Origin of the sequence: Mesorhizobium zhangyense, assembly GCF_011045115.1 — a bacterium.
GTDB classification, from domain to species: domain Bacteria; phylum Pseudomonadota; class Alphaproteobacteria; order Rhizobiales; family Rhizobiaceae; genus Mesorhizobium_M; species Mesorhizobium_M zhangyense.
This window is the reverse complement of record NZ_JAAKZG010000003.1, coordinates 56,420-168,412: the sequence shown is the minus strand read 5'-3', so window position 1 is coordinate 168,412 and position 111,993 is coordinate 56,420. Positions and strand designations below refer to the sequence as shown.

General features: G+C 62.5%; 112 protein-coding genes, 2 tRNA genes and 2 riboswitches (2 of these 116 only partly in view). Of the genes, 74 read left to right on the top strand and 40 right to left on the bottom strand.

The window, feature by feature from the left end:
- From iolD to G6N74_RS07615, 10 genes are all read left to right on the top strand, one after another.
- A protein-coding gene (gene iolD, locus G6N74_RS07660; RefSeq protein WP_165116011.1) for a 3D-(3,5/4)-trihydroxycyclohexane-1,2-dione acylhydrolase (decyclizing) crosses the window boundary here: on the top strand, positions 1-583 show its 3' portion. 1,268 nt of this gene lie to the left of the window's left edge; the window shows 583 of its 1,851 coding nt (coding positions 1,269-1,851); its start codon lies off the left edge, out of view; the stop codon is at positions 581-583.
- Between the two features lie 185 nt (positions 584-768).
- A complete protein-coding gene (iolE, locus tag G6N74_RS07655; protein ID WP_165116009.1) occupies positions 769-1,686 on the top strand; it encodes a myo-inosose-2 dehydratase in 918 nt (305 codons plus the stop codon).
- Between the two features lie 79 nt (positions 1,687-1,765).
- Positions 1,766-1,972, top strand: coding sequence for a DUF3329 domain-containing protein (locus tag G6N74_RS07650; RefSeq protein WP_165116007.1), 207 nt, complete (start codon positions 1,766-1,768; stop codon positions 1,970-1,972).
- Positions 1,973-1,976: 4 nt separating this feature from the next.
- A complete protein-coding gene (gene iolB, locus G6N74_RS07645; protein WP_165116005.1) occupies positions 1,977-2,774 on the top strand; it encodes a 5-deoxy-glucuronate isomerase in 798 nt (265 codons plus the stop codon).
- A gap of 291 nt (positions 2,775-3,065) precedes the next feature.
- On the top strand, positions 3,066-4,079 hold the full coding sequence (locus G6N74_RS07640; RefSeq protein WP_165116003.1) for a DUF4424 domain-containing protein: 1,014 nt from the start codon (positions 3,066-3,068) through the stop codon (positions 4,077-4,079).
- The gene (locus tag G6N74_RS07635; RefSeq protein ID WP_165116001.1) at positions 4,079-4,600 is read left to right on the top strand and encodes a dihydrofolate reductase; all 522 of its coding nucleotides are present in this window, start codon (positions 4,079-4,081) and stop codon (positions 4,598-4,600) included. The genes G6N74_RS07640 and G6N74_RS07635 overlap by 1 nt, the downstream gene beginning before the upstream one ends.
- Positions 4,601-4,750: 150 nt before the next feature.
- On the top strand, positions 4,751-5,860 hold the full coding sequence (gene hflK / locus G6N74_RS07630) for an FtsH protease activity modulator HflK (RefSeq protein ID WP_165115999.1): 1,110 nt from the start codon (positions 4,751-4,753) through the stop codon (positions 5,858-5,860).
- A complete protein-coding gene (gene hflC / locus G6N74_RS07625) occupies positions 5,860-6,801 on the top strand; it encodes a protease modulator HflC (protein WP_091914813.1) in 942 nt (313 codons plus the stop codon). The genes hflK and hflC overlap by 1 nt, the downstream gene beginning before the upstream one ends.
- A 6-nt stretch (positions 6,802-6,807) precedes the next feature.
- Positions 6,808-6,993 (top strand): DUF2065 domain-containing protein, encoded by a 186-nt coding sequence (locus G6N74_RS07620; protein ID WP_165115997.1) that lies wholly within the window; start codon positions 6,808-6,810, stop codon positions 6,991-6,993.
- A gap of 136 nt (positions 6,994-7,129) precedes the next feature.
- On the top strand, positions 7,130-8,725 hold the full coding sequence (locus G6N74_RS07615; protein WP_165115995.1) for a DegQ family serine endoprotease: 1,596 nt from the start codon (positions 7,130-7,132) through the stop codon (positions 8,723-8,725).
- A gap of 108 nt (positions 8,726-8,833) precedes the next feature.
- Here the strand turns inward: G6N74_RS07615 and G6N74_RS07610 are convergent, their stop codons facing one another.
- From G6N74_RS07610 to serB, 3 genes are all read right to left on the bottom strand, one after another.
- Positions 8,834-10,288 carry a DUF1254 domain-containing protein gene (locus G6N74_RS07610; RefSeq protein WP_165115993.1) on the bottom strand — a complete coding sequence of 485 codons (1,455 nt, stop codon included), beginning with the start codon at positions 10,286-10,288 and terminating at the stop codon, positions 8,834-8,836.
- A gap of 406 nt (positions 10,289-10,694) precedes the next feature.
- Positions 10,695-11,255 (bottom strand): GNAT family N-acetyltransferase, encoded by a 561-nt coding sequence (locus G6N74_RS07605; RefSeq protein WP_165115991.1) that lies wholly within the window; start codon positions 11,253-11,255, stop codon positions 10,695-10,697.
- Complete coding sequence (gene serB / locus G6N74_RS07600) at positions 11,252-12,139, bottom strand: phosphoserine phosphatase SerB (protein WP_165115989.1); 888 nt, start codon at positions 12,137-12,139, stop codon at positions 11,252-11,254. Before serB ends, G6N74_RS07605 begins: the two co-directional genes overlap by 4 nt.
- Between serB and miaA the strand changes: the two genes are divergently transcribed.
- Positions 12,117-13,073 carry a tRNA (adenosine(37)-N6)-dimethylallyltransferase MiaA gene (gene miaA, locus G6N74_RS07595; protein WP_165115987.1) on the top strand — a complete coding sequence of 319 codons (957 nt, stop codon included), beginning with the start codon at positions 12,117-12,119 and terminating at the stop codon, positions 13,071-13,073. The two genes, serB and miaA, sit on opposite strands and share 23 nt — an antisense overlap.
- Before the next feature lie 128 nt (positions 13,074-13,201).
- Positions 13,202-13,993, top strand: coding sequence for a GGDEF domain-containing protein (locus G6N74_RS07590; protein ID WP_165115985.1), 792 nt, complete (start codon positions 13,202-13,204; stop codon positions 13,991-13,993).
- Between the two features lie 198 nt (positions 13,994-14,191).
- Here the strand turns inward: G6N74_RS07590 and G6N74_RS07585 are convergent, their stop codons facing one another.
- Positions 14,192-16,018, bottom strand: a complete 1,827-nt coding sequence (locus G6N74_RS07585) for an ATP-binding protein (protein ID WP_165115983.1) — start codon at positions 16,016-16,018, stop codon at positions 14,192-14,194.
- Positions 16,019-16,294: 276 nt separating this feature from the next.
- On the opposite strand from G6N74_RS07585, the gene G6N74_RS07580 reads away from it, so the two are divergent.
- The 5 genes from G6N74_RS07580 (at position 16,295) to G6N74_RS07560 (ending at position 22,306) form a co-directional block, all read left to right on the top strand.
- The gene (locus tag G6N74_RS07580; protein WP_246245677.1) at positions 16,295-17,578 is read left to right on the top strand and encodes a DUF6600 domain-containing protein; all 1,284 of its coding nucleotides are present in this window, start codon (positions 16,295-16,297) and stop codon (positions 17,576-17,578) included.
- A 238-nt stretch (positions 17,579-17,816) separates the two neighbouring features.
- Complete coding sequence (locus G6N74_RS07575) at positions 17,817-18,917, top strand: helix-turn-helix transcriptional regulator (RefSeq protein WP_165115981.1); 1,101 nt, start codon at positions 17,817-17,819, stop codon at positions 18,915-18,917.
- A gap of 254 nt (positions 18,918-19,171) precedes the next feature.
- Entirely contained in the window at positions 19,172-20,959 is a 1,788-nt protein-coding gene (locus tag G6N74_RS07570; protein WP_165115979.1) for an acetolactate synthase 3 large subunit, read from the top strand.
- 72 nt (positions 20,960-21,031) lie between these two features.
- Positions 21,032-21,604 (top strand): acetolactate synthase small subunit, encoded by a 573-nt coding sequence (gene ilvN / locus G6N74_RS07565; RefSeq protein WP_091914830.1) that lies wholly within the window; start codon positions 21,032-21,034, stop codon positions 21,602-21,604.
- A 105-nt stretch (positions 21,605-21,709) separates the two neighbouring features.
- Complete coding sequence (locus G6N74_RS07560) at positions 21,710-22,306, top strand: LysE family translocator (protein WP_165115977.1); 597 nt, start codon at positions 21,710-21,712, stop codon at positions 22,304-22,306.
- 3 nt (positions 22,307-22,309) lie between these two features.
- On the opposite strand, the gene G6N74_RS07555 is transcribed toward G6N74_RS07560, so the two are convergent.
- Both G6N74_RS07555 and G6N74_RS07550 read right to left on the bottom strand, forming a co-directional pair.
- A complete protein-coding gene (locus G6N74_RS07555) occupies positions 22,310-22,783 on the bottom strand; it encodes a DUF2269 family protein (protein WP_165115975.1) in 474 nt (157 codons plus the stop codon).
- Between the two features lie 3 nt (positions 22,784-22,786).
- Positions 22,787-24,070 (bottom strand): SDR family oxidoreductase, encoded by a 1,284-nt coding sequence (locus tag G6N74_RS07550; protein WP_165115973.1) that lies wholly within the window; start codon positions 24,068-24,070, stop codon positions 22,787-22,789.
- 96 nt (positions 24,071-24,166) lie between these two features.
- Between G6N74_RS07550 and nthA the strand changes: the two genes are divergently transcribed.
- From nthA to G6N74_RS07525, 5 genes are read left to right on the top strand one after another with little or no spacing between them, the layout of a single operon-like run.
- Positions 24,167-24,781 (top strand): nitrile hydratase subunit alpha, encoded by a 615-nt coding sequence (gene nthA, locus G6N74_RS07545; protein WP_165115971.1) that lies wholly within the window; start codon positions 24,167-24,169, stop codon positions 24,779-24,781.
- On the top strand, positions 24,778-25,437 hold the full coding sequence (nthB, locus tag G6N74_RS07540; protein WP_165115969.1) for a nitrile hydratase subunit beta: 660 nt from the start codon (positions 24,778-24,780) through the stop codon (positions 25,435-25,437). Before nthA ends, nthB begins: the two co-directional genes overlap by 4 nt.
- Entirely contained in the window at positions 25,406-25,774 is a 369-nt protein-coding gene (locus tag G6N74_RS07535; protein ID WP_165115967.1) for a nitrile hydratase accessory protein, read from the top strand. The genes nthB and G6N74_RS07535 overlap by 32 nt, the downstream gene beginning before the upstream one ends.
- 46 nt (positions 25,775-25,820) lie before the next feature.
- Complete coding sequence (locus G6N74_RS07530; RefSeq protein ID WP_165115964.1) at positions 25,821-26,795, top strand: threo-3-hydroxy-L-aspartate ammonia-lyase; 975 nt, start codon at positions 25,821-25,823, stop codon at positions 26,793-26,795.
- Positions 26,796-26,855: 60 nt separating this feature from the next.
- Positions 26,856-27,983 (top strand): ATP-dependent DNA helicase, encoded by a 1,128-nt coding sequence (locus G6N74_RS07525; protein ID WP_165116781.1) that lies wholly within the window; start codon positions 26,856-26,858, stop codon positions 27,981-27,983.
- A 12-nt stretch (positions 27,984-27,995) separates the two neighbouring features.
- Here the strand turns inward: G6N74_RS07525 and G6N74_RS07520 are convergent, their stop codons facing one another.
- Together G6N74_RS07520 and G6N74_RS07515 are read right to left on the bottom strand one after the other, a co-directional pair.
- Positions 27,996-28,868: a hypothetical protein gene (locus G6N74_RS07520; protein ID WP_165115962.1), complete on the bottom strand. Its 873-nt coding sequence runs from the start codon at positions 28,866-28,868 to the stop codon at positions 27,996-27,998.
- Between the two features lie 71 nt (positions 28,869-28,939).
- The gene (locus G6N74_RS07515; protein WP_165115960.1) at positions 28,940-29,347 is read right to left on the bottom strand and encodes a SpoIIAA family protein; all 408 of its coding nucleotides are present in this window, start codon (positions 29,345-29,347) and stop codon (positions 28,940-28,942) included.
- A 122-nt stretch (positions 29,348-29,469) separates the two neighbouring features.
- Between G6N74_RS07515 and G6N74_RS07510 the strand changes: the two genes are divergently transcribed.
- Both G6N74_RS07510 and G6N74_RS07505 read left to right on the top strand, forming a co-directional pair.
- Positions 29,470-30,210, top strand: coding sequence for a pyridoxine 5'-phosphate synthase (locus G6N74_RS07510; protein ID WP_165115958.1), 741 nt, complete (start codon positions 29,470-29,472; stop codon positions 30,208-30,210).
- A 96-nt stretch (positions 30,211-30,306) separates the two neighbouring features.
- Positions 30,307-32,229 carry a potassium transporter Kup gene (locus tag G6N74_RS07505; RefSeq protein WP_165115956.1) on the top strand — a complete coding sequence of 641 codons (1,923 nt, stop codon included), beginning with the start codon at positions 30,307-30,309 and terminating at the stop codon, positions 32,227-32,229.
- A gap of 22 nt (positions 32,230-32,251) precedes the next feature.
- On the opposite strand, the gene G6N74_RS07500 is transcribed toward G6N74_RS07505, so the two are convergent.
- Complete coding sequence (locus G6N74_RS07500) at positions 32,252-33,310, bottom strand: SDR family oxidoreductase (RefSeq protein WP_165115954.1); 1,059 nt, start codon at positions 33,308-33,310, stop codon at positions 32,252-32,254.
- Positions 33,311-33,487: 177 nt separating this feature from the next.
- Here G6N74_RS07500 and G6N74_RS07495 point away from each other — a divergent pair, with 177 nt between their 5' ends.
- The 3 genes from G6N74_RS07495 (at position 33,488) to ilvC (ending at position 36,516) form a co-directional block, all read left to right on the top strand.
- A complete protein-coding gene (locus G6N74_RS07495) occupies positions 33,488-34,750 on the top strand; it encodes an FAD-dependent oxidoreductase (RefSeq protein ID WP_165115952.1) in 1,263 nt (420 codons plus the stop codon).
- A 63-nt stretch (positions 34,751-34,813) separates the two neighbouring features.
- Complete coding sequence (locus G6N74_RS07490; protein ID WP_165115950.1) at positions 34,814-35,458, top strand: TetR/AcrR family transcriptional regulator C-terminal domain-containing protein; 645 nt, start codon at positions 34,814-34,816, stop codon at positions 35,456-35,458.
- A 38-nt stretch (positions 35,459-35,496) separates the two neighbouring features.
- A complete protein-coding gene (ilvC, locus tag G6N74_RS07485; RefSeq protein WP_165115948.1) occupies positions 35,497-36,516 on the top strand; it encodes a ketol-acid reductoisomerase in 1,020 nt (339 codons plus the stop codon).
- 57 nt (positions 36,517-36,573) lie between these two features.
- Here ilvC and G6N74_RS07480 read toward each other — a convergent pair whose 3' ends face one another.
- Positions 36,574-36,867 (bottom strand): PilZ domain-containing protein, encoded by a 294-nt coding sequence (locus tag G6N74_RS07480; RefSeq protein WP_165115946.1) that lies wholly within the window; start codon positions 36,865-36,867, stop codon positions 36,574-36,576.
- A 166-nt stretch (positions 36,868-37,033) separates the two neighbouring features.
- Complete coding sequence (locus G6N74_RS07475) at positions 37,034-37,660, bottom strand: BA14K family protein (RefSeq protein ID WP_165115944.1); 627 nt, start codon at positions 37,658-37,660, stop codon at positions 37,034-37,036.
- A 154-nt stretch (positions 37,661-37,814) separates the two neighbouring features.
- Between G6N74_RS07475 and G6N74_RS07470 the strand changes: the two genes are divergently transcribed.
- Positions 37,815-38,927 carry an endonuclease/exonuclease/phosphatase family protein gene (locus G6N74_RS07470; protein ID WP_165115942.1) on the top strand — a complete coding sequence of 371 codons (1,113 nt, stop codon included), beginning with the start codon at positions 37,815-37,817 and terminating at the stop codon, positions 38,925-38,927.
- A 4-nt stretch (positions 38,928-38,931) separates the two neighbouring features.
- Positions 38,932-39,648 carry a hypothetical protein gene (locus tag G6N74_RS07465; protein WP_165115940.1) on the top strand — a complete coding sequence of 239 codons (717 nt, stop codon included), beginning with the start codon at positions 38,932-38,934 and terminating at the stop codon, positions 39,646-39,648.
- 8 nt (positions 39,649-39,656) lie between these two features.
- Here the strand turns inward: G6N74_RS07465 and G6N74_RS07460 are convergent, their stop codons facing one another.
- Genes G6N74_RS07460 through G6N74_RS07450 form a run of 3 tightly spaced genes read right to left on the bottom strand, consistent with a single transcriptional unit; the run spans position 39,657 to position 42,864 of the window.
- Complete coding sequence (locus G6N74_RS07460; protein ID WP_165115938.1) at positions 39,657-40,865, bottom strand: ABC transporter permease; 1,209 nt, start codon at positions 40,863-40,865, stop codon at positions 39,657-39,659.
- Positions 40,865-41,569 carry an ABC transporter ATP-binding protein gene (locus tag G6N74_RS07455; protein WP_165115936.1) on the bottom strand — a complete coding sequence of 235 codons (705 nt, stop codon included), beginning with the start codon at positions 41,567-41,569 and terminating at the stop codon, positions 40,865-40,867. The genes G6N74_RS07460 and G6N74_RS07455 overlap by 1 nt, the downstream gene beginning before the upstream one ends.
- Positions 41,570-41,574: 5 nt before the next feature.
- Positions 41,575-42,864 (bottom strand): efflux RND transporter periplasmic adaptor subunit, encoded by a 1,290-nt coding sequence (locus G6N74_RS07450; RefSeq protein ID WP_165115934.1) that lies wholly within the window; start codon positions 42,862-42,864, stop codon positions 41,575-41,577.
- A 112-nt stretch (positions 42,865-42,976) separates the two neighbouring features.
- Here G6N74_RS07450 and G6N74_RS07445 point away from each other — a divergent pair, with 112 nt between their 5' ends.
- The 3 genes from G6N74_RS07445 to G6N74_RS31150 all read left to right on the top strand — a co-directional run bounded on the left by G6N74_RS07445 (position 42,977) and on the right by G6N74_RS31150 (position 45,704).
- Positions 42,977-43,885: a PhzF family protein gene (locus G6N74_RS07445; protein WP_165115932.1), complete on the top strand. Its 909-nt coding sequence runs from the start codon at positions 42,977-42,979 to the stop codon at positions 43,883-43,885.
- Between the two features lie 108 nt (positions 43,886-43,993).
- A tRNA-Lys gene (locus tag G6N74_RS07440) sits at positions 43,994-44,069 on the top strand.
- 240 nt (positions 44,070-44,309) lie between these two features.
- Positions 44,310-45,704 (top strand): calcium-binding protein, encoded by a 1,395-nt coding sequence (locus tag G6N74_RS31150; protein ID WP_165115930.1) that lies wholly within the window; start codon positions 44,310-44,312, stop codon positions 45,702-45,704.
- A 63-nt stretch (positions 45,705-45,767) separates the two neighbouring features.
- Here G6N74_RS31150 and G6N74_RS07430 read toward each other — a convergent pair whose 3' ends face one another.
- Entirely contained in the window at positions 45,768-46,937 is a 1,170-nt protein-coding gene (locus G6N74_RS07430; RefSeq protein WP_165115928.1) for a trans-sulfuration enzyme family protein, read from the bottom strand.
- On the bottom strand, positions 46,934-48,322 hold the full coding sequence (locus tag G6N74_RS07425; protein WP_165115926.1) for a pyridoxal-phosphate dependent enzyme: 1,389 nt from the start codon (positions 48,320-48,322) through the stop codon (positions 46,934-46,936). Before G6N74_RS07425 ends, G6N74_RS07430 begins: the two co-directional genes overlap by 4 nt.
- A gap of 313 nt (positions 48,323-48,635) precedes the next feature.
- Between G6N74_RS07425 and G6N74_RS07420 the strand changes: the two genes are divergently transcribed.
- The gene (locus tag G6N74_RS07420; protein ID WP_165115924.1) at positions 48,636-48,800 is read left to right on the top strand and encodes a hypothetical protein; all 165 of its coding nucleotides are present in this window, start codon (positions 48,636-48,638) and stop codon (positions 48,798-48,800) included.
- A 135-nt stretch (positions 48,801-48,935) separates the two neighbouring features.
- On the opposite strand, the gene G6N74_RS07415 is transcribed toward G6N74_RS07420, so the two are convergent.
- Both G6N74_RS07415 and G6N74_RS07410 read right to left on the bottom strand, forming a co-directional pair.
- Positions 48,936-49,172 (bottom strand): hypothetical protein, encoded by a 237-nt coding sequence (locus G6N74_RS07415; RefSeq protein WP_165115922.1) that lies wholly within the window; start codon positions 49,170-49,172, stop codon positions 48,936-48,938.
- Positions 49,173-49,295: 123 nt separating this feature from the next.
- Positions 49,296-50,168: a DMT family transporter gene (locus G6N74_RS07410; RefSeq protein WP_165115920.1), complete on the bottom strand. Its 873-nt coding sequence runs from the start codon at positions 50,166-50,168 to the stop codon at positions 49,296-49,298.
- 124 nt (positions 50,169-50,292) lie between these two features.
- Between G6N74_RS07410 and G6N74_RS07405 the strand changes: the two genes are divergently transcribed.
- From G6N74_RS07405 to G6N74_RS07390, 4 genes are all read left to right on the top strand, one after another.
- A complete protein-coding gene (locus G6N74_RS07405; RefSeq protein ID WP_165115918.1) occupies positions 50,293-51,471 on the top strand; it encodes a BaiN/RdsA family NAD(P)/FAD-dependent oxidoreductase in 1,179 nt (392 codons plus the stop codon).
- Positions 51,429-52,895 (top strand): SNF2-related protein, encoded by a 1,467-nt coding sequence (locus tag G6N74_RS07400; RefSeq protein WP_205826572.1) that lies wholly within the window; start codon positions 51,429-51,431, stop codon positions 52,893-52,895. The genes G6N74_RS07405 and G6N74_RS07400 overlap by 43 nt, the downstream gene beginning before the upstream one ends.
- A gap of 131 nt (positions 52,896-53,026) precedes the next feature.
- A complete protein-coding gene (locus tag G6N74_RS07395) occupies positions 53,027-54,268 on the top strand; it encodes an MFS transporter (protein WP_165115916.1) in 1,242 nt (413 codons plus the stop codon).
- A gap of 61 nt (positions 54,269-54,329) precedes the next feature.
- Positions 54,330-55,082 (top strand): SH3 domain-containing protein, encoded by a 753-nt coding sequence (locus G6N74_RS07390; RefSeq protein ID WP_165115914.1) that lies wholly within the window; start codon positions 54,330-54,332, stop codon positions 55,080-55,082.
- Positions 55,083-55,145: 63 nt separating this feature from the next.
- Here G6N74_RS07390 and G6N74_RS07385 read toward each other — a convergent pair whose 3' ends face one another.
- The 5 genes from G6N74_RS07385 to cobA all read right to left on the bottom strand — a co-directional run bounded on the left by G6N74_RS07385 (position 55,146) and on the right by cobA (position 59,447).
- Positions 55,146-55,460: a hypothetical protein gene (locus tag G6N74_RS07385; RefSeq protein ID WP_165115912.1), complete on the bottom strand. Its 315-nt coding sequence runs from the start codon at positions 55,458-55,460 to the stop codon at positions 55,146-55,148.
- Positions 55,461-55,553: 93 nt separating this feature from the next.
- Positions 55,554-56,564, bottom strand: a complete 1,011-nt coding sequence (gene cobT / locus G6N74_RS07380; protein ID WP_165115910.1) for a nicotinate-nucleotide--dimethylbenzimidazole phosphoribosyltransferase — start codon at positions 56,562-56,564, stop codon at positions 55,554-55,556.
- Between the two features lie 19 nt (positions 56,565-56,583).
- Positions 56,584-57,348 (bottom strand): adenosylcobinamide-GDP ribazoletransferase, encoded by a 765-nt coding sequence (locus tag G6N74_RS07375; RefSeq protein WP_165115908.1) that lies wholly within the window; start codon positions 57,346-57,348, stop codon positions 56,584-56,586.
- Between the two features lie 3 nt (positions 57,349-57,351).
- A complete protein-coding gene (locus G6N74_RS07370; protein ID WP_165115906.1) occupies positions 57,352-58,665 on the bottom strand; it encodes a cobyrinic acid a,c-diamide synthase CobB in 1,314 nt (437 codons plus the stop codon).
- The gene (gene cobA, locus G6N74_RS07365; RefSeq protein ID WP_165115904.1) at positions 58,662-59,447 is read right to left on the bottom strand and encodes a uroporphyrinogen-III C-methyltransferase; all 786 of its coding nucleotides are present in this window, start codon (positions 59,445-59,447) and stop codon (positions 58,662-58,664) included. The genes G6N74_RS07370 and cobA overlap by 4 nt, the downstream gene beginning before the upstream one ends.
- Before the next feature lie 65 nt (positions 59,448-59,512).
- Here cobA and G6N74_RS07360 point away from each other — a divergent pair, with 65 nt between their 5' ends.
- Positions 59,513-60,628: a cobalt-precorrin-5B (C(1))-methyltransferase gene (locus tag G6N74_RS07360; RefSeq protein WP_165115902.1), complete on the top strand. Its 1,116-nt coding sequence runs from the start codon at positions 59,513-59,515 to the stop codon at positions 60,626-60,628.
- On the opposite strand, the gene cobM is transcribed toward G6N74_RS07360, so the two are convergent.
- The 3 genes from cobM to cbiE are packed head-to-tail and all read right to left on the bottom strand — an operon-like array spanning position 60,595 to position 62,977.
- Positions 60,595-61,359 (bottom strand): precorrin-4 C(11)-methyltransferase, encoded by a 765-nt coding sequence (gene cobM, locus G6N74_RS07355; RefSeq protein WP_165115900.1) that lies wholly within the window; start codon positions 61,357-61,359, stop codon positions 60,595-60,597. The genes G6N74_RS07360 and cobM overlap by 34 nt on opposite strands.
- Positions 61,356-61,754, bottom strand: coding sequence for a cobalamin biosynthesis protein (locus G6N74_RS07350; RefSeq protein ID WP_246245675.1), 399 nt, complete (start codon positions 61,752-61,754; stop codon positions 61,356-61,358). Before G6N74_RS07350 ends, cobM begins: the two co-directional genes overlap by 4 nt.
- Positions 61,739-62,977 (bottom strand): precorrin-6y C5,15-methyltransferase (decarboxylating) subunit CbiE, encoded by a 1,239-nt coding sequence (gene cbiE, locus G6N74_RS07345; protein WP_165115898.1) that lies wholly within the window; start codon positions 62,975-62,977, stop codon positions 61,739-61,741. Before cbiE ends, G6N74_RS07350 begins: the two co-directional genes overlap by 16 nt.
- Position 62,978: 1 nt before the next feature.
- On the opposite strand from cbiE, the gene G6N74_RS07340 reads away from it, so the two are divergent.
- Entirely contained in the window at positions 62,979-63,746 is a 768-nt protein-coding gene (locus G6N74_RS07340; protein WP_165115896.1) for a cobalt-precorrin-6A reductase, read from the top strand.
- Here G6N74_RS07340 and G6N74_RS07335 read toward each other — a convergent pair.
- The 8 genes from G6N74_RS07335 to G6N74_RS07300 all read right to left on the bottom strand — a co-directional run bounded on the left by G6N74_RS07335 (position 63,710) and on the right by G6N74_RS07300 (position 73,980).
- A complete protein-coding gene (locus G6N74_RS07335; RefSeq protein ID WP_165115894.1) occupies positions 63,710-64,474 on the bottom strand; it encodes a precorrin-3B C(17)-methyltransferase in 765 nt (254 codons plus the stop codon). The genes G6N74_RS07340 and G6N74_RS07335 overlap by 37 nt on opposite strands.
- On the bottom strand, positions 64,471-65,208 hold the full coding sequence (locus tag G6N74_RS07330) for a precorrin-2 C(20)-methyltransferase (RefSeq protein ID WP_165115892.1): 738 nt from the start codon (positions 65,206-65,208) through the stop codon (positions 64,471-64,473). The genes G6N74_RS07335 and G6N74_RS07330 overlap by 4 nt, the downstream gene beginning before the upstream one ends.
- Positions 65,205-65,837, bottom strand: coding sequence for a precorrin-8X methylmutase (locus G6N74_RS07325; protein ID WP_165115890.1), 633 nt, complete (start codon positions 65,835-65,837; stop codon positions 65,205-65,207). Before G6N74_RS07325 ends, G6N74_RS07330 begins: the two co-directional genes overlap by 4 nt.
- A gap of 2 nt (positions 65,838-65,839) precedes the next feature.
- Positions 65,840-67,342 carry a precorrin-3B synthase gene (gene cobG / locus G6N74_RS07320; RefSeq protein WP_165115888.1) on the bottom strand — a complete coding sequence of 501 codons (1,503 nt, stop codon included), beginning with the start codon at positions 67,340-67,342 and terminating at the stop codon, positions 65,840-65,842.
- A complete protein-coding gene (cobN, locus tag G6N74_RS07315; protein WP_165115886.1) occupies positions 67,339-71,031 on the bottom strand; it encodes a cobaltochelatase subunit CobN in 3,693 nt (1,230 codons plus the stop codon). The genes cobG and cobN overlap by 4 nt, the downstream gene beginning before the upstream one ends.
- A gap of 16 nt (positions 71,032-71,047) precedes the next feature.
- Positions 71,048-72,085: a cobalamin biosynthesis protein CobW gene (cobW, locus tag G6N74_RS07310; protein ID WP_165115884.1), complete on the bottom strand. Its 1,038-nt coding sequence runs from the start codon at positions 72,083-72,085 to the stop codon at positions 71,048-71,050.
- Positions 72,082-72,507, bottom strand: coding sequence for a DUF1636 family protein (locus G6N74_RS07305; RefSeq protein ID WP_312857848.1), 426 nt, complete (start codon positions 72,505-72,507; stop codon positions 72,082-72,084). The genes cobW and G6N74_RS07305 overlap by 4 nt, the downstream gene beginning before the upstream one ends.
- Before the next feature lie 39 nt (positions 72,508-72,546).
- Positions 72,547-72,751: riboswitch (cobalamin riboswitch) on the bottom strand.
- Between the two features lie 29 nt (positions 72,752-72,780).
- Complete coding sequence (locus G6N74_RS07300; RefSeq protein ID WP_165115880.1) at positions 72,781-73,980, bottom strand: winged helix-turn-helix domain-containing protein; 1,200 nt, start codon at positions 73,978-73,980, stop codon at positions 72,781-72,783.
- A 347-nt stretch (positions 73,981-74,327) separates the two neighbouring features.
- Between G6N74_RS07300 and G6N74_RS07295 the strand changes: the two genes are divergently transcribed.
- The 24 genes from G6N74_RS07295 to G6N74_RS07180 all read left to right on the top strand — a co-directional run bounded on the left by G6N74_RS07295 (position 74,328) and on the right by G6N74_RS07180 (position 97,763).
- Positions 74,328-74,693, top strand: a complete 366-nt coding sequence (locus G6N74_RS07295; RefSeq protein WP_165115878.1) for an NADH-quinone oxidoreductase subunit A — start codon at positions 74,328-74,330, stop codon at positions 74,691-74,693.
- Positions 74,684-75,265 (top strand): NuoB/complex I 20 kDa subunit family protein, encoded by a 582-nt coding sequence (locus G6N74_RS07290; protein WP_165115876.1) that lies wholly within the window; start codon positions 74,684-74,686, stop codon positions 75,263-75,265. Before G6N74_RS07295 ends, G6N74_RS07290 begins: the two co-directional genes overlap by 10 nt.
- A 6-nt stretch (positions 75,266-75,271) precedes the next feature.
- Positions 75,272-75,874, top strand: coding sequence for an NADH-quinone oxidoreductase subunit C (locus G6N74_RS07285; RefSeq protein WP_165115874.1), 603 nt, complete (start codon positions 75,272-75,274; stop codon positions 75,872-75,874).
- On the top strand, positions 75,875-77,065 hold the full coding sequence (locus G6N74_RS07280) for an NADH-quinone oxidoreductase subunit D (RefSeq protein WP_165115872.1): 1,191 nt from the start codon (positions 75,875-75,877) through the stop codon (positions 77,063-77,065).
- The gene (locus G6N74_RS07275) at positions 77,066-78,319 is read left to right on the top strand and encodes an NADH-quinone oxidoreductase subunit E (RefSeq protein WP_165115870.1); all 1,254 of its coding nucleotides are present in this window, start codon (positions 77,066-77,068) and stop codon (positions 78,317-78,319) included. It abuts the gene before it with no gap.
- Positions 78,320-78,329: 10 nt separating this feature from the next.
- Entirely contained in the window at positions 78,330-79,637 is a 1,308-nt protein-coding gene (gene nuoF, locus G6N74_RS07270; protein ID WP_091914924.1) for an NADH-quinone oxidoreductase subunit NuoF, read from the top strand.
- A 77-nt stretch (positions 79,638-79,714) separates the two neighbouring features.
- Positions 79,715-80,422, top strand: coding sequence for a helix-hairpin-helix domain-containing protein (locus G6N74_RS07265; RefSeq protein ID WP_165115868.1), 708 nt, complete (start codon positions 79,715-79,717; stop codon positions 80,420-80,422).
- Positions 80,423-80,447: 25 nt separating this feature from the next.
- Positions 80,448-80,759, top strand: a complete 312-nt coding sequence (locus G6N74_RS07260; protein ID WP_165115866.1) for a pentapeptide repeat-containing protein — start codon at positions 80,448-80,450, stop codon at positions 80,757-80,759.
- Positions 80,759-82,840, top strand: coding sequence for an NADH-quinone oxidoreductase subunit NuoG (gene nuoG, locus G6N74_RS07255; RefSeq protein ID WP_165115864.1), 2,082 nt, complete (start codon positions 80,759-80,761; stop codon positions 82,838-82,840). The genes G6N74_RS07260 and nuoG overlap by 1 nt, the downstream gene beginning before the upstream one ends.
- Positions 82,841-82,847: 7 nt before the next feature.
- Positions 82,848-83,891: an NADH-quinone oxidoreductase subunit NuoH gene (nuoH, locus tag G6N74_RS07250; RefSeq protein ID WP_165115862.1), complete on the top strand. Its 1,044-nt coding sequence runs from the start codon at positions 82,848-82,850 to the stop codon at positions 83,889-83,891.
- A complete protein-coding gene (locus G6N74_RS07245; RefSeq protein ID WP_165115861.1) occupies positions 83,891-84,082 on the top strand; it encodes a hypothetical protein in 192 nt (63 codons plus the stop codon). Before nuoH ends, G6N74_RS07245 begins: the two co-directional genes overlap by 1 nt.
- 2 nt (positions 84,083-84,084) lie before the next feature.
- Entirely contained in the window at positions 84,085-84,576 is a 492-nt protein-coding gene (nuoI, locus tag G6N74_RS07240; protein ID WP_091914932.1) for an NADH-quinone oxidoreductase subunit NuoI, read from the top strand.
- A gap of 128 nt (positions 84,577-84,704) precedes the next feature.
- Positions 84,705-85,325, top strand: a complete 621-nt coding sequence (locus G6N74_RS07235; RefSeq protein WP_091914934.1) for an NADH-quinone oxidoreductase subunit J — start codon at positions 84,705-84,707, stop codon at positions 85,323-85,325.
- 2 nt (positions 85,326-85,327) lie between these two features.
- Positions 85,328-85,636 (top strand): NADH-quinone oxidoreductase subunit NuoK, encoded by a 309-nt coding sequence (gene nuoK, locus G6N74_RS07230; protein ID WP_091914936.1) that lies wholly within the window; start codon positions 85,328-85,330, stop codon positions 85,634-85,636.
- A 12-nt stretch (positions 85,637-85,648) separates the two neighbouring features.
- A complete protein-coding gene (gene nuoL / locus G6N74_RS07225; RefSeq protein ID WP_165115859.1) occupies positions 85,649-87,637 on the top strand; it encodes an NADH-quinone oxidoreductase subunit L in 1,989 nt (662 codons plus the stop codon).
- A complete protein-coding gene (locus G6N74_RS07220) occupies positions 87,637-89,142 on the top strand; it encodes an NADH-quinone oxidoreductase subunit M (protein ID WP_165115857.1) in 1,506 nt (501 codons plus the stop codon). Before nuoL ends, G6N74_RS07220 begins: the two co-directional genes overlap by 1 nt.
- A 13-nt stretch (positions 89,143-89,155) precedes the next feature.
- Complete coding sequence (gene nuoN, locus G6N74_RS07215) at positions 89,156-90,592, top strand: NADH-quinone oxidoreductase subunit NuoN (protein ID WP_165115855.1); 1,437 nt, start codon at positions 89,156-89,158, stop codon at positions 90,590-90,592.
- Between the two features lie 4 nt (positions 90,593-90,596).
- Positions 90,597-91,424: a biotin--[acetyl-CoA-carboxylase] ligase gene (locus G6N74_RS07210; RefSeq protein ID WP_165115853.1), complete on the top strand. Its 828-nt coding sequence runs from the start codon at positions 90,597-90,599 to the stop codon at positions 91,422-91,424.
- 20 nt (positions 91,425-91,444) lie between these two features.
- Positions 91,445-93,115: a ribonuclease J gene (locus G6N74_RS07205; RefSeq protein ID WP_165115851.1), complete on the top strand. Its 1,671-nt coding sequence runs from the start codon at positions 91,445-91,447 to the stop codon at positions 93,113-93,115.
- Positions 93,116-93,222: 107 nt separating this feature from the next.
- Positions 93,223-93,627 (top strand): methylmalonyl-CoA epimerase, encoded by a 405-nt coding sequence (mce, locus tag G6N74_RS07200; protein ID WP_165115849.1) that lies wholly within the window; start codon positions 93,223-93,225, stop codon positions 93,625-93,627.
- A gap of 3 nt (positions 93,628-93,630) precedes the next feature.
- Positions 93,631-93,912, top strand: coding sequence for a DUF1467 family protein (locus tag G6N74_RS07195; RefSeq protein ID WP_165115847.1), 282 nt, complete (start codon positions 93,631-93,633; stop codon positions 93,910-93,912).
- 556 nt (positions 93,913-94,468) lie between these two features.
- Entirely contained in the window at positions 94,469-95,797 is a 1,329-nt protein-coding gene (gene proS, locus G6N74_RS07190; protein ID WP_165115846.1) for a proline--tRNA ligase, read from the top strand.
- Positions 95,794-97,077 (top strand): lipoprotein-releasing ABC transporter permease subunit, encoded by a 1,284-nt coding sequence (locus G6N74_RS07185; protein WP_165115844.1) that lies wholly within the window; start codon positions 95,794-95,796, stop codon positions 97,075-97,077. Before proS ends, G6N74_RS07185 begins: the two co-directional genes overlap by 4 nt.
- Positions 97,078-97,079: 2 nt before the next feature.
- Positions 97,080-97,763, top strand: coding sequence for an ABC transporter ATP-binding protein (locus G6N74_RS07180; protein ID WP_165115842.1), 684 nt, complete (start codon positions 97,080-97,082; stop codon positions 97,761-97,763).
- Between the two features lie 274 nt (positions 97,764-98,037).
- Here the strand turns inward: G6N74_RS07180 and lipB are convergent, their stop codons facing one another.
- Positions 98,038-98,778: a lipoyl(octanoyl) transferase LipB gene (gene lipB, locus G6N74_RS07175; RefSeq protein WP_165115840.1), complete on the bottom strand. Its 741-nt coding sequence runs from the start codon at positions 98,776-98,778 to the stop codon at positions 98,038-98,040.
- A 265-nt stretch (positions 98,779-99,043) separates the two neighbouring features.
- Here lipB and G6N74_RS07170 point away from each other — a divergent pair.
- From G6N74_RS07170 to G6N74_RS07160, 3 genes are all read left to right on the top strand, one after another.
- Positions 99,044-99,128, top strand: a tRNA-Leu gene (locus G6N74_RS07170).
- Positions 99,129-99,270: 142 nt separating this feature from the next.
- On the top strand, positions 99,271-100,689 hold the full coding sequence (gene mgtE, locus G6N74_RS07165) for a magnesium transporter (RefSeq protein ID WP_165115838.1): 1,419 nt from the start codon (positions 99,271-99,273) through the stop codon (positions 100,687-100,689).
- Between the two features lie 153 nt (positions 100,690-100,842).
- Positions 100,843-101,229 (top strand): MerR family transcriptional regulator, encoded by a 387-nt coding sequence (locus G6N74_RS07160; RefSeq protein WP_165115836.1) that lies wholly within the window; start codon positions 100,843-100,845, stop codon positions 101,227-101,229.
- 31 nt (positions 101,230-101,260) lie between these two features.
- Here G6N74_RS07160 and G6N74_RS07155 read toward each other — a convergent pair whose 3' ends face one another.
- A complete protein-coding gene (locus tag G6N74_RS07155; RefSeq protein WP_165115834.1) occupies positions 101,261-101,740 on the bottom strand; it encodes a methyltransferase family protein in 480 nt (159 codons plus the stop codon).
- Between the two features lie 114 nt (positions 101,741-101,854).
- The gene (locus G6N74_RS07150; RefSeq protein ID WP_165115832.1) at positions 101,855-102,832 is read right to left on the bottom strand and encodes a heparan-alpha-glucosaminide N-acetyltransferase; all 978 of its coding nucleotides are present in this window, start codon (positions 102,830-102,832) and stop codon (positions 101,855-101,857) included.
- Between the two features lie 81 nt (positions 102,833-102,913).
- On the opposite strand from G6N74_RS07150, the gene G6N74_RS07145 reads away from it, so the two are divergent.
- Together G6N74_RS07145 and G6N74_RS07140 are read left to right on the top strand one after the other, a co-directional pair.
- Entirely contained in the window at positions 102,914-103,744 is an 831-nt protein-coding gene (locus tag G6N74_RS07145; RefSeq protein ID WP_165115830.1) for an aldo/keto reductase, read from the top strand.
- A gap of 342 nt (positions 103,745-104,086) precedes the next feature.
- Positions 104,087-105,286 (top strand): MFS transporter, encoded by a 1,200-nt coding sequence (locus G6N74_RS07140; RefSeq protein ID WP_165115828.1) that lies wholly within the window; start codon positions 104,087-104,089, stop codon positions 105,284-105,286.
- Here G6N74_RS07140 and G6N74_RS07135 read toward each other — a convergent pair.
- A complete protein-coding gene (locus tag G6N74_RS07135) occupies positions 105,255-106,454 on the bottom strand; it encodes an aromatic ring-hydroxylating oxygenase subunit alpha (protein ID WP_165115826.1) in 1,200 nt (399 codons plus the stop codon). The two genes, G6N74_RS07140 and G6N74_RS07135, sit on opposite strands and share 32 nt — an antisense overlap.
- 142 nt (positions 106,455-106,596) lie before the next feature.
- Positions 106,597-106,790: riboswitch (cobalamin riboswitch) on the top strand.
- A gap of 37 nt (positions 106,791-106,827) precedes the next feature.
- Here G6N74_RS07135 and G6N74_RS07130 point away from each other — a divergent pair.
- From G6N74_RS07130 to cobO, 4 genes are read left to right on the top strand one after another with little or no spacing between them, the layout of a single operon-like run.
- Entirely contained in the window at positions 106,828-107,007 is a 180-nt protein-coding gene (locus tag G6N74_RS07130) for a CbtB domain-containing protein (RefSeq protein WP_165115824.1), read from the top strand.
- Between the two features lie 15 nt (positions 107,008-107,022).
- Positions 107,023-107,787, top strand: a complete 765-nt coding sequence (locus tag G6N74_RS07125; RefSeq protein ID WP_165115822.1) for a CbtA family protein — start codon at positions 107,023-107,025, stop codon at positions 107,785-107,787.
- On the top strand, positions 107,780-108,295 hold the full coding sequence (cobU, locus tag G6N74_RS07120; protein ID WP_165115820.1) for a bifunctional adenosylcobinamide kinase/adenosylcobinamide-phosphate guanylyltransferase: 516 nt from the start codon (positions 107,780-107,782) through the stop codon (positions 108,293-108,295). Before G6N74_RS07125 ends, cobU begins: the two co-directional genes overlap by 8 nt.
- A gap of 1 nt (position 108,296) precedes the next feature.
- Positions 108,297-108,914 carry a cob(I)yrinic acid a,c-diamide adenosyltransferase gene (gene cobO / locus G6N74_RS07115; protein WP_165115818.1) on the top strand — a complete coding sequence of 206 codons (618 nt, stop codon included), beginning with the start codon at positions 108,297-108,299 and terminating at the stop codon, positions 108,912-108,914.
- A 237-nt stretch (positions 108,915-109,151) separates the two neighbouring features.
- Here cobO and cbiB read toward each other — a convergent pair whose 3' ends face one another.
- Positions 109,152-110,120, bottom strand: a complete 969-nt coding sequence (cbiB, locus tag G6N74_RS07110) for an adenosylcobinamide-phosphate synthase CbiB (RefSeq protein WP_165115816.1) — start codon at positions 110,118-110,120, stop codon at positions 109,152-109,154.
- Between cbiB and cobD the strand changes: the two genes are divergently transcribed.
- On the top strand, positions 110,119-111,180 hold the full coding sequence (gene cobD / locus G6N74_RS07105) for a threonine-phosphate decarboxylase CobD (protein WP_165115814.1): 1,062 nt from the start codon (positions 110,119-110,121) through the stop codon (positions 111,178-111,180). The genes cbiB and cobD overlap by 2 nt on opposite strands.
- A complete protein-coding gene (locus tag G6N74_RS07100; protein WP_165115812.1) occupies positions 111,177-111,680 on the top strand; it encodes a tyrosine phosphatase family protein in 504 nt (167 codons plus the stop codon). Before cobD ends, G6N74_RS07100 begins: the two co-directional genes overlap by 4 nt.
- On the opposite strand, the gene G6N74_RS07095 is transcribed toward G6N74_RS07100, so the two are convergent.
- A protein-coding gene (locus tag G6N74_RS07095; RefSeq protein WP_165115810.1) for a creatininase family protein crosses the window boundary here: on the bottom strand, positions 111,681-111,993 show its final stretch. The gene runs 491 nt beyond the window's last position; 313 of the gene's 804 nt are visible here — the last part of the coding sequence; its start codon lies off the right edge, out of view; its stop codon occupies positions 111,681-111,683. It abuts the gene before it with no gap.

Here is a 111,993-nt window from a genome sequence, read left to right as displayed (position 1 = left end):
ATTGCACAAGCTGTGGCAAGCCGGCGCGCCGGGTTCCTACCATGCCGAATACGGCTATTCCTGCATGGGTTACGAGATTGCCGGCGGGCTCGGCGTCAAGATGGCGAAGCCCGACGAGGAAGTCGTCGTCATGGTCGGCGACGGCTCCTACCTGATGCTGAATTCGGAGATCGCCACTTCGGTGATGCTCGGCCTGCGGCTGACCATCGTGCTGCTCGACAATCGCGGCTATGGCTGCATCAACCGGCTGCAGATGGGCACCGGCGGGGCCAACTTCAACAATCTGCTGAAGGACTCGCGCCACCAGACCTTGCCCGATATCGACTTCGCCGCCCATGCCGCAAGCCTCGGCGCGATCTCGGAAAAGGTGTCGTCGGTGGCGGAGCTGGAGACGGCGTTGGGTCGCGCCAAGCAGAACCCGCGCACGACCGTGGTGGTCATTGATACCGATCCGCTGATTTCGACCGACGCCGGCGGGCATTGGTGGGATGTGGCGGTGCCGGAGGTGAGCGCGCGTAAGGAAGTTGTCGCTGCGCGGAAGGCTTATGAAGAGGCGGTGAAATTGCAGCGGGTAGGGGATTGAGGTCGGCGCTGCCCCTCATCCGCCTGCCGGCACCTTCTCCCCGTATAGGGACGGGGAGAAGGAGGAAGCTCCAACGCTGGCGCCTCCCTCTCCCCGTTCACGGGGAGAGGGTAAGGGTGAGGGGCAGCGCCAACCTCCCAAATTACAACAGAACGATCCCAACGATCTGAAACCGGAGCAACGACTTGAAAGCCAAACTGGGCATGTCACCCATCGCGTGGTGGAACGACGATCTTGTGGAACTGAGCGATGATGTCTCGCTGGAGGAATGTCTTCGCCAGTCGCGCTCGGCGGGTTTCACCGGCATGGAGAAGGGCCGGCGTTTTCCCGACGATCCGGAGGTCATGCTGCCGATCCTGAAGGCTGCGGACGTCACCCTTTGCGGCGGCTGGTTTTCGGGCACGCTGGTCGATGAGGACCTGTCGGCCAACAAGCGCCGCATCCAGCCGATGATCGACCTGTTCAAGGCCGTCAACGCGCCCTGCATCGTCTATGGCGAGGTCGGCCGCTCGATCCAGGGCGACCGCTCGAAGCCGCTGGCGACGAAGGCGGTGCTCTCCGACGACGAGATGAAGGTATACGCGCGTAAGGTCACCGAATTCGGCGAATGGTGCGCCGGGCAGGGCATGCCGCTTTCCTATCATCATCATATGGCTGCCGTCGTGCAGTTCGAGCACGAGCTGGATGCCTTCATGAACCATTCCGGCGAGGGCATTCCGCTGCTGCTCGATGCCGGTCACCTCGCTTTCGCTGGCGGTGACGTGTTGCGCGCCATCGACAATCACCACAAGCGCATCAGCCATGTGCACGTGAAGGATATCCGCCGTGGCGTGATCGACGGCCTGGACCGGAAGAGGCAGTCGTTCCTCGACGCGGTGGCGCTGGGCGCCTTCACGGTGCCGGGAGACGGCTCGCTGGATTTCGCCGCTATCGTGCAGCGCTTCGCGGATCATGGCTATGAAGGCTGGTTCGTGGTCGAGGCCGAGCAGGACCCGAAGAAGAACCCGCCGCTGAAAATGGCTCAGGTCGGCCACAAGGAATTGATGCGGGTGATGAATGCTGCCGGCTACACTGTCGAGACGCAGGGCTTCCCCAATGTCTGATCGTGCTGGCACATCCCTGCCGGACTGTGCCAAGCTTGGGCGCAAGAGCTGACCTGATTTCCGATTGGAGCCGTTTCATTTGACCAAGGATAACGAACATCCCTTCTTCCACCCGCTGTGGCGGCGTATCGCGCTGGTTGCATTCTGCCTTGTCTGGGCGGGCATCGAGTTCGCGATGGATTCGCCGACATGGGGAATGATCATGCTGGGATTTTCCGCCTACGCTGCGTGGCAGTATCTCTTCAGCTATGCGCCGCCGCCTGTGGATGCCGACAAGAAGGATTAAAGCCATGTCGAAGCTTTTGGTGAAGGCCAAGGATGGCGGCGGCCGCGTCGCCCATGTGACGCCGCAAAGTGCCGGCTGGGGTTACGTCGGTTTCGACCTGCATCGCCTGACGCCCGGCGAGACGGTGGCGGAGAGCAGTGGTTCGCGCGAGGTCTGCCTCGTTTTCGTTTCGGGCAAGGGCAGGGTCCATGCCGGCGGGCAGGATCTCGGCGTTCTCGGCGAGCGCATGTCGCCCTTCGAGGGCAAGCCATGGTCGGTCTATGTGCCGCAGGACACCGAATGGTCGGTGGAAGCCGGCACCGATCTGGAACTCGCCGTCTGTTCCGCACCCGGCCTCGGCGGCGGGCTGCCGGTGCGGGTGATCGCGCCGAAGGATCTTCACGAGGAATTGCGCGGCAAGGGCACTAACACGCGCTACGTTACCAACATATTGCCGGAAGGCGAGCCGGCGGATTCGCTGCTGGTGGTCGAAGTGATCACACCCGGCGGCCACACATCGAGCTACCCGCCGCACAAGCACGACCAGGACAATCTGCCTGCTGAGTCCTACTTGGAAGAAACCTATTACCACCGCCTCAACCCGCCCCAGGGTTTTGCTTTCCAGCGCGTCTACACCGACGACCGTTCGCTGGATGAGACGATGGCGGTGGAAGACGGCGACGTGGTGATGGTGCCCAAGGGGTATCATCCCTGCGCTGCCTGCCATGGTTACGATCTCTGGTATCTCAACGTCATGGCTGGGCCGAAGCGGACGTGGAAGTTCCACAATGCCACCGAGCATGAGTGGCTGCTGAAGGCTTGAGGCTGCTTGCCGACTCTGCCCTGACAGTCATCTGCTGGCTTTTCCTACTTCGACGACGGTGCCGCCCCTCATCCGCCTGCCGCCACCTTCTCCCCGTATAGTACGGGGAGAAGGTGGCTGGCCGCGACGCTGACGCCTCCCTCTCCCCGCCCTTACGGGGAGAGGGTACGGGTAAGGGGCAATTCCGGCCATCGAATTTGCTTTGATCACACCTCCCCAGGCAGGTTAGATGCCCATGCCTGACTGACTCGGCAAAACCATGCCGATCAGCGCAACGCCGGGGGATTTTTCATGCTTCGCCACGTCCTGCTCGCCAGCCTCGTCACCGTGTCGGCGCCGGCGCTGGCCAATGACTCTGTGGCCGAACTCGGCACCGGCGGGCTGATTCTGTCGCGCACCGACGCGATCGCCATGGAAAGCGAAGACCTGTTCATCTCGCAGGAGAAGGTCACGGTCGACTACGTGTTCCGCAACCAGACGGACAAGGATGTCGACACCATCGTCGCCTTTCCGATGCCGGATATTGCCGGCAGCCCTTATGAGATGCCGGCGATACCCAAAAACGATGTCGACAATTTCCTCGGCTTCGAGGTTTCGGCCGACGGCCAGGCGATCAAGCCGGAACTGGAGCACAAGGCGGTCGCCGTCGGCATCGATGTATCCGACGAGTTGAAGGCGCAGAACGTACCGTTCTATCCGTTCGGCGATACCGCGGTGAAGGCGCTGGAGGCGCTGCCGCAGGATGTCGCCGACGACTGGCTTGATCGCGGCATCATCGTCATCGACGAGTTTGATGATGGCTCGGGCATGAAGAGCGTGCGCACGCCCTATTGGCAGTTGCGCTCGACCTATTGGTGGCGTGCGAAATTTCCGGCGGGAAAGACGGTGAAGGTCGCCCACAGCTATCAGCCCAGTGTTGGCGCCTCGGTGGGGCTGAACTTCTTCAATGACGGAAAATTCCAGGGCGACGGCTATGCCGACTACAAGCAGCGCTATTGCATGGATGCCGCTTTCGAACGCGCCGTTGCCAAATCGGCGAAGGAAAATGCCGACGGCTATCCCTCGCTCAGCGAGAGCCGCATCGCCTATGTGCTGACCACGGGCGGCAACTGGGCCACCGGCACTATCGGTAAGTTCGCGCTGACCATCGACAAGGGCGATCCGAAGAACATCATCTCCTTTTGTGGCAACGGTGTCGAAAAGGTCGGGCCGACGACCTTCCGCATGACGGCGAACGATTTTTATCCCGAGCGCGATCTCAACATATTGATCCTCACTCCAAGCCAGAGCGGGAGCGGTAACTGATGCATATCGCGATCTATGTCGCCATCGCCGAAAACGGCGTGATCGGCCGCGAGGGCGGGTTGCCGTGGCGGCTTTCGAACGACCTCAAGCGCTTCAAGGCCGGGACGATGGGCAAGCCGATCGTCATGGGCCGCAAGACTTGGGAGAGTTTTCCCAAGCGTCCGCTGCCGGGGCGGCTGAACATCGTGGTGACCCGCGACCGGAGTTTTTCCGTCGAAGGCGCCGAGATCGTCGGCTCGCTGGAGGATGCGATCACGCTTGCCACCGTGCGCGGCCGCTGCATGGATGGCGCGGACGAAATCTGCATCATCGGCGGCGGCGAGATCTACCGGCAGGCCTTGCCGATGGCGGACCGGCTACATGTGACGCATGTGCTGGGCGAAATCGACGGCGACACTCGTTTTCCGGCGATCGACCCTCGGATTTGGCGTATTGTCCGCGCGGAGGAGCTGCCAGCCGGCGAAAAGGACAGCCATGCGACACGCTATACGGTTTACGAACGCCGTGCGGACGTGCATTGAAGGCGTGCTTGGGGAACGTGTCGCATCTGAAAAGGTGCGGCGCAGACGGCGGTTGCGTTGAAAGCGCGTGATGGCGTCCCTATAGAAGGAAGATAAGGAATTTGGGCCTGTCGCAGCAGGCGCGGAAGTTTTTGAAGCGAAAGGACATTCATGCCCTGGAACAATCAGAGTGGAGGAGGCGGCGGCGGTGGCCCATGGGGCGGCGGCGGCGGCAATAGCGGCGGACCATGGGGGCAGGGCCCTCGTCCGAGCGGACCGCAGGGTTCTCCCCCGGATCTCGAGGATATCATCCGCCGCGGCCAGGACAGGCTGAAGAACGTTCTTCCCGGCGGCGGCGCCGGCAACCCGGCCCTTTTCGGCCTCATCGCCATAGCACTTCTGGTGTTCTGGGCCTTCCAGGCCGTCTACACCGTGCAGCCGGACGAAGTGGCTGTCGAACTGCGCTTCGGCAAGCCGAAGGACCAGCTCTCGGAGCCGGGCCTGCATTTCCATTGGTGGCCGATCGAAACGGTCGAGAAGGCCAACACGGCTGAAAAGCTGATCAATATCGGCGGCGGTTCGGACCGCGCCAGCTCGGGCCTGATGCTGTCGGGCGACCAGAACATCGTCAACGTGCAGTTCTCGGTGGCCTATCAGGTCAACAATCCGCGCGATTATCTTTTCAACGTGTCCAACCCGGACGACATGCTGCGGCAGGTCGCCGAAAGCGCAATGCGTGAGGCCGTGGGCCGCCGCCCGGCGCAGGACATTTTCCGCGACGATCGTCAGGGCATTGCGGATGCCGTGCGCGGCATCATCCAGACCTCGCTCGAGGAATATGGCTCGGGCCTCGCGGTCAACGCCATCTCGATCGAGGACGCTTCGCCGCCGCGCGAAGTGGCGGATGCGTTCAGTGAGGTGCAGCGCGCCGAGCAGGACGAGGACCGTTTCGTCGAGGAATCCAACCAGTACTCCAACCAGAAGCTCGGTCAGGCTCGCGGTGAGGCGGCTCAGGTTCGCGAAGAAGCGGCTGGTTACAAGAACCGTGTCGTGCAGGAAGCCGAAGGTGAGGCGCAGCGCTTCATCTCCGTCTACGACGAATATGCCAAGGCACCCGATGTGACGCGCCAGCGCCTGTTCATCGAAACGATGGAAAAGGTGCTCAAGGGCTCCAACAAGGTCATCGTCGAACAAGGTAGCGGCCAGGGCGTCGTGCCCTATCTGCCGTTGCCTGAACTCCAGAAGCGCGCACCTGCCGCTCCCGCCGAAGGAGGCAACTGATGAGCAACCGACTTCCAATCATCGGCCTCATCGCCGTCGTCCTTCTCTTCATCCTCTATTCGTCGGTGTTCGTGGTGAACGCCAAGCAGCAGGCGATCATCCTGCGCTTTGGTGAAATCGTCGACGTGAAGACGCAGCCCGGCATCTACTTCAAGGCGCCGTTCGGCATCTTCGAAGCAGACAATGTCCAGATGGTCGAGAACCGCGTCCTGCGCTTCGACCTCGACGACATCCGCGTGCAGGTTTCGGGCGGCAAGTTCTACGATGTCGATGCTTTCATGGCCTATCGCATCTCGGACCCACGTCGTTTCCGTCAGGCCGTTTCGGGTAACATCTCGCTTGCCGAAGCCCGCCTCAAGACGCGTTTCGACGCGGCCTTGCGCCGGGTCTACGGTCTGCGCGGTTTCGAGTCGGCGCTGTCGGAAGAACGTGCCTCGATGATGCGTGAGGTGCGCGACCAGCTCCGTCCCGACGCAACCTCGCTCGGGCTGGAGATCGAGGATGTCCGCATCCGCCGCACCGACCTGACGCAGGACGTTTCGGCGCAGACCTTCGAGCGCATGAAGGCCGAGCGTCTGGCCGAGGCCGAGAGGCTCAGGGCACGCGGCCGTGAAGCAGCACAGCGTATCCGCGCCCGCGCCGACCGCGAAGTCATCGAGACGGTTGCCGAAGCGCGCAAGGAATCGGAAATCCTGCGCGGTGAGGGCGAAGCCGCTCGTAACGCTGCCTTCGCCGGCGCGTTCCAGCGCGATCCTGAGTTCTTCGAGTTCTACCGCTCGATGAGCGCCTACAGCTCGGCGCTGGATAATTCCGGCACGACGATGGTGCTGTCGCCGGATTCGGAGTTCTTCCGCTTCTTCCGCAATCCGAACGGTACGGCCTCGGGGGCAGCGCCTGCCGCTCCGGCTGCGGGTGCAGCACAGCCAGCCACCGGCCAGTAATCGCCGGTGTCCGACTTTATCGCCGCCGTGGGTCTGGTCCTCGTCATAGAGGGCCTGATCTACGGCGGTTTTCCGTTGCTCGCCAAGAAGCTGGCGGCGGAGGTGCTTCTGGTGCCTGAAAACGCCCTGCGCGTTGCCGGGCTTGCGGCGATCGCCATCGGCGTCGGCATCGTCTGGATTGCCCGCGGGTAATTCACACAAGATTGTCGGCCATCCCGCCCCGGGCAGTATGCAAGGCCGCAAACACGCCGTATTTTACCTGCCACATGGTAATGCGCCCCTAGGGCTGCCACGCTATTTCTTTATCTGAACCGGAGGCCACCTGCTTATGACGTTCACACTCGTACCGCCTGCGGTAAGAAGAACCTTCGTGGCCGCGACCATGGCGCTGCTGGCCGGCGCGGTCGCCGCGCCTTACGTCGCCGTCCCCGCGCTGGCGCAGGATAAGCCGAAGATCGCGCCGCAAGCACAGACGCCGGTTCAGCCACCGAGACTCGCGCCGCAAGGTCCGGCTTCGGTTGCCGATCTGGCCGAGGGGCTGCTAGGTGCTGTCGTCAACATTTCGACGTCGCAGACGGTGAAGGGTGGCGAAGGTCCGGGCGCTGTGCCGATGCCGCAACTGCCGGAAGGCTCGCCATTCCAGGATTTCTTCGACGATTTCTTCAAGAACCGCCAGGGCAACAAGGACGGTGAAGGCGGCGGCGGTGGTGGCGGTGGATCGCAGAAGGTCCAGTCGCTCGGTTCCGGCTTCGTGGTCGATGCCGAAAAGGGCATCATCGTCACCAACAACCACGTCATTGCCGATGCAGACGAGATCGAGGTGAACTTCTCCGACGGCTCCAAGCTCAAGGCGACGCTCAAGGGCACCGACACCAAGACCGATATCGCCGTGCTGCAGGTCGATCCCAAGGGCAAGAAGCTGACGGCTGTGAATTTCGGCGATTCCAACAAGATGCGCATCGGCGACTGGGTGATGGCCGTCGGCAACCCGTTCGGTCTTGGCGGCACCGTCACGGTAGGCATCATCTCGGCGCGTAACCGCGATATCAATTCCGGCCCCTATGACGACTTCATCCAGACGGATGCGGCGATCAACCGGGGCAATTCCGGCGGTCCGCTGTTCAATATGGAAGGTGAAGTCGTCGGTATCAACACGGCCATCATCTCGCCCTCGGGCGGCTCGATCGGCATCGGCTTCTCGATCCCCTCCGAGTTGGCTGCCGGCGTCGTTGCCCAGCTCAGCGAATTCGGCGAGACGCGCCGCGGCTGGCTCGGTGTGCGCATCCAGCCGGTCACCGACGAGATCGCCGAAAGCCTCGGCATGAAGAGCGCCAAGGGCGCACTGGTCGCCGGTGTCATCAAGGGCGGGCCGGTCGACAACGGCTCGATCCAGCCGGGTGACGTGATTACCAAATTCGACGGCAAGGACGTTCACGAGATGCGCGACCTGCCGCGTGTCGTGGCCGAAAGCCCGGTGGGCAAGGCCGTGGACGTGCTGATCGTGCGCAAGGGCGTCGAGCAGACCGTCAAGGTCACGCTCGGCCGTCTGGAAGATGGCGAAAAGCTTAGCCAGGACGAAGAGGACAAGCCGGCACAAGGCGAAGGCGACAGCGGCGCGGTCGCGACCGCTTCCGTTCTCGGCATGACCATCGGCGAGTTGAACGACGAAGCGCGCAAGAAGTTCGAGATCGGCGCCGAGGTTTCGGGCGTCGTCGTCACCGAAGTCGCGCCGAATTCTGCAGCTTCCGCGCGTGGCATCCTCGCCGGCGAAGTGATCACCGAGATCGCTCAGGAATCGGTCTCGTCGCCGAAGGACGTGATGGACCGCATCGGCGCGCTGAAGGAACAGGGCCGCAAGAACGCCCTGCTCATGCTGGCCTCCAAGAGCGGCGAACTGCGCTTCGTGACCGTGCGGATGGACTGAGTCCGGAAACGGTCGCAAGTGTTTGATTTTTTTTGGGAAAGGGCGGTCGAGTGACCGCCCTTTTTCTTTGCGTTCGAGAATCGGTTTTCAACCGTTGCAGCCTTTGCGTCAGTCAACCTTTTTGACAGGTGGCGGTGCCCACGCCCCCTCTAGAAATTCCTCGCGCGGGGAGTAGAGGCGCATCAGCAGGTTGAACGGTGCCTTGCCTACCGGGAGCCAGTTGGCCTCTTTATCCGATCCCGGGGAGGCGGACTGGATATAGAGATCGACAGAGCCATCGGCGTTGGCAGTGAGCTTGTCGCGGTCGCCGATCGCCTGACGTTTAAGCGTGTTGGGGATGAAGTAGCCTTCGATGTCATAGGCCGTCACCGACCAGAACGCGTCTACCGGCGGCAGATTGCCCCTGTCGAAATGCAGCACGTAGTTGTTGCTGCCATCCAGCGCGCGGCCCTCAATGTCGCTGGACAGTGAAGGATAGACCGCGTCCTGCGGCAGGTTCTCGCCGACGCAACATTGGGCAATGGCCGCGCGGTAGAGATAGTCCGTGCCATAGGTGCCGCTGCGGGTCGTGTATATCCAGCCCTTGCCGCCGATGCCGGCTGCCTTCTTGCCTTCAGCCAGCACCAGCGCCTTGCCATCGGCATAGCCGCTCTCGAATGCCTGCCGGACAGTTGCCGGTACTTTCGTGAAATCGAAACTCTCTCCAATCTTGAAGCCCGCACGTTCGAGCCGATGAACAATCGGATAATCGACCGCGTTCGGCGGATTGTCTTTCAGCAGTTCGGCAAAACTCCAGAAGAAGGTCGCGGCATCCATCTTCTCCACCACAGCAGGCGGATCAGCTCTCATATCGATACTCGGATCAACCACACCCTTTGGCGCAACATGCGCGTCCTTGCCCCAAGCCGAGAGGGGCGTGAGCTTCATGCTGTCCTGTACCTTATGCACGTTCTCGTAGTCTGCGGCGCCATTGGTTTGCGTCCGGCCGATGATCCAGACATACCGGGTGGGGCTTCTAATGACCTCCAGACCCTCAGGCGCATCGCCCTGCCACTGCGGCCCAACCACAAGGAAATCTCGCGCAATGTTCTTGCCGGTAGTGCGCGTGCCAGGCACGGCGAACACGTCCGTCCAAAGGCTGAGCATCGGCAGCATGAAATAGCGATCGGCTGCAGGCACCGAAAGGACAATCGGCTCCGCTTTCAAGTCGAGGGTGGCGGCCGAGTAGAGGGTGTCGACGTTCGTGCGAATGACGATCCTGTCTTCAGCCTTCGGAAAGGCGCGAGCGTGATGAAACTGGTTTGGCGGACCGAAGGCGTCTCCGGGCGGCGCCTCCGCGAAATTGCTCAGCTTCCGTAACGTGGCATGCGTCAGCATCATGGGGTAGGCGTAGACATAAGCGTCCTTCGCGATAGTGCGGGCCTCCTGCTCCGAAAGCGCTTCGGTTTGCGCCGGACGGCTCGTCGGGATGGGCGATGCTTGCTCTTGAGCGAGGGCCGGGTGGACAACGCTGACGGCGAGGATTGCAACGGCCGAGATGGTTACGAGCCAATTCTTTTGCATCTGTGCCTCTCCTTCAATCGGCGTTGAGACCGGTTTTGCTGATGAGTAATGCACCCTGGAACCGCCGGATAAAACCGAGCGTATGATCCGAGATCAGATTGGAGATAATCAAACCGTTGGGAGCGTGATAGTTGGACCTTGGCCCATCTGACCTTGTCTAACGGCGCTTCTCGCTCCGGTAGGTATGACATAGGTATGGGGTAGCAGGCGGCGCGACCGTGAGGGGGCAGCGCCGACGTTGGGCAGCCCTCATACGGCCTTCGAGCCACCAGCCCTTCGCTATGGCTTCGGGCTAAAAGCCAAATCGTTGGCTTTTCGTCGCCATCGGCGGCCGCTTCTCACCCCGCGAACGGGAAGAAGGAAACGGCTCGCCTCGAAGAATGTCCCCTGCGTCCGAAAGTCGGGCTTACTTCCTTGCCCGCCAGTCTTCCCGCGACAGCCGGTACAGCGCATGCCGCTTCAGTTCCGGATGCGTGTCGGGCACTTCAGGATGATCGAAGTCGCCTGATGGTTCGCGGCGCATGCCGAGACGTTCCATGACGGCTGTCGAGCGGTGATTCTTCTCGACGGCGAAGGAAATGATTTCCGGCTTGCCAAGGGTGTCGAAGCCGAAATCGAGCAGTGCGGCAGCACCCTCCGTGACATAGCCCTTGCCCCAGAATTCCGGCGCCAGCCGCCAGCCGATCTCGATCGTGCCGGAGGGCGCAGCCGGCTCGATCTCGGCGTCGTGGAGGCCAATGAAGCCTATGCATTGACCCGTCGTGGCTATTTCTGCCGCCATCCAGCCATAGCCGTTTTCAGTGTTCTCGGCGCGTATCGCGTCCATCTTGGCGTCGGCATGGGCGCGGTCGCGGCGGAAGGGGAAGAACTCCATCACCGTTTCGTCGGAGTTGATGCGGAAGAACAGGTCGCGGTCGCGCTCTTCCCAGTTGCGCAGGATAAGGCGTTCTGTGCGAATAGGCTTCATGCAACAAACTCCTTCTCGCTGTAGCCCTGAAGGTAGAGCAGGGCGGTGAGATCACCATGGTCGATGCGCACCTTTGCCTCGGCTGCGACCGATGGCTTGGCGTGGAGCGCGACGCCAGTGCCGGCAAGATGGATCATGTCGAGATCGTTGGCGCCGTCGCCAACGGCAATCGCGTCCGCCGGCGAGAGCCCGAGGCGTGCGGAGATTTCGTTCAGCGCGTCAGCCTTGGCGGCGCGGCCGAGGATCGGCTCGGCAACCTCGCCGGTGAGATGGCCATTCACCTCGATGAGACGGTTGGCGCGGTTCTCGTCGAAGCCAAGCATGGCGGCGATGCACGAGGTGAAGACATCGAAGCCGCCGGAAACCAATGCCGCGTAGGCGCCGTTGGCGCGCATCGTCGCGACCAGCTGCAGTCCGCCGGAAGCCAGTGTCAGGCGATTGGCGATGATGCGGTCGATGACGGCGGCGTCGAGCCCTTTCAAGAGTGCCACGCGTTCGCGCAGCGCCGGTTCGAAGGCGATCTCGCCATTCATCGAGCGCGCGGTGATGGCCGCGACATGCGCCTTGACGCCAATCTCGTCGGCCAGTTCGTCGATGCATTCCTGGTCGATCATGGTCGAATCCATGTCGGCAATCAGGATCTTTTTCCGGCGCGTTTCGCTTTCCTGGACGACGATGTCGATGGGTTCGCCGTCCAGCGCTGCACGCAACTTCGACTGAGCTTCGTCCGCCGAAATGGAATTCGGCAAAGCGATATCGCAGGCGATTTTCTCGGAAAGCCAGCGAACAGAGCTTGCGCCGACCGCCTGCGAGGCCATATTCGCCAGCGATTGCGAAAGTCGGCTCTGGGCCGGATGGGAAATGAGCGTGGCGACAAGCGACATGGAGAAATCCGGCAAGGCTGAGGGTGGCGGAAGCATCAGGAACGCGATCCTGATAGCCGGGCCGACCGCCAGCGGCAAGTCGGCGCTCGCGCTCGACCTTGCCGAGAAGAAAAACGGCGTGATCGTCAACACGGATTCCATGCAAGGCTATGCCGTGCTGAACGTGCTGACGGCGCGGCCCGGCCCGGAAGACCTGGCGCGCGCGCCGCATCACCTTTACGGCCACGTTTCGCCGAGAACCGCCTATTCGACCGGCGCCTGGCTGCGCGACGTGATGAGGTTGATGGGCGAGGGGGTGTTCGAGGGCAGGACGCCAATTTTCGTTGGCGGCACCGGGCTCTATTTCCGGGCGCTGGCGGAAGGCATTTCCGAGATGCCGGAAATCCCGCCGGCGATCCGCGACCGGTGGCGCTACCGCCTGCTCGAGGACGGACCCGACCGTCTGCACCGCATCCTGCGGCAGGAGGATCCCGAAACCGCCCAGAGCCTGCGCCCCACCGACGGGCAGCGCATCGTTCGGGCGCTGGAGGTGCTGGAGGCATCGGGCCGTTCCATCCTGCACTGGCAGGCTGATAGCGGGCATCCGCTGATAGACCGGGAAAGCGCTCACTTCTTTGTGATCGAACCAGAGCGTGCTGCGCTTGTGCATCGCATAGACCAGCGGTTTGATCATATGCTTGAGGCAGGCGCGCTGGAAGAGGTGAGAGCGCTGAGCGCATTGGAGCTCGATCCGGCCTTGCCTGCCATGAAGGCGATCGGCGTTCGGGAGCTTCAGGCCGCGGATTCAGGAAAAATTAAGTTTTCCGAGGCAACTATACGCGCAAAGATTGCAACGCGACAATATTCCAAGCGACAAGGAACATGGTTCCGCAATCAGCTTGGGCCCGAGTGGCAGCGCATCGACGCTTCGGTTGCTTTGGAAGCGAAAGGGTAGGGGGGATTTCAATACAGCTTGCGCGGCGCAAATGGCTGCGCTGTTCTCGCCTTGCGGTTGCCGGGGTTAACCCTCCGTAAGGTCCAAGGTGGCATAACAATTCACGACAGCTCGTCAACGGAAAGAATATGCGCTTCCACCAGTCGGAATCGGCCTTTTTTGTATTGATTACCGTTATTCTCGCGGCCGGAGCGGTGATCGTGCATGCCTACGGCGTTCTTCACACGTCGACCGAGACGCTTTACCAGCCGGAGCGGATGGAGGGCGTCGCCTATCTTTCCAAATTGCTTTTCGCGACGGGTGTTCTTCTCGCAACTGCGCTGTTCTTCGGCATCTTCTTCATCTATCCGCAGATCCGCACGCAGGTGAAAGAGCAGGGCAAGCTGCGCGCCATGACGGCCTCTCTCAGCGCCCGCTCAGTAACACTGGAACAGGCCGCGCTCACCGACGCGCTGACCGGCATGCAGAACCGGCGCTATTTCGACGATGCGCTGCGGGAATATCTCGAGGAGTTTCGCAAGATAGACAAGCCTGTCGGCCTGATGATCCTCGATCTCGATCATTTCAAGCAGGTCAACGACACGCACGGACACGATATCGGCGACGATGTGCTGCGCGCCGTCGCCAGTTGCCTGAAGGACATGACCCGCTACCACGATGTCGTCGCACGTCTCGGCGGCGAGGAATTCGCGGTGGTGGCACCCAACATGGACGCCGACATGCTGACCCGGCTCGCCGAGCGCATACGCAAGGCGATCGCCGCCACCACGGTGTTCAACGGCAACATACGTCTGAAGATCACCACCAGCGTCGGCCTTGCCGTCTGGGATCGCAAGGAAACGGCCGAAGAGTTCTTCCGCCGCGCCGACAAGCAGCTCTACGAGGCCAAGAGACAGGGCCGCAATCGCGTCAGCGCCTGAGAATTCCACATGAATTCGTGATGCTGGCCTTCTGACACCGGTTTTCTGCGCTTCCGGTGCTCACGTACTAAAATGTACGCTCCGCTCCGGTTCTCGAAAACCAGCGCCATAAGACTCAGCCTGACGAATTCCTGCGGGAATTCTTCCCAAGCCAGCCGGCGTCGCAATTGGTGCTGCTGATGATGGTCGGTTTTGGCTTCAATCCGAGCGCGGGCGGAGCCCAAAGGTTGTCGTCTTGAGGCCGAAGCTGACGTCGAGGTCATCGGCTGCCGGGATTGCAGTTGCCGTCTTGCGATAGCCAGGATCGCCGGCCTGGCGCTGCACATCAACGGCTTCGGAGAAGCCGAGATTCTGCTGCGGACGGGGCACGTTGCGCAGCCGCTCGACGATCGCGGCGAGATCGACATCCGCATCGTCCGTGCTGGTTGCATCCGAGGCATGACGTTTTCCCGCACCGGGTATCAGATTTGCCGGCAGGCGTTCGAATTTCAGGCGCATGGTGGTCGCGACACCTTCGCCGAAGGCGATGGCCTCGCGCTGGCCCATGGAAGACAGGAAGGACAGGGTAGAGGCCGAAGAGTCGGCGATCGCCGAGCGGATGATCTTCTGGTCCTGGTCGTTGGCGAGCCGCATGGCGAACACCGTCGAGCACTGCGACAGGATCGTCGGATCGAGATCGCCCGGCCGTTGCGTTACCACGCCGAGATAACAGCCATATTTGCGGCCTTCCTTGGCGATGCGCGACATGGCGTGGCGGGTCGGCGCGAAGCCCAGCCTTGGGTCGGAAGGCATGTAACGATGGGCTTCCTCGCATAGCACCAGCAGCTTCAGCCGCCCCTCGCTCCACAATGCCAAGTCGAAGGCGAGACGGGCGAGAACGGAGCAGACCGAATTCACCACTTCCGAAGGCATGCCGGCCATCTCAAAACAGGTGATCGGCCGGCCTCCATGCGGAATGCGGAAGATGTTGCCGATGGTCTGGTGGATCGTGTCCTCGATCAGCCTGGAGGCGAACATGAAGCGGTAGCGCGGATCGGCGACAGCCGACTCGATGCGCGTCTTCAGCGCGCGATAGACCGGGCGGTCGTTCTTGCTTTCCAGAAGGCCCATACGCTCGTCGATCTGCTTGATCAGGTCGGCCATGCGATAGGGCACCGGCGTGTCGGCGGTAAGCGCATCGCCGCCGCGACGTATGAAGGTGCCGGCGTTGGGATTGCGATAAAGGTTCTTGGCGTGCGGGATCAGGTCGCGCAGAACATCGAGTTCCTCGGGAACGATCTCTCGCCCGCGAAACAGCACCTCTGCGAACTCCTCCAGCCGAAACAGCCAGAAGGGCAGGTCGAGCGACGACGTGTCGACCTTGACGCTGAGTTCGGGCAGGGCGTCGGCGAATTCATTGTGCGGATCAAGGATCAGCACGCGCAGATCGGGCTTGGCCTGGATCGTCTTGCGCAGAAGCAGCGACACGGCGGTCGATTTGCCGACGCCGGTGGTGCCGACCACGGCGAAATGGCGGGTCAGCGTGTCTTCGATGGCGATGCAGGCGTCGATAGTCTCGTCCTGCGACAACTGCCCGATGGTGACGGCCTTGCGGCCGGCAAGGTCGTAGACCGCCTGAAGGTCGCGAGCGCGGATGCGGTGAGCGACCGCGCCGATATGCGGATAGACGGTGATGCCACGATCGAACGCCGGCTTTGCCGGCGCAGGGAGATCGCGGACCTCGCCGATGAGCTCGATGCTGACCTCGATGGCGTTGCGGCCATCGTTGTTCCAGACGCGGTCGGATTTGCCGATGGCATAGACCAGGCCGACGGTACGGCAGGCGCCGAGATTGATGGAGATCATGCGCCCGACCGTCCACTGGCCGGTTACCGAACCATCGCTCGCGTCGGCGAAGGCTGCGATGGTGGCGCGGGCGCCGTCGCAATGAACCACGTGGCCAAGGACGCGCGCGTCGGGTTGCGCGTTGTCGCGACGTTCCTGCGAAGTTGGTTCTCCGCCGGATTTATGCCCGTCGACATACATGGAAATGGCTGCGCCTCTCGGAAGTGTTCTATTTGCGAAAAGTCTATCCACATTGGGTTAAGGCCGGGTGTCGGGGCATGGTTGAGCATAGGTTAATGGACGTTAATCAAACTCGCGCAATCGTGATTTCAGAAGCCGCAAATCGGTCGCAGGCCGGGATGAGCATCGACGGGCGAAATCTTTGCCCCATCGCCTTTAAAAAGAGGCTTTGCGGCAGCAATCCTGGAGGGCGCCATGCGTGCGTCTTTGTCTAAAATTTTCGGTAGGAAAGGCGGTTTGACCGCCTTGGCGCTGATCGTGGCGCTGAGTGGAATGTCGGCCGCTCCGCTGGCCTCGCCTGGCAACCAGGCAGTGCAGGCTGCGGCATTCTCGGTTTCAACGCATGAAAGGCTTTCCCGCTACGGTGAGTGGCGAACGTCGTCGCGTTTCGGGCAGGTATGGGTTCCAACCGTGCAGTCCGGGTGGCGGCCTTATACGGTCGGCCACTGGGTCTGGACAGATGATGGCTGGTACTGGCAGTCCGACGAGCCTTTCGGTTGGGTCGTCTTCCACTACGGGCGCTGGGCGTTCGATCGGGATTTGGGCTGGGTATGGGTCTCCGGCAATGACTGGGCGCCGGCCTGGGTTGTCTGGCGCGAGAGCGATGAGGATGTCGGCTGGGTGCCGGCACCGCCGCCCACGGTCGTGGTCGAGGATGACTGGTGGTCGTTCGTGCCGGTAGCGGCGATCGGTGCGGTTGCGATCCTGCCTGTGCTTCGGCCAGTCAGCGACAACGTTGCGTTCGTCCGCAACACCACGATCATCAACGAAAACATCACGGTGAACAACTACCGCCGCGCCGGCACGGTTCGCGTCGGCAATGCCGTCGTGCCGGTCAATGCCGGGCCGCCGCTTAGCCGATTGCCGGGCAACGTCGTCAAATCGGTGAGGGCGGCGAAAGTGGTGCCGCCGTCCAGCGGTTCGATCGCTGCCGCCCATCTCGATCCCTCAAAGGGTGCGGTGATCAAGACGTCGGCGGCCAAGTTGAACCCTGGCGCGCAGCCTCCCGTTTTGGCGAAATCGAACAGCGCTTCGGTGCCAGCCTCGTCGACTGCCGCGCAACAGCCCGCCAACTCCTCGGCAGGCCCGAAGAAGCCCGTTGGCGCGACGGTTTCTGCTCAAAACGGGAAGAAGCTTCCAACGGTAACGACGAAGCCTGCGGCGGTTGCCGGCGTTCCGGCTGGGCCTTCGGTACTGAAAACCCCGCAGCATCCGGTCAAAGTGGTGAACGCGGCGGCGTTGAAACCAGCTGCCGTGAATAGACACGTCACCACCGCCGGCGTCACCCCGCAACAGTTGCTTATGCAGCGCCGCGCCGCCTTGCAGCAGCAGCGCAAGGTTGCATCGGCGCAACAGCAGGCACGCCAGGCGGCGAAGCATCAGCAAACAATGGCGATGCATGAGCGGCCGATGGTTCACGCGCAGGCGCAGGCCATGGCCGGGCATGGAATGGCGCCGGCGCAGGCAAGGCGCGTCGCCAAGTGCGATCCGCACGATCCGCGCTGCAAGCGTCCCGGTTGATCGACGAAAATATGTCCGGACCCGCCGTTTGACGGGGCCGGTTCCGTCTGGCCGCAGGCTGGCTCGATTTTCACGTTCCTGTCGACGGCATTGGCTGAAAATGATAGCTTTATGACGGAGTTGGGTTGGGTGCATTTGCGCCCAAGAACATGGGAAATGTCTTGAGAGTATCATTTCCGGTGAATGATCCCGGGTTTGCCCCGCATGTGGCAACGCCTTCGACCTGCCGTGGACGCCGATGAGGCAGGACGTTGCGGATAAGGCATTGAAGGCGGTCTATGAGGCCGCTCTGATGCCGGAGACATGGCCCGACGCGATGCAGATGATTTCAGCGGCCTGCAACGCCTCGCTGGCGCTCGGCCAACTGGTCGGCAAGGACGGCTACAACGCGATCGCGAGCCGCGGCAGCGAAGGCCTGTTGCGCGACTATGTCGATGGCGGCTGGCACGAGAACAACCCGCGCATGATGCGGGGGTTGGCGATCACGCAAGCCGGCTTTCGCGGTCTGGTCACCGAGCGGCAGATGTTTACGGCGGAGGAGCGGGCGCGTCTGCCGTTCGAACAGGAATTCGCGCCCCGATACGACATCACGTCGGAAGCCGGCACGGTCGTCGCCTCTCATGCCGGTTCTCACTTCGTGCTGACGGTCCAGCGCGGATTGCGCGCGGGATCGTTCGAAGACGACGAACTGAAGACCATGAACCATTTTGTCGACAACGTTGCGGCGGCTTGCTCATTCGCGCTTCGTGCCAAGCTGGAGCAGGCGGCCAATATGCTCGATGCGCTGGGTGCGCGCGGCGAGGCATTGGCGCTCCTTTCGCCCGCCGGCCGCATTCTCCACTCCACAGCGGCTTTCGAGACATTGCTGAACGATCGCCTGACGGTTCGAAACAGCCATGTTCATGCGGTCGAGGCCGGCGATGATGTTCGTTTGCAGGAGCTGATCGCGCGGGCCGCAGACAGGCCGTCGCTTGCAAGCGAGCCTTCGAACAGCGTGTTCCTGCGGCGGGCGACAGGCCGGCCGCTCGTCGTGCGCTGTTTGCCTATCGCGGGGGCTGCACGCGACTTCTTTGGCCTGGCACGCATGATCATGACAGTCGACGATCTCGAAAGGCCCCGGTCGACGGCGGTGCATGAGAGCCTGCGCGACGCTTTCGGGCTGACGGCCGCGGAAGTGCGTCTTGCCGTGCGGATCGGGCGGGGAGAAATGCTGCGCGCGGCTGCTACCGGGGAGGGCGTCTCGTTCGAGACCGCCCGCACGCGGCTGAAACTCATCTTCGACAAGACGGGCACGCGCCGGCAGGCGGAACTTGCCGTCCTGATCAGCCGGCTCGGCTGACCAGATTGGCGCTGCCGAATTCTCCTTACGCTGCGTATTTTTCCCGTTGACGCGCTTTCGGAGCGCAACTATGGTTCGCGACCATGAAGACAGCACTCATTCTCGTAGTAGGAAGGCGCGTGGGCAAGGCGGTGTAACCGCCGGGCGAAATCCCCCCATGCGCAAGACACAGGCTCCCTCGGGGGCCTTTTTTATTGCCAAAAATACCGATACGACCAGCAAACGCAAAAAGCGGAAGAGACGGAACCAGACCGATGAGCAACGGACAGAACGAGACCGGACGGCGTGAAATGAGCGGCGCCGAAATGGTGGTACAGGCGCTGAAGGACAATGGCGTCAAGCATCTCTTCGGCTATCCCGGCGGTGCGGTTCTTCCGATTTACGACGAGCTGTTCCAGCAGGACGATGTCGAGCACATTCTGGTCCGCCACGAGCAGGGCGCAGGCCACGCGGCGGAGGGCTATGCCCGTTCCACTGGCAAGGCCGGCGTGGTCCTCGTCACCTCCGGTCCCGGTGCGACCAACATGGTGACGCCGCTGCAGGACGCGCTGTCGGATTCGATCCCGCTGGTGTGTATCACCGGCCAGGCGCCGACAATGCTGATCGGCACCGACGCCTTCCAGGAATGCGACACAGTCGGCATCACGCGGCCCTGCACCAAGCACAACTGGCTGGTGAAGGACGTCAACGATCTGGCTCGCATTCTGCACGAGGCTTTTCACGTCGCGACCACCGGCCGGCCCGGCCCGGTCGTCGTCGACGTGCCGAAAGACGTCCAGTTCGCCAAGGGCATCTACACGCCGCCGCAGACCGCGCCGCGCACCAGCTACCAGCCCAAGGTTCAGGGCGATCTCGAGAAGATCAAGGCTGCCGTCGCGCTGATGGCGGAGGCCAAGAAGCCGATCATCTATTCCGGCGGCGGCGTCATCAATTCAGGCCCCGAGGCGAGCCATTTGCTGCGCGAGTTGGTCGACCTGACCGGCTTCCCGATCACCTCGACGCTGATGGGCCTCGGCGCCTATCCGGCCTCGGGCAAGAACTGGCTGGGCATGCTCGGCATGCACGGCAGCTACGAATCCAACATGGCGATGCATGATTGCGACGTCATGATCTGCATCGGCGCGCGCTTCGACGACCGCATCACCGGGCGGCTGAATGCGTTCTCGCCAAACTCGAAGAAGATCCACATCGACATCGACCCGTCGTCGATCAACAAGAATGTGCGCGCCGATGTGCCGATCATCGGCGATGTCGGCCGTGTGCTGGAGGATATGGTCCGGTTGTGGCGGGCGACCGCCAAGACCGACAAGAAGGCGCTCTATCCATGGTGGGAGCAGATCGCCAAATGGCGCGCGCGCGATTCCCTGGCCTTCAAGCCGAACAACGACGTCATCATGCCGCAACATGCGATCCAGCGCCTGTATGAGCTGACCAAGCATCTCGACACCTACATCACCACCGAGGTCGGCCAGCACCAGATGTGGGCGGCGCAGCATTTCCATTTCGACAAGCCGAACCACTGGATGACCTCCGGTGGCCTCGGCACGATGGGCTACGGCCTGCCGGCAGCGCTCGGCGTGCAGATCGCGCATCGGGATTCGCTGGTCATCGACATTGCCGGCGACGCTTCCGTGCAGATGACGATGCAGGAGATGAGCACGGCGGTTCAGTATGAGGCGCCGATCAAGATCTTCATCCTGAATAACCAGTATATGGGCATGGTAAGGCAGTGGCAGCAGCTGCTGCACGGCAACCGCCTGTCGCATTCCTACACCGAGGCGATGCCGGACTTCGTCAAGCTGGCGGAGGCCTATGGCGGCCACGGCATTCGCTGTGAAAAGCCGGGCGATCTCGACGACGCGATCAAGGAGATGATCTCGGTGAAGAAGCCGGTGATCTTCGATTGCCGTGTCGCCGCACTTGCCAACTGCTTCCCGATGATCCCGTCGGGCAAGGCGCATAACGAAATGCTCCTGCCGGACGAGGCAACGGACGAGGCAGTCGCCAATGCCATCGACGCGAAGGGCCGGGAATTGGTGTGATCTGGGCGTCGCCCGGCAAAGGCCGTGCGTAAACAAAGCAATAGCCAAGAATTTTGAGAACGAGATTCAATCATGAACGCACAGCTACAACCGACCGGCTCCGCCTATTTCATCGCCAAGGAGACCGAGCGCCCGGAAAACCACACGCTGTCGGTGCTGGTCGACAATGAACCGGGCGTTCTTGCCCGGGTCATCGGCCTGTTCTCGGGCCGCGGCTACAATATCGAGAGCCTTACGGTCTCCGAGACCGAGCATGAAAAGCACCTGTCGCGCATCACCATCGTGACGCGCGGCACGCCGCATGTGCTCGAACAGATCAAGCATCAGCTGGAGCGTATCGTGCCGGTGCATCGTGTGGTCGATCTTACCGTGCTGGCCGGCGAGCTGGGGCAGGACCGGCCGATGGAGCGTGAACTCGCACTGGTCAAGGTCGCGGGAACGGGCGACCACCGCGTCGAGGCATTGCGCCTGGCCGAAGCCTTCCGCGCCAATGTGATCGACGCCAACACCGAACATTTCATCTTCGAGATCACCGGCAAGGTGTCGAAGATCGAGCAGTTCATCGCCATCATGAAGCCGCTCGGACTGGTGGAAGTCTGCCGCACCGGCGTGGCGGCGATGAACCGCGGCCCGCAGGGGATGTAAGCAAGCCATCCTCAAAAGGCTTCGGCTGGGCCAAAAGATCGGCCGGATGCGATGAGATGGATCGTGTTAAGAAGGTCAATGTTGCTGACTTATATTCGGTGAACGATGTCCTCGGAAGCTTTTCTTGCCCTTCTCGTCTATGCCTTCGTAACCTCGATCACGCCGGGGCCGAACAATTTCATGCTGCTGGCATCGGGCGTGAATTTCGGCTTCGTGCGCACCATTCCGCATATGCTGGGCATCGGCATGGGTTTTCTCTCCCTGCTGCTCGGCGTCGGTTTCGGGCTAGGTGCTGTGTTGACGGCCTTTCCGGCCCTGCACACCGTGCTGAAGATCGCAGGCGGTGCCTATCTGCTTTACCTTGCCTGGAAGATCGCCATGTCGCGCTCGATGGGCAAGAGCGGCGAGGCGAAGGCGCGGCCGATGACCTTCTTTGAGGCCTCGGCGTTTCAATGGGTCAATCCCAAGGCCTGGGTGATGGCGATCACCGCCATGGCCGTCTACACCAATCCCGCAGCGCCGTTCCTGTCTGTGCTGCTGATTTCGGTCGCTTTCGCGCTGGTCAATCTGCCGAGCGTTTCGTCCTGGGCCGGGTTCGGCATGGCGCTGCGCGGCTTCCTGTCCGATCCGGTGCGGCTAAAATGGTTCAACATCGCCATGGGCGTTTTGCTGGCCGCGACACTGTGGCCGATGCTGAAATAGCGGTCAGAACAAGTCGATCGCCGGCTTGATCAGCATCAGCCAGAAGATGGCGAGAACGCTGAAGAACGCCGGAAAGCCGCAGGCGAACCAGATCCGGTAGAGGCGGAAATAGCGTGCGGGTAGCTCCGTGCCGTCGGACGCTGCCTTCCGCGCCAGATTGCGCATCAGTATCTGGATATAGACGACCGGCAACCAGAACAGCCCTGTGACGACATAGAACACAAGCGAAAGCGCGATCCAGCCTTCACCGAGCGACCAGCCGATCTCATGCGCCAGCCACGCGCCAGTGATGGGCTGGAGGATGACAGCGGTTGCGGTGAAGACCGTATCGGCCAGCACAACCGTCCCGCCGACATGAGCGATGATTGCCGGGTTGCGGGTGCGGTGGGCCATGACCATAAAGAAGGCGATGCCGGCGCCGGTGCCGAACAGGACAGTGGCGCCGAGGACATGGATGAGGCGCACAAGCTCTTCCATGGCTCAGCGCTCGTCCAGTATCGCGAGCGCCACGAGCGCCAATGCGATGGATGGCAGCACTTTGACCAGAGGCCCGAGCGGGTCGACCCATAACCCCGGCGTCAGGAACGTGGCTGCCGCGAGATAGGCCAGCGACAGGGCGATCATGCCTTTGAGCGCTACGCTAGAGTGGCGGCGAGCAATGACGCCGAGTCCGAGCGCGATATCGGCGACGCTAGTGATGAAAGTCAGAAACGCGGCAACAGCAGACGACGCGCCAGCTTCGACCAGATGCTGCGTCGAGGCGCCGAAGCGAAGCAGCGCGATCGCACCAGACAATATCCAGAACAGGCTGAGCGTGCCGAAAATGACCGGCTTGAGAAGATAGAGCCGGGCGAACCAAAGTTCCTGAACGCCTGCCGGCATATCCGCAAGGGTTTCGGAAAGGGATTTCAGCTGCCGGTCAGGCGAGGCGAAATGCCCTGACACCCCGGCGGCAGCCACATCGAGGGCGGTGGAGCGCATGGGTGATCGCCAGCCCAGCCCGCCAAGCAGATCGGCAACCGAAGCGACGGCCCGGGCGACAAATGCGGGTACGGCGATGAACGGTGCCGGAGGCAATCCCAACCACTGGCGGTGAATGGCAACTGCCTCGGAGAGGGAAAGGGTTTCCGGCGCGGCAAGGTCGAGATCGCTGCAAGGCTCGATCTCGCCTTCCACGGCATCCGCAACGGCAGCAGTCACATCGTCAAGCGATGCAAACTGCATTTGAGCGTCGGCGTGAACCAGCGGCGTTGCAAGCGGAAATGCCGCCAAGGCCCTCAGCAGTGCCGAGCCGCCATAGGTGTTTCTGCCGATAATCACGGCCGGCTTCAACACGACGAAGGGAACGCCGGAGGCTTTCAGCGCGTCATCGGCAGCTTGTTTGGTGGACAGGAATGGAAGGTCAGCAGCGGCGCCGTAGGCCCGTGCGGAAATCTGGACTATGAGCTTGATGTTCAAACCGCCCGCAGCCTCGTAGAGCGCCCGCATGGCATCGTATTGAACGGCTGCCACATTGTCGCGTGCGCTGTCCTGCAAGGCGCCGGCGCAGTTCACCACTGCGTCGATATCTTTCAGCAGCGGCAACCAGGCTTCCGGAGTGAGCAGCCTGGCGATGTCGGCCGATATCCACTCAATCTGCGGCATTCGACGTTTCGGCTGCGAGACATCGCGGGCAAGAGCGGTAACGGAGTTTCCGCGATCCGACAGCAGTTTCGCAACTGCCGAACCGATGAAGCCGCTGCCGCCTAGAATCAAGACCCGCATGGCTCGACGATAACCGGTGGCCGGGTCACGCACAAACAACGGCTGGCCCAAGGCGACACGCTTGCCGACCGCGCAGGTCAGGCTTAGGTTTCGCCCATGTCACATGACCACGATCACCACCACCACGACAACGAACTCGACCCAATGGCCGCGCGGGTGCGGGCGCTAGAGACGATCCTGACCCAGAAAGGGTTGATCGATCCGGCGGCAATCGACGTGATAGTAGAGACCTATGAAACCAAAGTCGGCCCGCGCAACGGCGCGAAAGTGGTGGCGAAGGCGTGGAGCGATCCGGCTTTTGCCGATTGGCTGAAACGCGATGCGACGGCTGCCATCGCCTCGCTCGGCTTTACCGGCCGGCAGGGCGAGCACATGCAGGCGGTGTTCAACACGCCTGAAACGCACAACATCGTCGTCTGCACGCTGTGTTCCTGCTACCCGTGGTCAGTGCTGGGCCTGCCGCCGGTCTGGTACAAGGCGCCACCTTATCGCTCGAAGGCGGTGATCGACCCGCGCGGCGTGCTTGCGGAATTCGGCGTAACTCTGCCTGCGGAAACGAAAATTCGTGTCTGGGATTCGACCGCCGAGCTTCGTTACCTGGTGGTGCCGGCACGGCCTGCGGGCACTGACGGCTGGAGCGAGGAACAGCTCGCTGAGCTGGTGACGCGGGATTCGATGATCGGCACCGGGCTTGCCAGGGAGGCGGCATGAACGGGCCGCAGGACCTTGGTGGACAGATGGGTTTTGGGCCGGTCGCGCCCGAAAAGGACGAGCCGCTCTTCCACGCCGAATGGGAAAAGCGGGCGCTGGGCGTGACGCTGACGGCCGGGGCGATGGGTCACTGGAACATTGACGAAAGCCGGCATGCGCGCGAAAGCCTGCATCCGGCTGATTATTATTCCTCGAGCTATTACGAAATCTGGACCAAGGCGCTGGAGGTGTTGCTTGAGCGTCATGGTTTCGTGACGGTAGACGAACTTGCACAGGGCAAGGCCCTGAGCGATGGAACCACGCCGAAGCGGGTGCTGAAGGCGGAAAACACTCCTGCCGCGCTGGCCAAGGGTGGGCCTTGCGACAGACCGGTGCCGACCGAGCCGCGCTTTGTTGCCGGTGACAAGGTGCGGACGAAGACTTTCAACCCGCAAGGCCATACGCGGCTGCCGCGCTATGCTCGCGGAAAGCTCGGAACGGTCGAGGCGGTACGCGATGGCTTCGTCTTTCCCGACAGCAATGCGCATGGCAAGGGTGAGAACCCGCAATGGGTTTACACTGTCGTCTTCGATGGCCGCGAAATCTGGGGCGAGGGCGCTGATCCGACGCTGACGGTCAGCATCGATGCCTGGGAGAGCTATCTTGAACCGGCGTGAGGCGTTGCCCGGATTATCCGCCGATGCACCGGTTTTTGCCGAACCGTGGCAGGCGGAAGCCTTCGCCATGGTCGTCGCACTGCACGAGCGCGGGCTGTTTTCATGGAGCGAGTGGGCCGAAGCGCTGTCGGCGGAGGTGAAGCAGCCCGGCGCTGCCGAAGACGGCCATGATTATTATGCGCATTGGCTGGCCGCCCTGGAAAAGCTGCTTGCCGCAAAAGGCGTTGCGCCATCGCGGGATGTCGACCAGCTTGCGGCGGCGTGGCAGCGCGCGGCTCATGCGACCCCGCATGGCAAACCGATCGCGCTTGAGAACGACCCGCTGCACGGCGGGTGACCTACTGCGCTTCAACTAATCATCTGCCGCCAAGAAAGACCGCTCCATGCAAGCTCTCCCGACCTATGAAGATGTTCTCGCTGCGGCTCGCCGCATTGAAGGGCAGGCGCACAAGACACCGGTTCTTACCTCCAGCACCATCGACAGCGAACTCGGCGCGAAGCTGTTTTTCAAGGCGGAGAACCTGCAGCGCATGGGCGCCTTCAAGTTCCGCGGTGCGTTCAATGCGCTATCGCGTTTCACCGACGCGCAGAAGAAGGCGGGCGTCCTGACATTCTCGTCCGGCAACCACGCGCAGGCCATTGCCCTGTCAGCCAGGCTTCTTGGCATCGCCGCCACCATCATCATGCCGGAAGACGCGCCTGCCGCGAAGCGCGACGCGACGAAGGGATATGGCGGCAAGATCGTCTCCTATGACCGCTATAGCGAGGATCGCGACGAAATCGGGCGCCGGTTGCAGGAAGAGACGGGAGCGACGCTCATTCCACCCTACGATCATGCCGATATCATCGCCGGGCAGGGAACGGCGGCGAAGGAGCTTTTCGAGGAAGTCGGCGAACTCGATGCTTTGTTCGTCTGTCTCGGCGGTGGCGGACTGCTGGCTGGCAGCGCGCTTGCAGCCAAGGCACTGTCGCCTCAATGCAAAATCTACGGCGTCGAACCGGAAGCGGGCAATGACGGCCAGCAATCTTTCCGGGCCGGGCACATCGTCAGTATCGGCACGCCAAGGACCATCGCGGACGGTGCGCAAACCCCGTCGCTCGGGAAACTGACCTTCGACATCATCCGGCACGATGTGGCCGATATATTGACGGCTTCGGATGCCCAGCTTGTCGACTGCATGCGGTTTTTCGCCGAGCGTATGAAGATGGTGGTGGAGCCGACCGGTTGCCTCGGTTTTGCGGCTGCACGCAACGCGCCCGACTTGGTCAGGGGCATGCGGGTCGGCGTCATCATCAGTGGCGGCAATGTCGATCTCGGCCGGTTTGCGGCATTGATTTCCGACGGCGCGCCAGCGTGATCAAAGCCGGAACGCCGATTGCGTCTTGCCCTTCGCGCGCGAATCCTGTCTGTCGAAATCATGGAATTCTCTCCGCAACAGGATGATGCGCTGCAGGCGGTGGCGCGATGGCTGAAGACCGGAAAACCGCAGGTTTTTCGACTGTTCGGCTATGCCGGCACCGGCAAGACGACACTGGCGCGCTATTTCGCCGAGCATGTCGACGGCCAGGTGCAGTTCGCCGCCTTCACCGGCAAGGCAGCGCAGGTACTGCGCTCGAAGGGGGCAACCAATGCCCGCACCATCCACTCGCTGATCTACCGCCCGAAAGGCGAGGAAGCGGTGTCGGACGAGACGACCGGCAAGACGTCGATGTCGCCGACCTTCTCCCTCAACCGCCAGAGCCCGATCTCCAAGGCCAAGCTGGTCATCATCGACGAATGCTCGATGGTCGACGAGGAACTGGGCCGCGATCTGCTTTCCTTTGGTACGCCGATCCTGGTTCTGGGCGATCCCGGCCAGTTGCCGCCGATCTCGGGTGGCGGCTTCTTCACCGAGCATGAGCCCGATTTCCTGCTGACCGAAATCCATCGTCAGGCGCGCGACAACCCGATCCTGCGGCTGGCGCTCGACGTGCGCGAGGGCCGTGAGTTCATGCGCGGCGACTATGGCACCGCGCAGGTCATCGGCAAGGAGCAGGTGACGCAGGAACTGGTACTGGCGGCAGATCAGGTGCTGGTCGGCACAAACCGCACGCGCAAGCGCTACAACCATCGCCTGCGCGAGCTGAAAGGGTTTACCGCCAGCTATCCGCAGGCCGGCGACAAGCTCGTCTGCCTGCGCAACGACCCTTCCAAGGGGCTGCTCAACGGTTCGCTGTGGAAGGTGATGACCTCGTCGCGTGAGACGGTTAAGCCCGGCATCAATCTGCTGGTGTCGCCGGAAGAGGACGATCCTGATCGCGGCGTCGCCAAGATCAAGCTGCTGAAGGCGGTGTTCGAGGACCCGGACGCTGACGTTCCCTGGCAGCAGAAGAAGCGTTTTGACGATTTCGACTATGGCTATGCGCTGACCGTTCACAAGGCGCAGGGCTCGCAGTGGAACGATATCGTGCTGTTCGACGAAAGCTTTGCCTTCAAGGACACGCGCCAGCGCTGGCTTTACACGGCGATCACGCGTGCGGCTGAACGGCTGACGATCGTCCGATAGCCACAACGCCGATCAGGCAACGATCTCGAACAGTACCGCGGTGGCGTCGTCGCTCATCTTGAAGCGCGGGAATTTGTGACCGTCGGGATCTTCGACACGCTCGATCCGGCGCAACTCTTCCAGCAGGGCCGACAGGCCGGCATCGCGGGCGGCTTTCACGAACTCGCCGACGCCATAGCGGCCATATTGGTCGCACAACGCTGCGAAGCCGTCGCTGCAGAGAAGACCCATTGCGGGAAGTGCGGTTCGAAGCGGTTCGGTGGCAAGATGCTTTGCCGCCGCGGGTTCCGTCCCCAAGGTCCAGACGCCGGAGTCCGACTGGTTGTATGCGGCACGGTGCTTGCGCAATTCGTCGCGCACGACCGGATCGTCCGCCAATGCCTGATGCGCGGAAAATCCGCCGGTGTGAGCAATTGCCAGCCGCGCGCCGTCGCGCTCGTCGGCAAAGCCGCCCTTGATGGCGCTGGTGTCGAATTCCACACCATCCGCACCCAGCAGGAACAGGCGGCAGTCGCCAAGCCCATGCGTGACGACCGCGCCGTCTTCTATGCGCACCATCTGAAAGCCGGCGATCGGCAGGTTCCATGGCTCGATCGGCAGGGCGTTGGCTGCCTCCTGAACGACATTGGCCGCGCAGGCGTTGAACTCCTGCACGATATCGGCCATCGGGCGACCGTTGCGCACGGTCTGTTCGAACGAGCTTTTCGCGAACTGGGCAAGCCACGCCGCGTCGGAGCCATTCAGCCCGACGATGCTCTTGCCGCCGAGACCGGTAGCGCCGTCGATGACGAAGGCGCATGAGGCGTTGCCGCCGGCGGCGTCTTCATTGGGGCGCGAAGGGGAGCCCGGATCGGTGATCGAATCGATGATGCGAATGTTCGGCATGATGGCGGTTGTTTGACGTGGGGCCGTGACGGGAATGTGACCGCGCTGCTTAACCCACCGTCCGCCTGGCGTCACTCCGTATCTGCCGGCGACGCACCCAGCCATGCCCAGGCTTCCATTTCTTCGTCGGTGTCGAAATGCCTTGTTTCGACTGGGGAAGGTGGCTTGAAAAACCGCTCCAGATACCTGGCGCCGCTGGATTTTCCGACCGTTGCGCAGCGACGAATATGTTTCGAGGCAATGTCGCGGCCTTCCGAAGTGGTATCGGGCGAAATCTCGCTCCAGTCTACGCCATCATTGTCCACCATCTTCACCAGCAGGTCGATCCGATCATGCAGGGCATAGGCGCCTTCCAGAAGGCCGTAGAAATTCTCGACATCGGCTGCCGAAATATGCCCGGTGATCTCAAAGGCATATGCGTTGTCCCGGTTCGTCTCGATGCGCCGAACCGCCGGCATGGAATCCAATGGATTTAGCATGGGTGGAGCCCCCTGCTTTCAAACATTCCAATCTTGTCAGACTGGAACACACAAAGGGCGCTGTCTGTTCCATAAAGACAGGCTATAGAACGGCTGCCCTCTTCAGGAACAAGGCTGCCGACATGCCCGCAAAACTCTCCGTCAACCTCAACGCCATTGCCATGCTGCGCAATCGCCGCGACCTGCCGTGGCCGAGCGTGACCGGGCTGGGGCGAGCCGCCCTTGCTGCCGGCGCGCACGGCTTGACGGTGCATCCGCGGCCGGACGAGCGCCATACGCGGCTGTCCGATCTGCCCGAGATCAGGGCGCTCATAGACGATGAATTTCCGCAGGCGGAATTCAATATCGAAGGTTATCCGACCGAGGATTTCCTGCTTCTTGTGGAAAAGCATCAGCCGGAACAGGTGACTTTGGTGCCTGACGACCCTGCGCAGGCGACATCGGATCACGGCTGGAACTTCGCCGAGCGATCAACATTTCTGACACCGATCGTCAAGAGATTGAAGAAGGGCGGATTTCGTGTCTCGCTGTTTTCCGATCCCGAACCATCGCAGGTTTCAGCCGCGCGCGACACCGGGGCCGATCGCATCGAGCTCTATACGGGGCCCTATGGTAGTTGCCATTCCGATTCCGAAAAAGCGCGCAAGGAATTGGAAAAGCTCGGGAAAACGGCCGACGCAGCTATCGCTGCAGGGCTTGCCGTCAATGCGGGGCATGATCTGGTCGTTGCCAATCTGCCGGCGCTTGCCAAACGGATTCCTGGCTTGGCGGAGGTATCGATCGGGCACGGCTTGACGGCGGATGCTTTGGAATATGGTATGGCCGAGACGACGCGGCGATTTTTACGAGCTTGCGGATGGTAGGCTCGCAATCCTGGCTGCGGCGAGCTGTCGCGGTGCGACTGTTGCTATTGCGCTGCAGCAGGAGTAGATGACCGCCGCCTCATCGGAGTGTCATGCATGGCCCATACCAACCTTGGTACTGAGGCAGAGCCCATACAACAAGCAGCGCCCGCGAGCGAACACTCGCAGAATACCGGTATTCTCATGCTCGGCGCCCTTGGCGTCGTTTATGGCGACATCGGGACGAGCCCGATCTATGCGTTTCGCGAGGCGCTGGTCGCGTCCGCCAGCCGTGGGCCTATTGCTTCCGAAGAGGCGGTTCTGGGTGTGCTCTCGCTCATCGTCTGGGCGCTGACGATCATCGTCACCATAAAATACATCATTTTTGTGCTCAGGGCCGACAACAGGGGCGAGGGCGGAACGCTCTCGCTTATGGCATTGGTGCAAGCTGTGCTGAAGAAGCGCTCCAGGATCGTTCTCGCTCTTGGCATGGCCGGTGCGGCGCTGTTCTTCGGCGACGCGGTGATAACGCCGGCGATCTCGGTTCTTTCGGCGGTTGAAGGCATGGAGGTGGTCACGCCGGCATTCGACCCCTATGTCGTGCCGCTGACGCTGCTGATCCTGGCCATATTATTCTCCGTACAGCGCTTCGGCACAGGCCGCGTGGCCACGGTGTTCGGCCCGATCACGCTGCTGTGGTTTGTTGCCATCGGCATTTCCGGACTGATCCATATTGCCGATGCGCCGACGATCCTCTACGCCCTGAACCCCATCTACATCGTTGATTTCCTGGCGGATTCGCCGAGCGTGTCCTTCGTCACCATCGGTGCGATCTTTCTTGCCGTGACGGGCGCCGAGGCACTTTATGCCGATCTTGGCCATTTTGGCCGCAAGCCGATCGTGCTGGCTTGGCTCTGGATCGTGTTTCCCTGCCTGCTGCTCAATTATTTCGGGCAAGGGGCCTATGTTCTGGCCAATGAAGGCAGGATTGGCCACCCGTTCTTCGAGATGAATACGGGTTGGGCGCTGGTGCCGATGGTGGTGCTGGCGACGGCGGCCACGGTCATTGCCAGCCAGGCGGTGATCTCCGGCGCATATTCGCTGACACGGCAGGCCGTACAGCTCAACATGCTGCCGCGCCTCGAAATCCAGCACACGTCCGAGACGCAGCTGGGCCAGATCTACATGCCGCGCGTCAACGCCTTCCTTGCGATCTGCGTCATGCTGCTGGTCGTCGGGTTCCAGCAATCGAGCGATCTGGCGGCCGCCTACGGCATTTCCGTCACCGGCAATATGCTGGTGACGACGACGCTGCTGTTCGTGGTGATGAAGCGTATCTGGAAATGGCCGCTCGGCCTGGCGGTTGCACTGACGGCGCTGTTCGGGCTGATCGATGTCGGCTTCTTCGTTTCCAACATCGTCAAGGTCTTCGACGGCGGCTGGGCATCGCTCGTGGTTGCATTCGTGGTGATCCTGGTCATGTCCACCTGGGTGCGCGGCAGCAACATGCTGTTTGAAAAGACACGCAAGAACGAGGTGCCGCTGGACTTCCTGGCGGAGAATCTTGCGAAAAAGCAGCCCAGGCTGGTGCCTGGAACGGCAGTGTTCCTGACCAGCGACCCGCAAAGCGCGCCGACCGCGATGATGCACAGCCTCAAGCACTACAAGGTGCTGCACGAAAACAATGTGATCCTGTCAGTCGTGACCGCTCCGCAACCCTTCGTGCCCAAAAGCGAGCGCGTGAAGATGGAAAAGATCAACGACCTGTTCATGCGCGTGTCGCTGACCTTCGGCTATATGGAGCACCCAAACATCCCGAAGGCGCTGGTCATCTGCCGCCAGCAGGGCTGGAAGTTCGACATCATGGAGACGTCGTTCTTCCTGTCGCGGCGCTCGCTGAAGGCTTCGCCCAATTCCGGCATGCCGCTGTGGCAGGACCGGCTGTTCATCGGGCTGGCGCGCAGTGCCGCCGACGCGACAGAGTATTTCCAGATACCGACTGGCCGCGTGGTGGAAATCGGCACGCAGGTGGCTGTCTGAGGCGAGGTGGCTTCGCCTCCGGTTACGGGATGATCCTGCGCCGGCGGAAATCTTCGAAGACGTTCATGAACATGGCTTCGGTGTCGACGAACTCGTGAAAACCGAGGCGTCGCGCTTTGGTGCCGTCGGCGAAGAAGTCGTAATCCCACGAGAAAACGAAATCGCCGAAGCCCCATGCTGAGACATCCTGGTAGGCATGCGGTGCAAGCCCGTGCTTCTCCACCATGGCGTCCCACAGCGGCTCCTTGTCGGCCATGATGGTGTTGAGCGACATCGGCAAAGGGTGCGCGACTTCGAGATCGAAGAAGCGCGCGATCTTCGGCCACATCTCGCTCCAGCGGAACAGGTCGCCATTGTTGATGTTGAAGGCCTGGTTGGCGCACCGTGGGTCGGTGGCTGCCCAGACGGTCGCCCGCGCCAGCAGGCCGGCATCCGTCATTTCCAGCAGGCTGTCATAGGAACCCGGCTTGCCGGGAAAGCGCAGCGGCAGGCCAAGTTCCTTCGACATCGCGGCATAGATGGCGATGACCATTGCGAGGTTCATCGGATTGCCAAGCCCAAAGCCGACGACGACGGACGGGCGCAACGCTGACCAGTTCCATGACTTGCCCTGCTGGCGTCGCTCAAGAAACGCCTGCTGGTCGATATTGAACTCGGGCGGCATGTGGTTGGCGTCGGTCTCACGCGCCGGCGTCTTGAAAGGCCCAAGATGCGCGCCATAGACCTTGTAGCCCTGCATGAGGCTGACATGGGCGAGGTGCGGCGCCACCGGTTCGATGGCATCGACGACATTGACCAGCATCGCCAGGTTCGGTGCAACGAGTTCGGCCCAAGTCGGGCGATCCTGATAGGCCGCGTAGAAAATGTGGGTGACGTCGCTCAACCCGGCGAGCTTTTGCGTCGCGTCCTCCTTGTCCAGAAGATCGACCGATATGTGATGCAGACGCTCCGTCGCCGCCCCGCCGCGCCGCGACAACCCGATGATGTCCCAATCGCCAAGCTCTATGAGGTGATCGATGAGGTTGCCGCCAATGACGCCTTTGGCGCCGACGACGAGCGCGACTTTCCTTGCAGGGGACATGGTTCTCTCCAGTGTGCGTATTGCGTCACTGGATATGGACGAGATTCTGTCTGTGAATTAGACCCTGTTCGGGAAAATGATCTGTGATTTCAATTCCATTTTGGTCAACGCGACGCATTGCCAATCCCTTTGATTTCCGCAACAGATCAGGCGATCTGACTTCATCAGCAAGGCATCATGCGGAAATCACTCGAGGTCGCGATTGCGGGCGCTGGACCGGCCGGGTTGGCTGCGGCCCTCTATCTGAAGCGCTTTGGTCATCGCGTGACCATCTTCGAGCGCTTCGACAAGCCCGCACCAGTCGGTTCTGGATTGATCCTGCAACCAACAGGCCTCTCCGTATTGAGTGACCTTGGCCTTTTCGCCGAGATAAGTGCGCTTGGCGCCCGCATCGACAGGCTCTACGGGGCCGATGCAAAGTCTGGGCGGACGGTACTCGACGTCTCCTACAATGTCGCAGCAGGCAACCGCTTTGGTATCGCCGTTCATCGCGCAGCTTTGTTCGGCGTGCTGCACAAGGCGGTGCAGCGCCAAAACATAGCCATTCATACCGGAGCAGACGTCGAGTCCGTCGTCGCGGGCGGCGAAAAGCATACGCTGACCGGCGCAAACGGATCGGTGCTTGGCAGGTTCGACCTGGTCATCGACGCAAGCGGATCACGTTCGAAGCTCCGGCAAATGGCGAGCAGGCCGCGGGAGGCCAGGCCGCTGAAATATGGAGCGCTTTGGGCTTCGCTCGCCTGGCGCGGGGAAGGTTTCGACGAACATGCGCTCCTGCAGCGTTATGACCGCGCCAGCGTGATGATCGGCGTGCTGCCGATTGGACGCGCCGAACCCGATGGCGGCAAAATGGCTGCCTTCTTCTGGAGCATTGAGAGCGCTGACGTTGCTCGCGTGCGCGAGAAGGGCCTTGCCGCGTGGAAGGAACAGGTCGCGGCACTTTGGCCGGACTGCCAGCCCTATCTCGACCAGATCCATGATTTTGGCCAGCTCACCCACGCCCACTACGCGCATCACACGCTGCTGCCGCCCGTTGGACGCGGTTTTGCAATCATCGGAGACGCTGCGCATTCGACCAGTCCCCAACTGGGACAGGGGGCCAATATGGCTCTTCTCGATGCTGCAGCACTTGCTTATGCGATCGAGCGCTCGGATGACGTTCCCTCCGCGCTTGAGGCCTATGCGCGGGCGCGCCGCCTTCACGTCAGGGTTTTCCAGGCCCTGTCCATGTGCTTCACGCCCTTCTATCAGTCGAATTCCGTGCTTTTGCCACTTGTACGAGATCGTCTCGTACCAATTTTGGCACGCATCCCACCAGCGCCAAAGCTTCTGGCGGCCATGGTTTCGGGTACGGTGGTCGACCCTTTCGGGCCTATTGGAATCTCCGAATCCATTTGGGCCCAGAAAGACGCTTGCCATGATATCAGTATTTCGGCATAAGGTGCGAACCGTAACGTACGGTACGGCTTTGTTTCGTTGAACAGGATTTCAGGAAGCGGACTGGTGGAAGCGGCCATTGAGACCAATGACGGCGAAGAGCTGACGGAACGTCAAAAAGACGTCCTGAACGCTGTTCTGCGCCTTCTGGTCGAGGAGGGCGATCGCCTGACCATGACCGCCGTAGCGCGGCGGGCAAGCTGCTCCAAGGAAACGCTCTACAAATGGTTCGGCGACCGCGACGGGCTTTTGACCGCGACAGTGCGGTGGCAGGCCTCAAAAGTGCGGGCCGGCAATTACGATCGCCAGCATCTCGACGCGACAGCGCTGCGCGCCAGCCTCGAGGGTTTTGCCGCCAACTGGCTTTCGGTGATTTCGTCGAGGACCTCGATTGCGCTGAACCGGGTTGCGATCTCGCATGCCGGCTCGGGTGAGGATAATCTGGGCGCCATCGTGCTCGCCAATGGGCGCATCGCGATCGGCGAGCGGCTGAAGCCGCTGCTGGAGGCTGGCCGCGATGCGGGCCTGCTCGACTTCAGCGACACCGAAACGGCTTTCCGGACTTTTTTCGGCCTGGTCGGCCGCGACGTGCAAATCCGGTTGCTGCTCGGCGACCGTCTCGAATTGACTGACGCGGAGATCGGCCAGGATGCGGCCGATGCGACGCGGCAGTTTCTGGCTCTCTACAGAGCAAAAACCGGGGCGGCCTGAGCCGGCCCCTGAAACACCCCGAAGGGAAGGAAGACAAAATGCGCGTTTATTACGATAGTGATGCCGATCTCAATCTGATCAAGGGCAAGAAGGTCGCCATCATCGGCTATGGCTCGCAGGGCCGCGCCCATGCGCTCAACCTCAAGGATTCCGGCGCCAAGGAACTTGCCGTCGCCCTGAAGGCCGGCTCGGCAACCGCCAAGAAGGTCGAGGCAGATGGCCTCAAGGTCATGACCGTCGCAGAAGCCGCCAAGTGGGCCGACCTGATGATGATGGCGACGCCTGACGAACTGCAGGCCGACATCTATCGCGACGAGATCGCGCCGAACATCCGCGACGGTGCCGCAATCGCCTTCGCGCACGGCCTCAACGTGCATTTCGGCCTGATCGAGCCGAAGAAGACCGTCGACGTTCTGATGGTCGCGCCGAAGGGCCCGGGCCACACGGTGCGCGGTGAATACCAGAAGGGCGGCGGCGTGCCTTGCCTCGTTGCCGTCCATCACGACGCTTCCGGCAACGCGCTCGACCTCGGTCTGTCCTATGCCTGCGGCGTTGGCGGCGGCCGTTCGGGCATCATCGAAACCAACTTCAAGGAAGAGTGCGAAACCGATCTGTTCGGTGAGCAGGTCGTTCTCTGCGGCGGTCTGGTCGAACTGATCCGCGCCGGTTTCGAGACGCTGGTCGAAGGTGGCTACGCGCCTGAAATGGCCTATTTCGAGTGCCTGCACGAAGTGAAGCTGATCGTCGACCTGATCTATGAAGGCGGCATCGCCAACATGAACTACTCGATCTCCAACACTGCCGAGTGGGGCGAATATGTTTCGGGCCCGCGCATCATCACCGCCGAGACCAAGGCCGAGATGAAGCGCGTGCTGAAGGACATCCAGACCGGCAAGTTCACCTCCGACTGGATGCAGGAATATCGTTCGGGCGCTGCCCGCTTCAAGGGCATCCGCCGCATGAACGACAGCCACCAGATCGAGGAAGTCGGTTCGAAGCTGCGCGCCATGATGCCGTGGATCGCCAAGAACCAGCTGGTCGACAAGGCGAAGAACTAAGCTGACTCAGCATCAGGTTTAGCGAAGCCGGCGGAGCAATCCGCCGGCTTTTCCGCGTCAGCCGTAGTGCCAGCTGGGCTTGGGTTCGGTGCCGGTGAACTGGACGCCAATGCGATCATCCTTGCGCCAGCGCACGACGGACCTGTAGGCGATGCCGTCGACCGGTACATAAAGCAGGAACTCCGGTGGAACCTGCGAATAGATCGAGATCTTAAGCTCCGCGCCATCCTTGTGCATGTTGCGGATGGTGCATTTGACCTCGGAATTGGTGATACCGCTCAGGATCGATGCACCCTTCAGCACACGCTGGCGGTGTTGGCGTCTGTTCTCGGCATCTTCAGGCTCAGCCACGCGGAGCTCCCCAAAACGCTTGCGCGGTGTGATTTGACGGTCTGCCAAAATCATATGTTCCGACGCTCAAGAAATCCTTAAGCCATCGCTTAAATGCCCTGCGGCGGACGCAAAAACGGCGCCGTCGGGGACGGCGCCGTTTCTCAATGCAGTGGAAGACCAACCGTCAGCTGTAAGGCGACCAGCACTGCTGCCGCGGCCCGCCATAGGGCTGGAACGTGTTGTCATAGGCGCGATAAGACCGGTAGCGGTTGTAGCACCAGTTCACATGCGCGCGAGAAAGCCGGGCACGCTGATAGCGGCGTGGCTGAACGTAGCGATATTGAGGTTCGACATAGCGGTAGGTCGGAGCCGAGAAATTGAAATAGATGCCGGAGCCGCCGTAGTACCCGTCATAGCCGCCGTAGCCACCATAGCCGCCGTAGTAGGGACGCGGACGGTGGTGACGATAGCGCCAGTTTTCGTTGTTGCGCCAGCGCGGGCGATCCCAGTTGCGGCGCGGCCTCTCCCAATTGCCCGGACGGTTCCATCCCTGCCGGTATTCGCGGTCACGCTGACGGATGACAACTCCGCCGCCACCGCCGCCGCGACGGAAGCATGATGAGCCCGGCGGGCAGCCCGGCTCCCATTCGCCGCTGCCGACCCTTATGAGCGGCAGAGCGTTGTCCGTGGCCGGCGCCATGCCCTGCAATGGGGCCGTGGCGGGAAGAGCGAGTGCCGGCGCAGAAACGCCAGCCAGAACGCCGAGGGCGATCAGCCCCGAGCGCACCAATGACGAAAGGTTCGGTTTCATTGAAATCTCCAGAGGAACAACTTCTGCAAGCCATTGCCCAACTGCGATCATGATCGAACTTTGACCCTGAACGGTCGATGAACGGACGTTTCCGATTCCTGAAACTGCAACCGGCCCTTGTTTTTGACCGTGCTTGCGGGCAAAGCTCGCGCCCATGTCGCTGCGCCTCGCCACCTTCAATGTCGAAAACCTCATGAACAGGTTCGACTATTCCGGTTACCGCAACCAGCTCAATCAGGACCGGACGCTGGCCCTGTTCGAGATCAAGGACGAAGCGGAGTACCGGCTTCTCGAACAGGCCCGCGCCATCGCCCACACCGACGACATGCGCCAGCTCACGGCGCTGGCGATCGCCGAGACGCGCGCCGACATCATCTGCATGCAGGAGGTCGACAATATCGAGGCGCTGCGTGCCTTCGAGTATGGCTATCTGTTCAAGATGGTCGGGCAGGGTTATCGCCAGAAATACACGACCTCCGGCAACGATACGCGCGGCATCGATGTTGCCGTGATGATGCGAACTGAAACGGCGGATGGCGAGCCGATCGAATTCGTGCGGATGACCAGCCACGCCCATGTGACCTACGAGGAATTCGGGCTCCAGTCGCCGGAGCTCACCGCAACCGGTAACGAGCCGTTTGAGCGGATTTTCCGGCGCGACTGTTTGGAGATCGACGTCAAGATCGGCGGGCGGCCACTCACCATCTACTCCGTCCATTTCAAATCCATGGGCAGTCCGCGAAATGGCGTGCCGGGCCGCGATGCCTCCATGCCGATCCGCGAAGCCGAGGCCAAGGCGGTGCGCCGCATCATCGAGGATCGGTTCGGCAAGGATCAGACTGCCGGCAAGCGCTGGGTGATCTGCGGCGACTTCAACGACTATCGCCAGCGCGTGGTCATCGGCGGCGGCTCGCATGCCGGATATGATTTCACCGTGGTCAATGAAACGCAGTCGTGCCTCAACGTGCTGCTTGCCGACGGCTTTGCCGAAAACCTCGTCGAAAGACGCCCCGAAATCGACCGCTGGACGCTCTACCATACGCGGGGACCGGAGGAACGGCATCTGTGCCAGCTCGACTATATCCTCGTGTCGCCGTCGCTTGCGCGGGAAAATGCCGGCGCGGTGCCGGATATCGTCCGCAAGGGGCAGCCCTGGCGCACGATCTTCCCGCCCGGCCAGGAAGTCGAGCGATACCCGCGCGCCGGCTGGGACCGACCGAAAGCCTCCGATCACTGCCCCGTCGCGGTGACGCTGAACATCAGGTAATTCGATGGATTTCGAGATTCCACGCAACACCATCCTGCCGGTGGACGGCATAGAAGTCCGGCTCGATGCCTCGCCGCATCCCTTCGAACTGGCCAACGCGGCGGCGATCGAGGAAAACTGGCTGGCGGAAAAAGCCGCCAATCCGGCATTGTTCGACGGCACGGTGGTGCTGCTCTCCGGGCTTTCCTACAAGGCTGGAAGGCTGGAAGGGGTTTGCCATGCGGTGCGCTTCGCCACCTTCATGCATTGGCGCAAGCATCGTGCGGTCTCAGGCGGCGAGCACGCCTATGCGCATGCCATGCTGGTGTCGCGCGACGATGCGCTGATTGCCATCCGCATGGGCGCGCATACGGTCAATGCCGGACGCGTCTATTTCGCAGCCGGTTCGTTCGAGCCGATCGATTTCGTCGATGGCATCGCCGACCTCCATTTCAACATGGTTAGGGAAGTGGACGAGGAAACCGGCATCAACATCAGCCATCTCGTGCGCGGCAAGCGCTATCACGCCTACTCGACCGAGGCAGGCACCGTGATCTTCCGCCGCTACTATATCGACGAGAACGCCGACGTCATTGCCGAAGCCATTCGCGAGTTCGTAGCCGCCGATCCTGAACCGGAGATCGAAGCTCCGGTCATCATCCGCGGCCCGGATGACCGGCCTGAAGGGTTGATGCCTCACATGGTGCCGCTGATCGAGTGGCATTTTTCGGTAACGGAATAGCGCTACGCCTACTCGTGCCGTAGCGCGTCGATCGGATCCAGTCTTGCCCCACGGAGGGCCGGGAAGAAGCCGAACACCATCCCGATCAGTGCCGAGAAGCCGACCGCAAGTAGGATGATTGGAATGCTCGGCGCAAAGGGGATGGATAGCGTCAGCGAAGCCGCTCCCGCAAGCGCCAGGCCGATGGCAATGCCGATGAGGCCGCCGAGCAGCGACAGCACCGTTGCTTCGACCAGGAACTGGATGAGGATGTGCTTTTCATGCGCGCCGATGGCCAGCCTGATGCCGATCTCGCGCGTGCGCTCCGTCACCGAAACCAGCATGATGTTCATGATGCCGATGCCGCCGACAAGCAGGCTGACGCCGGCGACAGCGCCCAGCATGCCGGTCATGGTGGTGGTGGCGCTGGTCATGGCGTCGGCGATCTGGGTCATGTCGCGGACTTCGAAATTGTCGTCGGCGTCGGGTGCGAGGCGCCGCGTGTCGCGCATGATGCCTTCGATGCTTTCCTGCACCGCCGAGGTGGCGACGCCGTCCTGCGCGGCGATGTAGACCGCGTCGATGTTGCGGTTGCCGGCGATGCGTCGCTGGAATGCTCCGAGCGGCATCATCACGACGGCGTCCTGGTCCTGCCCGAAACCGGATGTGCCCTTGGCCTGCAGCACGCCGATGACCTTGCAGCTCGTCTTGTTGACGCGCACCGACATGCCGTCGGGATCGCCGGCGCCGAAAAACTGCTGGCGCACCGTTTCGCCGAGGATGCAGACGCCGGCGCCGCTGCGTACCTCCGATTCGGAAAAGATGCGGCCGCTCGAGACATCCCAGTCGCGCGCGATGAAGAAATCCGTATCTGTGCCCGTCACTTGGGCGGCGATGTTTTCCGCGCCATAGACGACGCGTACGGTGCTTTGAGATGCGGCCGAAACCGCCTTGGCGTTGGTCAGCCCCTTGCGCAGGCCGATCAGGTCCCGCTCTTCCAGCCGTCGCGGCGTGAAGGAGGTCGAGCCGCCGCGCTCGGGCCGGGCGGCGCGCACGACGAGCAGGTTGCTGCCGAGCTTGGAAATGTCGTTCTTGACCTTTTCCGTCGTGCCCGAGCCAATCGTGATCATGGCGATGACGGCGGCAACGCCGATGACGATGCCGAGCAGCGTCAGGAACGAGCGCAGCACGTTGCGGCGGACAGAAAGCAGAGCGAGGCGGATGGTTTCCCAGAGCATCAGGCAGCCTTCCGGTTCAATTGGTCGGAGGCGATGTGGCCGTCGAGGAAGCCGATCGTGCGCTGGGCGTAGGCGGCGATATCGGCCTCATGCGTGACCATGACGACGGTCAGGCCAAGATCCTGATTGAGACGCGTCAGCAGTTCCATGATCTCATGGCTGCGCGCGGTGTCGAGATTGCCGGTTGGCTCGTCGGCCACCAGAAGCGTCGGCTTGGTAACGATGGCGCGGGCGATTGCCACGCGCTGTTGCTGGCCGCCGGAAAGCTCGGCGGGTGTGTGGCCCTGCCGGCCGAGCAGGCCGACCTGTTCCAGCGCTTCGGCTGCCAGCTTGTGCCGCTCGCTGGCCGGCGCGCCGCGGTAGATCAGCGGCAGTTCGACGTTTTCGGCGGCCGTCGTGCGCGGCAGCAAATTGTAGCCCTGAAAGACGAAGCCGACATAGAGATTGCGCAGCACAGCGCGCCGGTTGCGGTCGAGCCGTCCGGCATCGACGCCTAGAAAGCCATAGCGCCCGGAGGTCGGCGTATCCAGGCAGCCGATGATGTTCATGGCGGTCGATTTGCCGGAACCTGACGGACCCATGATCGCGACGAACTCGCCGCGCCGGATCGACAGGTCGACGCCCGCCAGGGCATGAACGCTGGCTTCGCCTTCGCCGTAGGTCTTCCACACCTGATCGAATGTTATGAGCGGCTTTTCTGTCATGGCGTTCAGCCCCGCGTCTGGCTGCCGGTGATGATGAGATCGCCGGCCGAGACGCCGGAAACGATCTCGGTATCCTCGCCATTCGTCGAGCCGGTCTTGACCTTGACCGCCTCCGGCTGGCCATCCTTCAGCACATAAAGCGTGCGCGTGCCGTCGGATGCCGCGGCTTGACGCTGGCGCTGGCCGCCGCCGGGCCTGCCCATGCGCGGCATGAACAGGTTCTGCAGGCTCCAGCCACGCCTCGTATCGGCCGCAGGCGGGCGAAAGCGGAAGGCAGCGCTCGGCACGGTGAGGATATCGTTGGCCTCGCGCGTGATGACGGTGACCGTGGCGGTCATGCCGGGCCGCAGGAGCAGTTCGGCGTTGTCGACAGCCAGGCGGGCATTGTAGGTCACCACGCCTTCCGTGGTGGTCGAGGCATAGGAGATGTCTCGGATGTCGGCGTCGAAGCGGCGATCAGGGAAGGCATCGACGGTGAAGCGCGCCTTCTGGCCGCGCGCAACCGAGCCTATGTCGGCCTCGTCGACGGCAGCCTGGAGTTCCATCTGCTTGAGATCGGCGGCAATGACGAACAGGACCGGCGCCTGCAATGAGGAGGCGACCGTCTGGCCGGGATCGACCGAACGGGTCAGGATGACGCCGTCGATCGGCGCATAGATGGTGCTCTTGGCGAGGTCGGCCTGTTGCAGCTTCAGATCGGCAGCCGCGATTGCCAGATTGGCCTCGGCACTTGCCACTGCGCTCTCGGCGCGGTCGCGCGCGGCCTGCGCCGTGTCGAGGATCTGATCGGCGACCATGCCGCGTGCGGAAAGCTGGCGCGAACGGGCCAGCGTCTGCCCGGTTTCCTTCAGCGTGGTCTTGGCATCCAGAACCTTTGCCTCGGCAGCCTTGACGGAAGCCTCGGCGCGTTCGATCTGGGCGAGCAGCCGGGTGGTGTCGAGCGCGGCAAGCACGTCGCCCTTTCGCACTTCCTGATTTTCCTCGGCGGAAACCGAGCGGACGACGCCGGAGAGCTCGCTGGAAATATCGACCTGGGTCAGCGGCTGCAATGTCCCGGTTGCCGAGACTTCAACGACGAGATTGCCGGTTTCGGCAGGAACGGTGGTGTAGCTTATCTTGGCGGATGACGGCTCGGAGAACAGGTAATATCCGCCGCCGGCGACGAGCGCGAGACCGACGAGCGCATAAATCCAGCCGCGCCGACGCTTGCGTCCGCGTCCCTTGTTGTCGAGGCCAAGAGCGGCTTCGACCGTCGCTGGAGTTTCCGTCACTGGCCGATTGACAATCTGGTCCATGCCGGCCCCCTATGCATGCGAAAATCCCTATATCTCGACAACTCGTGGTTAGAGCCGAGGATTACAAGTTAAATTTCGCTCATGTTTGGGGCGAGAAACAGGAAGAAAGCCGATGAAGGGCAGGAAATACCTCGTCTATGACGTGTTCACGGGCGAAAGGCTGGCCGGCAATCCGCTCGCCGTCGTGCTCGATTGCGATGGCCTTGATACGGAGGGGATGCAGCGCATAGCGCGCGAGTTCAACCTGTCGGAAACGTCGTTCGTGCTGCCGCCGGAAAACCCCAAGCACAAGGCAAGGGTGCGTATCTTCACGCCGGTCTATGAGATGCCCTTTGCCGGTCATCCGACCGTTGGCACGGCGATCGCGCTGGCAGAACTGGACAGCAGCCGCACGGACGAGATTTTCGTGCTGGAGGAGAATATCGGGCTGTTTCGCTGCGCGATCTCGCGTAGCGAAACAGGCATCTTTGCGGAGTTCGACATTCCCGAGTTGTCAAAGCAATCGGAACTGACGGTGGAGCCCGAAGTGATCGGTGCGGCCCTTGGCCTCGACCCGCACGAGATCGGCTTCGAGAATCACCGCGTCGGCCTGTGGTCGGCCGGCGTGCCTTATCTGACTGTGCCGGTGGCGAATCTCGATGTCGCCAAGCGGGCGAGACTCGACAGCCCGGCCTGGCTGGAGTTCACACCGAGACGCACCGACGGCAAGCCGGCCAGCGCCTATGTCTACACGCGCGACACGGTCCATCACGACAGCAGTTTTCATGCGCGCATGTTCGTGGCTGGCAGTCCATCTTATGAGGATCCGGCGACCGGATCGGCTGCGGCGGCCTTTTCCGGTGCGATCACGCATTTCGATGCGCCGAGCGACGGTCCTGCGCGATTCTGGATCGAGCAAGGCATGGAAATGGGGCGACCATCGCGCATCCGGCTGGAAATCGACGTGGAGGGCGGCAAACTGACCGCCGCGCGCATAGGTGGCAATGCCGTCAAGATCGCCGAGGGAATGCTGTTTGCATAAATGACGCAGGCGAAAATGAACTTTGACAACGAATGATTGATTTAGGGGGCTGGACAGGCCGGAAAGGTATGGCTATATCCCGCGCCAACACCGGTTCGCCGGTGGAGTGGGTGCGTAGCTCAGTTGGTAGAGCAGCTGACTCTTAATCAGCGGGTCACAGGTTCGATCCCTGTCGCACCCACCACTTTCTTCCTTTAACATCAATAGCTTGCTTCGGCTTGATGCGGTTCGATCCGCGCCGAGGCGCTTCAGTCGCACCGGCTTTATGCAACTGCTGTGCGGCTCGCCTTGGCGAAGTTCGTAATACGGCGGCATGTGTCGTATCGAAGAACTTTGTCGTGCAATGGTCTTCATTGCCGGCCTATGTTACCCGGTGAATGGCGTTCGCAGCCCTGTCTCGCCGGATAACGAAGGGAAGAACACGATGCCGACCTTAAGCAATGGCAGTGAGCTGAACGTCTGGGAAGACGTCAACAATGAGAGCCCCGACGCGGTTCTGTTTTCCATAACGGAAACCGACGGCGACGTTCTCGGGCCGACAGGGGCGCACACGGATTTTCCGTTCGGCTGGGTCGATGTGGCTTCAGTGGATGTTTTCGACGGCTTCTTCACCGTCTCCACCTTCACCAATGACGGCAGGACCGAGCTCTTCACGACGATAGAAACGGCCGTCTTCGACAATGACGGCAACTATATCCGCACGCTGTCCGATCAGGCCGCCTATCTGTCCACCCAGATCGTCTCCGTCAGCGCCGACAGCCCGAACGACATCACCGTGACATGGACGGGTGCCAACGAATATTATGGCGGCGAAAACACCCAGTATGGCCAGCATCAGATCATCCTGGATGGCGGCACACTGCAGCCCGACACCTTCATCAATCACGCGCCCACGGTCAGCAATCTGAGCTTCACGCTTGCGCCGGGGCAATCTCTCGACGACATCAAGTTCAGCGCGGCGGATGCCGATTACGATCTGCTCAGCTTCGTCGTTGTCGACGGGCCGGACCACGGCACGCTGCAGCAGGAAACGAAATACGAGGCCGGTTATTACCCGTTTCACCAGGGCCATTATTTCGACAGCCTGCACTATCACGCGGATTATCTGAACGGGAACCTGTTCGATTATGCGCCCGAGGCAGGCTTTATCGGCACCGATACGTTCACCGTCTATGCCACTGACGGCCAAGGCAATAGCAATGTCGCGACCATTACCATCACGGTCGCTCCGCCACCCGAATCGATCACACTGACCGACGCGAAAGACGTTGTCAGCTACAAGAACTACGATCACGCCGTGCTGGTCGCCGCCAATGGCGGCAACGACCGCATCACTGGCAGCAAGTTCAACGATTCCCTCGACGGCGGTGCAGGCAATGATCGTCTGCGGGGCGGTGCGGGCAATGATGAAATCACTGGCGGCGCGGGCAATGACCGGCTTCGCGGCGGCGCTGGCAACGACATTCTCAATGGTGGTGCCGGCCATGACCGGCTGTCGGGTGGGGCGGGCAATGATACCTTCGTCTTCGATACCGCGCCCGGTTCAGCGAATCACGACAGGATCCTCGACTTCAGCTCCGCCGACGACATTATTCAGCTCGACAGCACCGTCTTTGCAGGGCTTGCAGCCGGTGCGCTGGATGCCGGGGCCTTGGTGATCGGCAAATCCGCCGTCGATGAAAACGACCGCATCATCTACAACAAGGCCTCCGGCAATCTGCTGTACGATGCGGACGGCGCCGGCGGCGCGGCAGCAGTCAAATTCGCCGCTGTGAGCCACGGCACATCGCTCACCGCAGGCGACTTTTTTATCGTCTAGGCGCAAATTCCCGACGGCCAGTTGTGCATTGGCCGTCTCGGAGCGCTTTGAGAAAAATCGCTTCTATCCCGCCAGCGCCTGGTCCAAATCCGCGATCAGGTCGTCGCCGTCCTCGATGCCCGCCGAAATGCGCACCAGCGAATCGGAGATGCCGAGCGCTGCACGTTGTTCTGCAGGAATGCTGCCGTGGGTCATCAAGGCAGGGTGCTCGATCAGGCTTTCGACGCCGCCCAGGCTTTCGGCCAGCGCGAAAAGCTGCGTGCGTTCCAGAAAGCGTTTCGTCGCGGCGAGGTCGCGGTCGAATTCGACCGTGATCATGCCGCCGAAGGCGTGCATCTGCGCCTTGGCGATTGTGCGCTGGGGGTGGCTTTCGAGGCCTGGGTAGATGACGCGACGGACATCGGAACGGCTTTCCAGCCATTTTGCGATCTTCGTGCCGTTCTGCGAATGCCTTTCAACCCGCAACGCCAGCGTCTTCAGGCCGCGCAGAGCCAGAAAGCTGTCGAACGGTCCTGAAATCGCGCCGATGGCGTTTTGCAGGAATTTCAGTTGGTCGAAGATTTCCTTGTTTTCGCCGACCACCGCGCAGCCGCCGACCATGTCGGAATGGCCGTTGAGATATTTGGTGGTCGAGTGGACGACGATGTCGATGCCGAGTTCCAGCGGCCGCTGGATGTAGGGGCTGGCGAAGGTGTTGTCGGCGACTGAGATCAAGCCCTTGCGGCGCGCAAGGGCAGCCACGCCTTCAAGATCGACGATGCGCAGCAGCGGGTTGGTCGGCGTCTCCACCCAGAGCATCTTCGTCTCCGGCCGGATTGCGGCCTCGACTTTGGCGAGGTCGGTGAAGTCGACAAAGGTGATGTCGAGATTGGCCGTGCGTTTGCGCACCCTCTGGAGCAGCCGGAACGTCCCGCCATAAATGTCGTCGGTGGCGACGATGTGCGCGCCGGCATCGAGCAGTTCCAGCACGGTGGCGATTGCGGCTAGGCCCGAGGCGAAGGCAAAGCCGGCCGAGCCGCTTTCGAGGTCGGCGATGGCGCGCTCGAAGGCGAACCGCGTCGGGTTCTGGCTGCGCGCATATTCAAAACCCTTGTGCACGCCGGGGCTCTGCTGGGCATAGGTCGAGGTGGCGTAGATCGGCACCATCACCGCGCCGGTGGTCGGGTCGTGGCTCTGGCCGCCATGAATTGTGCGGGTGGCGAAAGCCAGGCGGTTCTTCGGCGAAGTGGTCATCGTGCGCGCCTCAAATGGTTGATCAGGTCGATGCGGGTGATGAGACCGACGAATTCGTCACCGTCGAAGATGATGGCGACCTCGTTGCGGTCGAAGACGGGCAGCAGAGAATCCAGTGTCTGGCTAGCCTGGAGCGTGTGGAGTTCCGAACTCATGGCCGAGTTGACCGGGGCGTTGAAACGATCCCAGCGGCTGTCATAGGGGCCATCGACCACGGCCAGCACGTCGCTCTCATCGATGATGCCGACGAGTTTACCGTCGTCGAGCACCGGCAGTTGCGAAACGTCGGCACGGCGCATGCGGCCGTAGGCTGTCAGCAGGCTGTCGCCGGGGCCGGCGAAGACGGTGCCACCCTCGCGGTGCGAGCGGGCGACCAGATCGCGCAGATCGCCATGGTTGTCGCGCTCGGAGAGGCCCTGTTCGGCCAGCCAGAAATCGTCGAACACCTTGGAGAGATATTTGTTGCCGCTGTCGCAGACGAAGGTCACGACCCGCTTCGGGGTCGTCTGTTCGCGGCAATAGCGCAGTGCGGCCGACAAAAGCGTACCGGAGGAGGAGCCGGCGAGAATACCTTCCCGGGACAGCAGGTCGCGCACGGCCAGCATGCTGGCCTTGTCGGGGATCGAATAGGCCTTGGAGACCAGCGACAGGTCGGCGTTGGGCGGCACGAAGTCCTCGCCGATGCCTTCCACGGTCCAGCTGCCGGCCTCTTCCATCTTGCCGGTCTTGATCAACGGCGCCAGCACCGAGCCGACGGGGTCGGCCAGCACCATCTCGGTCTGCGGCGAGACTCGGCTGAAGAAGCGGCCGAGGCCGGTGAGGGTGCCGCCGGACCCGACGCCAACGACTACGGCATCGACCTTGTGCTCGAGCTGTTCCCAGATTTCCGGCCCGGTCGTGGTTTCGTGGGCCAGCGGATTGGCCGGATTGGCGAACTGGTTGACGTAGAAGGCGCCGGGAATGCCGGCTGCGATCTTCTCGGCCATGTCCTGATAATATTCCGGGTGGCCCTTGCCGACATCCGAGCGGGTGAGCCGTACGTCGGCGCCCAATGCGCGCAGATGCTGGATCTTTTCGCGCGACATCTTGTCGGGCACGACGAGGATGATGCGGTAGCCCTTGGGAATGCCGACTTGCGCAAGGCCAAGGCCGGTGTTGCCTGCCGTTGCCTCGACGATCGTGCCGCCGGGCGCCAGGCGTCCGTAGCGTTCTGCATCGGCGATCATGGAAAGCGCGATGCGGTCCTTGATCGAGCCGCCGGGGTTCTGGCTCTCGAGCTTGATGAAGAGCCGGCACTTGCCGGTGTCGAATTTCGTCAGCTCGACCACCGGCGTCTCGCCGATCAGGTCGAGCACCGAGGAATAGGGCTTGCGCAGACGTGTCATCGTTCCTCCGATTCTCGCATACGGCGGCTTCGGCCGCTCTGGCCCGGTTCGACCCGCGGTGCCGGGCGGGTGTCATGTTACAGATAGCAGTCGCGGCAGGTTTTCACACCCGTTCGGCATAATCTGGAATTGAATTCTATCTGGGGCAAACCGCTCGCAGACAGAAGCCAAATAAGTCTAACAATAACGGCATAATCGAAATTTGAATCCTTCTTCGGTTTTCCTGCAGTGGATGCCGCATCCGGTTCGTGCTGGAACAGTTGACTTGAAGCAGTGTGGTCAGGCAAATGCATCGGGCCGAACGGAGGACGACATGGCGAGAATTCTGCTTGTGCTGACAGCTTTGACGGTTCTGTCCGGCGGCCTGCTTACGGGCTGCGCTTCAGACGACGGCTATGCGAGCTGGAGCAAGCGCGAGGAAACGATGACGCCGTTGAAGAAGCGGACGGATCGCGGCGGCGGCCTGTCGGGCAACTGAGGTTCGAGCCGCAAGCTGGCGGCGATTTCAGTCTTGCCCGCACGGGATCGGACCGTTGCAGGCAATGGAGACAAGTGACAACGAGCGTGGACGCCTCACAAGGTCAGGCAATCGCAAGCCGTTGAGCGGTTCAGCTCAAGCCGTGGCTTTTTCCTCGTCGCTGTCGTCTTCGGCTACGACTTCGTCGCCGTCTTCATCTTCGTCCTCTTCGTCGCCCGCCATTTCGTCGAGCACCTCTTCGCCGGCTACAAGCGCCTCCTCTTCGGAGTCGTATGGACCGACCCGTTCGTCATCGCCGCTGATCGAGTAGTACCACTTGTCGTCATCGTTCTTCTGATGGGCCGTCACCTTGGCAGTCTGATCGTCGGACATGGTCGTCTCCGTTGGTGTCCAGGTACCAGCGCAGCTTAGTTTTGGGTGTGTATCGGCGGTATGACAGGGGCGCGCATATCGGCAGCGATCTACCGAGAACGCACCGATTTAAGGCCAGCGACGTCAGGCCGGCGCGACTCGTCGGCCGCGTGCCATGAGATTGAGCAGGTTGCCGCCGAGAATGAGGGCAGCCCCCAGGGCGGTGAACATGTCGATGCGCTCTGAATAGACCAGCCAGCCGAGAAGCGCGGTTGCCGGAACGCGTACGAAATCCATAGGCATTACGACCGTCGCGTCAGCGTGAGCCACCGCACGCGCCATGCAGTAGTGCGCGTAGGAACCGGCGAAGGCGATGACGAAAATCCACGGCCAGACATGAGCAGAAGGCCAATTCCACTCATGCAGCGCCGGGATCAGGCCGATGACCGACTGGATGACCAGCATCCAGAAGATGATCTTTACCGCGCTGTCCTTCCGCGTCAGCGCCTTCACCAGCACGAAGGAAATGGCGAAGCAGACCGCAGCGGCGAGCACGACAAGCTGGCCGGCATTGACCTCGGCAATGCCCGGCCGGACGATGACGGTGACGCCGATCAGCCCGAACACGATCGCGCCCGTCTTCCAGATATTCATGCGCTCGCCAAGGAAGGCCATGGCGAGCAGGGCGGTCCAGATCGGCGCCGTGAACTCGATGGCGATGAGTTGGGCAAGCGGGATAAGCGTCAGCGCGAAGAGCCAGAGGGCCTGGCCGGCATAGTGGGCGATGTTGCGGGATAGATGCTGCAAGGGCAGCGTCGTCCTCATCGCCCTGATGCCGCCGCTGCGCAGCACCAGCGGGTAAAGCATTACCAAGCCGATCACGGAGCGCATTTCCATCACCTGAAAAACGTTCAGTTCCCTGGTTGTTTCGCGCCCGGCGATGGTCATGGCGAGCATGCAGGCAAGCGAACCGGCCATCCACAGGGCTGCCTTGAGATTGGATTGGGGCGCGATCATTGCCGACTTATGCGGCAGGTTTCACGGTGGCTGCAACCACTACGATAGATCATTCGCATGGACCACGGCACTCCACATCGCGTGCTTCCTGGTGTAGTTGAGCGCTTGCAAGCGGAGCGGCGTTTTGAATTCAGTCGATGTTCTGGTGATAGGGGCGGGCGCAGCCGGCATGATGTGCGCCATCGAGGCGGGCAAACGCGGCCGCTCGGTGCTCGTCATCGATCACGCTTCCAAGCCGGGCGAGAAGATACGCATTTCCGGCGGCGGGCGCTGCAACTTCACCAATATCCACGCCAGCCCGAAGAATTTCATCTCGCAGAACCCGCATTTCTGCATTTCGGCGCTCAGCCGCTATATGCAGCGGGATTTCATCGCGCTGGTCGAGCGATACGGCATTGCCTATCACGAAAAGACGCTCGGCCAGCTCTTTTGCGATGGCTCCTCCACGCAGATCATCGACATGCTCCTCTCCGAGATGAAAAAGCATGGTGCGGCGCTGAGGCTGGCGACGCGCGCCGAGCGGATCGACAGGGTCGACGGCGGCTTTGCGGTCAAGCTGACGGACGGCGCAGTTCGTTGCCAATCGCTGGTGGTGGCGAGCGGCGGCAAGTCGATCCCGAAAATGGGCGCGACCGGATTTGGTTATGAAGTGGCGGCCCAATTCGGGGTACGGGTGGTGGAAACGCGCCCGGCGCTGGTGCCGCTGACCTTCGACCAGAACACGCTGGAACGGCTGAAGCCGCTGTCCGGCAATGCGGTGGACGCTGTCGTGTCCTGCGGCAAGACGAAATTCTCCGAAGCCATGCTGTTCACCCATCGCGGCGTCAGCGGGCCTTCGATCCTGCAGATTTCATCCTATTGGCGCGAGGGCGACGAGATCGCCATTTCGATGGCGCCGGGAACCAACATCTTCGAAACCCTGCGCACTGCGCGCGCGCAGAACGGCAAACAGGCGCTGCAGACGGCCTTGTCTGTGCATCTGCCGAAGAAGCTGGCGCAGACGATCGCCGAAGAGCTCGGCATGACGAGCCATCTTGCCGATCTTTCCGACAAGCAGTTTCGGGTTGCCGAAAGCAGGGTGAACGGCTGGCGCATCAAGCCGGCCGGCTCGGAGGGCTACCGCACGGCCGAGGTGACGCTTGGGGGCATCGACACCCGCGATCTCGATTCCAAGACGATGGCGGCGAAAGCGGTACCGGGGCTTTATTTCATCGGCGAGGTTGTCGACGTAACCGGTTGGCTCGGCGGCTATAATTTCCAATGGGCGTGGTCGTCCGGCTGGTGCGCGGGGCAGGCGGCATGAGCATCGTCATGGACGGGGTCTTGCCGGATGACACTGATTTCGTCCCACGCCCGCATCAGCTCGTCGCGCGGGATGCCATTCTGGCTGCGCGCGAAAAGGGGCGTCCGGGCTTCCTGCTCGGCGATCTGACCGGCCTCGGCAAGACGCTGTCGGCGTGGCTGGCCGTCTCGGCGATGCCGGGGGCGGACATACTGGTCATTTGCCCCAAGGGCGCCATTCCGCAGTGGCGACGCACCATCGCCCGGTCCCCGGATGCCGGAAAGCGTGTCACCATCATGAATTTCGAGCGGACAAAATCGCTGCTGGCGCCGCCTGCCGTCAGCACCAAGCGCTCGACGCGGGCGAAGAACAACGAGCTTGCCCGCCATGGCGCGCCTAAGCGCATCTGGCCGATCGTCATCATCGACGAGAGCCACCGCATCCGCAATCCGGGCGCGCAGCAGGGGCTGGTGTGCCGGCAGATGGCGGCGGCGGCCAATTTCACCATCTATATGAGTGCCACCGCCGGCCAGTCGCCGCACGAACTGTCTTATCTCGGCAAGTTGCTGGCCTATGCGACCGGCGGCGCAAGCGGCGAGATCGACGATTTCCGCAAGCTGATGAAGCGGCTGGGCATCGGCCGCGCCAAGGGGCGTTGGAAGAACTGGTCGTGGGAGCCGAACGAGACCGACCGAAAGACGATGTCGGACCTTCTCTACCGCGGCGAGAACGCCATCGGCATGCGCCGCCGCCCCGAAGACATCGCCGGCTGGCCGGAAGTTCAGCGCGAACTGGCGCCGACGGCGCTCGATGCCGCCGGCCAGCGGCTCTACGATTCGACATGGCGCGAATTCCGCCGCGAACTCGGGCTTCTGGGCGGCAGCACGCGTCGTGCCGCCGGCTGGGCCGCCGATCTGCGCTTTCGCCAGAAAGCCAGCCTGATCCGGACGACCGGTACGGCTGAATTCGCCGACGATCTTCTTGCCAACGGCCAGCAGGTGGCGATCTCGGTGGCGTTCCTTGAAACCAGCTCCATGCTGGCCGAAAAGCTTTCCGGGCGCGGCTGGACGGTCGGTGAAATCAACGGCGAACAGTCGGGCGATGCCAATGAGCGGACGCGTGTCGCCTTCCAGACCGGCAAGCTCGACGCCGTCATCTTCACCGTTACCGAATCGATTTCGCTGCATCAGGGCGAGATGCCGGGCGGCGAGCGCGAGCGTTCGCTGGTGGTGCATGATATGCGCCACAGCGCCATCCAGCTTCAGCAGATCGAAGGCCGCTGCCATCGCGACGGCAAGCGCGCCATCATCTACTACGCCTATGCCGAAGGCACGGTGGAGGAGCGCATCGGTGCTACCGTCATCGCCCGGATGATGTCGATGGACGGCATGGCCGGCGACGACACGCGACTGCTTGAGGAAATCGCGGCGGTGGTGGGCGTTTAGGAAACCATTTTCGTCACCCCCCGCTGGTGCGCCGGAAAAATGGCTGTGGCGCTGCTTCCTGGCCGGCGAATAAGCGAAAAGGGTTCAGGCAAGCCGGTCGTTCGCGGTGTGCCGTCAGGATGCGCCCATCAATGAACCCGACCGTTATCCACGACTCGCGCCACGCTCCCTATCTCGACAGTACGTATTCCTGGACCCGGCTTGCGGTTTCGGTGTTTGTCGCGACGATCGGCGGCGTGGGCTTGTGGTCGGTGGTGGTCGTGCTGCCGGACGTGCAGAGCGAATTCGGCATCGACCGCGCCGATGCCTCGCTGCCTTACACGATGACGATGCTCGGTTTTGCCGTCGGCAATGTTGTGATCGGCCGCTTCATCGACCGGATGGGCTTTATGTTCCCGGCGCTCGTTGCGGCAGCGATGCTTGGCGCTGGTTTCATTCTTGCTGCCTTGACCACGTCGGTTTTTCAATTCGCCGTCATTCAGGCGCTTCTGATCGGGGTCGGCGCTTCTACGACCTTCGGCCCCTTGATCGCCGATATTTCGCACTGGTTCGATCGCCGCCGTGGCGTGGCGGTCGCGGCGGCCGCCTGCGGCAACTATCTGGCTGGTGCCTTGTGGCCGTTGGGCATGCAGGATTTCATTCCGTTCTATGGCTGGCGCGCGACCTATATCGGCATCGGCGTCATCTGCCTTGTGACGATGATACCGCTGCTGCTGTTTTTGAAGCGCAAGGTGCCTGTCGAAGCACACGGCTTTTCGAGCGCCGGTTCGATGCGGCCGGTGCAGGCGATCGGCGTATCGCCGGCCGTCTTGCAAGGCCTGCTGATCGTTGCCGGCCTCGGGTGCTGCGTGGCGATGTCCATGCCGCAGGTTCACATCGTCGCCTATTGCATGGATCTCGGCTACGGCGTGGCGCGAGGAACCGAAATGCTCGCGCTGATGCTGGCAGGCGGGATCGTCAGCCGCATCGGGTCCGGTTTTCTGGCCGACAGGATAGGCGGCATCAGGACGGTTATCATAGGGTCCGTCCTGCAGTGCGTCTCGCTGTTTTTCTACATTCCGTTTGATGGACTGGCTTCGCTCTACGTCGTGTCGCTGATCTTCGGCCTTTCGCAAGGCGGTATCGTGCCGTGCTATGCGATCATCGTGCGCGAATACATGCCGGCGGCGGAAGCCGGCCAGCGCGTCGGCGTCGTCATCATGGCGACGATCGTCGGCATGGCGATCGGCGGCTGGATGTCGGGCTGGATCTACGATCTGACCGGGTCCTATGCGGCTGCGTTCCTCAACGGTATTGCCTGGAACCTGCTCAACCTCGTTGTCATGGCGCTCTTGCTGTGGCGATCACGCATTGCGCAGCCAGCTAGAGCCTGATCGGCTGCCGATCTGCTTTTCGTCAACCGCCTCTTAAAACCTTTCGCGCCATGATGCAGCCATGGTTGGTTTCGCGCTTCCAAAACTGAGATGGCTGGTGATCGGTGCCGCAGGCGCCGGCATGTGGGCGATGACGCAAGAGCCGCCGTCCAAATTCCATGCCCAGCAACGGCCGTCCAAGCCTGTGGAACGCAAGGCTGAATTGCCTGACACGCCGAAGAAAGCTGACCTGCCCGATACGCCGACGAAGATCACGCCGCCGGTGCCGCGTCCTTCGCAGGTGATCACCAGTTCCATCGCGCGGCCGGATCGTCCCGTGCCGGACAAGGCGGTCCGCTCAGATGATTCGCTCTACACGACCTCGCGCGTGAATATGCGGGCGACGGCAAACCTTTCGGCCTCTGTCGTGGCGACGCTGGGGCCGGGTGAGGCGGTCAAGGTGATCATTCGCGACGGAAAATGGCAGCTCGTCTCGGTGCGAGGGCGCAAGGGCTGGATTCATGGCGACTATTTGCGCCCTGCCGGCTCGGATGCGCCGCGACCAAGCCTGTCGGTACCAGGCAAGGCTACCAATGTCAGCGCGAAGCCCGATACCCCTCGCGCCATCCGTCCTCAGGGCTACGTCGCTCCCAGATCCGAATCGACAAACCTGTTTTCCAAGGCCAAAGCCCTGTTCGGCGGACGCACACCGATACGCGCGCCGCAGGAAGGCGATTGCCAGTGTCCCTATGATCTGATGATCAACGGCAAACAGTGCGGCGACCACAGTGCCTATAGCCGCCGCAGCCGCCGGAATGTTCAGTGTTATCTCTGATCTAAGCAATTCCAGCAAAAGTGCGTAGCGGTTTTGCGTTCGGAATTGCGTAAAAACAACGCGCTAGCGTCCGCGCGCCATAAGGCCGATCAGCAGACCGACGACAGCCACGCCGACGACCGTTGCGGCCACCGGATTGTCGCGCGCGGCCTGTTTCACGACGCGGGACTGTTTCGATATATGCGGGATAGCATCGCTGACGCGGGCCATGAGATCTTCGTAGATATCCGATGCACCGTCGCGCGCGTCTTCATAGGTGGCGGCACCGCGTTTCGACAGCGACTTCTTGAGCGATGACACTTCGCGGCGCAGCTTCACGATCTGATCCTCCAGATCGTCTTCTACGTCGTCGCGAAATTTTGAAAATACAGAAGCCATGTCGAAAAATCCTCAATTCGTCTGATGGGACCAAAACGGCTGCTGCCAGCTTTGGTTCCACCTCAAAGAGAGAGGCTTTCTGGCCGGCGGCTGCTATTTCTCCGAGACGCCAGCCTCGGCGAAGCTCGCCATGCCGGTGTGGCATTCCAGCGCCGAGCGGACGAGGTTGACGGCAAGACACGCGCCCGAACCTTCGCCCAGGCGCATGCCGAGATCGAGCAGGGGATCAAGATTCAAAGCTTGGAGCAGCGCGCGATGCCCGGCTTCGGCAGAGACATGGGCCGCGAGCGTATGGGCGACCCCGGCCGAATCAAGTTTCGCGAGAGGAGCCACGGCGGCAGTGCAGACAAAACCGTCGAGCAGCACCGGAATGCCAAGCTGGCGCGCGGCAAGTGTTGCACCGAGGATCGCGGCGAGTTCGCGCCCGCCAAGCGCAGCAGCGATCTTCAGTGGATCGGCGATCGCATCTGCATGCAGGGCAAGGCCCTTGTCGATGGCGACGATCTTGCGCTTCAGGCCGGCATCGTCGACGCCGGTGCCACGCCCGGTCCATTTTTCAGCACCACCACCGAACAGGGCAGCTGCAATGGCGGCTGCCGGCGTGGTGTTGCCGATGCCCATCTCGCCGAAGCAGATGAGATCGGTATCCTTGGTGACGGCGTCAAAACCGGTCGACACGGCGGTCAGGAATTCGGCCTCGCTCATCGCGACGCTTTGGGTGAAATCGTCGGTCTGGCGGTAAATTTCGAGCGGGATGACATCGAGTTCAGCGCCGGCGACGCGGGCGAGCTGGTTGATCGCAGCGCCACCGCCGGCAAAATTCGCCACCATCTGCACGGTCACTTCCGACGGGAAGGCCGAGACGCCCTGCGCGGTGACGCCATGCGAGCCGGCAAAGACGATGACCTTGACGTGGTCGAGCTTCGGCGTGTCGCGGCCTTGCCAGCGCGCCAGCCAGGCGACGATGGTTTCGAGCCGGCCGAGGCTGCCTTGCGGCTTGGTCAGCGTGTCCTGCCGCCGTGCCACGGCCTGTGCTGACGCCTCGCTGCCGGCCGGCAGGTTCTGGCAGGCGGCACGCAGTTCATCAAACGACTTGAAGGCCATGAGGAAAGCTCCTGAAAAATCAGATGAATATGGCGCTGGCTGCCAGCAGCACGATGATTTCAGCACCCTGCTGGAGCGCGCCGATGGTGTCGCCGGTCTGCCCGCCGATCTGGGCAAGGCAGAGCTTTCGGAACGCGAAAAACCAGAGGCCGAGAATGACAGCGGTTGCCAGCGCGCCGGGCAGGCCGAGCAGAAGCAGCGCGACAGCGCCGAGAACCGCACCGACTACCGCCGTTTCTGATGAAGGCGAGCCGGCATTGGCGGCCAACCCTTCAACACGCGCCGAGGGCAGCAGATGCATGAAGGCGGGAATCAGCCCGCGCGATACGGCATGCGCTGCGATCAGTGCGCAAAAGACCTGCGAGACGCTGGTGAGATCGGCAAGTGCGGCCCAGCGCAGCAGGATCGAGAGCCCTAGCGCTGCCGCGCCATAGGTGCCGATGCGGCTGTCGCGCATGATTTCGAGCTTTTTCTCGCGCGTCGCGCCGCCGCCAAAACCGTCGGCGGTGTCGCCAAGACCATCCTCGTGCAGGCAGAAGGTCGTCAGCATCGTTGCGGCTAGCGCCAGTGCTGCGGCTGGTCCCGTCGAGAGGCCGAGCCACGTCGTGATGGCGAAGACGATGCCGCCGATCAGGGCAACGACCACGCCGACGACAGGTGCCGCCCAAAGGGCAGCCGAAAGGCTGCGGCCGGAAAAATCCATGTGCGGCAGCGGCAGGCGCGTCAGGAAGACGAGCGACAGCGCAATGTCGCTGAAAATCCTGTTGCGCGGCGTGCTGTTCATGCCTCAGCCCCGCGCAATCGCGTGAAAGAAGGTGCCGGTGACATGGCCGCGCCGACCGCCGAAAGCGCCGAGCGGGTTGCCTTGACCGTCGGCGAGGTCAGCGAGCTTTTCGTCGCTTCCCGGCGTGACCGTCTGCGCGTAGTGGAATTCATGACCACGCACGGTCGAGCCGGCCTGTCCGAGCGGGCAGTCGGATAGCAAAGTCGCCTGGCGATAGCCGAGATTCATCTTGCGCCTGGCGAAGCTGGTCGAATGGCCGAGCAGGCCGAGCATGCGGTGGGTTACGCCTTCGGCATCCTCCAGCGCTTCGCCCAGAGTCATGAAGCCGCCGCACTCGCCATGGATCGGCTTTGCCTCGGCAAATCTTGCCATGCCGGCGCGAAAATTTTCGGCAGCGGCGAGCTTGCCGGCGTGGAGTTCGGGGTAACCGCCCGGCAGCCAGCAGACATCGCAATCCCCGGAAGGGGCTTCGTCTGCCTGCGGCGAGAACGGAACGATTTCCGCGCCGGCCTCGCGCCAATGCGCCGCGACATGCGGATAGACGAAGGTGAAGGCGGCATCCTGCGCCAGCGCGATGCGCTGGCCGGGCGGGGGCAGGGCATCGGAGAAATCAGCGCCTTTCGGCTCAAGCGGCGTCATCAGCGCGATGATGGCGTCGAGGTCGAGCGAGTGTTCGGCCATGTCGGCGAGGCGATCGAGATGGGCGATCAGGTCGGCATGTTCGCTGGCCTGGACGAGGCCAAGATGACGTTCGGGCAGGGAAAGCGTCGGGTCGCGCAGGATCGCGCCGACGACCGGCAGGCCGAGTGCCTCGACCGCATCGCCGGCCAATCGGCGGTGACGCTCGCTGCCGAGCCGGTTGAGCACGACGCCGGCGATGCGCACGGATGGATCGTAGGTTGCAAAGCCCTTGGCGATGGCCGCTGCCGTTTGCGACTGGCCGGAAACGTCGAGCACCAGCAGCACCGGCAGGCCGTAGAGCCTTGCCAGATCGGCAGCCGAGCCCGAGCGGCCGGGTGCGGCGGGAATGCCGTCGAACAGGCCCATGGCGCTTTCGATGAACAGCAGGTCCGCTTGCGAGGCGGCATTTGCCGCCAGTGCGTTGAGCAGTGGCGGCGACATGGCCCAACTGTCGAGATTGACGCCGGGCCGGCCGGTGGCAGCGTGATGAAAGCCCGGGTCTATATAGTCCGGGCCGGATTTCGCGCCGCCGACGCTTATGCCTCGCCGCGCGAGCGCGCGCAGAATGCCGATGGTGACGCTGGTCTTGCCCGAGCCTGAGCGCGGGGCGCCGATGATCAGGCCGCGCGCCGTCACCGGCCACCCATCAGTTCGTTGCGCATCGCGACGATGCCGCCGATGACGATCAGCGCCGGCGAGACGATATTTTCGCGCGCTGCTGTCTCCACCAGCATGCCCAGCGGTACGGTGACGGTGCGCTCCTCGGGCATGGAGGCGTTCTCGACCAACGCAGCCGGTGTGTCGCCGGGCAGCCCTGCCGCCAAAAGCTCCGCCACCGTGGCCGCCATATGGGTCAGGCCCATATAGATGACGATCGGCTGGCCGGTGCGGGCGAGTGCTGCCCAATCAGGCCGGTCGTCAGTGGCTGCGGCAAAGCCGGTGGCGAGGATGATCGCGCCGTTGACGCCGCGCACAGTCGCCGGGATGCCCGCCGAGGTCAGGCCGCCGAAGGCCGAGGTGACGCCGGAAAGCGCACGCCAGGGAATGTTTTCGCGCGCCAGCACCAGCGCTTCCTCCGCGCCGCGGGCGAAGACGAAGGGGTGCCCGCCCTTCAGCCGCACGACTTTGCGGCCTTCCCGCGCCAACCGGACCAGCAGTGCGTTGATTTCGTCTTGCGGGATCGAGAGCCTGCCGCCGCGCTTGCCGACGAAGAATTTTTCCGCTTGCTCGGCAACGGCGACGATTTCCGGCGACACCAGCGCGTCATGCACCAGCGCGTCGGCCTGGGTCAGTGCGGAGAGCACGTCGAGGGTGAGCAGGGCAGGATCGCCGGGCCCGGCGCCGGCCAGCCAGACATGGCCGGGCTGTAGCGGCTGCTTGCCGGCGAGAAGGCGGGAAAAGAGATGGTCGATGCTCACAGAAGGTGCTTTCCCGGATGACGCGCAAAGACAGCCTGCGTATATAGGCCGGCATGAGCGAAGGCATGAAAGAAGCCGAAATGCCACTGCGCCGTGGCTGGACCACGGGCGCCTGCGCCACCGCTGCCACCAAGGCAGCGTGTTCGGCGTTGCTGACGGGCAGTTTTCCCGACCCTGTGGAGATCACGCTGCCCGGTGGCAATGTCGTCGGTTTCGCGCTGGCCAACCATGAAATCGGCGACGGCCGGGCGACGGTCGGCATCGTCAAGGATGCCGGCGACGACCCCGACGTGACGCATGGCGCGCTGGTGAAAAGCACCGTGCGCGCCGGCGTGCCAGGGTCCGGCGTGACCTTTCGCGCTGGATCGGGCGTCGGCACGGTGACAAGACCGGGCCTGCCGATCCCGCCGGGCGAGCCGGCGATCAATCCCGTGCCACGCAAGATGATTGCCGAGGCCGTGCATCAGGTCGCAGGCGACAAGGCGGATTTCGAGGTCGAGATTTCCGTGGTCGGCGGTGAAGAGATGGCGCAGCGCACGTTGAATCCGCGCCTCGGCATCCTTGGCGGCATTTCCATCCTGGGAACGACCGGCATCGTCATTCCCTATTCCTGCTCGGCCTGGATTCATTCCATCCATCGCGGCGTCGATGTGGCGCGTGCCATGGGCTTTACCCATGTTGCCGGCTCGACGGGCAATGCTTCCGAAATGGCGGTCCAGAAATTCCATGGCCTGCATGAAGTGCAGTTGATCGACATGGGCGATTTCGTCGGCGGCATGCTGAAATATATCCGCGCGCATCCGGTGCCACGCGTGACGATTGCCGGCGGGGTCGCCAAGATGACCAAGCTGGCGCAAGGCATGCTCGACGTGCATTCGAACCGAGGTGCGGCCGATCTCGATGGGTTGGCAACGGTGGCTATTGAAGCAGGGGCGGGCGAGGAGCTGGCGGCGCGCATTCGTGGCGCCAATACGGTCGCCGAGGCGTTCGCGCTTGCTGTAGCTGAGGGCGTGGTGATTGGCGACGCGATTGCCGCCAGTGCGTGGCGCACCGCCGCTCCGGTTTTGAAGAGCGCGGATATCGAGCTCGAAATCCTGGTTTTCAACCGCGACGGCGAATTGAGGGGGCATGCGCCCTTCGCGCCCACTCATAGCGAATCCCGCCCCCTGAAGCGGCGCTGATAATAGGCATCGTAAAGCGAGCTTTCGCGGAACTCCTCTTCCGCCAGCGAGGGGCCGACGAAGATGATCGCCGTGCGCTCGATCGGATCTGCGGCGAGTTGGCCGGCGATGGTTGCAAGCGTTCCGCGCACGATGCGCTCATCCGGCCACGAGGCGTGGAAGACGATGGCGACCGGGCAATCTTCGCCGTAGAGCGGCGTCAGTTCTTCCACCACGCGGTCGATGGCGTGGATGGCGAGGTGGATGGCGAGCGTGGTGCCTGTTGCGCCGAAGGCCGCGAGTTTTTCTTTCTCGGGCATCGGCGAGGCGCGACCGGAAATACGGGTCAGTACCAGCGATTGCGCGACTTCCGGGATCGTCAATTCACGGCCCAGCGCTGCCGCTGCGGCGGCGAAGGATGGCACGCCCGGCGTCAGCGTGTAGGGAATGCCGAGCTTTTCGAGCCGGCGTATCTGCTCGGCGACAGCGCTCCAGACGGACAGATCGCCGGAATGCAGCCGCGCGACATCCTGCCCGGCCTGGTGGGCCGCGGCGTATTCGGCCTCGATCTCATCCAGCGACATCGGGGCGGTGTTTACGAGCTTCGTGTCTGGCCCGCAGTAAGCCAGCATTTCCTTCGGTACGATCGAGCCGGCATAGAGGCAGACCGGGCAGCGCGCCAGCAGGTCGCGGCCGCGAACGGTGATGAGATCGGCGGCACCGGGGCCGGCGCCGATGAAATGAACCGTCATGACGCATCTCCGCTTTGCGCCAGCGCACAGGTCACTGAGGCGAGAACATGCCTCGGCCCGAGCAACCGTGCATTCTCGCCCGCAGCTGCAAGGGCTGCCGCTTCCGAGACGGAGGGCGCGCCGGTCAAAGTCAGCGACAGTTCGGAATGGCTGGAAGTGCTTTTCCCGGCCTCTGCGAGTTCCGCGTCGCCAACGATCAAGACTTCGAGCCCCAGTTTGCGCCCGGCGGAAAAGATGGCCTCTTCATGCTGCTTCAACTGCGCAGTCGCGATGGCATCAAGCTGCGATGCTTCGATCTTGTGTTCAGCCAGGGTTGCGCTGATGGCGTCCAGCACCTGCTGTTCGCTGACGCCCTTGCGGCTGCCTATGCCCGCGACGATCATGGCTTCACCCATGACCATTGCGTGACGGGCATTGCCGGCCGCCAGCCTTGCATCGAACCCACGGGCACGGTGCGGGAGACGGCGAGGCGGATCAGTTCGCCGCCGAGCCGCGCATGCAGCGCCAGCAGCAGCACTTCCATTTCCAGCGTCACCGCATTGGCGACGAGCCTGCCAGCAGAGGGCAGGGCGTCGATCGCCGCATCCATGACGCCGGGCTCAGTGCCGCCGCCGCCGACGAAAATCGCGTCCGGCGTTTCAAGGCCGGCGAGTGCCGCAGGCGCCTTGCCTTCGACGACAATGAGACCGGGTACGCCGCAGGCGACGGCATTGCGGCCGATACGCGCTGCGCGCTCGGGTGATGCCTCGACGGCGATGGCGCGCATCGACGGGTCGGCCAGCATCCATTCGATGGAGATCGAACCGGAGCCACCGCCGATATCCCACAGAAGCTCGCCACGTTTGGGCGCGAGGCTCGACAGTGTAACGGCGCGGATTTCGCGCTTGGTGATCTGGCCGTCATGCTCGAACAATTCGTCCGCCATGCCGGGCGTCAGCGGTTGGACGCGCGCTTCAGAAGTCGATTCCACTTCGATGGCCAGAACATTGAGCGGATTGATGTTTTTGGCGGCGAAGGTCACGGCCCGCATCGCGGTCAGGCGTTCGGACGGGCCGCCCAGCGCTTCCAGTATCGTCATGCGCGACGGGCCAAAACCCAGTTCGGAAAGCAGGCGCGCGATTGCGGCCGGGCTATCGCCATCCGAGGTCAGCGCAAGGATGCGCGCCTTGGGGTGCAGCAGCGGGCGGATCAGGTCGATCGGCTTGCCATGCAGGGAGATCGTCTGCGTTTCGGGCAGCGGCCAGCCGAGGCGTGCGGCGGCGAGGCTGAAGGCAGAAGGGGCAGGTAGCACGTTCATCTCGTCCGCCGATACGTGGCGGGCGAGGGTGGAGCCGACGCCATGACAAAAGGGATCGCCGGAGGCGAGCACGCAGACGCGGCGGCCGGACAGCGCCAGCACCGCTTTCATGCCGGCATCGAACGGGGTTGGCCATGGCAGCGCGTTGCCCGCGATCAGCCCTTCCACCAGCGCGAGATGGCGCTTGCCGCCGAAAACCGCCTCGGCTTGCGCGATGTGGCGCTTGGCCTCGTCGCCAAGACCTTCTACACCATCCTCGCCGATGCCGACGATGGTGAGCCAGCGTTGTGCGGCGGCCGGTTTCTTTCGCTCAGCAGGCATGATGACCCACCGCATTCTGATACTCGGCGGCACCACGGAAGCAAGGCAGCTTGCCGGCAAACTGGCGGATCGCGCCGACCTGTCGGTTGTTTTGTCGCTGGCCGGCCGCACGGTCGATCCTGTCGCGCAGCCTGTGCCGGTGCGCAGCGGTGGCCTTGGCGGTGCGCAAGGGCTGGCGAATTATCTGTGCGACGAGCAAGTCGGCCTGCTGATTGACGCCACTCACCCTTATGCGGCCAACATTTCGCGCAATGCGGCTGAAGCCGCGACGCTGGCCGGCGTTCCGATCCTGACGCTGCGTCGCCCGGCCTGGGAGGCTGTCGAGGGCGATCATTGGACGCTGGTCGAGAACGGCAGGGAAGCCGTGGCCGCGTTGGGCGAACGTCCGCGTCGGGTGTTCCTCGCGCTCGGACGGCAGGAAATTGCCGACTTTGCGCGCGCGCCGCAGCACGCTTACGTGATCCGCAGCGTCGATCCCATCGAGCCGCCGCTCGCCGTGCCGGATGCGACTTACATTCTTGCGCGCGGGCCCTTTGCCGAGACGGATGAGCGTGAGCTTCTGGCCGGCCACCGCATCGACGCCATTGTTGCCAAAAACAGCGGCGGCAGCGCCACCTATGGCAAGATCGCTGCCGCGCGCGAACTCGGTATCGAAGTCATCCTGTTCCGCAGGACGGACCTGCCGGATGTGCCATCCGCTGCCAGCGTCGGCGAGCTGCTTGCCATGATCGATCATTGGGCTGCCTCCGCCGAAAAGCGCGGCGTATAGACCAGCGGGCGTTGGCCGTCGCGCTCGATGATGCGGGTTTCGGGCGAGCCGATCATCACGCAGGTGGCCATGTCGGCCTGTTCGGCGCGAGCCGCCGCCAGCGGCGTGATCTCGATGCGCTCGTCGGGCCTGCCGGCGGCGCGGCCGAAGATCACAGGCGTCGTGCCGGGCAGGATGGCGCGCAGTGTTTCGAAGGCTTTGCCGAGCTGCCAGGGGCGGGATTTGCTGATCGGATTGTAAAGCGCGATGACGAAGCCGGCGCTCGCTGCTGCTTCCAGTCGCTTTACGATGAGATTCCATGGCTTGAGATTGTCCGATAGCGAGATGGCGCAGAAATCATGGCCGAGCGGCGCGCCGATGCGGGCGGCGACCGCAAGCATGGCCGTGACGCCGGGTATGACCGTCAATTCGATGTCGCGCCATTCGGCAGGCCCGGCTTCGATCGCCTCGCAGACGGCTGCTGCCATCGCGAAGACGCCAGGATCGCCGCCCGAAACCACGGCGACACTCGCGCCCTCGGCCGCCTTCTCAAGAGCTGCATTGGCACGCGAAATCTCCTCGCGATTGTCGGAAGCGATGCGGGTTTGGTCGGGCCTGAGGTTCAGTCGGTCGACATAGGGGCCGTAGCCGAAGAAGAACTCGGCTTCCGTCGCCGCTGCACTTGCTTCGGGTGTGATCTGACCGGGATTGCCGGGGCCGAGGCCGATGACGAAAAGCCGCCCGCTCATGGCCGCCCCGCCCAGCCGGGAACCAGCACGATGGCAAAATAGGGGGCGATGTCGTCAGCCTTTTCGCTGAGCTTTACGGAAGCCGTGTTGGCCATGGTGCCGCGCTCGACATACATGGCGCGCTCCAGCTTGCCGCTGGCTTCCAGCGCGCGGCGGATTTTGGGCAGGTTGCGCCCGACCTTCATGATGACGGCAGCGTCGGTATCGGCCAGCCGGCGTGTCAGCTCGAATTCGCTCATCGTGCCCGGAAGAACGCTCAGCACGTCGTCGCCCTGCACGATGGGCAGCCCGGTCTGCGACCAGCAGCCCGACATGGCGGTGACGCCGGGGATGACCTCGGTCGGATAGCGATGCGACAGGCGGATATGCAGGTGCATGTAGGAGCCGTAGAACAGCGGGTCGCCCTCGCTCAGCACGGCGACGGTGCGGCCGGCTTCGAGATGCTCCGCCACCGCGCGCGCCGACTCCTCGTAGAAACCGGTAATCGCCGATTTGTAGTCGGCATGTTCCTTGTCGATCTCGGTCGTTACCGGATAGAGCAGCGGCAGTTCGATGATTTCGGGCTTCAGATGCTCGGAAATGATGGCGCGGGCGTTACCGTTGTTGCCGCGCTTGGCGAAATGGGCAAGCACGTCGGCCTCGCCGAGCGCACGCACGGCTTTCAGCGTCAGCAGCTCGGGGTCGCCGGGACCGGTGCCGACGCCGATGAGGCGGCCTTTGGGTTGCACGGTCACAGGCCGGGCCTCGCCAATGCGTTGAGGGCGGCTGCCGTCATGGCGCTGCCGCCGAGGCGGCCGCGCACGATGGCATAGGGCACGCCATAGGAGTTTTCGGCCAGCGCATCCTTGGATTCGGCAGCGCCGACAAAACCCACCGGCATGCCGATGATCGCCGCCGGCTTCGGTGCGCCGTCGCGCAGCAGTTCCAGCAGGTAGAAAAGGGCGGTCGGTGCATTGCCGATGGCGACGACCGAGCCGGCCATGCGCTCGCCCCACAGCTTTATCGCGGCTGCCGAGCGCGTGTTGCCGAGCTCTTTTGCCAGCGCGGGCGTATGATCGTCACGCAATGTGCAGATCACCTCGTTGTTTGCGGGCAGGCGGGCGCGGGTGACGCCGCGTACCACCATCTCGGCGTCGCAGAAGATCGGTGCGCCGGCTTTCAAGGCTGTGCTTGCCGCTTCGACGAAACCTTCGCCGAACTCGAATTTTTCCGCCGCTTCGACCAACCCGCAGGCGTGGATCATGCGCACGGCGACATCGGCCTCGGCTTCCGAAAAGCGCGACAGATCGGCCTCAGCGCGGATGATGGCGAAGGAGCGCTCATAGATCGCGTTGCCGTCGTGGATGTAGTCGTAAGCCGTCATGCTCATCCCTGTTCAAACGCCTCGGCGATCCGGGCCGCACCCAACCGCGAAAGGCAGGAGGCGGTGGTCTCCTTATTCTTGCGGCTGGCACGTACCAGTCTTGCCACGCGGCCAAGCGCGCGTGCGGCTTCATAGCCGGACGTGTACCCGGCGGGAAGGTCCTTTGCCGTCCCGTCCACGACAAGTCCGGCTCCTTTTTCGCCGCCGACCAGCGTCAGCGCTGCCGGAGCCGGGTGCGCGCAGCCCTTGGCGCAGCCGGAAACGTGGAGTTCGAACGAACCGTCGAGCAGGTCGGCGGATGCTTCGGCTAGCTGGCTGGCGATATCGCGGGTGTGGAGAAGGCCGGAGGCGCAGGCCGGCGTGCCGGGGCAGGCGGCGATGAAGCGGCGCGGGTCAAGCGGGTCGGTGATGAAGCCGAGGGATTTGGCGTGGTCCTGCAGGGTGATGCAGGCGGATTGCGAGAGGCCGAGGAGCAGGAGCGCTCGCTGCTGTGCGAGGCGGATTTCGGTCACGCCGAGGGATTCGGCTTCGTGGCAAAGCGCGATCAGGCTTTCAGCCCGCATGTGGCCGAAGGGCAGGCCGAGGCCGAGTGCTATGGTGTTGCGGAGGGGGAGGACGCCGATTGGGCTATCCGGCTCCTGTCGCATGCTAATGAGGCCAGGAAGACGCTCGACGTTGCCCCCCTCTGTCCTGCCGGACATCTCCCCCACAGGTGGGGAGATTGGGCCTGCATCAAAACTTTCGCCAATTTCTAACGAAGAAGGAGATGAGCCGGCATCTCCACTGCTGATCTCCCCACCTGTGGGGGAGATGTCCGGCAGGACAGAGGGGGGCAACGTAGGGTGCAGACCTATCGAGGGGATTATACATTTTAGTTGCTCGCCGTTCAGATCCCGCGCTCGGGCTTCACGTCCGCCGGCAGCAATCATTCGCAATATGATGAGAGCAGCATCGCAGGCCTCTCGCCCACTGATCTCACCCAGCACCGTTGCGCTTTTGGCATCGCCCGCGACGGCAAGCTGCCAGACATTCGCCGAAACCGCAGTCAACCGCACATCGGCCTGCACCCTATCCATATTCAGTCGCCCGCCACCATCGACTAAGACCGACACTTTCGAGCCGAGACGACCTCCGAGGTTCGATGCGTCGATGGCTTCGCGAATACGATTGGCAAGCGGAGACGGATTGGCAATTTCCTGCGGGTCCAGCCCCGCCAGAGGCCCCGTCTCCACCGGCACGCCGGTGCGCACAGCTATGCCGAGCGTATTAACTTCTCCCGCAAGCGCCACTGCGCTTTCCGCCGTCAAACCGCGTATCTGCAGGCTGCCGCGTGCCGTCACCTCCATAACGCCATTGCCGTGCCGCGAGGCGGATTCGCAGAGTCCGATCAAGGCCTTGGGGGCAAGTCCTCCAGCAACGGGGTTGAGCCGCACCAGCAAGCCGTCGCCGGTCTGCATCGGCGCCGAGAGTGCCGGGCAGGCGCCGCGCCGCGAGAAGGCGTTCATGCCGCCACCTCCAGCGCCTCGGCCTCGACGATCAGGCTGGCCAGATCGTCGTCGATGGAGTTGCGCAGCGGGTGCCACAGTCCGCGCCGGCGCGCCGCGGCGAAGCGCTCGGCGATGACTTTTGTCGCCGCCGGGTTCTCGCGCAACAGGAAGGCGCGCACCACCTCGTCGCCGAGATAGGCATCATGCACGGCCTCGATCAGTGCGCCGGGGATGGCATGCGTGGTCTCGGCGAAGCCCACGAGCCGGTCGACCGTCTCGGCAAATTCGGACGCGCCGCGGGGACCATGCCGCATCTGTCCTTCGATGAAGCGCGGGTTGACGGCACGCGCCCGCACCACGCGCGCCACTGCTTCGGTGATCGAGCGCGGGCGCGGGCGTGCCGGGTCGGTGGTGTCGAGGATGATCACATCGGCATTGTTGCCGAGTGCTGCAAGGGCTGCCGAAAAACCGCCGATGAAGGCGACATCGGCGGAGCCTTCAAGAATGTCGCGGCCGGGGTCGTCGCCGCTGTGGACGAGAAGATCGGCCCCGGCGATGCGTGTCGCGAAAGCGCCGGGCGCAGAGACGCCTTCGCCTTCGGCGCCGCCATAGGCATGCGAGGTGGCGTCGAGATAGGCGCGGCCGAGTTCCTCGCGGCTTGTCCATTGGCCGCTGGACAAAAGGTCTTCCAGGCCAGCGCCATAGGTGCCGGGCGAGGAGCCGAAGATTCGGGCGGGGGCCTTGCCGAGCGTGCGCGCTTCGGCGGCAAGGGGGTTTTCGGAAGCGTCCTCGTCGCGCGCGGCGACGGCAGCGGCAGCGGCATCGACCAGCGCGATCTGGGTCGGGAACATGTCGCGGAACAGGCCGGAAATGCGCCATGTGACATCGACGCGCGGTCGCCCGACCGTTGCCGGCGGCAGGACTTCGATACCGGTGACGCGGCCGGTGGCGGCATCCCATTGCGGGCGACAGCCCATCAGGAACAGACCTTGGGCGATCTCCTCGCCGCCGGTGCGCAGCGAGGCGCTGCCCCAGAGGTCGATGACCAGCGAGCGCGGCCAGTCGCCGTGATCCTGCAAGTAACGCGTCAGCACTTCCTGCGCTCCGGCGCGGCCGAGGTCGAAGGCGGTAGGCGTCGGCATGGTGCGCGGATCGGCGGTGAAGAGGTTGCGTCCGGTCGGCAGCACGTCGGTGCGGCCACGCGCCGGCGCGCCTGCTGGGCCGGCGGCGATGTGGCGGCCGTCGAGTGCTGCAATCAGCGCGTTGCGCTCGGTTTCAGCGCTGCGCAGGCGCATGGCATCGGTCTCATCGTCCGCCGCGCGGCCATAGATGTGCAGGCCGTCCTTGACGGCGAAATCCTTCAGATCGCAGAGCCAGGCGTCGATGCGGCGCAGCGCTTCGTCGGGAGCGTCGGTCTTTGCGACGCCGGCTTCATGGGCGAGGCCGGTCTTGGCGGCGGTTTCTACGATGAGTTTCGCCAGCCGATCGCGGCGGCGGCGGTCGAGGCCGTCGGCCTGTGCATATTCGTCGACCAGCCGCTCCAGCATCTGCTGGTTTTCATCGAGCCCGGCGTGCGCGAGCGGCGGCGGCAGGTGACCGAGCGTGACGGCGGAAATGCGCCGCTTGGCTTGGGCTGCCTCACCGGGGTTGCTGACGATGAAGGGATAGATGACGGGCAGGCCGCCGGTGACGATTTCGGGGAAGCAGGCACTGCTCAGCGCCACCGTCTTGCCGGGCAGCCATTCGAGCGTGCCATGGGCGCCGACATGGATTAGTGCGTGGCAGTCGAGTTTCTTGCGCAGCCACAGACCGAAAGCGATCAACTCGTGGCGGGGCGGCAGCGTTGGGTCGTGGTAATCGGCGCGGCGATCCGCCGAACGCCCGCGATCGGGGGCAAGTGCTACGGTGATGTTGCCGAAGGTGGCGGCGGGGAAGGGGAAGTGGTTGTTTGAGGGACGGGAACGATTTTGCTCGACGTTGCCCCCCTCTGTCCTGCCGGACATCTCCCCCACAGGTGGGGAGATCAGGCTGTCATCAAAACTTTCGCCAATCGTCGACGTTGCAGGGAGTGGACCGGCATTGCCACTGCTAATCTCCCCACCTGTGGGGGAGATGTCCGGCAGGACAGAGGGGGGCAACGTAGAGCGCTGCAGTTTCCTGGTCGAAACCGTCTCGGCATCTGGCTTGCCCCACGCGGCCTCCACCGTCGCCCGCGCCTCCTCAGGCAGGTCGTTCGCGAGGGCAAGATAATCTTCTAAGCTCAGCCCATTATCGCCGTGCTCCAGCAAGCCCAATAGTTCCCGCGGCGATTCGGGAATCCCTTCAACGGCATAGCCATGTTGCTTCAGGTCATGCAGCATGGCGAGCACGCTGGAGGGCACGTCGAGGCCGACGGCATAGCCGGTGCGGCCGGGCGCGCTGGGATAGTCGGGAATGAGGATCGCCAGTTTGCGGGTTGCGCGCGGTTCGCGCTGGAGACGCACGAAGGCTGCCAGCCTGTCGGCAACCTGCTCGACCCGGTCTTGCTCCGGACGATTTGCGAGACCCTTGAAGGCGAGGGCCGCGTCGGCTTCGATTTCTGCCTTGAACGAAATCGCGCCGGCGAGGATGCGGCCGTCGAGCTCCGGCATGACCACATGCATGGCGAGGTCGGCGGGGGCTAATCCACGCTGGTTGGTGGCCCAGGCGTCGCGGCGCGTGGTTGCGACTATGACCTGGAACACCGGCACGCCGGCACGATCGAACAGGGTTTCGACGCCCGGCTCGGCACCAGAGGCGAAGGCGGTTGCTGTGATGATCGCGGCGGGTTTCAGATCGGCCAGCGCATTCTCGACGAAGGCGAGGGAGGCTTTGTCTTTCAGGCTGGAAACGAAGATCGGGACCGGCGCCATGCCGCGCTGGCGCAGTGCCTCGACCAGCGCGTCGATGGGCGCGACATCGGCGGCGAGCAGCATGGAACGGTAGAACAGGATGGGGATGGTGGGGCGCGTTTCGTCCCCCCTTGAGGGGGAGGTGCCGCCAAAGGCGGCGGAGGGGGGTATTACGGCAGTGCTCGACGTTCCTTGGCGTTGGCGTGCGGCCGCGGCGACCCCACCCCCGGCCTGCGGCCGGACCCTCCCCTCAAGGGGGAGGGGGACGTCGCGCTCGACGACACCCTTTTTCGGCTCGTAAAACCCAGACTTCGGCACCGCAACCGGCTGCGCCGCCGCGCCTTGCCCGCCCGCCAGCACCGCCAGCCGCCGCACCAGCCCGCGCATGTTTTCCGGCCCGCCCTCGCGGAAATAGGCGAGCAGCCCGTCCAGCTGCTCGCGCGGCAGGGTCGAGCATTCAATCAGCCGGAGGTCTTCGTCGTGGCTCTCGCCGGGCAGGAGCGCGAGATGGATGTTGTTCTCGCGGCACATTGTGGCGAGCCGGTCGCAGCCATAGCGCCACCAGTCGTAGCCGCCGAGAATGCGTACCAGAATGACTTTGGCCCGGCTGGCGGTGCTGTCGATCCACAGATCGACCGACATCGGATGGCGCAGGTCGCGCAGGGCTGCCAGCCGCATCGACGGCAGCGTTTCGGCGTCCTGTTTCCATGCCGTCGCCAGCCCGGCCAAGTCGCTGTCGGTGAAGGACAGCGCCACGATATCCGCCGGCGCTTGCCGCAGATCGACCGGCTCGACTAGATCATCGAGCGAGGCGGATGTCGTGGTCAGTATGTGCATGGCGGCACGCTGTTGGTCAGCTGACCAGTATGCGCTCGATCGCGTCGCGATTCAGCCCCTTCAGGCCGATGACGACAAGACGCGAGCGGCGGTCGTCGGCCGCCGTCCAGGCGCGGTCGTAATAGTGGTTGACGCGCGGGCCGACGGCCTGGACCAGAAGCCGCATCGGCTTGCCGCCGACATCGACGAAACCTTTTACGCGGAGCACGTTTTCTTCTTCTGCCGCAGCAGCAACCCGCTTGGCCAGTGCGTCGGGATCGGAGATCGCCGGAAGCTCGATGATGAAGGAGTCAAAATCGTCATGCTCGTGGTCGAGTTCGCCGTCGTGATGGGTCTTTCGATTTTCGATGTCGTCCTCGACGGCGAGGCCAAGGCCGAGCAGCACCGAGGGATCGACCTTGCCCTGCGCGGTCGGGACGATTTTCACGGCGCGCGACAGATGCTCGCTGATGATGGCGTTGGCGCGGGCGCTGCCGGCTGCGTCGAGCAGATCGCTCTTGGAGAGAATAATGAGATCGGCGCAGGCGACCTGATCCTCGAACACTTCCTCGACCGGGTCGTCATGGTCGAGCGAATCGTCTTCCTGACGCTGCGCCTGCAGTGCGTCGAGGTCGGAAGCGACCTTGCCCGCGGCCAGCGCCGGGCCATCCACCACGGCAACGACGCCGTCCACGGTCACGCGGCTCTTCACGCTCGGCCACTGGAAGGCCTGCACCAGCGGCTTGGGCAGCGCGAGGCCGGAGGTCTCGATGATGATATGATCGACCTTCGGCTCCAGCGCCAGGATCTGGTCAAGCGCCGGCACGAAATCGTCGGCGACGGTGCAACAGAGGCAGCCATTGGCCAGTTCGACGATGTTTTCCTCCGGGCAGGCATCGACGCCGCAGCCTTTCAGGATCTCGCCGTCGATGCCGATATCGCCAAATTCGTTGACGATAAGGGCCAGCCGGCGGCCGTTGGCGTTTTCCAGGATATGGCGGATCAGCGTGGTCTTGCCGGCGCCGAGAAAGCCGGTGACGACGGTGCAGGGGACGCGGGTGGCGGAGGCAGTCATGAATTGTCCTTCAGGAAATCGAGGGGAGGGATGCGCGCGACGAGGCCGCGCTTGAGGCTGTCGGGACGGCCCCGCCACGGCAGGATGCCGTCGGTCGAGGTCGCGAAAAGCTTTGCGCCGGTGATCAGGTCAGGCCCGCTTTCGGTCGTGAGGTCGCCGAAGACGTAGCTCCACGAACCGTCGCGCAGCAGGGCAGCGCTCAAGCGACGCTTGCAGTTTCCGAGGCATTCGACCTGCCTGACCGTGATGTTCTCAGGTGCTGCGGCGCGAATCGCGCCTTGCGCCAGATGCTCGCCGGCGCGCGGCCGCGCGTCGGAGCCCGTCTCGTCGCGACAGGATGAGCAGACGAGAATCGTTACGCCGGGCGCGCCCAAATCATGGGCGTCCTCGGCCAGCTCAGTTTGATTGCCGTCGGCTTTCACCAGAATCACGCTCCTTGCCCGGGACACCCGCCAGGCGGTCGGATTTTTCGTCTGACGGCAGGTCTCCTGGCTCGCGGGTCGTCGCTTCATGCCGCCTTCCCGGGAAAAATCCCAGTGGCTGTCGGCCTTCGGCTATCCGCTTACAGTTGCGGGGACAGCTGCGGAGTTGGGCTCTTGGCCCGGCACCGCATTCCCTCTTAGCCCCTCCCTTTGCGGAGAGGGGACCGTCGCGGGCGAATTTAGGCGGTGGTGCCTTGCGCTGTCAACGCGTGGTTACGACGCGATTATGTCGGCCAACGCCGGTGCGAGATCGCCGGCGGGCGAAATCTCGATGCGATCGAGTTCGAGCCAGGACATCATCAGGCGGAGTTCTTCGATGAGGGCCGCGGCAGTGTGGTTTGGCGCGCCCGGTTCGGCATAGGCAGCGAGCACGCGCAAAACGCGGGCCGGTCGGTCCGCCTTCACGTCGATGCGCGCCACAATCGCGTCGCCGAGCAGGAAGGGCAGGACGTAGTAGCCATATTGCCGCTTTTCGGCCGGCGTGTAGATCTCGATGCGGTAGCGGAAGTTGAACAGACGCTCCGTGCGGGCGCGTTCCCAGACCAATGGGTCGAAGGGGGCGAGGAGGGCGCGGGCGTCGACCTTGCGCGGGATGCGGGCGTCGGCGTGAAGCCATGCCTGGTGGGTCCAGCCTTTGACGCGAAACGGCAGAAGCTCACCCGATTCGACGAGTTCCTCGATGCGGCCCTTCATGTCGGCGGGCGAGAGGCGGAAATAGTCGCGCAGGTCGCTGTAGGTGGCGATGCCAAGTGCGCGGGCCGAAATGCGCAGCAAATCGCGATGCGCGTCGGGAGCCGAGGGAACCGGGGCATTATATATGGAGGCGGGCAAAACACGCTCCGGCAGATCATAAAGACGCTCGAAGCCGCGGCGCGAAGATGTTGTGATCCGGCCCGCCCAGAACAGCCATTCGAAGGCGTGCTTCTCGTCGCTCCAGCCCCACCAGCCGCCGGAGCCCTTGGCGCCATCGATGTCGGAAGCCGCGATCGGGCCGCGGTTACTGACTTCCTGATAAATCTCGTTGATCAGGCCTTCGTTCTGCCGCGCCCATTTTGCCAGCCCGGTGTACATTTCCTCGTGCTGGCCGGCGCGTTCCATGCGCCAGCGCATGAGGGGATAGGTTTCGACCGGCAGGAACGACGCTTCATGCGCCCAGTATTCAAAGAGCGCACGTTTTCGTGATGTGGCAGCGTTGTCGAGTAACGCGCGGGGGTAGGGGCCAAGCCGCGAAAACAGCGGCATGTAATGCGCCCGCACCACCGCACTGACGGAATCGATCTGCAGCAGACCGATGCGCGAAAGCACCTTGTTGAGATGTCGCCGGTCGATGGCGCCCGTCGGTCGCGGATCGGCAAAGCCCTGCGCGGCAAGCGCTATGCGCCGCGCCATGGAAAGCGGGATCGTTTCCTTCATTCTTCGATGGCCCGGGCGTTCATCTATCAAGGTCTCTCCGCATCAGCCGGAATCGAAATGTGGACTTCAGCCTAGCAGGACTGCGACGGGAATTGTGTCAGGATAAAAAGTGGAGTAAAAAGGTAAGGAAATCAAATGCGCCTTGTGCACCGCAAATCGCTGGAAAGCGATTGGCGCAGCCGTGCTTTCGCCAAGGTTTGACTTGCTTCCCCCGATTGCCTGCGCTAACCCTCGCCGCGTTGCAGCATAGTGTCTTGCCGCGGCCTTCATAGGCAATCTGTCGCGGTATGGCGGTTCGACTCAATGCTATAATTCAGGCCGATCGGCCATCAATGGAAAGTCGGAGCATGAGCGCGCTCTTAAGTTCATATCTTCCCATCGTCATTTTCATCGGCGTGGCCCTCGTGGTCGGGCTGGCGCTGATTGCAGCGCCTTTCCTCGTGGCCTACCGCAATCCGGACCCGGAAAAGCTGTCGGCCTATGAGTGCGGCTTCAATTCGTTCGACGATGCGCGCATGAAGTTCGACATCCGCTTTTATCTGGTTTCCATTCTCTTCATCATCTTCGACCTTGAAGTGGCCTTCCTGTTTCCGTGGGCGGTTTCCTTCGGCGAGATCGGCATGCTCGGCTTCTGGTCGATGATGGTCTTCCTGGCGGTGCTCACCATCGGCTTCATCTACGAATGGAAAAAAGGAGCGCTGGAATGGGATTGAACGACATGTCTCCCACAATGGTCGCTGCCAAGCCCAAGGGCATTCTCGATCCGAACACCGGCAAGCCGATCGGCGCCGATGATCCGTTCGTGATGGACATCAACAACGAGCTTTCCGACAAGGGCTTTGTCGTCACTTCGTCGGAAGCGCTGATCACCTGGGCGCGCACCGGCTCGCTGATGTGGATGACCTTCGGCCTCGCCTGTTGCGCGGTTGAGATGATCCACCTCTCCATGCCGCGCTATGACGCCGAGCGCTTCGGTTTCGCGCCGCGAGCTTCTCCGCGCCAGTCGGACGTGATGATCGTTGCTGGCACGCTGACCAACAAGATGGCTCCCGCGCTGCGCAAGGTCTACGACCAGATGCCGGAGCCGCGCTATGTCATCTCCATGGGCTCCTGTGCCAATGGCGGCGGCTATTACCACTATTCCTATTCCGTCGTGCGCGGCTGCGACCGCGTGGTGCCGGTGGACATCTATATACCCGGCTGCCCGCCGACGGCGGAAGCGCTGCTCTACGGCGTTCTTCTCCTCCAGAAGAAGATTCGCCGCACCGGCACGATTGAACGGTGATTTCCGATGAGTGAAGCCCTCAAGGACCTCTCGGCCTATCTGGCCGAAAAGCTGGACGGAAAGATCGGTGAATCCGTTATCGCCTATGGCGAACTGACGCTTTCCCTCGAAGCCGGCGATATCGTCAGCGTCGCGAGCTTTCTGCGCAACGACGTGCAGTGCCAGTTCATCTCGATTATCGACGTCTGCGGTGCTGATTATCCGGCGCGCCTGAAGCGTTTCGACGTCGTCTATCACCTTCTCTCGCCGCGCCAGAACCTGCGCATCCGCCTAAAGGTGATGACCGACGAGGATACGCCGGTTCCTTCGCTGACGGGCGTCTATCCCGGTGCCGACTGGTTCGAGCGCGAAGCCTACGATATGTACGGCATCCTGTTTTCCGGCCATCCGGATCTGCGCCGCCTGCTGACCGACTATGGCTTCGAAGGCCATCCGCTGCGCAAGGATTTTCCGCTGACGGGGTTCGTGGAAGTCCGCTACGACGACGAAGCCAAGCGCGTCGTGTACGAGCCTGTCGAGCTCAAGCAGGAATTCCGCAATTTTGACTTCCTGTCGCCATGGGAAGGGACGGACTACGTCCTGCCGGGCGATGAAAAGGCGAAGCAGTAAATGGCTGAAACCTCCGTTCGCAATTTTAACATCAACTTCGGCCCGCAGCATCCGGCCGCGCACGGCGTTTTGCGCCTCGTGCTGGAACTCGACGGCGAAGTCGTGGATCGTGTCGATCCGCATATCGGCCTGCTGCATCGCGGCACCGAGAAGCTGATCGAGCACAAGACCTATCTGCAGGCGATCCCTTATTTCGACCGGCTCGATTATGTCGCGCCGATGAACCAGGAGCATGCGTTTTCGCTGGCGATCGAGCGGCTTCTCGGCATCGATGTGCCCAAGCGCGGCCAGCTGATCCGCGTGCTCTATTCCGAAATCGGCCGCATCATGAACCACCTGCTCAACATCACGACGCAGGCTCTGGACGTCGGTGCGCTGACGCCGCCGCTCTGGGGGTTCGAGGAACGCGAAAAGCTGATGGTGTTTTATGAGCGTGCCTGCGGCGCGCGCATGCACGCAGCCTATTTCCGTCCGGGTGGCGTCCATCAGGACCTGCCGCAGAAGCTGGTCGAGGACATCGGCAAGTGGATCGATCCGTTCCTGCAGACGGTGAAGAATCTCGACAGCCTGCTCACCGGCAATCGCATCTTCAAGCAGCGCAACGTCGATATCGGCGTGGTTTCGCTGGAAGACGCCTGGGCCTGGGGCTTTTCGGGCGTCATGGTGCGCGGTTCGGGCGCTGCCTGGGACCTGCGCAAGTCGCAGCCTTATGAATGCTACTCGGAGCTGGAATTCGACATTCCGATCGGCAAGAACGGCGACTGCTACGACCGCTACCTGCTGCGCATGGAAGAGATGCGCCAGTCGGCCAGGATCATGCGCCAGTGCGTCGATCTCCTGCTCGGCAAGGAAGGCTCCGGGCCGGTGTCGAACCTCGACGGCAAGGTGGTTCCGCCCAAGCGCGACGCCATGAAGCGGTCGATGGAAGCGCTGATCCATCACTTCAAGCTCTACACCGAAGGCTATCACGTGCCGGCCGGCGAGGTTTATGCCGCCGTCGAAGCGCCGAAGGGCGAGTTCGGCGTTTATCTCGTCTCCGACGGCACCAACAAGCCCTATCGCTGCAAGCTGCGCGCGCCCGGTTTCGCGCATCTCCAGGCGATGGATTTCCTCTGCCGCGGCCACATGCTGGCCGACGTCACCGCCGTTCTCGGCTCCCTCGACATCGTGTTTGGTGAGGTCGATCGCTAAATGTCCGTTCGCCGTCTCGCAGAAGCTTCAGTCCAGCCCGCGTCGTTCGCGTTCAATCGCGCTCTTGCCGCGCAGGCGAAGAACTGGATCAAGAAGTACCCCAAGGGCCGCGAGCAGTCGGCCGTCATCCCGCTGCTGATGCTTGCGCAGGAGCAGGAAGGCTGGGTCACGCGCGCCGCGATCGAGCATATCGCCGAGACGCTCGAGATGCCGCTGATCCGCGTGCTCGAGGTCGCGACCTTCTACACGCAGTTCCAGCTCAAGCCGGTCGGCACACGCGCTCATATCCAGGTTTGCGGCACCACGCCCTGCATGCTGCGCGGTTCGGAAGCGCTGATGGACGTCTGCCGCTCGAAAATCCATCACGACCAGTTCCATCTCAATGATTCCGGCACGCTGTCGTGGGAAGAGGTCGAGTGCCTCGGCGCCTGCGTCAATGCGCCGATGATCATGGTGTTCAAGGACACCTATGAGGACCTGACCCCGGAACGGCTTGCCGAGATCATCGACCTGTTCGAGGAGGGCAAGGGCGCTTCGGTGACGCCTGGCCCGCAGATCGACCGCATCTATTCCGGTCCGCAGCCCGGCCTGACCTCGCTTCAGGACGAAAAGGTCGTTCTGAAATCCACGCGCGACAAGGAAGCCAAAGCGGAAGCCAAGACAGCGCCCGCCGACGCAGGTGCAACCGTTCCCCCGTCGCAGGCCGCCAAGCCGAAGACCGCCGCTGCCGAAACCAACGGCGCGGTAAAGTCACCGTCGCCGGTCAAGGCGAGCTCAAAAGCCGAGGAAAAGGCGAGTGTTGCGGCGCCAGCTGTCAATCAGGCCGCGGCAAACAAGACCGCGCCCTCTGTCGAAGGCGTTTCCAAGCAGCGCAAGGGCGCTTCCGCAAAAGCCGAGCCGGCTTCCGCCTTTAAGTCGCCCGAGCTTGCAAAGCCTGCGGCCAAGAAGGCTGCTGCGGCCAAGCCGTCGCTTGACCACAAGGACCGTCCCGTCGGCATCGAAAAGCCGGCCGCGGTCGACGATCTCAAGCTGATTTCGGGCGTCGGCCCGAAGATCGAGGGCATCCTGCATTCGCTCGGCATCTACACCTTTGCGCAGGTCGCTTCGTGGAAGAAGGCCGAGCGCGAGTGGGTCGACGGCTATCTGAGCTTCCACGGCCGCATCGAGCGCGAGGACTGGGTCAAGCAGGCCAAGGCCCTCGCCAAGGGTGGTGTCGCCGAATATATCCGTGTCTTCGGCAAGAAGCCGGTCTGAGGGACGAAAAATGCTTCAGGACAAAGACCGTATCTTTACCAATATCTACGGCCGCTTCGACAAGTCGTTGAAGGGCGCGATGTCGCGCGGCGCCTGGGATAACACCGCTGGCCTCATCGCCAAGGGCCGCGACTGGATCGTCAACGAAATGAAGGCTTCGGGCTTGCGTGGTCGTGGCGGCGCCGGCTTCCCAACCGGGCTGAAATGGTCGTTCATGCCCAAGCAGAGCACCGATGGCCGGCCTTCCTATCTGGTGGTCAATGCCGACGAGTCCGAGCCGGGCACCTGCAAGGACCGTGAAATCCTGCGCCATGATCCGCATACGCTGGTCGAAGGCTGCCTGATCGCCGGTTTCGCCATGGGCGCGATTGCGGCTTACATCTATGTGCGCGGTGAGTTCATCCGCGAGCGCGAGGCGCTGCAGCGCGCGGTCGACGAGGCCTATGATGCCGGCCTGATCGGCAAGGGCAACAAGAACGGCTACGACTTCGACATCTACGTTCATCACGGCGCCGGTGCCTATATCTGCGGCGAAGAGACGGCGCTGCTCGAAAGCCTTGAAGGCAAGAAAGGCCAACCGCGCCTGAAGCCGCCGTTCCCGGCCAATGTCGGCCTCTATGGATGCCCGACGACGGTCAACAATGTCGAGTCGATCGCGGTCGCGCCGACCATCCTGCGCCGGGGTGCTGCTTGGTTCTCGTCGTTCGGTCGCCCGAACAATGTCGGCACCAAGCTTTTCTGCATTTCCGGCCACGTCAACAATCCGTGCACCGTCGAAGAGGCGATGTCGATCCCGTTCCGCGAGCTGATCGAAAAGCATTGCGGCGGCATTCGCGGCGGCTGGGACAATCTTCTGGCGGTCATTCCGGGCGGCGCGTCTGTGCCGCTGGTGCCGGCTGAACAGATCATCGACGTGCCGATGGATTTCGACGCGCTACGCGACCTGAAGTCGGGTCTCGGCACGGCTGCCGTCATCGTCATGGACAAGTCGACCGACGTCGTGAAGGCGATCGCGCGCCTGTCCTACTTCTACAAGCACGAAAGCTGCGGCCAGTGCACGCCATGCCGTGAAGGTACGGGCTGGATGTGGCGCGTGATGGAGCGACTGGTGCGCGGTGAAGCGCAGAAGCGCGAAATCGATATGCTGCTCGACGTGACCAAGCAGGTGGAAGGCCACACGATCTGCGCGCTGGGCGATGCTGCCGCATGGCCGATCCAGGGCCTGATCCGGCATTTCCGCCCGGAGATCGAGCGCCGTATCGACGAGTTCACCCGCAACGCCCATCGCGCCGAGCCGGCGCTGGTGGCGGCCGAATAAACAAAAGACGCAGACTTAAAGTTCAAAAGGGAAACGAGCAGGACAGGGACCAACGGAAACCGGCTTAGGAGCAAGCCATGTCGATGTTTTCCATACCCGATCACTTGATACCTGACGTGAAACAGTTCGAAGAGATGAACAAGGAAATCAACGCGCTGCTGCCGACGGAATTTGCCGGCGCCATCAATCTGATGGCGCATCCGGTGGCGGGCGCGTCTGCGTTTTCGGCACTCGGTTTCGGTCTTGCCAGCCAGGCTTTCGGCATCTGGATGGGCACTGTGGCTGGCGCCATGCAGGCATCGCAGCAGTTCTTCGGGTCGCTGACTGATGATATCGAAGAGGCCGCAGCCTTCACGCCGAAGGAAAAGCCGGCCGCGACCAAGGCCCGCGCTACCGCCAGGACGCTGATTGCCGATGCGCGCTCGATCGCCAAGGAGCTGAGCGATACGACGGAAAAGTTGGCAGACGAGCCGACGGAAGCGGCAAAGCCGGTTGCGAAGGCCGCGCCCGTAGAGACCGGTGCAGCCTTGTCCGAACCGCGCCAGCCCAAGGCGCTTGAGCGCCCGCAGACACCGGACGACCTGAAGCAGATTTCCGGCATCGGGCCGAAGCTCGAGCAGGTTCTGAACGGTCTCGGCATCTGGACCTACGGGCAGATCGCGAAATTGGAAGCCGCCGAGATCGGCTGGGTTGAGGATTATCTTTCGTTCAAGGGACGTATCGGACGTGACGACTGGATTGGCCAGGCAGAGAAATTGGCGCGCGACGCCAAGGCGAAGAGCTGAGGCGGGCAGGGCCGAGACTATGGCGATGGAGATACACGACAAACGCGATGTTCTCGACGTGCGTGACGCCACGGTGGCAAACTCGCGTTTCGATAACACGAACCTGTCCAACACGCAGTTCCACAACACGAATTTGTCGAATACGGCATTCGTCGACGTGCTGTTGTGCAATTCGCGCATTGTCGATGCCAGCATGTCGAACGCGTATTTCTCCGACATCGACCTGACGAATGTGAAGATCGAGAAAGCGAATATCGCCGGGATGACGATCAACGGCATCGCCGTCGATCAACTTCTGAAAGACTACGAAGCGGCGCAGGCCGCCGGGGGCAAGTGATGGCTAAACTCAAGGTCGACGGCACAGAGATCGAAGTTCCCGATCACTACACGCTCTTGCAGGCGGCGGAAGAGGCGGGTGCGGAAGTGCCGCGCTTCTGCTTCCACGAGCGTCTTTCGATCGCCGGCAACTGCCGCATGTGCCTTATCGAGGTGAAGGGCGGACCGCCCAAGCCGGCGGCATCCTGCGCCATGGGCGTGCGCGACCTGCGCCCCGGCCCGAATGGCGAGACGCCCGAAATCTTCACCAACACGCCGATGGTCAAGAAGGCCCGTGAAGGCGTGATGGAGTTCCTGCTGATCAACCATCCGCTCGATTGCCCGATCTGCGATCAGGGCGGCGAATGCGACCTGCAGGACCAGGCCATGGCGTTCGGCGTCGACTCGTCGCGCTACAAGGAAAACAAGCGCGCCGTCGAAGACAAATATATCGGCCCGCTCGTCAAGACGATCATGAACCGCTGCATTCATTGCACGCGCTGCGTCCGTTTCACCACGGAAGTCGCGGGCATTTCGGAACTCGGCCTGATCGGCCGCGGCGAGGATGCCGAAATCACCACCTATCTCGAAGAGGCAATGACCTCCGAGCTGCAGGGCAATGTCATCGATCTTTGCCCGGTCGGCGCGCTGACGTCCAAGCCCTACGCCTTCCAGGCCCGTCCTTGGGAGCTGACCAAGACCGAATCCATCGACGTCATGGACGCCGTCGGCTCGGCAATCCGCGTGGATTCGCGCGGTCGCGAAGTGATGCGCGTTATGCCGCGCATCAACGAGCAGGTGAACGAGGAGTGGATCTCCGACAAGACCCGCTTCATCTGGGACGGACTGCGCACGCAGCGCCTCGACCGGCCCTATGTGCGCCGCGACGGCAAGCTCCAGCCGGCAAGCTGGGCGGAAGCCTTTGCAGCCATCAAGGGCGCGGTATCGAAGACCTCCGGCGAGAGGATCGGCGCGATCGCCGGCGACCTCGCAGCCGTCGAGGAAATCTATGCACTGAAGCAGCTCATGGCCTCGCTCGGCTCGGCCAATATCGACAGCCGGCAGGATGGTGCAGCGCTCGATCCGGCGCTCGGCCGCGCCAGCTACATCTTCAACCCGACCATCGAAGGCATCGAGCAGGCCGACGCCGTGCTTATCATCGGCGCCAACCCGCGCTTCGAAGCTTCGGTGCTCAATGCCCGCATTCGCAAGCGCTGGCGCATTGGCAACCTGCCGGTCGGCGTCATCGGCGATGTGGGCGACTTGCGCTACGACTATGAGACGCTCGGCGCCGGTCCGGAATCGCTCAAGGAGCTTGCGGACGGCAAGGGCAAATTCTTCTCCGTTCTGAAGAAGGCCACGCGTGCTCTGATCATCGTCGGGCAGGGCGCTCTGGCGCGCGAAGACGGTGCGGCAGTGCTCGGCCTTGCGGCCAAGTTAGCCGGCTCTGTCGAAGCGGTCAGCGACGAGTGGAACGGCTTTGCCGTGCTGCATACGGCTGCTGCGCGCGTCGGCGCACTCGATGTCGGCTTCGTGCCGGGCGAGGGCGGCAAGAACGTCGCGCAGATGCTGGGCGGCACGGATGTGCTGTTCCTGCTCGGCGCCGACGAGCTCGACCTGAAGGCTGCCGGCGATGCCTTCGTCGTCTATATCGGCACCCATGGCGATACAGGAGCGCACCGCGCCGATGTCATCCTGCCGGGTGCTGCCTATACGGAAAAGTCCGGCACCTATGTGAACACCGAGGGCCGCGTCCAGCAGACCAACCGCGCCGGTTTCGCGCCGGGCGACGCCAAGGAAGACTGGGCGATCCTGCGCGCGCTTTCGGACGTGCTCGGCCACAAGCTGCCGTTCGATTCACTGCCGCAGCTTCGCGCCAAGCTCTATGAAGCGCATCCGCATCTGGCCGAGATCGACGAGATCGCCGCCGGCAACGCAGCTGATATTGCCAATGTGGCGAAGCTCGGCGGCAAGATCGGCAAGGCGGCTTTCGTGTCGCCGGTTGCGGATTTCTACCTGACCAACCCGATCGCGCGGGCTTCCGCCGTCATGGCCGAGTGTTCGGCTTTGGCGAAGGGCGGCTTCAAGCAGGCAGCCGAGTAGGACGAACATGGAAACTTTCTTCTCGATATATGTCCTGCCCGGACTGATCATGCTGCTGAAGTCGGTGGTGCTGATCGTCGTGCTGCTGATCTTCGTCGCCTACATCCTGTACGCTGATCGCAAGATCTGGGCTGCCGTCCAGCTGCGCCGCGGGCCCAACGTCGTTGGACCGTTCGGCCTACTGCAGTCCTTCGCCGATCTGTTCAAGTTCGTCTTCAAGGAGCCGGTCATTCCGTCGGGCGCCAACAAGGGCGTGTTCCTGCTGGCGCCGCTGGTGTCAGCCGTCCTGGCGCTGGCCGCATGGGCGGTCATCCCGGTCAATGAGGGCTGGGCTGTCGCCAACATCAATGTCGGCATCCTCTATGTCTTCGCCATCTCCTCGCTCGAGGTTTATGGCGTCATCATGGGTGGCTGGGCCTCGAACTCGAAATACCCGTTCCTCGGCGCGCTGCGCTCGGCGGCGCAGATGGTGTCTTACGAAGTCTCGATCGGTTTCGTCATCGTCACGGTGCTGCTGTGCGTCGGCTCTCTGAACCTCACCGACATCGTGCTGTCGCAGCGCGACGGTGTCGGCACAATGCTCGGCCTGCCCAACACCTTCCTCGACTGGCACTGGCTGGCGCTGTTCCCGATGTTCGTCATCTTCTTCATCTCGGCGCTGGCCGAGACGAACCGGCCGCCTTTCGATCTGGTGGAAGCGGAGTCCGAACTCGTCGCCGGCCACATGATCGAATACTCGTCGACGCCGTTCCTGCTGTTCTTCCTCGGCGAGTATGTCGCGATCGTCTTGATGTGCGCGCTCACCACCATCCTGTTCCTGGGTGGCTGGCTGCCGCCGTTCGATTTCGCGCCGTTCACCTGGGTGCCGGGCGTCATCTGGTTCGTGCTGAAGGTCTGCTTCGTCTTCTTCATGTTCGCCATGGTGAAGGCCTTTGTGCCACGCTACCGCTACGACCAGCTGATGCGCCTTGGCTGGAAGGTGTTCCTGCCGATCTCGCTGTTCATGGTCGTGGCAACCGCTGCGTTCCTGAAGATCACGGGACTGGCGTGATGAGCGCGGGCGTGATCGGCATACTGGTCGGGCTGGTGATCGCAGCAGTGGATTTCCTGCTGCTGCGCATGCTGGCCGGCCGCGTCGACCTGCCCGAGACCAAGCGCGTGCTTAACATTACCGGCCTGAGCCAATTCGTGCTCCTGCCTATCATCGGCTACTTCGTAGCCCCATACGTAATCGGAGATTGACGATGTCAGCTCTAGCCCAGGCGGCCAAATCGCTGCTCCTCAAGGAGTTCGTCGGCGCCTTCTTCCTGTCGATGCGGATGTTCTTTTCGCCCAAGCCGACGCTGAACTACCCGCATGAAAAGGGTCCGGTCAGCCCGCGCTTCCGTGGCGAGCATGCGCTGCGCCGCTATCCGAACGGCGAGGAACGCTGCATCGCGTGCAAGCTGTGCGAGGCGATCTGCCCGGCGCAGGCCATCACCATCGAGGCCGGCCCACGCCGCAACGACGGCACGCGCCGCACGGTGCGTTACGACATCGACATGGTGAAGTGCATCTATTGCGGCTTCTGCCAGGAAGCATGCCCAGTGGATGCGATCGTCGAGGGACCGAATTTCGAATTCGCGACGGAAACGCGCGAGGAGCTCTACTACGACAAGGACAAGCTTCTGGCGAATGGCGACAGGTGGGAGCGCGAGCTCGCGCGCAACATCTCTTTGGATGCGCCCTACCGCTGAGACGAGAATCATGGACGAGCCGGGATTGCTCGTCTAAGGAACACGCGGTTTTGCCGACCGGAGGCGGTGGCGAACCGAAGCGAGCCTGGTGCAATGCCGGGGCTCGAGAAGGAAACTGGGGGAACCCAATGCTGAATGGACTAGAGGCGGCCTTTTTCTACCTCTTTGCCTTTATTGCCGTGGCGTCGGCCTTCATGGTCATCTCCGCGCGCAATCCTGTGCATTCGGTTCTCTATCTGATCCTGACGTTCTTCAACGCGGCAGGTCTGTTCCTGCTGACGGGCGCCGAATTCCTGGCGATGATCCTGCTCGTCGTCTATGTCGGCGCGGTGGCGGTTCTGTTCCTGTTCGTTGTCATGATGCTGGACGTCGACTTTGCCGAGCTTAAGTCGGGCGCGCTGCAATATGCGCCGATCGGCGCGCTGGTAGGGTTGATCCTTGCAGCAGAGCTTATCGTCGTCACCGGCGGTTATGCCTTTGCGCCGCAGCTTGCGACCGCGGTCGCCAAGCCGACGCCCGATATCGCGACGCGCACCAATACGGCTGCGCTCGGCGACATCCTCTACACGGATTACATTTTCTACTTCCAGGTGGCCGGCCTGATCCTGCTGGTCGCCATGATCGGTGCGATCGTGCTGACACTGCGGCACAAGGAAGGCGTCAAGCGCCAGAGCATTTCGGCGCAGGTCGCCCGCACGCCTGAGACCGGAATGGAAATCAAAAAAGTCGAGACGGGCAAGGGAATCTGACGATGGAAGTCGGCATCGCACACTATCTGACCCTTTCGGCGATCCTGTTCACGCTGGGCGTGTTCGGCATCTTCCTGAACCGCAAGAACGTCATCGTCATCCTGATGTCGATCGAGCTCATCCTGCTCGCGGTCAACATCAATTTCGTGGCCTTTTCGGCAGCGCTCGGCGACATGGTCGGCCAGGTCTTCGCACTGTTCGTGCTGACGGTCGCCGCCGCCGAAGCGGCCATCGGCCTTGCTATTCTCGTCGTCTTCTTCCGCAACCGCGGTTCGATCGCGGTCGAAGACGTCAACATGATGAAGGGTTGACGGGACACAACCATGTACCAGGCAATCGTCTTCCTTCCGCTTCTGGGCTTCCTGATCGTCGGCCTTTTCGGCACGTCGCTGGGCGCAAAGGCATCCGAGTACATCACCTCGGGCTTCCTGGTGATCGCGGCCATTCTGTCGTGGGTCGCGTTCTTTCAGGTCGGCTTCGGCGAGAGCGAAGTGTTCACCGTGCCGGTGCTGCGCTTCATCGACTCAGGCTCGCTGCAGGCCGATTGGGCGCTGCGCATCGACACGCTGACGGTGGTCATGCTCGTCGTCGTCAACACCGTTTCGGCGCTCGTTCATATCTATTCGATCGGCTACATGCATCACGACCCGCATCGGCCGCGCTTCTTTGCCTATCTGTCACTGTTCACCTTCGCCATGCTGATGCTGGTTACGGCGGACAATCTCGTGCAGATGTTCTTCGGCTGGGAAGGGGTGGGCCTTGCCTCCTATCTGCTGATCGGCTTCTGGTACAAGAAGCCGTCGGCCAACGCCGCTGCCATCAAGGCCTTCGTCGTCAACCGCGTCGGCGACTTTGGCTTCATCCTCGGCATCTTCGGCGTGTTCGTGCTGTTCGGCTCGGTCAGCTTCGATGCGATCTTCGCAACGGCCGCTTCCTATGCGCCGGTTGAAGGCGCGCATGAGGCGACCGCTGCCGTGTTCAACTTCCTCGGCTACGAGCTTGATCGCGGTGCGGCGCTCACCGTCATCTGCCTGCTGCTGTTCATGGGCGCCATGGGCAAGTCGGCGCAGGTGCCGCTGCACACCTGGCTGCCGGACGCGATGGAAGGCCCGACCCCTGTGTCGGCGCTCATCCATGCCGCGACCATGGTCACCGCCGGCGTCTTCATGCTGGCGCGCCTGTCGCCGATCTTCGAGCTGTCGCACACCGCACTCACCGTTGTGACCTTCATCGGCGCGCTGACTGCCTTCTTCGCGGCGACCGTCGGCCTGGTGCAGAATGACATCAAGCGGGTCATCGCCTATTCGACCTGCTCGCAGCTCGGCTACATGTTCGTCGCGCTCGGCATGGGCTTCTACTCGGCGGCGATCTTCCACCTGTTCACGCATGCCTTCTTCAAGGCGCTGCTGTTCCTCGGCTCGGGCTCGGTCATCCATGCCGTTTCCGACGAGCAGGACATGCGCAAGATGGGTGGCCTGCGCAAGCTGATCCCGACCACTTACTGGATGATGGTCATCGGCACGCTGGCGCTGACCGGCGTCGGCATCCCGGCGACGATCATCGGCACGGCCGGCTTCTTCTCCAAGGACGCGATCATCGAAGGTTCCTTCGTCGGCCATAACCCGGCTGCCGGCTTTGCCTTCATCGCCCTGGTCATCGCTGCCGTGTTCACCAGCTTCTATTCATGGCGCCTGATCTTCATGACCTTCCACGGCAAGCCGCGCGCTACCGCCGATGTCATGCATCACGTTCATGAATCGCCGCCGGTCATGCTGGTGCCGCTGTTCATACTCGCTGTCGGCGCGCTCTTTGCCGGCGTCATCTTCCACGACGCCTTCATCGGCGAGGGCTATTCCGAGTTCTGGAAGGCCGCACTCTACATCCTGCCGGAAAACCACATCCTGCATGACTTCCATGGCGTGCCGGTGTGGGTAAAGCTGGCGCCTTTCGCAGCCATGATCCTCGGCTTCGGCGTCGCCTATCAGTTCTACATCCGCTCGCCGGAGACGCCGAAGTACCTCGCCAGCCAGCATCGCGGCCTCTATGCGTTCCTGCTGAACAAGTGGTATTTCGACGAGCTTTACGACTTCCTGTTCGTGCGCCCGGCCAAGCGGCTCGGCACCTTCCTATGGAAGACGGGCGACGGTGCAGTCATCGACGGTCTCGGCCCTGACGGCATCTCGGCCCGCGTGGTCGACGTCACCAACCGCGTCGTCAAGCTTCAGACCGGATATCTCTATCACTACGCATTCGTCATGCTGATCGGCGTCGCCGCCCTCGTCACCTGGATGATGCTCGGGAGCACTTTCTGATGACCGATTGGCCAATTCTTTCTACGGTCACGTTCCTGCCGCTGGTCGGCGCATTCCTGATCCTGCTGATCCGGGATGACAACGAAGGCGCGCGGCGCAATATCCGCAACGTCGCGCTTTTGACGACGGTGTTCACCTTCCTGCTTTCGATCTTCATCTGGGCCGGCTTCGACAATGCCAATCCGGGTTTCCAGATGGTCGAGAAGTCGGCATGGCTGGATTCGGGCATTTCCTACCACATGGGCGTCGATGGCATTTCGATGCTGTTCGTCATCCTGACGACGTTCCTGATGCCGCTCTGTATCCTGGCGAGCTGGCGTTCGATCGAGCATCGCGTCAAGGAATACATGATCGCGTTCCTGATCCTGGAAACGCTGATGATCGGCGTGTTCTGCGCGCTGGATATCGTGTTGTTCTACGTGTTCTTCGAAGCCGGCCTGATCCCGATGTTCATCATCATCGGCGTGTGGGGCGGCAAGCGCCGCGTCTATGCCAGCTTCAAGTTCTTCCTCTACACGCTGCTCGGTTCGGTGCTGATGCTGCTCGCCATCATGGCGATGTTCTGGCAGGCCGGCACGACCGATATCCCAACGCTGCTGACGCACAACTTCCCTGCTCATATGCAGACATGGCTATGGCTGGCCTTCTTCGCCTCCTTCGCGGTGAAGATGCCGATGTGGCCGGTGCACACATGGTTGCCCGACGCGCATGTCGAGGCGCCGACGGCGGGCTCGGTCATTCTGGCCGGTATTCTTCTGAAGATGGGCGGTTACGGCTTCCTGCGCTTCTCGCTGCCGATGTTCCCGGAGGCGTCGCTCTATTTCCAGCCGCTGGTCTTCGCGCTTTCCGTCATCGCCATCATCTACACCTCGCTGGTGGCGTTGATGCAGGAGGACATGAAGAAGCTGATCGCCTATTCGTCGGTCGCCCACATGGGCTACGTGACCATGGGCATCTTTGCGCTCAACCAGGAAGGCATCCAGGGTTCGATCTTCCAGATGCTGTCGCACGGTCTCGTTTCGGGCGCGCTCTTCCTTTGCGTCGGCGTCGTCTATGACCGCATGCACACCCGCGAGATCGCGGCCTATGGCGGCCTCGTCAACAACATGCCGAAATATGCGGTGGTGTTCCTTATCTTCACCATGGCCAATGTCGGCCTGCCGGGCACCAGCGGCTTCGTCGGCGAATTCCTGACGCTGCTGGGCGCCTACAAGGCCAACACCTGGGTGGCGCTGTTTGCCGCGTTGGGCGTGATCCTGTCGGCAGGCTATGCGCTGTGGCTCTACCGCAAGGTGATCTTCGGCGCGCTGTCGAAGGAAAGCCTCAAGAGCCTGCTCGACCTTTCGACGCGCGAAAAGGTGATCATCTATCCGCTGGTCGTGCTCACCATCTTCTTCGGCGTCTACCCGGCTCCGGTCCTCGACGCGACCGCTGCCTCGGTACAGGCGCTGGTCAACAACATTACCGTATCGCTCGACGCCGCGAAAACCGCGGCTGCGAACTGACAGGGACGGGCACATGACGCCGGAACTATACTCGAGCCTCTCGCTGGCCCTGCCGGAACTGATCATCGCTGGCGGCGCGCTGGTGCTGCTTATGATCGGCGTCTATTCGGGCGAGCGGGCCAACAGCACGGTGACCGGGCTCGCCGTTGCGATCCTGATCGGCGCGGGCGCGTGGATGCTGCTGTTCGGCGGTACGGGCAAGGCGTTCGGCAATGTCTTCGTCAGCGACCCGTTCGCGGTATTCATGAAGGTCTTGATGCTGATCGGCTCTGCCGTGACGCTGGTCATGTCGGTCGGCTTTGCCAAGGCTGAGAAATTCGACAAGTTCGAATATCCGGTACTGATCCTGCTCTCGACCGTCGGCATGATGCTGATGATCTCGGCCAACGACATGATCACGCTCTATCTCGGTCTCGAATTGCAGTCGCTGGCGCTTTATGTCGTCGCTGCGATCAACCGCGACAGCGTGCGCTCGACCGAAGCCGGCCTGAAGTATTTCGTCCTCGGCGCGCTGTCGTCGGGCATGCTGCTCTACGGCATCTCGCTGGTCTACGGCTACACCGGCCACACCGGCTTCGACGCGATCGCCGCAACACTGTCGGGCGCCGACCGCCAGCTTGGCCTGGTCTTCGGCCTGGTGTTCGTGCTTGCCGGCGTTGCCTTCAAGATTTCCGCCGTGCCATTCCATATGTGGACGCCGGACGTCTATGAGGGCGCGCCGACGCCGGTGACGGCCTTCTTTGCGTCTGCGCCGAAGATGGCGGCGATGGCGCTGATGGTGCGCATCACCATGACCGCTTTCGAGCCGATCGCCGCCGACTGGCAGCAGATCGTTGTTTTCATCTCCATCGCTTCGATGGTGCTGGGTTCGTTTGCCGCCATCGGCCAGAAGAACATCAAGCGGCTGATGGCCTATTCGTCGATCGGCCATGTCGGGTTCGCGCTGGTCGGCCTTGCCGCCAACACCGAGACCGGCGTGCGCGGCGTTGCCATCTATATGCTGATCTATCTGGTGATGACGCTTGGCACCTTCGCCTTCATCCTCGCCATGCGCCGCAAGGATGGCAATGTAGAGCAGATCAGCGATCTCGCCGGCCTGTCCACGACCAACCCGATGATGGCGACCATCCTGACCATACTGATGTTCTCGCTGGCCGGCATTCCGCCGCTCGCGGGCTTCTGGGCCAAGTGGTACGTGTTCCTCGCCGCCATCAACGCCAACCTCTATGCGCTCGCGATCATCGGCGTGCTGGCCTCCGTGGTGGGCGCATATTACTATCTGCGCATCATCAAGATCATGTGGTTCGATGAGCCGGTCGGCGGCTTCCTGCCGATGGCCGGCGAGTTGCGGCTGGTGCTCGGCGCTTCCGGCGCGTTCGTCCTGTTCTACGTCTTCTTCGGCGGGCCTGTCGGGCGCGTGGCGGAAGCCGCAGCCAAGACGTTCTTCTGACGGCATGGGGTTCCAGCTCGCTCCGACCGCAGCAGCCGAAGGCTTTCGCCTCGAAGCGCACGACACTGTCAGCTCGACCAACATCATCGCCTTGGAGCGAGCGCGGGAAGGGGACCAGGGCAAGCTCTGGATCGTCTCCAAGCGACAGGAAAGCGGACGGGGCCGTCGCGGTCGCGTCTGGGTAACGCCCGAGGGCAATCTCGCCGCGACGCTGCTGTTGATCGTCGGGCGCGACCTGAAGACGGCAGCTACACTTGGCTTCGTTGCCGGCCTGGCCCTTGCTGATGCACTGAATGCCGTCGTGCCGAATGCGCGCATTGCCATCGCGCCTGATGGCGCCAGCGGCGAGTGCAGCAACCGTTTCGAATTGAAATGGCCTAACGACGTGCTGGCCGATGGCGCCAAGCTCTCCGGCATCCTGCTTGAGTCCTCCATGCTCGACAATGAGCGCGCCGCCCTTGCCATCGGCATCGGCGTCAATGTCGTCGCTTACCCGCAAGACGTTCCCTATCCCGCGACATCGTTGAAGGCGCTGGGTGCGACCTGCGATGCGGAGACCTTGTTCCTGGCCCTGTCGGACGCCTGGAGCGACAATATGCGGCTGTGGAACGAGGGGCGCGGACTGGATCAGATACGCCAGCGCTGGCTTTCGCGTGCCGCCGGCCTCGGCGGGCAGGTTGCGGTGCGGGTCGACGGCAACGTGGTGCGTGGTGTATTCGAAACCATCGACGAGGACTGCCGCTTCGTCATTCGCGACGACAGCGGCGCGATCCAGAAAATTGCTGCCGGCGATGTGCATTTCGGTGCGGTTGCGTCGGCCGGCGCGGCCTGAACGGCCTGAGAGGAAAGAGAATGGCGAAATCGCGAGAAGCCGAACTCGTATTCGCGCCGCTGGGCGGCGTGGGCGAGATCGGCATGAACTTCGCGCTTTATGGCTTCGGGCCTGTCGACAAGCGCGAGTGGCTCATCGTCGATGTCGGCGTGACATTCCCGGATGCGACTCTTCCCGGCGTCGATCTGGTGCTGCCCGACACGCGTTTCATCGAAGGCGAGTTGCATAACCTGCGCGGCATCGTCATCACGCACGCGCATGAAGATCACTACGGCGCGCTGCTCGATCTCTGGCCGCGCCTGAAGGCGCCTGTCTGGATGACGCCGTTTTCTGCCGGCCTGCTGGAAGCCAAGCGGCAATCCGAAAGCGGCGCGCCGAAGGTGCCGGTGACGATCTACCGAGCCGGCGAGACTTTCACTGTCGGACCGTTCACGGTCGAGGCCATCCCGGTCAGCCACTCCATTCCCGAGCCGGTCTCGCTGGCGATCACCACGCCGCTCGGCACTGTCATCCACACCGGCGACTGGAAGATTGATCCCGCTCCGGAGATCGGCCCAAAGACCGACGAGGCGCGGTTCCGTGCGCTCGGCGACAAGGGCGTGCTGGCGCTGATCTGCGATTCCACCAACGCGCTGCGCGAGGGCGACTCGCCGTCCGAGCAGGCTGTGGGCGAGGGCATTCGCGGCGTTATCGAGCAGGCGCCGGGGCGTGTCGCGGTCACCACCTTCTCGTCCAATGTCGGCCGCATCCGTTCCATCGCCGAGGCCGCGCGGGACACCGGCCGACAGGTTCTGCTGCTTGGTCGTTCGCTGAAGCGCGTCGTCGATGTCGCCTCGGAGCTTGGCTATATGGACGGCCTGCCGGAATTCGTCTCCGAGGAAGATTACGGCTACATTCCGCGCGAAAACCTCGTCGTCATCTGCACCGGCAGCCAGGGCGAATCGCGCGCAGCCCTTGCCAAGCTGGCGCGCGACGAGATGAAGACCGTGGCGCTATCGCCGGGCGACATCGTCATCTTTTCCTCGCGCACCATTCCGGGCAACGAAAAGGCCATTCTCGAGATCAAGAACCAGCTCATCGACCAGGGCATGAAGATCATCGAGGATAGCGACGCGCTGGTGCATGTGTCGGGCCATCCGCGGCGCAGCGAATTGCGCCGCATGTATGAGTGGACGCGTCCGCGCATTGCCGTGCCGGTCCATGGCGAAGCAGCGCACCTCGTGGCGCATGGTTCGCTCGCCTCTGCCTGCGGCGTGCCGGAAGTCGCGCAGGTGCGCGACGGCGACATGCTGAGGCTCGCGCCCGGTGCTGCCGAAATCATCGACCAGGTGCCGTTCGGCCGCGTTTACAAGGACGGCAAGCTGATCGGCGACGACGAGACGGTCGGTATTCGTGATCGTCGCAAACTGTCCTTTGCCGGTCACGTCGCCGTCAATGTCGTGCTCGACGACAAGTACGAACTCTCCGGCGATCCCGATATCGTCGCGATCGGCGTGGCCCGAACCGACCAGCGGGGCGAAGACATCGAAGACCTGATGCTGGATGCGGCAATCGGCGCGGTCGACTCCATACCCCGTCAGCGCCGAAAAGACCTCGACCTTGTCCAGGAAGCGGTGCGCCGCGCCGTTCGCTCGGCCGCCAACGAAGCCTGGGGCAAGAAACCGCTGGTGACGGTGTTCGTCACGAGGTGAGGAATTAAGGGAGTAGGGGAGTACGGGAATAGGGGAGTAGGAAAAGAACAAATGCCCTATTCCCCTACTGCCTTACTCCCCTATTCCCCTACTGATCGGAGCACCCAATGCTGGGACGTTTGAACCATGTCGCCATCGCGGTGCCGGATCTCGCCGCTGCAAGTGCCGTTTATCGTGACACGCTGGGTGCGACGCTGACCGAGCCTCAGGCGCTGCCGGAGCATGGCGTGACGGTCGTGTTCATCAACACCGGCAACACCAAGATCGAATTGCTGGAGCCGCTGGGGCAGGGGTCGCCGATCGCCGCCTTCCTGGAAAAGAACCCGTCTGGCGGCATGCATCACATCTGCTACGAGGTCGATGACATCCTCGCCGCGCGTGACCGCCTGAAAGCTGCCGGTGCGCGCGTGTTGGGCGATGGCAATCCCAAGATCGGCGCGCATGGCAAGCCGGTGCTCTTTCTGCATCCCAAGGATTTCCTCGGCACGCTGGTCGAGTTGGAGCAGGTATAAGCCATGAGCTGGATTTCAGTCGCCGCTATTTACTTCATCATCTGGTGGACGGTGCTTTTCGCCACCTTGCCCTTCGGCGTGAAGACGCAGGACGAGAGCGATAATGTCACGCTCGGAACAGTGCCAAGTGCGCCCGGACGTCCGCACATGCGGAAGACCGTCATTCGCACGACGATCGTCTCGCTCATCATCTTCGGTATTTTCTATTACGTCACCAAGGTCATGGGCCTTGGATTCGACGATATTCCGAGCCTGGTGCCGGAATCTATCCTGAAGGCGGGTTAACCCCATCGTCCGATGGTTGCTGCCATTGCGGCGGCCCAGCCATTACTCGAATATATGACAATTTCAGTCTAGTATTTAAGATAAACGGCAGTTAAGCTGCAGCAATCCTTCGCGCCTGACGGGTCTGAAGGAAGTCGGCTAAGTTGTTGACTGCACAAAAAAAATGCAAGGCACAAGGCCTTGCAAATTAAACGCGTCCGATCTGCTTTCCGTCACCGGCGGCTGCGTATTATCGCGCCTAGATCGCATCCTCCCAAGACTTTGACCGCGTAGGAGGGCAGATTTTGCTCCGCCCTCTCAGTTATCGAGGCACACTAGACCAAGCTGCGATGAATTGTCACTAACAATTTTGCGTAAATAGCCCACTACATGTGCTGCACTGCACAATAAACGCGCAGTCTTTGCTCGAAAAGCCGTCAGGCCGGTTTTGCGAGGGTGCGGCGGGAGGTCCGGGTTTCAATTCCGCCATGAAATGGCTATGAAGCGCAGGCAGGCAACACTGCGTCGGTGCCGATTCCGGCATTGATCTGCTTCTCTTTCTTTTATGGACTTCTACATGCGGCTATCGCGCTATTTCCTGCCCATCCTTAAAGAGAATCCCCGCGAGGCCGAAATCGTCTCGCACCGGCTGATGCTGCGTGCCGGCATGATCCGCCAGCAGGCTGCGGGCAGCTTTTCCTGGCTGCCATTGGGCAAGCTGGTTCTCGACAAGATCTGCCGCATCATCCGCGAAGAACAGAACCGCGCCGGGGCGCTGGAAATCCTGATGCCGACCATCCAGTCGGCCGACCTGTGGCGCGAAAGCGGCCGCTATGACGACTATGGCGACGAGATGCTGCGCATCAAGGACCGCAACAAGCGCGACATGCTGTTCGGTCCGACCAACGAGGAAATGGTCACCGAGATTTTCCGGTCCTATGTCAGGACCTACAAGGACCTGCCGCTGAACCTCTACCACATCCAGTGGAAGTTCCGCGACGAGCGGCGCCCGCGCTTCGGCGTCATGCGTAGCCGAGAATTCCTGATGAAGGACGCCTATTCCTTCGACCTCGATTTCGAGGGCGCGAAGGCTGCCTACAACCGCATGTTCGTTTCCTACCTGCGCACCTTCACGCGCCTGGGCCTGAAAGCCATTCCGATGCGCGCCGATACCGGTCCGATCGGCGGCGATCTCTCACACGAATTCATCATCCTGGCCGACACTGGCGAAAGCCAGGTCTATTGCCATCGCGACTTCCTTGAGTTGCCGGTGCCCGGCGAGGACACCGATTTCACCAATGACGGCGAGATCGGCGGCATCGTCAAGCAGTGGACGACGCCCTATGCGGCGACCGACGAAATGCACGACGAGGCCGCGTGGGATGCGATCGGCGAGGGTGAGCGGCTTTCGGCGCGTGGCATCGAGGTTGGCCACATCTTCCACTTCGGCGAGAAATATTCGAAACCGATGGGCGCCAAGGTCACCGGGCCCGATGGCAAGGACCATTTCGTTTCGATGGGTTCATACGGCATCGGCCCGAGCCGCCTGATCGCGGCGATCATCGAGGCTTCGCATGATGAGGCCGGCATCATCTGGCCGGAATCGGTCGCGCCCTTCGATATCGGCCTGATCAACATGAAGGTCGGCGACGCCGAATGCGACCGTGTTTCCGAGGAGCTCTATGCGGCTCTCACGGCGGCGGGCAAGGACGTGCTCTACGACGATACCGACCAGCGGCCGGGCGGCAAGTTCGCCACCGCCGACCTGATCGGCCTGCCGTGGCAGCTGATTGTCGGTCCGCGCGGCGTTGCCGCCGGCGAGGTCGAGATCAAGAACCGCCGCACCGGCGAGCGTGAGACGCTGCCGATCGCAGAGGCCACGAAACGCTTCGGGATCGCCGGATGAGCAAAGTCGCGGCCAAGCCGGCGGGCGCCGGGCCTTTCTCGGTCTTCGAACGCATGGTCGCGTGGCGCTACCTGCGCTCGCGCCGCAAGGAGACGGTGATCTCGGTCATCGCCTCGATCTCGTTCTTCGGCATCATGCTGGGCGTCGCGACGCTCATCGTCGTCATGGCGGTGATGAACGGCTTCCGCGCCGAACTGCTCAGCCGCATTCTTGGCATAAACGGCCATCTCATCGTCCAGCCGATCGATACGCCGCTGGACGACTATGCCGCGGTCGCCGGCCGCATCAACGGTGTTGCCGGGGTGAAATACGCCATCCCGCTGATCGACGGCCAGGTCCTGGCGCAAGGTGAGGTCGGTGCCGGAACAGGCGCTCTGGTGCGCGGCATACGCGGCGAGGATCTCGGCAAGATTCCGCTGGTCGCCAACAACATCAAGCAAGGCTCGCTGGTCGGTTTCGACACCAGCGAGGGCGTGGCGATCGGCCAGCGCATGGCCGACAATATGGGGCTGGCGCTCGGCGATTCCATTACGCTTATCTCTCCCGACGGCGACATCACGCCGATGGGAACGACACCGCGCACCAAGGCATATCCGATCGTCGCGATCTTCGAGGTCGGCATGTCGGAATATGACACGTCGATCGTCTATATGCCGCTTTCCGAAGCGCAGCTCTATTTCAATCTCGAAAACCGGGCCCAGACAATCGAGGTCTTCGTCGACAATCCCGACGCCGTCGACACCTTGAAACCGGCGGTGGAAGAGGCGGCGCAGCGGCCTGTCTTCATTTCCGACTGGCGCCAGCGCAATGAGACGTTCTTTTCGGCACTTCAGGTCGAGCGCAACGTCATGTTCATGATCCTGACACTGATAGTGCTGGTGGCCGCGCTCAACATCATTTCCGGCCTGATCATGCTGGTGAAGGACAAGGGCCGCGACATCGCCATATTGCGCACCATGGGCGCAACGCGCGGCGCGGTCATGCGCATCTTCCTGATGACAGGGGCGGCGATCGGTGTCACGGGCACGATTGCAGGCGTCATTCTTGGCATTGTCGTCTGCCTCAACGTCGAATCGATCCGCCAGTTCTTCTCGTGGATTTCCGGCACGGTGCTGTTCAATCCGGAGCTCTATTTCCTCAGCAAGCTGCCGGCCAAGATGAATTTTGACGAGACGGCGACGGTCGTGGTGATGGCGTTGGTGCTGTCCTTCCTGGCAACGCTGTTTCCGGCATGGCGAGCGGCCAAGCTCGATCCGGTCGAGGCGCTGCGGTACGAATGACAATGGCAGCCAACGTGATTATCGAATTGAAGGGCGTCGAGCGCCACTATGTGCAGGGCTCGCGCAAGCTGACCATCCTCAACGGCGTGGATTTCTCGCTGAAGCGCGGCGAGATGGTCGCGCTGGTGGCGCCGTCGGGTGCGGGCAAGTCTACTCTCCTGCATACGGCGGGCCTGCTGGAGCGGCCGGACGCTGGTGACGTGATCCTCAGCGGACGTGCCTGCGGCCGTCTCTCTGACGACGAGCGCACCGCCATACGCCGCAATGACATCGGCTTCGTCTATCAGTTCCACCATCTGCTGCCGGAATTCTCGGCGCTCGAAAACATCATGATGCCGCAGCTGGTGAAGGGCCTGCCCAAGGCCGAGGCGAGCGCCCGCGCGGCCCAACTTCTTGACTACATGCAGATCGGCAAGCGCGGCCACCACAGGCCGTCCGAGCTCTCCGGTGGTGAACAGCAGCGCGTCGCCATCGCCCGCGCCGTCGCCAACGCGCCGCTCGTGCTGATGGCCGACGAGCCGACCGGCAATCTCGATCCGGTAACGGCAGGCTATGTCTTCGATGCACTGTCGGCGCTGGTCAAGCAATCGGGACTTGCCGCGCTGATTGCCACCCACAACCACGAACTGGCCGCGCGCATGGATCGGCGCGTGACGCTTTCGGACGGCAAGGTCATACCTTTCTGAAAACCTGTTGACGGCCAGTCGGCAGGCAATTGCCGTAACCCTTTGTTAACCCTCGGAACTTTTCCGGCTCTCGTGACTTATCGCGGGAGAGGAAAGATTATTGACTTATGAACGAAAAAGGAACAAATTAAGAACATAAAGAAAACAGGAGAATGTTATGACTGATCTGGTTCAGGATGTCGTCTCACTGGTTTGCATGAGCACGTTTCTTATTTCCATGGCGATGTGGATAGGCGCACTTTGATTGCGCTGCCGCGGCCGGCAATTCCGCAATTCAGCCGGCCTTGCGAAGACCTTCGGCGGCAATCGCCGCCGGACCGAATACCGTCTCGAAAGCCGATTTGAGTGCTACGTCGAGGTCTGCCATCGTAACCGGCAGGCCGAGATCGACCAGGCTGGTCACGCCGTGATCCGAGACGCCGCACGGCACGATACCGCTGAAATGGTTCAGGTCCGGCTCGACATTTATGGCGATGCCATGAAAGCTGACCCATCGTCTGAGACGGATGCCGATTGCAGCGATCTTGTCTTCGGCAGGTGAGCCGTCCGGCATCGCCGGGCGATCCGGTCGCACCACCCAGACGCCGACGCGATCCTCGCGCCGTTCGCCGCGGACATTGAAGCGATCCAGCGTGCCGATGATCCATTCCTCGAGCGCTGCCACAAAGGCGCGAACGTCTTCGCGCCGGCGCTTCAGGTCCAGCATGACATAGGCCACGCGCTGGCCAGGGCCGTGATAGGTGTATTCGCCCCCGCGGCCTGCATTGAAGACCGGAAAGCGGTCCGGCTCGACGAGATCGCTTGCCTGCGCGCTGGTGCCGGCCGTGTAGAGCGGGGGATGTTCCACCAGCCAGACCATCTCGCCGGCGGAGCCATCGCGAATCGCTGCGGCGCGCGCCTCCATGAAGGTGAGGGCGTCTTCGTAAGCCGTCAGGCCGGGTTCGATTCGCCATTCGACGGGCGGCGAATTGGGTGTGGCTTTGAACGAAGTTTCGATCTGGCTGCGTTGCGTCATGGCTGGGTCGGTTGGCCTTGCTGCGGGTCACCATCATATGGCGGCTGGCGGGCAAAAGGTCCAGTTTCCTTTGTAGCCGCCATTGGCGGCAAAGATGCGGTTCTCCACATGACGCAGGGGCAGGAAAGGGGGCGGATTCGCCCAGAATCCCGCTCTTTCATCGAAGTGTCAAACAAGCGTCGAATAATCGGTTGAGTGCACTTGTTTCGCCGGAAACGATTTGCTACATGCCGCTGGCCGGTTCCGACCGGCTCCTTCGTGACGTGCGGTCGTGGCGGAATTGGTAGACGCGCAGCGTTGAGGTCGCTGTGGGGCAACCCGTGGAAGTTCGAGTCTTCTCGACCGCACCATCACTCTCTCCCTGACATTGCCAAGATTGTCGGTTCCTTCTGTCTTGCGGCAGGGAAGGGCGCATTTCGTTTGATATTCCAGCGCGTTCTGCTTTAGACCTGCCATAGACGATTTCCCGAAATCACAGAGCAAGGGGCAGGTTTGGAAGGCCAGGACGAACACACGTCAGGCGCTACCGCGCAGCCCCATGACCACGCCGATATCTACGGCGAGGACGGCGTTGTCCGTGCGTCGTTCCTTGCCCATGTCGGCGCGGCGATTGCCGATCGCGATACGCTGGCGCTCAAGGAGGATGTCGGAAGCCTCCATCAGTCCGAACTTGGTGATCTTCTCGAGGCGCTGCTGCCGGAGCAGCGGCGCGCACTGGTCGATCTCATGGGCAGCGATTTCGATTTTTCGTCGCTTACCGAGGTCGACGAAGCGATTCGTCTCGACATCGTCGACAATCTGCCCAACGCGCAGATTGCCCAGGCCGTCCAGGAACTCGATTCGGACGATGCCGTCTATATTCTGGAAGATCTCGACCAGGAGGATCAGGACGAGATTCTGGCGCAACTGCCGTTCACCGAACGGATCAGGCTGCGCCGCTCGCTCGACTATCCGGAAGAATCGGCCGGCCGGCGCATGCAGACGGAATTCGTCGCGGTGCCGCCGTTCTGGACCGTTGGCCAGACGATCGACTATATGCGCGACGACAAGAACCTGCCCGACAGGTTCAGCCAGATATTCGTCATCGATCCGACCTTCAAGCTCCTCGGCGCGCTCGATCTCGACCAGATCCTGCGTTCCAAGCGCTCGGTCAAGATCGAAGACGTCATGCACGAGACGCGCCACGCCATTCCGGCCAGCATGGACCAGGAAGAGGCCGCGCACGAGTTCGAACAGTACGATCTTCTGTCTGCTGCCGTCGTTGACGAAAATGAGCGGCTCGTCGGCGTGCTGACCATCGACGACGTCGTCGACGTGATCCAGCAGGAAGCCGAGGAAGATCTGCTGCGCATGGGCGGTGTCGGTGACGAAGAGCTTTCCGACAGCGTGCTCACCGCTTCGCGCTCGCGCGTGCCCTGGCTTCTCGTCAACCTGTTCACGGCTTTTCTGGCAGCGTCGGTCATCGGCCTGTTCGACCATACGATCGAGCGCATCGTGGCGCTCGCCGTGCTGATGCCTATCGTGGCGGGGATGGGCGGCAATGCCGGCTCGCAGACGATGACCGTGACGGTGCGTGCATTGGCGACGCGCGATCTCGATATCTACAATGCCGGCCGCATCATCCGTCGCGAGATGGGCGTCGGTTTCATCAACGGCATCATCTTCGCTGTCCTCATCGGCATCGTAGCCGCCACCTGGTTCCAGGACCCGAACCTTGGCGGCATCATTGCCGCGGCCATGGTCATCAACATGTTCGTGGCAGCCCTTGCCGGAATTCTGATCCCGCTGTTGCTGGATCGCTTCGGTGCCGATCCGGCCGTGGCTTCCGCCGTGTTCGTTACGACCGTTACCGATGTCGTCGGCTTCTTTGCCTTTCTCGGGTTGGCGACCTGGTGGTTCGGCGTGACCTGAAGATCATTTCGATCACGCCCCCGTGATCGATTGACTTTTACGTAAATGCCGTGCCAAGATTCCAGCTTGGAGTCGCGCTTGTGGAGCATCGGATTTCTTCGAAAACCGCTATCCACTTTTTCGGGCCGATGCTCTGGCGAGAATGGAACTGCCATGCGGGAATATTATTCGATCACCGAACTGACCCGCGAGTTCGATATTTCGACGCGCACCTTGCGGTTCTACGAGGATGAAGGGCTTATCCAGCCCGTCCGGCGTGGGCGTACGCGCCTGTTCCGCCCGACCGACCGCCATCTGGTCAAGCAGATCATGCGGGGAAAGCGGCTTGGGTTCTCAATCAACGAAATCCGCGAAATCATCCAGATGTACAAGGAGCCGCCCGGCGAAGTCGGCCAGCTCAACCTGATGATCAAGCGAATCGAGGAAAAGCGCGAGGACCTGCGTCAGAAACGCCGCGACCTCGAAGAGACGCTTGCCGAACTCGACCATGCCGAGGAAGCATGCGTGGAGCGCCTGGTCGAATTGGGTGTGACGACTTAAAGGCGAGTCGAAGCCTCTACCTACCGTTCCTTCAAATCCAGCGCCGGATGCGCTTGGCATAATCGCGGTACTTCTTGCCGAAGCGCGCCATCAGGTGCTTTTCCTCGCGCTCTATGGCGAGTTTCTGGGTGGTGAAGGCAGCCACCAGCGCCAGCAGGAAAAACCAGACGATGCCGGTTATCAGGCCAACGCCGATCATCAGCAGCGTGTTGCCGAGATAGATCGGGTTGCGGGTGAAAGAGAAGGCACCACCCGTCACAAGGTGATCTGCGCCCTTGTGAGGCTTGATCGTCGTGTTGCCCTGCTTCAATGCACGCATGGCCGAAATGTAGAGAGCAATCGTGCCGGCGACGGCAAGCCATCCGAGCGCGAACAATATGTCGGGGAGTATGCCGGACGGCAGCCACGGCAGCGGATAGAGCAAACCCAGCGCGATGCTGATGGCGATGGCCACGAGATAGATGATCGGCGGCCATGGTATGCGGTTCGGCGCCGTGTGGATGTCCGTCATTGCGTTCCTCCTCCCTAGAGCAATTCCAGGAAAAGTGTGTAACGGTTTTCCGGCCGGAATTGCGTAAAAACAAATACTTAGAGCAGTTCGGCGTTCTGTTGAAGCTGAACTGCTCTAAGGGCTCGCGTTTTCGGTCTCTGCCGTGCAGTAGCCGGCGCTGTCATTCACCTTGTCGCGCAGTTCCTGCGTCTGTTTTCCGGCGAAGAGCGCGTCCAGTGTGTCCTTTTCCAGCGTATCGAGCATGCAGGCGCAATAGCGCGTGCAGAATTCGGCGTCGCGCGTCTCCTGGCAGGTTCGTTCGCAGGAGGTGCGGAACTGCACCTCCTTGGTGGGAATGTCAGCCGGCATGACCTGTGAAAACAGCCAGATGCAGGCGATCAGCACCGGCTGGTGGATGAGGTAGAAGGCGAGGCTGTGCCGGCCGGCGAAGGTCAGCGGCTTCGACCACGATCCGAGAGAAATTCCTGCCAATCGCGCAAACAGCCCGGAGGATGTGGCGAGCCTGGCCGCGACGATGCCGAGCAGGACCGCGCCGAACCACGGAAACAGCGGGACGTAGTCGTTCGAGCGCGGATTGACGGACGACAGGCCGACCCACCACCACGCCGGATGATCGAAGAAGGGGGTTCGCAGGAAGTTCGGTGCGGCGATCACCGCTACCGCCACGACCAAAGTGAGCAGCGTCGGCAGCCGCAGGAACAGAAGTCCAAGCAGGCTTGCCAGCGCGATCTGGTGCAATATGCCGAAGAAAATCAGGTCGTCCGGCACGGCAAAGTAGGTGATGACGGAGATGGCGGCAGCCGCGCCCGCCACCATGGCGAAGCGGCGCCAGAACCCTTTCCAGCGAATGCCCTTGCCATGCGCCAGGAAAAGGCTGACGCCGACGAGGAACAGGAAGCTCGAGGCGATGCAGCGCGCAAACAGCTTCCAGCCGCCAAAGGCCGTCAGGCCGGGCTCGGTGTAGCCGAAGAATCCGAGATCCCAGGTGAAGTGGTAGATCGCCATGGCGATCAGGGCGAGGCCGCGCGCCAGGTCGAGCGCATCTATACGGCGTGATTTTGGTTGCTGAAGTGGTTCTGAGTCTGGAAGCATGCGTGATGTTGCGGTTCGTTTGATTATCGTTCAACCGTTAGCACGGATCATAACGACGAAAGAATGGAATTGGAGAATGCCATGCACAGCGTAAACGCCAATGGCGCGCAAATTCCCGCGCTCGGTCTCGGAACATGGACGCTTTCAGGCGACGACTGTGCCGAGCTCGTGCTGCGCGCGCTGTCGGTCGGCTATCGCCACATCGACACGGCAGCCGCTTACGGCAACGAGAAGGATGTCGGCGTCGGCCTTCGTGCTTCGGACGTTGCGCGCGACGATGTTTTCGTGACGACGAAGGTGTGGTGGACGGACATCGCGCCGGGAGATCTGGAGCGCTCGACCGAGGCCAGCCTGAAGCATCTCGGCCTCGATCAGGTCGACCTGCTGCTGATCCACTGGCCGAACCCGAAAATTCCGCTGGCGGGCTCTATCAAGGCGCTGAACGCTGTGAAGCGCAGCGGCCTTGCGCGCCATATCGGTGTCTCGAATTTCCCGACAGCACTGCTTTCGCAGGCGATTGCGCTGTCGGAGGAACCGCTGGTTGCCAATCAGGTCGAGAACCACCCCTATCTCGACCAGCGGAAGGTCTATCGCCTGTGCCGCGACAACGGTATGGCGCTGGTTTCCTATTGCCCGCTCTATCGCGGTGGCGACCTGTTTTCGGAAAACGCGATCCGCGATGCTGCCGCCCGTCACGGCAAGACGCCGGGCCAGATCGTGCTGCGCTGGCACGTGCAGCAGGAAGGCGTGGTCGCCATTCCGCGCACGACGAAAATCGCGCGGCTATCGGAAAACATCGCCATCTTCGACTTTGCCCTGTCGACCGAAGAGATGGTGGCGATCTCTGCTCTCACCGGCCGCAATTCGCGTCTTTGCGATTTCGGGTTCTCGCCGGAGTGGGACCGGGTGTAGCTCGCCTCGGGTTTCGCCCTACGTTGCCCCCCTCTGGCCTGCCGGCCATCTCCCCCGCGGGTGGGGAGATCAGCCGTCATGTCCTCTTTCGACAATCTTCAGCGTTGCAGGTAGGGCGCACAAGTGAAGCTGCTAATCTCCCCACTTGCGGGGGAGATGGCCGGCAGGCCAGAGGGGCGCGAAGGAACGCGGCCTACTTGCGATTTCAATGCGCAGCCGAGTCTTAGGCCACAGCCGGAAAGACGATATCCAGCCGGCTTTTGCGACGATGGCAGGTCGGTTTCCTGCTATCGGCGGTGTGATCGGGCCTGCAAATCTGCCGGCAAATGATCCGGGGCAGGAATGGTCACGCAGGTAAGGCATCCGATCTGGCTTCCCGCCGTAAAGCCGGCGGGCGCGCGCACATTTGCCACGCTCTATGCGCTGGAATCTTTTGCGCGCGCCTCGATCGCCAGCGTCGTTCCGATCCAGGCCTACGAACTCCTGCAGAACAAGCAGACCGTCTCTCTGCTCTACACACTCGTTGCCTTCATCGGCCTTTCGGCAACGCTGTTCATGCCGATGTTGATCGACCGCTTCTCGCGGCGCTGGATCTACACAACCGGCGTTGCGCTGCTTGCCGTCGGTTCGCTGCTGTTCATGACGCATTCGCTGCCGGGGCAGATGTTCGGGATGCTGGCCCGCGTCATGGGGGCGAGCGCGCTGGCGATCACGCTCAACCTCTACATCATGGACCATATCCGCAAGACCGACATCATGCAGGCCGAATCGCTGCGCATGGCCACATCGATGATCGCCTGGACAGGCGGTCCGACGCTGGGCGTGTTCCTCTACACCCGCTACGGCATCTTCGTGACGCATGGCGTGGTGGTCGCCTTTGCGATCGCGCTGCTGATCACCTTCTGGTACTTCCGCCTCGGCGACAACGCCATGATCCGTCCCGGCAAGACGCGGCCGGCCAATCCGCTCAGGAATATCGGCCGCTTCGTCGCCCAGCCACGGCTGCGGCTGGCCTGGGTGATCGCCTTCGGGCGCTCCTGCTTCTGGACGACGTTCTTCGTCTACGGCCCGATCCTGATGGTGGTGACGGGGCAGGGCGAACTGGCCGGTGGCCTTCTGGTTTCGGCAGGAAACGCCCTTCTGTTTGCCGCCATCTATTGGGGCAAGGCCGGCCGGCGCTTCGGCGCGCGAAACATCATGGCGTTTGCCTTCGTCGGCATGAGCGCGGCACTGTTGCTGGCCGGACTTGACGGCGAGCGATTGCCGCTTGTCACTGGCGTCTTCCTGCTTTTCGGCGCGCTGTTTGCGGTGGCGCTCGATGCGCTCGGCTCCACGGCCTTCATGCGCGCGGTGCGCATCCATGAGCGGCCGCAAATGACAGCTGTCTATCGCACCTATCTCGACCTTTCGGAGCTGTTGCCGCCGCTGGTCTATTCGGTGGTACTTGCCTTCTTCGGGCTCGGCGCGGTGTTCGTCACGCTCGGCGCTTTCACGGCCATCTGCGGCTTCATCACCTGGCGCTATCTGCCGAAGTCGATGTGAGCATATGTGCGTGCTGGACGCGCACCCATTGGTGGAAGCGCTGAAGCTCATATTCCTCCGGCATCAGGACGCCGGTCTCGTGACGAAGCGAATGCAGGCCCTTCTGGTTGATCTCGCAGATGGCCGCGTCCTCCTCCAGCACCTGGATGCCGAACTTGACGATGTTTTCGAGGTCGGTACCACTTGCGGTGAGCGCTTCCGGCAGGAAGAGCCATTTGGCAACAAGCTCCGTTTGCTCCGGCCCAAGCGGAACCAGCCGCACGGTGCGGACGTAATCGACATGGCCGACGATGAACATCGACGGCAGGTGTGAAGCATAGGTCTGGCCGGTGGCACGCTCGGCCTCTGTCAGGCCGGGAAAGACCGGGCCATGAACGCACCCGTCCTCAGACCACGTCTCGGCGCCGGCGCGCAGGCCGCCCGAATATTCGGGCGCATCATTGTCGGCATGAAGCGCCCATTCCGGATCGTCATGCCGCGCCATCAGGCCGCGACCATAGATCGGCACGAGGTGCGACAGGGATTTATGGACGCCCGGGCAATGCAGGCATTCGTTGAAGTTTTCCCAAAAAATTTTCCAGTTGCAGTTCATAACCTTGCGAAAGGCATGCCCGGTGACGAGGTTTTCCAGCGGCCAGTTGCTCAGGTCGGCCGAGCCGCTGTCGAAGACATCTGCAGCCGAGCCTTGCGCATTTTCCGCCAGGTTCACGAAGACGAAACCGCGCCAGACCGACAGCGCCACCGGATAGAGCGGGTAATCGGCCTTGTCGAAACCTTCGGGCAGCGATTTCGACGGTACGCGCACGAGCTCGCCGCGCAGCGAATAGGACCATGCATGATACGGGCAGGTCAGCAGTCGGGCTTTCAGCCTGCCTTCGCTTTCACTGCAAAGCTGCGAGCCGCGATGGCGACATGTGTTGTGGAAAGCGCGCAGCACGCCGGTCTCGTCGCGAATGATCAGGATTTCCTGCGTGCCGAGTTTGAAGACGCGATAGGCTAGCGGTTGGTCTAGATCGGCCACACGGCAGGCCATGATCCAGTTTCGATACCAGATCGCGTCGAGATCGCGCTGGTATTCGGCGTCGCTCCAATAGGCGCGGGACGGAAGCGTCACCTCCGCCATTCGAAGGCCGTTATAGGCGTTGCCTTCCGCCGTGCCCGCCGTCATGGCGCGATCCCTCCAGACCGGAGCAGCGGATACCTGTGCGAAATAATTGTCAATTCCGGGAGCAGCCGCCACTTGGGCGTTTGCGACTTTTCCGGCGCACAAGTGGCGGGAAATTGGTTTGCCGGGCGGCGGGTTTATCCTTATAGTCGCCGATGTCGTCGGTTCCGTGAGGAATCAATAGGGAATGCGGTGCGGGCAATTTTTGCCCAAAGCCGCGGCTGCCCCCGCAACTGTGCGCGGCGAACTCTCCCCAGATGCCACTGAGATTTTTCTCGGGAAGGCGGGGAAGGGTGTCGACCCGCAAGCCAGGAGACCTGCCGGCGACGTCGGAAACTCTAGGTGCCCTCGGGTGGAGGGTGAAAGGAATTTGGAAATGAACACGGTTTCTTCGTCGCTCGGCGCATCGGCAGGCTCAGTCGCGCGCTCGATGCAGTTGGCAATGGCCGGTCTGCTCGGCCTCTTCGTTATCGGCTTCGTCGGCTTCTCGCATATGGAAGTCGTCCACAATGCCGGCCACGACTATCGCCACTCGATGGCGTTTCCCTGCCACTAACGAAGGACCGCTCCCATGACATTGTTTCGTAACGTCGTGTTCATCGCGGCGATCGCAGGGCTATTGTCCGGCATCGTCATGACGGCCATGCAGACCTATGCGACCGTTCCGCTGATCCTCAAGGCGGAAACCTTCGAGAACGCCGAAGGCGGTGGCCACGAGCATGCTGCGCCGGCAACCGATAGTGCACAAACCGCCGTTCCGGCGGCTGAGGTTGCAGCACCCGCGCACGAGCATGAGGAAGAAGGCTGGGCGCCGGCAGACGGCTTCGAGCGCTTTGCCTTCACGGCACTCGCCAATATCGTCACCGGTATCGGCTTCGCGCTGGTTCTGGTCGCCGTTTCGGAACTCGCCGGCGGCATCGCCAACTGGCGCCAGGGCATCTTCTGGGGTTTTGCCGGCTTTGCCGTATTCACGCTGGCGCCGGGCCTCGGCCTGCCGCCGGAACTGCCGGCTATGCCTGCGGCCGATCTTGCCGCGCGTCAGGTCTGGTGGATCGGCACGGTGGTTGCGACCGCTGCCGGCCTCGGCCTGATCGCCTTCCGCTCGTCGCTGGCGTTTTCGCTGGTTGGCGTTGCGCTGATGGTCGCGCCGCATCTCCTCGGCGCGCCGCAGCCGGCCAGCCATGAATCGCCGATCCCGCCGGATCTGCATCACCAGTTCGTGGTCGCCGTAACGGTCACGAACCTGATCTTCTGGGTCGTACTGGGTGCTGCCGTAGGCGTCATTCGCGGACGCTTCACCGGAACGGCGACCAGCCTGCGCGACAGCTTTGCCTGACGCCACTTCGCTGACCTTCCTGCTCGGCGGTGCGCGCTCCGGAAAGAGCGCGCATGCCGAGCGGCTGGCCACCGCATTCCCTGCGCCCTGGACCTACATCGCCACGGCGCAGGCTTTCGACGACGAGATGGTCGAGCGCATTGCGCTGCACCGCGACCGCCGCGCCGAGGGCTGGCAGACGATTGATGCGCCGCTCGATCTTGCCGACGCCATAACCGGGGTTCCGGATGGGCAGCCCTTGCTGGTCGATTGCCTGACGCTCTGGCTTTCCAATCATTTGCTGGTCGATCATGATCTGGAACGCGAAAGCGAACGGCTGGAGGCGGTTCTGGCCAAGCCGCGCGGTCCGTGGTTCGTCGTCGCCAACGAGGTCGGGCTCGGCATCGTGCCGGACAACGCCCTGGCGCGGAAATTCCGCGATGCCGCCGGCCGGCTCAATCAGAGGATCGCTGCCCGCGCCGACCGCGTGTTGTTCATGGTCGCGGGTCTGCCGATGCAGGTGAAATGAGATGAAAGAAATCGACGAAAAGGAAGCCGAGCGCCATAAGGCCAAGATGGCCAAGCGCAAGGCGGTGCAGGACGCCGAGGTGGCCGAAAAGACGGTCACCGAGAAGGGGCTGCTCATCGTCAACACCGGCCCCGGCAAAGGCAAGACGACGGCCGCCTTCGGGCTTGCTTTGCGCATGCTCGGCTACGGCAAGCGCGTCGGCGTCGTGCAGTTCGTCAAAGGCGCCTGGCACACCGGCGAGAAGGATGCCTTCGCCACCTTCGGCGACCGCATGGTCTGGCATACGATGGGCGAGGGCTTTACGTGGGAGACGCAGGACATCAAGCGCGACATCACTGCTGCCGAAGCCGCATGGGCCAAGGCGGTGGAGCTGATTTCCGATCCGTCGATCAGCCTCGTCGTGCTGGATGAACTCAACATCGCGCTGCGCTATGACTATCTCGACCTCGACAGCGTGGTTGCGACTTTGAAGAACCGGCGGGAGGGCCTGCATGTCGTCGTCACCGGCCGCAATGCCAAGCCGGCGCTGATTGAGGCTGCTGATCTTGTGACCGAAATGGGCTCGGTGAAGCACCATTTTTCGGCCGGGGTGAAGGCGCAGCAGGGGATTGAGTTTTAGGGGCGCTGTTCCGTTTCCCTTCTTCGCATAGGTAGCACTCTACGGCGCCCCCCTCTGGCCTGCCGGCCATCTCCCCCACAGGTGGGGAGATCAGCAGCTTCGTTGCCCCGCTCACCTTGCGGCGTTTCTGATTGGCGAAAGTCGTGATGACAGCTGATCTCCCCACCTGTGGGGGAGATGGCCGGCAGGCCAGAGGGGGGCGCGAAGGAATACAAGCGTGCCGGTAGGGGTGCCTCTTTATCCAAGCACGTAACCCAAACCTGCCAACACTCCAAACCCCACCACCATCAACCCATCCGCCGTCCAATAAAGCCGCAGCGCCCGCCTGATATCCGCGGCGTTCGCCTCGCGCCGCCCGTCGCCCATCGTCGCATCCTCGACCATGACGCCGCCATAGACGCGCGGGCCGGCCAGCGACAGACCGAGCGCGCCGGCCATTGCAGCCTCCGGCCAACCGGCATTGGGCGAGCGGTGTTTGGAGGCATCGCGCCAGACGCTGCGCCATGCATTGGCCGCGCTCGCTCCCGGCACAATCATCGCGGCAACGACCAGCAACAGCGCTGTGAGCCGCGATGCGGGCAGGTTGATCAGATCGTCAAAGCGGGCAGCCGCCCAGCCGAAGGCTTCGTGGCGCGGCGTGCGGTGGCCGATCATCGAATCGGCGGTGTTTGCAGCCTTGTAGGCGACGCCGCCGGCCAGCCCGCCGATGCCGAGCCAGAAGGCGGGTGCGACGATGCCATCGGAGAAATTCTCGGCGAGGCTTTCGATCGCGGCACGACTGACGCCTGCCTCGTCGAGCCGTTCGGGATCGCGGCCGACGATCTGCGACACGGCGCGCCTGCCGGCCTGCAAGCCGCCGCGATCCAGTGCATCGGCGACCGCTTTCACATGGCTCGCAAGGCTGCGCTGCGCAAGCAATGTGCTGCCGAGAAGGGCTGACGCCACGATGCCAAGAGCCGAAAGCGAAAACAGCGTTTCAAGGAAAAATGCGATGCCCGCCGGGATGGCAATCAGCACGATCAGCGCCACCACGCCGCAAATGCGGCGTGATGCGTCGGATTGGGTGGCGCGGTTGAGGGTCGTGTCGAGGAAAGAAATGAGCTGGCCGATCCAGATCACCGGATGGCCGATTGCGCGCACCAGCCGATCCGGGTAACCGAGACCCAGTTCGACGAGAAGCGACAGGAAGGCGAGCAGGACGAACATGGCGCTGGAAAACAGGAGTTCGGTGACGGCGGTGGCCGATCACGGCGGCAGCCTCGGCCGGGCGGCAGCGCTGTTTCCGCATGCGCCGCTGCCCTGGATCGACCTGTCGACCGGGATCAATCCGCACTCCTATCCGCTTTTCGATCTCCCTGCCACAGCCTTGTCGCGGCTGCCGGAGCCGGGCCGTGCGCGCGAATTGGCAGCGATTGCGGCAAGCGCCTATGGCGCGGCTTCTGCCGCCAATGTCGTATCCGCGCCGGGCACGCAGATATTGCTGCCACGCGTCGCCTCGCTGGTGAAACCGGGCAGGGCGCTGGTGCTGGGACCGACCTATGCCGAGCACGCGCGGGCCTGCGCGATTGCCGGTCATACGGTGTCGGAAGTTCGCGATTTCGAGGCGCTTTACGATTCGGATCTGGCCATCGTCGTCAACCCAAACAATCCTGACGGGCGCGTGATTGCGCGCAAGAAGCTTCTTCATCTCGCCGCCGCGTTGCACGTTAAAGGCGGACTGTTGGTGGTCGATGAAGCCTTCATGGATGTCGGGCCGCAATCCGAGCGCGTCGACGGTGATGCCGGGCAGGGCGGTCTCGTCGTGCTGCGCTCCTTCGGAAAGTTTTTTGGCCTTGCCGGTGTTCGGTTGGGCTTTGCCATTGCGGAAAAGCCGCTAACCGAACGGCTCGACGCAGAACTCGGGCCTTGGGCGGTTGCCGGCCAGGCGCTGGAATATGGCATCAAGGCACTCGCCGACATATCGTGGCAGGACGCCATGCGTGCGCGGCTTCAAGAAGAGGCGGCGCAGCTCGATGCGCTGCTGGCCAGGCATGGCGTGATCGTCTCCGGCGGCACCAGCCTGTTCCGGTTCGTGAAAACGCCTCACGCGGCCAGCCTGTTCATCGCGCTCGGCGAAAAGGGTATCCTGCTGCGCAATTTCAGCTGGGATGCGAACGCGCTCCGCATCGGCCTGCCGGGAAGCGAAGCCGATTGGCAGCGTCTGGAACAAGCCCTCGCAGGATGGGCGGCCCGGCATGCCGGCAATCTCACCGAGGTTCGTTCATGATCTATGTCTGCCCGCTGTCGAAGATCGATGAAACGGTGACGCGCATCGGCGCGAGCCGGATGGTTTCGCTGCTCAACACCGGCACGGCGCTGACGCGGCCTGCCGTGATCGCGCCGGAAAACCATCTGCTGTTGCTCATGAACGATATCGCCGAGGCGCAGGAAGGCATGACCTTGCCGGGCGAGGACCATGTGCGCAACCTGCTCGATTTTGCCGGCACATGGGATCGCGCGCAGCCGCTGCTCATCCACTGCTTTGCCGGCATCAGCCGTTCGACGGCGTCGGCCTATATCGTCGCTTCTGCGCTCTCGCCGCATCGCGACGAGGTCGAACTGGCGAATACGCTGAGGCAGGCTTCGCCCTCGGCAACGCCCAACCCACGGCTGATCGCGGTGGCTGATGATATTCTCGGGCGTGGCGGGCGTATGGTCGATGCGATCCGGGCGATCGGGCGCGGCGCCGATGCTTTCGAGGGAACGCCGTTCGGACTGAGCCTCTGATCAGGGCAGCCAGTCGGCCAGTTTCGCTTTACGCACGTCTTTCAATAGCCTGATGAAGCCTTCGGCTTGATGTTCCGCCGTCAGCTTTCCCTTCTCAGCCGTTGCAATTGCGGCATTGCCGACGACACCATGCTTGTTGAGGTCGGTCGCAACCCAGGCGAAGGCATGCGTGCCGGTCTGGCGTAGAAGGTCGAATTGCTGTTCGGCATTGGCGACATTGGAGACGAAATTCTCGGCCTTGCCCATATCGACCAGATCGGGCCGGAAATGCAGCATCAGCGAAGTCTCGACATCGCCGCCATGGATGCCTTGG

Coding starts and splice junctions, on each gene's coding strand:
- iolB (WP_165116005.1), top strand. CDS start 1,977: ATGTCGAAGCTTTTGGTGAAGGCCAAGGATGGCGGCGGCCGCGTCGCC.
- G6N74_RS07640 (WP_165116003.1), top strand. CDS start 3,066: ATGCTTCGCCACGTCCTGCTCGCCAGCCTCGTCACCGTGTCGGCGCCG.
- G6N74_RS07635 (WP_165116001.1), top strand. CDS start 4,079: ATGCATATCGCGATCTATGTCGCCATCGCCGAAAACGGCGTGATCGGC.
- hflK (WP_165115999.1), top strand. CDS start 4,751: ATGCCCTGGAACAATCAGAGTGGAGGAGGCGGCGGCGGTGGCCCATGG.
- hflC (WP_091914813.1), top strand. CDS start 5,860: ATGAGCAACCGACTTCCAATCATCGGCCTCATCGCCGTCGTCCTTCTC.
- G6N74_RS07615 (WP_165115995.1), top strand. CDS start 7,130: ATGACGTTCACACTCGTACCGCCTGCGGTAAGAAGAACCTTCGTGGCC.
- G6N74_RS07610 (WP_165115993.1), bottom strand. CDS start 10,288: ATGCAAAAGAATTGGCTCGTAACCATCTCGGCCGTTGCAATCCTCGCC.
- G6N74_RS07605 (WP_165115991.1), bottom strand. CDS start 11,255: ATGAAGCCTATTCGCACAGAACGCCTTATCCTGCGCAACTGGGAAGAG.
- miaA (WP_165115987.1), top strand. CDS start 12,117: ATGAGCGTGGCGACAAGCGACATGGAGAAATCCGGCAAGGCTGAGGGT.
- serB (WP_165115989.1), bottom strand. CDS start 12,139: ATGTCGCTTGTCGCCACGCTCATTTCCCATCCGGCCCAGAGCCGACTT.
- G6N74_RS07590 (WP_165115985.1), top strand. CDS start 13,202: ATGCGCTTCCACCAGTCGGAATCGGCCTTTTTTGTATTGATTACCGTT.
- G6N74_RS07585 (WP_165115983.1), bottom strand. CDS start 16,018: ATGTATGTCGACGGGCATAAATCCGGCGGAGAACCAACTTCGCAGGAA.
- G6N74_RS07575 (WP_165115981.1), top strand. CDS start 17,817: ATGAGGCAGGACGTTGCGGATAAGGCATTGAAGGCGGTCTATGAGGCC.
- G6N74_RS07570 (WP_165115979.1), top strand. CDS start 19,172: ATGAGCAACGGACAGAACGAGACCGGACGGCGTGAAATGAGCGGCGCC.
- ilvN (WP_091914830.1), top strand. CDS start 21,032: ATGAACGCACAGCTACAACCGACCGGCTCCGCCTATTTCATCGCCAAG.
- G6N74_RS07560 (WP_165115977.1), top strand. CDS start 21,710: ATGTCCTCGGAAGCTTTTCTTGCCCTTCTCGTCTATGCCTTCGTAACC.
- G6N74_RS07555 (WP_165115975.1), bottom strand. CDS start 22,783: ATGGAAGAGCTTGTGCGCCTCATCCATGTCCTCGGCGCCACTGTCCTG.
- G6N74_RS07550 (WP_165115973.1), bottom strand. CDS start 24,070: ATGCGGGTCTTGATTCTAGGCGGCAGCGGCTTCATCGGTTCGGCAGTT.
- nthA (WP_165115971.1), top strand. CDS start 24,167: ATGTCACATGACCACGATCACCACCACCACGACAACGAACTCGACCCA.
- nthB (WP_165115969.1), top strand. CDS start 24,778: ATGAACGGGCCGCAGGACCTTGGTGGACAGATGGGTTTTGGGCCGGTC.
- G6N74_RS07535 (WP_165115967.1), top strand. CDS start 25,406: ATGCCTGGGAGAGCTATCTTGAACCGGCGTGAGGCGTTGCCCGGATTA.
- G6N74_RS07530 (WP_165115964.1), top strand. CDS start 25,821: ATGCAAGCTCTCCCGACCTATGAAGATGTTCTCGCTGCGGCTCGCCGC.
- G6N74_RS07525 (WP_165116781.1), top strand. CDS start 26,856: ATGGAATTCTCTCCGCAACAGGATGATGCGCTGCAGGCGGTGGCGCGA.
- G6N74_RS07520 (WP_165115962.1), bottom strand. CDS start 28,868: ATGCCGAACATTCGCATCATCGATTCGATCACCGATCCGGGCTCCCCT.
- G6N74_RS07515 (WP_165115960.1), bottom strand. CDS start 29,347: ATGCTAAATCCATTGGATTCCATGCCGGCGGTTCGGCGCATCGAGACG.
- G6N74_RS07510 (WP_165115958.1), top strand. CDS start 29,470: ATGCCCGCAAAACTCTCCGTCAACCTCAACGCCATTGCCATGCTGCGC.
- G6N74_RS07505 (WP_165115956.1), top strand. CDS start 30,307: ATGGCCCATACCAACCTTGGTACTGAGGCAGAGCCCATACAACAAGCA.
- G6N74_RS07500 (WP_165115954.1), bottom strand. CDS start 33,310: ATGTCCCCTGCAAGGAAAGTCGCGCTCGTCGTCGGCGCCAAAGGCGTC.
- G6N74_RS07495 (WP_165115952.1), top strand. CDS start 33,488: ATGCGGAAATCACTCGAGGTCGCGATTGCGGGCGCTGGACCGGCCGGG.
- ilvC (WP_165115948.1), top strand. CDS start 35,497: ATGCGCGTTTATTACGATAGTGATGCCGATCTCAATCTGATCAAGGGC.
- G6N74_RS07475 (WP_165115944.1), bottom strand. CDS start 37,660: ATGAAACCGAACCTTTCGTCATTGGTGCGCTCGGGGCTGATCGCCCTC.
- G6N74_RS07470 (WP_165115942.1), top strand. CDS start 37,815: ATGTCGCTGCGCCTCGCCACCTTCAATGTCGAAAACCTCATGAACAGG.
- G6N74_RS07465 (WP_165115940.1), top strand. CDS start 38,932: ATGGATTTCGAGATTCCACGCAACACCATCCTGCCGGTGGACGGCATA.
- G6N74_RS07460 (WP_165115938.1), bottom strand. CDS start 40,865: ATGCTCTGGGAAACCATCCGCCTCGCTCTGCTTTCTGTCCGCCGCAAC.
- G6N74_RS07455 (WP_165115936.1), bottom strand. CDS start 41,569: ATGACAGAAAAGCCGCTCATAACATTCGATCAGGTGTGGAAGACCTAC.
- G6N74_RS07450 (WP_165115934.1), bottom strand. CDS start 42,864: ATGGACCAGATTGTCAATCGGCCAGTGACGGAAACTCCAGCGACGGTC.
- G6N74_RS07445 (WP_165115932.1), top strand. CDS start 42,977: ATGAAGGGCAGGAAATACCTCGTCTATGACGTGTTCACGGGCGAAAGG.
- G6N74_RS31150 (WP_165115930.1), top strand. CDS start 44,310: ATGCCGACCTTAAGCAATGGCAGTGAGCTGAACGTCTGGGAAGACGTC.
- G6N74_RS07430 (WP_165115928.1), bottom strand. CDS start 46,937: ATGACCACTTCGCCGAAGAACCGCCTGGCTTTCGCCACCCGCACAATT.
- G6N74_RS07425 (WP_165115926.1), bottom strand. CDS start 48,322: ATGACACGTCTGCGCAAGCCCTATTCCTCGGTGCTCGACCTGATCGGC.
- G6N74_RS07420 (WP_165115924.1), top strand. CDS start 48,636: ATGGCGAGAATTCTGCTTGTGCTGACAGCTTTGACGGTTCTGTCCGGC.
- G6N74_RS07415 (WP_165115922.1), bottom strand. CDS start 49,172: ATGTCCGACGATCAGACTGCCAAGGTGACGGCCCATCAGAAGAACGAT.
- G6N74_RS07410 (WP_165115920.1), bottom strand. CDS start 50,168: ATGATCGCGCCCCAATCCAATCTCAAGGCAGCCCTGTGGATGGCCGGT.
- G6N74_RS07400 (WP_205826572.1), top strand. CDS start 51,429: ATGGGCGTGGTCGTCCGGCTGGTGCGCGGGGCAGGCGGCATGAGCATC.
- G6N74_RS07395 (WP_165115916.1), top strand. CDS start 53,027: ATGAACCCGACCGTTATCCACGACTCGCGCCACGCTCCCTATCTCGAC.
- G6N74_RS07390 (WP_165115914.1), top strand. CDS start 54,330: ATGGTTGGTTTCGCGCTTCCAAAACTGAGATGGCTGGTGATCGGTGCC.
- G6N74_RS07385 (WP_165115912.1), bottom strand. CDS start 55,460: ATGGCTTCTGTATTTTCAAAATTTCGCGACGACGTAGAAGACGATCTG.
- cobT (WP_165115910.1), bottom strand. CDS start 56,564: ATGGCCTTCAAGTCGTTTGATGAACTGCGTGCCGCCTGCCAGAACCTG.
- G6N74_RS07375 (WP_165115908.1), bottom strand. CDS start 57,348: ATGAACAGCACGCCGCGCAACAGGATTTTCAGCGACATTGCGCTGTCG.
- G6N74_RS07360 (WP_165115902.1), top strand. CDS start 59,513: ATGAAAGAAGCCGAAATGCCACTGCGCCGTGGCTGGACCACGGGCGCC.
- cobM (WP_165115900.1), bottom strand. CDS start 61,359: ATGACGGTTCATTTCATCGGCGCCGGCCCCGGTGCCGCCGATCTCATC.
- G6N74_RS07350 (WP_246245675.1), bottom strand. CDS start 61,754: ATGGGTGAAGCCATGATCGTCGCGGGCATAGGCAGCCGCAAGGGCGTC.
- cbiE (WP_165115898.1), bottom strand. CDS start 62,977: ATGCCTGCTGAGCGAAAGAAACCGGCCGCCGCACAACGCTGGCTCACC.
- G6N74_RS07340 (WP_165115896.1), top strand. CDS start 62,979: ATGACCCACCGCATTCTGATACTCGGCGGCACCACGGAAGCAAGGCAG.
- G6N74_RS07335 (WP_165115894.1), bottom strand. CDS start 64,474: ATGAGCGGGCGGCTTTTCGTCATCGGCCTCGGCCCCGGCAATCCCGGT.
- G6N74_RS07325 (WP_165115890.1), bottom strand. CDS start 65,837: ATGACGGCTTACGACTACATCCACGACGGCAACGCGATCTATGAGCGC.
- cobG (WP_165115888.1), bottom strand. CDS start 67,342: ATGAACGCCTTCTCGCGGCGCGGCGCCTGCCCGGCACTCTCGGCGCCG.
- cobN (WP_165115886.1), bottom strand. CDS start 71,031: ATGCACATACTGACCACGACATCCGCCTCGCTCGATGATCTAGTCGAG.
- cobW (WP_165115884.1), bottom strand. CDS start 72,085: ATGACTGCCTCCGCCACCCGCGTCCCCTGCACCGTCGTCACCGGCTTT.
- G6N74_RS07300 (WP_165115880.1), bottom strand. CDS start 73,980: ATGAAGGAAACGATCCCGCTTTCCATGGCGCGGCGCATAGCGCTTGCC.
- G6N74_RS07295 (WP_165115878.1), top strand. CDS start 74,328: ATGAGCGCGCTCTTAAGTTCATATCTTCCCATCGTCATTTTCATCGGC.
- G6N74_RS07290 (WP_165115876.1), top strand. CDS start 74,684: ATGGGATTGAACGACATGTCTCCCACAATGGTCGCTGCCAAGCCCAAG.
- G6N74_RS07285 (WP_165115874.1), top strand. CDS start 75,272: ATGAGTGAAGCCCTCAAGGACCTCTCGGCCTATCTGGCCGAAAAGCTG.
- G6N74_RS07280 (WP_165115872.1), top strand. CDS start 75,875: ATGGCTGAAACCTCCGTTCGCAATTTTAACATCAACTTCGGCCCGCAG.
- G6N74_RS07275 (WP_165115870.1), top strand. CDS start 77,066: ATGTCCGTTCGCCGTCTCGCAGAAGCTTCAGTCCAGCCCGCGTCGTTC.
- nuoF (WP_091914924.1), top strand. CDS start 78,330: ATGCTTCAGGACAAAGACCGTATCTTTACCAATATCTACGGCCGCTTC.
- G6N74_RS07265 (WP_165115868.1), top strand. CDS start 79,715: ATGTCGATGTTTTCCATACCCGATCACTTGATACCTGACGTGAAACAG.
- G6N74_RS07260 (WP_165115866.1), top strand. CDS start 80,448: ATGGAGATACACGACAAACGCGATGTTCTCGACGTGCGTGACGCCACG.
- nuoG (WP_165115864.1), top strand. CDS start 80,759: ATGGCTAAACTCAAGGTCGACGGCACAGAGATCGAAGTTCCCGATCAC.
- nuoH (WP_165115862.1), top strand. CDS start 82,848: ATGGAAACTTTCTTCTCGATATATGTCCTGCCCGGACTGATCATGCTG.
- G6N74_RS07245 (WP_165115861.1), top strand. CDS start 83,891: ATGAGCGCGGGCGTGATCGGCATACTGGTCGGGCTGGTGATCGCAGCA.
- nuoI (WP_091914932.1), top strand. CDS start 84,085: ATGTCAGCTCTAGCCCAGGCGGCCAAATCGCTGCTCCTCAAGGAGTTC.
- G6N74_RS07235 (WP_091914934.1), top strand. CDS start 84,705: ATGCTGAATGGACTAGAGGCGGCCTTTTTCTACCTCTTTGCCTTTATT.
- nuoK (WP_091914936.1), top strand. CDS start 85,328: ATGGAAGTCGGCATCGCACACTATCTGACCCTTTCGGCGATCCTGTTC.
- nuoL (WP_165115859.1), top strand. CDS start 85,649: ATGTACCAGGCAATCGTCTTCCTTCCGCTTCTGGGCTTCCTGATCGTC.
- G6N74_RS07220 (WP_165115857.1), top strand. CDS start 87,637: ATGACCGATTGGCCAATTCTTTCTACGGTCACGTTCCTGCCGCTGGTC.
- nuoN (WP_165115855.1), top strand. CDS start 89,156: ATGACGCCGGAACTATACTCGAGCCTCTCGCTGGCCCTGCCGGAACTG.
- G6N74_RS07210 (WP_165115853.1), top strand. CDS start 90,597: ATGGGGTTCCAGCTCGCTCCGACCGCAGCAGCCGAAGGCTTTCGCCTC.
- G6N74_RS07205 (WP_165115851.1), top strand. CDS start 91,445: ATGGCGAAATCGCGAGAAGCCGAACTCGTATTCGCGCCGCTGGGCGGC.
- mce (WP_165115849.1), top strand. CDS start 93,223: ATGCTGGGACGTTTGAACCATGTCGCCATCGCGGTGCCGGATCTCGCC.
- G6N74_RS07195 (WP_165115847.1), top strand. CDS start 93,631: ATGAGCTGGATTTCAGTCGCCGCTATTTACTTCATCATCTGGTGGACG.
- proS (WP_165115846.1), top strand. CDS start 94,469: ATGCGGCTATCGCGCTATTTCCTGCCCATCCTTAAAGAGAATCCCCGC.
- G6N74_RS07185 (WP_165115844.1), top strand. CDS start 95,794: ATGAGCAAAGTCGCGGCCAAGCCGGCGGGCGCCGGGCCTTTCTCGGTC.
- G6N74_RS07180 (WP_165115842.1), top strand. CDS start 97,080: ATGGCAGCCAACGTGATTATCGAATTGAAGGGCGTCGAGCGCCACTAT.
- lipB (WP_165115840.1), bottom strand. CDS start 98,778: ATGACGCAACGCAGCCAGATCGAAACTTCGTTCAAAGCCACACCCAAT.
- G6N74_RS07160 (WP_165115836.1), top strand. CDS start 100,843: ATGCGGGAATATTATTCGATCACCGAACTGACCCGCGAGTTCGATATT.
- G6N74_RS07155 (WP_165115834.1), bottom strand. CDS start 101,740: ATGACGGACATCCACACGGCGCCGAACCGCATACCATGGCCGCCGATC.
- G6N74_RS07150 (WP_165115832.1), bottom strand. CDS start 102,832: ATGCTTCCAGACTCAGAACCACTTCAGCAACCAAAATCACGCCGTATA.
- G6N74_RS07145 (WP_165115830.1), top strand. CDS start 102,914: ATGCACAGCGTAAACGCCAATGGCGCGCAAATTCCCGCGCTCGGTCTC.
- G6N74_RS07140 (WP_165115828.1), top strand. CDS start 104,087: ATGGTCACGCAGGTAAGGCATCCGATCTGGCTTCCCGCCGTAAAGCCG.
- G6N74_RS07135 (WP_165115826.1), bottom strand. CDS start 106,454: ATGACGGCGGGCACGGCGGAAGGCAACGCCTATAACGGCCTTCGAATG.
- G6N74_RS07130 (WP_165115824.1), top strand. CDS start 106,828: ATGAACACGGTTTCTTCGTCGCTCGGCGCATCGGCAGGCTCAGTCGCG.
- G6N74_RS07125 (WP_165115822.1), top strand. CDS start 107,023: ATGACATTGTTTCGTAACGTCGTGTTCATCGCGGCGATCGCAGGGCTA.
- cobO (WP_165115818.1), top strand. CDS start 108,297: ATGAAAGAAATCGACGAAAAGGAAGCCGAGCGCCATAAGGCCAAGATG.
- cobD (WP_165115814.1), top strand. CDS start 110,119: ATGGCGCTGGAAAACAGGAGTTCGGTGACGGCGGTGGCCGATCACGGC.
- cbiB (WP_165115816.1), bottom strand. CDS start 110,120: ATGTTCGTCCTGCTCGCCTTCCTGTCGCTTCTCGTCGAACTGGGTCTC.
- G6N74_RS07100 (WP_165115812.1), top strand. CDS start 111,177: ATGATCTATGTCTGCCCGCTGTCGAAGATCGATGAAACGGTGACGCGC.